The 92,509-nt window shown below is 65.7% G+C and carries 93 protein-coding genes and 1 tRNA gene (1 of these 94 cut by a window edge); 40 read left to right on the top strand and 54 right to left on the bottom strand.

Features of this window, described 5'->3' with window-relative positions; genetic code table 11:
• The 4 genes from ACJ8FR_RS06375 to ACJ8FR_RS06360 all read right to left on the bottom strand — a co-directional run.
• On the bottom strand, window positions 1-657 hold a 657-nt coding region (locus ACJ8FR_RS06375; protein ID WP_407827787.1), incomplete at its 3' end, for a class I tRNA ligase family protein.
• Between the two features lie 92 nt (window positions 658-749).
• Window positions 750-1,598, bottom strand: a complete 849-nt coding sequence (locus ACJ8FR_RS06370) for a sterol desaturase family protein (RefSeq protein ID WP_407827786.1) — start codon at window positions 1,596-1,598, stop codon at window positions 750-752.
• 134 nt (window positions 1,599-1,732) lie between these two features.
• Complete coding sequence (locus ACJ8FR_RS06365; protein WP_407827785.1) at window positions 1,733-2,662, bottom strand: bifunctional riboflavin kinase/FAD synthetase; 930 nt, start codon at window positions 2,660-2,662, stop codon at window positions 1,733-1,735.
• Window positions 2,663-2,673: 11 nt separating this feature from the next.
• A complete protein-coding gene (locus ACJ8FR_RS06360) occupies window positions 2,674-3,108 on the bottom strand; it encodes a DUF2127 domain-containing protein (RefSeq protein WP_407827784.1) in 435 nt (144 codons plus the stop codon).
• A gap of 180 nt (window positions 3,109-3,288) precedes the next feature.
• Between ACJ8FR_RS06360 and rpsM the strand changes: the two genes are divergently transcribed.
• From rpsM to ACJ8FR_RS06340, 4 genes are all read left to right on the top strand, one after another.
• A complete protein-coding gene (gene rpsM / locus ACJ8FR_RS06355) occupies window positions 3,289-3,657 on the top strand; it encodes a 30S ribosomal protein S13 (protein ID WP_407827783.1) in 369 nt (122 codons plus the stop codon).
• A 53-nt stretch (window positions 3,658-3,710) separates the two neighbouring features.
• Window positions 3,711-4,100, top strand: a complete 390-nt coding sequence (gene rpsK, locus ACJ8FR_RS06350; RefSeq protein WP_407827782.1) for a 30S ribosomal protein S11 — start codon at window positions 3,711-3,713, stop codon at window positions 4,098-4,100.
• A gap of 87 nt (window positions 4,101-4,187) precedes the next feature.
• Window positions 4,188-5,258, top strand: coding sequence for a DNA-directed RNA polymerase subunit alpha (locus tag ACJ8FR_RS06345; RefSeq protein WP_407827781.1), 1,071 nt, complete (start codon window positions 4,188-4,190; stop codon window positions 5,256-5,258).
• Between the two features lie 95 nt (window positions 5,259-5,353).
• On the top strand, window positions 5,354-6,001 hold the full coding sequence (locus tag ACJ8FR_RS06340) for a hypothetical protein (RefSeq protein WP_407827780.1): 648 nt from the start codon (window positions 5,354-5,356) through the stop codon (window positions 5,999-6,001).
• A 263-nt stretch (window positions 6,002-6,264) separates the two neighbouring features.
• Here the strand turns inward: ACJ8FR_RS06340 and ACJ8FR_RS06335 are convergent, their stop codons facing one another.
• A complete protein-coding gene (locus tag ACJ8FR_RS06335; protein ID WP_407827779.1) occupies window positions 6,265-6,933 on the bottom strand; it encodes a surface lipoprotein assembly modifier in 669 nt (222 codons plus the stop codon).
• 88 nt (window positions 6,934-7,021) lie between these two features.
• Here ACJ8FR_RS06335 and ACJ8FR_RS06330 point away from each other — a divergent pair, with 88 nt between their 5' ends.
• The 4 genes from ACJ8FR_RS06330 to ACJ8FR_RS06315 all read left to right on the top strand — a co-directional run bounded on the left by ACJ8FR_RS06330 (window position 7,022) and on the right by ACJ8FR_RS06315 (window position 10,217).
• Window positions 7,022-8,053 carry a tetratricopeptide repeat protein gene (locus ACJ8FR_RS06330; RefSeq protein WP_407827778.1) on the top strand — a complete coding sequence of 344 codons (1,032 nt, stop codon included), beginning with the start codon at window positions 7,022-7,024 and terminating at the stop codon, window positions 8,051-8,053.
• Window positions 8,054-8,337: 284 nt separating this feature from the next.
• Window positions 8,338-9,483 carry a hypothetical protein gene (locus ACJ8FR_RS06325; protein WP_407827777.1) on the top strand — a complete coding sequence of 382 codons (1,146 nt, stop codon included), beginning with the start codon at window positions 8,338-8,340 and terminating at the stop codon, window positions 9,481-9,483.
• Between the two features lie 181 nt (window positions 9,484-9,664).
• Entirely contained in the window at window positions 9,665-9,844 is a 180-nt protein-coding gene (locus ACJ8FR_RS06320) for a hypothetical protein (protein ID WP_407827776.1), read from the top strand.
• Between the two features lie 34 nt (window positions 9,845-9,878).
• A complete protein-coding gene (locus tag ACJ8FR_RS06315; RefSeq protein WP_407827775.1) occupies window positions 9,879-10,217 on the top strand; it encodes a DOPA 4,5-dioxygenase family protein in 339 nt (112 codons plus the stop codon).
• Here the strand turns inward: ACJ8FR_RS06315 and ACJ8FR_RS06310 are convergent.
• Complete coding sequence (locus ACJ8FR_RS06310; protein ID WP_407827774.1) at window positions 10,214-11,029, bottom strand: winged helix-turn-helix transcriptional regulator; 816 nt, start codon at window positions 11,027-11,029, stop codon at window positions 10,214-10,216. The genes ACJ8FR_RS06315 and ACJ8FR_RS06310 overlap by 4 nt on opposite strands.
• A 32-nt stretch (window positions 11,030-11,061) precedes the next feature.
• Between ACJ8FR_RS06310 and ACJ8FR_RS06305 the strand changes: the two genes are divergently transcribed.
• Together ACJ8FR_RS06305 and ACJ8FR_RS06300 are read left to right on the top strand one after the other, a co-directional pair.
• Window positions 11,062-11,289, top strand: coding sequence for a tautomerase family protein (locus ACJ8FR_RS06305; RefSeq protein ID WP_407827773.1), 228 nt, complete (start codon window positions 11,062-11,064; stop codon window positions 11,287-11,289).
• Window positions 11,290-11,449: 160 nt separating this feature from the next.
• The gene (locus ACJ8FR_RS06300) at window positions 11,450-12,616 is read left to right on the top strand and encodes a YadA-like family protein (RefSeq protein WP_407827772.1); all 1,167 of its coding nucleotides are present in this window, start codon (window positions 11,450-11,452) and stop codon (window positions 12,614-12,616) included.
• An 84-nt stretch (window positions 12,617-12,700) separates the two neighbouring features.
• Here the strand turns inward: ACJ8FR_RS06300 and ACJ8FR_RS06295 are convergent, their stop codons facing one another.
• The 3 genes from ACJ8FR_RS06295 to ACJ8FR_RS06285 all read right to left on the bottom strand — a co-directional run bounded on the left by ACJ8FR_RS06295 (window position 12,701) and on the right by ACJ8FR_RS06285 (window position 15,407).
• Window positions 12,701-12,856, bottom strand: coding sequence for a hypothetical protein (locus tag ACJ8FR_RS06295; protein ID WP_407827771.1), 156 nt, complete (start codon window positions 12,854-12,856; stop codon window positions 12,701-12,703).
• A 200-nt stretch (window positions 12,857-13,056) separates the two neighbouring features.
• Window positions 13,057-14,154: an LPS export ABC transporter permease LptG gene (gene lptG / locus ACJ8FR_RS06290; RefSeq protein ID WP_407827770.1), complete on the bottom strand. Its 1,098-nt coding sequence runs from the start codon at window positions 14,152-14,154 to the stop codon at window positions 13,057-13,059.
• Window positions 14,151-15,407: an LptF/LptG family permease gene (locus ACJ8FR_RS06285; RefSeq protein WP_407827769.1), complete on the bottom strand. Its 1,257-nt coding sequence runs from the start codon at window positions 15,405-15,407 to the stop codon at window positions 14,151-14,153. Before ACJ8FR_RS06285 ends, lptG begins: the two co-directional genes overlap by 4 nt.
• Before the next feature lie 61 nt (window positions 15,408-15,468).
• On the opposite strand from ACJ8FR_RS06285, the gene ACJ8FR_RS06280 reads away from it, so the two are divergent.
• Window positions 15,469-15,834 carry a hypothetical protein gene (locus ACJ8FR_RS06280; RefSeq protein WP_407827768.1) on the top strand — a complete coding sequence of 122 codons (366 nt, stop codon included), beginning with the start codon at window positions 15,469-15,471 and terminating at the stop codon, window positions 15,832-15,834.
• Here ACJ8FR_RS06280 and ACJ8FR_RS06275 read toward each other — a convergent pair.
• The 6 genes from ACJ8FR_RS06275 to ACJ8FR_RS06250 form a co-directional block, all read right to left on the bottom strand.
• Window positions 15,831-17,804 carry an ATP-binding protein gene (locus ACJ8FR_RS06275; protein ID WP_407827767.1) on the bottom strand — a complete coding sequence of 658 codons (1,974 nt, stop codon included), beginning with the start codon at window positions 17,802-17,804 and terminating at the stop codon, window positions 15,831-15,833. The two genes, ACJ8FR_RS06280 and ACJ8FR_RS06275, sit on opposite strands and share 4 nt — an antisense overlap.
• A gap of 67 nt (window positions 17,805-17,871) precedes the next feature.
• Entirely contained in the window at window positions 17,872-19,074 is a 1,203-nt protein-coding gene (spt, locus tag ACJ8FR_RS06270) for a serine palmitoyltransferase (RefSeq protein ID WP_407827766.1), read from the bottom strand.
• A complete protein-coding gene (locus ACJ8FR_RS06265) occupies window positions 19,071-19,313 on the bottom strand; it encodes an acyl carrier protein (protein ID WP_407827765.1) in 243 nt (80 codons plus the stop codon). The genes spt and ACJ8FR_RS06265 overlap by 4 nt, the downstream gene beginning before the upstream one ends.
• Before the next feature lie 182 nt (window positions 19,314-19,495).
• Window positions 19,496-20,113 (bottom strand): PEPxxWA-CTERM sorting domain-containing protein, encoded by a 618-nt coding sequence (locus ACJ8FR_RS06260; protein WP_407827764.1) that lies wholly within the window; start codon window positions 20,111-20,113, stop codon window positions 19,496-19,498.
• Window positions 20,114-20,311: 198 nt separating this feature from the next.
• A complete protein-coding gene (locus ACJ8FR_RS06255) occupies window positions 20,312-20,836 on the bottom strand; it encodes a 2,4'-dihydroxyacetophenone dioxygenase family protein (RefSeq protein WP_407827763.1) in 525 nt (174 codons plus the stop codon).
• A 145-nt stretch (window positions 20,837-20,981) separates the two neighbouring features.
• Entirely contained in the window at window positions 20,982-21,776 is a 795-nt protein-coding gene (locus ACJ8FR_RS06250; RefSeq protein WP_407827762.1) for a hypothetical protein, read from the bottom strand.
• 149 nt (window positions 21,777-21,925) lie between these two features.
• Here ACJ8FR_RS06250 and ACJ8FR_RS06245 point away from each other — a divergent pair, with 149 nt between their 5' ends.
• Complete coding sequence (locus ACJ8FR_RS06245) at window positions 21,926-22,306, top strand: hypothetical protein (RefSeq protein ID WP_407827761.1); 381 nt, start codon at window positions 21,926-21,928, stop codon at window positions 22,304-22,306.
• Window positions 22,307-22,477: 171 nt separating this feature from the next.
• Entirely contained in the window at window positions 22,478-22,783 is a 306-nt protein-coding gene (locus tag ACJ8FR_RS06240) for a UrcA family protein (protein WP_407827760.1), read from the top strand.
• Here ACJ8FR_RS06240 and ACJ8FR_RS06235 read toward each other — a convergent pair.
• Genes ACJ8FR_RS06235 through ACJ8FR_RS06220 form a run of 4 tightly spaced genes read right to left on the bottom strand, consistent with a single transcriptional unit; the run spans window position 22,780 to window position 25,748 of the window.
• Entirely contained in the window at window positions 22,780-23,685 is a 906-nt protein-coding gene (locus ACJ8FR_RS06235; RefSeq protein WP_407827759.1) for an NAD-dependent epimerase/dehydratase family protein, read from the bottom strand. The two genes, ACJ8FR_RS06240 and ACJ8FR_RS06235, sit on opposite strands and share 4 nt — an antisense overlap.
• A 10-nt stretch (window positions 23,686-23,695) precedes the next feature.
• A complete protein-coding gene (gene obgE / locus ACJ8FR_RS06230; protein ID WP_407827758.1) occupies window positions 23,696-24,739 on the bottom strand; it encodes a GTPase ObgE in 1,044 nt (347 codons plus the stop codon).
• 39 nt (window positions 24,740-24,778) lie between these two features.
• Window positions 24,779-25,114, bottom strand: a complete 336-nt coding sequence (locus ACJ8FR_RS06225; protein WP_407827757.1) for a VOC family protein — start codon at window positions 25,112-25,114, stop codon at window positions 24,779-24,781.
• Window positions 25,115-25,130: 16 nt separating this feature from the next.
• Window positions 25,131-25,748 carry a TIGR02281 family clan AA aspartic protease gene (locus ACJ8FR_RS06220; RefSeq protein ID WP_407827756.1) on the bottom strand — a complete coding sequence of 206 codons (618 nt, stop codon included), beginning with the start codon at window positions 25,746-25,748 and terminating at the stop codon, window positions 25,131-25,133.
• Window positions 25,749-25,914: 166 nt separating this feature from the next.
• On the opposite strand from ACJ8FR_RS06220, the gene ACJ8FR_RS06215 reads away from it, so the two are divergent.
• Entirely contained in the window at window positions 25,915-26,094 is a 180-nt protein-coding gene (locus ACJ8FR_RS06215; protein WP_407827755.1) for a hypothetical protein, read from the top strand.
• Here the strand turns inward: ACJ8FR_RS06215 and ACJ8FR_RS06210 are convergent, their stop codons facing one another.
• Together ACJ8FR_RS06210 and ACJ8FR_RS06205 are read right to left on the bottom strand one after the other, a co-directional pair.
• The gene (locus ACJ8FR_RS06210; RefSeq protein WP_407827754.1) at window positions 26,095-26,514 is read right to left on the bottom strand and encodes a low affinity iron permease family protein; all 420 of its coding nucleotides are present in this window, start codon (window positions 26,512-26,514) and stop codon (window positions 26,095-26,097) included.
• A 48-nt stretch (window positions 26,515-26,562) separates the two neighbouring features.
• On the bottom strand, window positions 26,563-27,150 hold the full coding sequence (locus ACJ8FR_RS06205; RefSeq protein ID WP_407827753.1) for a TetR family transcriptional regulator: 588 nt from the start codon (window positions 27,148-27,150) through the stop codon (window positions 26,563-26,565).
• Between the two features lie 29 nt (window positions 27,151-27,179).
• Here ACJ8FR_RS06205 and ACJ8FR_RS06200 point away from each other — a divergent pair, with 29 nt between their 5' ends.
• Window positions 27,180-28,049: a metal-dependent hydrolase gene (locus ACJ8FR_RS06200; protein ID WP_407827752.1), complete on the top strand. Its 870-nt coding sequence runs from the start codon at window positions 27,180-27,182 to the stop codon at window positions 28,047-28,049.
• Here the strand turns inward: ACJ8FR_RS06200 and ACJ8FR_RS06195 are convergent.
• From ACJ8FR_RS06195 to rplU, 3 genes are all read right to left on the bottom strand, one after another.
• Window positions 28,046-28,597: a GNAT family N-acetyltransferase gene (locus ACJ8FR_RS06195; RefSeq protein WP_407827751.1), complete on the bottom strand. Its 552-nt coding sequence runs from the start codon at window positions 28,595-28,597 to the stop codon at window positions 28,046-28,048. The two genes, ACJ8FR_RS06200 and ACJ8FR_RS06195, sit on opposite strands and share 4 nt — an antisense overlap.
• A 177-nt stretch (window positions 28,598-28,774) precedes the next feature.
• The gene (gene rpmA / locus ACJ8FR_RS06190) at window positions 28,775-29,044 is read right to left on the bottom strand and encodes a 50S ribosomal protein L27 (protein WP_407827750.1); all 270 of its coding nucleotides are present in this window, start codon (window positions 29,042-29,044) and stop codon (window positions 28,775-28,777) included.
• Between the two features lie 6 nt (window positions 29,045-29,050).
• Window positions 29,051-29,659 (bottom strand): 50S ribosomal protein L21, encoded by a 609-nt coding sequence (gene rplU / locus ACJ8FR_RS06185; protein WP_407827749.1) that lies wholly within the window; start codon window positions 29,657-29,659, stop codon window positions 29,051-29,053.
• Window positions 29,660-29,957: 298 nt separating this feature from the next.
• Here rplU and ACJ8FR_RS06180 point away from each other — a divergent pair, with 298 nt between their 5' ends.
• Both ACJ8FR_RS06180 and ACJ8FR_RS06175 read left to right on the top strand, forming a co-directional pair.
• The gene (locus ACJ8FR_RS06180) at window positions 29,958-32,867 is read left to right on the top strand and encodes a TonB-dependent receptor plug domain-containing protein (protein ID WP_407827748.1); all 2,910 of its coding nucleotides are present in this window, start codon (window positions 29,958-29,960) and stop codon (window positions 32,865-32,867) included.
• 80 nt (window positions 32,868-32,947) lie between these two features.
• A complete protein-coding gene (locus tag ACJ8FR_RS06175; RefSeq protein ID WP_407827747.1) occupies window positions 32,948-33,487 on the top strand; it encodes a GNAT family N-acetyltransferase in 540 nt (179 codons plus the stop codon).
• 1 nt (window position 33,488) lies between these two features.
• On the opposite strand, the gene hspQ is transcribed toward ACJ8FR_RS06175, so the two are convergent.
• Window positions 33,489-33,827 (bottom strand): heat shock protein HspQ, encoded by a 339-nt coding sequence (gene hspQ, locus ACJ8FR_RS06170; protein WP_407827746.1) that lies wholly within the window; start codon window positions 33,825-33,827, stop codon window positions 33,489-33,491.
• A 144-nt stretch (window positions 33,828-33,971) separates the two neighbouring features.
• On the opposite strand from hspQ, the gene ACJ8FR_RS06165 reads away from it, so the two are divergent.
• From ACJ8FR_RS06165 to ACJ8FR_RS06140, 6 genes are all read left to right on the top strand, one after another.
• Window positions 33,972-34,061: transfer RNA gene (locus ACJ8FR_RS06165), tRNA-Ser, on the top strand.
• A gap of 81 nt (window positions 34,062-34,142) precedes the next feature.
• Window positions 34,143-35,228, top strand: a complete 1,086-nt coding sequence (locus ACJ8FR_RS06160; RefSeq protein WP_407827745.1) for an ABC transporter ATP-binding protein — start codon at window positions 34,143-34,145, stop codon at window positions 35,226-35,228.
• Window positions 35,225-36,100 (top strand): carbohydrate ABC transporter permease, encoded by an 876-nt coding sequence (locus tag ACJ8FR_RS06155; RefSeq protein ID WP_407827744.1) that lies wholly within the window; start codon window positions 35,225-35,227, stop codon window positions 36,098-36,100. The genes ACJ8FR_RS06160 and ACJ8FR_RS06155 overlap by 4 nt, the downstream gene beginning before the upstream one ends.
• Window positions 36,090-36,926, top strand: coding sequence for a carbohydrate ABC transporter permease (locus ACJ8FR_RS06150; protein ID WP_407827743.1), 837 nt, complete (start codon window positions 36,090-36,092; stop codon window positions 36,924-36,926). The genes ACJ8FR_RS06155 and ACJ8FR_RS06150 overlap by 11 nt, the downstream gene beginning before the upstream one ends.
• Window positions 36,923-38,230, top strand: a complete 1,308-nt coding sequence (locus ACJ8FR_RS06145) for an extracellular solute-binding protein (protein WP_407827742.1) — start codon at window positions 36,923-36,925, stop codon at window positions 38,228-38,230. The genes ACJ8FR_RS06150 and ACJ8FR_RS06145 overlap by 4 nt, the downstream gene beginning before the upstream one ends.
• Window positions 38,231-38,350: 120 nt before the next feature.
• Window positions 38,351-41,242: a TonB-dependent receptor gene (locus tag ACJ8FR_RS06140; RefSeq protein WP_407827741.1), complete on the top strand. Its 2,892-nt coding sequence runs from the start codon at window positions 38,351-38,353 to the stop codon at window positions 41,240-41,242.
• A gap of 80 nt (window positions 41,243-41,322) precedes the next feature.
• Here the strand turns inward: ACJ8FR_RS06140 and ACJ8FR_RS06135 are convergent, their stop codons facing one another.
• Both ACJ8FR_RS06135 and ACJ8FR_RS06130 read right to left on the bottom strand, forming a co-directional pair.
• On the bottom strand, window positions 41,323-42,342 hold the full coding sequence (locus ACJ8FR_RS06135) for a glycoside hydrolase family 43 protein (RefSeq protein ID WP_407827740.1): 1,020 nt from the start codon (window positions 42,340-42,342) through the stop codon (window positions 41,323-41,325).
• Window positions 42,343-42,366: 24 nt separating this feature from the next.
• Window positions 42,367-43,764 carry a glycoside hydrolase family 43 protein gene (locus tag ACJ8FR_RS06130; protein WP_407827739.1) on the bottom strand — a complete coding sequence of 466 codons (1,398 nt, stop codon included), beginning with the start codon at window positions 43,762-43,764 and terminating at the stop codon, window positions 42,367-42,369.
• A gap of 76 nt (window positions 43,765-43,840) precedes the next feature.
• On the opposite strand from ACJ8FR_RS06130, the gene ACJ8FR_RS06125 reads away from it, so the two are divergent.
• A complete protein-coding gene (locus ACJ8FR_RS06125; protein WP_407827738.1) occupies window positions 43,841-44,881 on the top strand; it encodes a glycoside hydrolase family 43 protein in 1,041 nt (346 codons plus the stop codon).
• A 4-nt stretch (window positions 44,882-44,885) separates the two neighbouring features.
• Here the strand turns inward: ACJ8FR_RS06125 and ACJ8FR_RS06120 are convergent, their stop codons facing one another.
• Window positions 44,886-45,311 (bottom strand): PilZ domain-containing protein, encoded by a 426-nt coding sequence (locus ACJ8FR_RS06120; RefSeq protein ID WP_407827737.1) that lies wholly within the window; start codon window positions 45,309-45,311, stop codon window positions 44,886-44,888.
• Between the two features lie 211 nt (window positions 45,312-45,522).
• Here ACJ8FR_RS06120 and ACJ8FR_RS06115 point away from each other — a divergent pair, with 211 nt between their 5' ends.
• Window positions 45,523-45,939, top strand: coding sequence for a hypothetical protein (locus tag ACJ8FR_RS06115; protein WP_407827736.1), 417 nt, complete (start codon window positions 45,523-45,525; stop codon window positions 45,937-45,939).
• A 16-nt stretch (window positions 45,940-45,955) separates the two neighbouring features.
• Here ACJ8FR_RS06115 and ACJ8FR_RS06110 read toward each other — a convergent pair whose 3' ends face one another.
• From ACJ8FR_RS06110 to ACJ8FR_RS06100, 3 genes are read right to left on the bottom strand one after another with little or no spacing between them, the layout of a single operon-like run.
• Complete coding sequence (locus tag ACJ8FR_RS06110; RefSeq protein ID WP_407827735.1) at window positions 45,956-47,011, bottom strand: PrsW family glutamic-type intramembrane protease; 1,056 nt, start codon at window positions 47,009-47,011, stop codon at window positions 45,956-45,958.
• 4 nt (window positions 47,012-47,015) lie between these two features.
• Window positions 47,016-50,156, bottom strand: a complete 3,141-nt coding sequence (locus tag ACJ8FR_RS06105) for a hypothetical protein (RefSeq protein ID WP_407827734.1) — start codon at window positions 50,154-50,156, stop codon at window positions 47,016-47,018.
• A gap of 23 nt (window positions 50,157-50,179) precedes the next feature.
• Window positions 50,180-51,679: a hypothetical protein gene (locus ACJ8FR_RS06100; RefSeq protein WP_407827733.1), complete on the bottom strand. Its 1,500-nt coding sequence runs from the start codon at window positions 51,677-51,679 to the stop codon at window positions 50,180-50,182.
• 255 nt (window positions 51,680-51,934) lie between these two features.
• On the opposite strand from ACJ8FR_RS06100, the gene ACJ8FR_RS06095 reads away from it, so the two are divergent.
• Window positions 51,935-52,210 (top strand): hypothetical protein, encoded by a 276-nt coding sequence (locus ACJ8FR_RS06095; RefSeq protein ID WP_407827732.1) that lies wholly within the window; start codon window positions 51,935-51,937, stop codon window positions 52,208-52,210.
• A gap of 9 nt (window positions 52,211-52,219) precedes the next feature.
• Here ACJ8FR_RS06095 and ACJ8FR_RS06090 read toward each other — a convergent pair whose 3' ends face one another.
• From ACJ8FR_RS06090 to ACJ8FR_RS06080, 3 genes are read right to left on the bottom strand one after another with little or no spacing between them, the layout of a single operon-like run.
• Window positions 52,220-55,300, bottom strand: a complete 3,081-nt coding sequence (locus tag ACJ8FR_RS06090) for a CHAT domain-containing protein (protein ID WP_407827731.1) — start codon at window positions 55,298-55,300, stop codon at window positions 52,220-52,222.
• Window positions 55,301-55,312: 12 nt separating this feature from the next.
• The gene (locus tag ACJ8FR_RS06085) at window positions 55,313-60,115 is read right to left on the bottom strand and encodes a beta strand repeat-containing protein (protein ID WP_407827730.1); all 4,803 of its coding nucleotides are present in this window, start codon (window positions 60,113-60,115) and stop codon (window positions 55,313-55,315) included.
• A gap of 4 nt (window positions 60,116-60,119) precedes the next feature.
• Entirely contained in the window at window positions 60,120-61,928 is a 1,809-nt protein-coding gene (locus ACJ8FR_RS06080) for a ShlB/FhaC/HecB family hemolysin secretion/activation protein (RefSeq protein WP_407827729.1), read from the bottom strand.
• Between the two features lie 308 nt (window positions 61,929-62,236).
• Between ACJ8FR_RS06080 and ACJ8FR_RS06075 the strand changes: the two genes are divergently transcribed.
• Window positions 62,237-64,234: a TonB-dependent receptor gene (locus ACJ8FR_RS06075; RefSeq protein WP_407827728.1), complete on the top strand. Its 1,998-nt coding sequence runs from the start codon at window positions 62,237-62,239 to the stop codon at window positions 64,232-64,234.
• On the opposite strand, the gene ACJ8FR_RS06070 is transcribed toward ACJ8FR_RS06075, so the two are convergent.
• On the bottom strand, window positions 64,231-64,740 hold the full coding sequence (locus ACJ8FR_RS06070; RefSeq protein ID WP_407827727.1) for a YybH family protein: 510 nt from the start codon (window positions 64,738-64,740) through the stop codon (window positions 64,231-64,233). The genes ACJ8FR_RS06075 and ACJ8FR_RS06070 overlap by 4 nt on opposite strands.
• Window positions 64,741-64,936: 196 nt before the next feature.
• On the opposite strand from ACJ8FR_RS06070, the gene ACJ8FR_RS06065 reads away from it, so the two are divergent.
• Window positions 64,937-65,794: a hypothetical protein gene (locus ACJ8FR_RS06065; protein WP_407827726.1), complete on the top strand. Its 858-nt coding sequence runs from the start codon at window positions 64,937-64,939 to the stop codon at window positions 65,792-65,794.
• A 252-nt stretch (window positions 65,795-66,046) separates the two neighbouring features.
• Here ACJ8FR_RS06065 and ACJ8FR_RS06060 read toward each other — a convergent pair whose 3' ends face one another.
• The 8 genes from ACJ8FR_RS06060 to ACJ8FR_RS06025 are packed head-to-tail and all read right to left on the bottom strand — an operon-like array spanning window position 66,047 to window position 73,573.
• Complete coding sequence (locus tag ACJ8FR_RS06060) at window positions 66,047-66,463, bottom strand: c-type cytochrome (RefSeq protein WP_407827725.1); 417 nt, start codon at window positions 66,461-66,463, stop codon at window positions 66,047-66,049.
• Window positions 66,444-67,265 (bottom strand): cytochrome c oxidase assembly protein, encoded by an 822-nt coding sequence (locus ACJ8FR_RS06055; protein WP_407827724.1) that lies wholly within the window; start codon window positions 67,263-67,265, stop codon window positions 66,444-66,446. The genes ACJ8FR_RS06060 and ACJ8FR_RS06055 overlap by 20 nt, the downstream gene beginning before the upstream one ends.
• Entirely contained in the window at window positions 67,262-67,594 is a 333-nt protein-coding gene (locus ACJ8FR_RS06050) for a hypothetical protein (protein WP_407827723.1), read from the bottom strand. Before ACJ8FR_RS06050 ends, ACJ8FR_RS06055 begins: the two co-directional genes overlap by 4 nt.
• The gene (locus ACJ8FR_RS06045) at window positions 67,591-68,202 is read right to left on the bottom strand and encodes a cytochrome c oxidase subunit 3 (protein ID WP_407827722.1); all 612 of its coding nucleotides are present in this window, start codon (window positions 68,200-68,202) and stop codon (window positions 67,591-67,593) included. Before ACJ8FR_RS06045 ends, ACJ8FR_RS06050 begins: the two co-directional genes overlap by 4 nt.
• Window positions 68,199-70,163 carry a cytochrome c oxidase subunit I gene (gene ctaD, locus ACJ8FR_RS06040; protein ID WP_407827721.1) on the bottom strand — a complete coding sequence of 655 codons (1,965 nt, stop codon included), beginning with the start codon at window positions 70,161-70,163 and terminating at the stop codon, window positions 68,199-68,201. The genes ACJ8FR_RS06045 and ctaD overlap by 4 nt, the downstream gene beginning before the upstream one ends.
• On the bottom strand, window positions 70,160-71,179 hold the full coding sequence (gene coxB, locus ACJ8FR_RS06035) for a cytochrome c oxidase subunit II (RefSeq protein WP_407827720.1): 1,020 nt from the start codon (window positions 71,177-71,179) through the stop codon (window positions 70,160-70,162). Before coxB ends, ctaD begins: the two co-directional genes overlap by 4 nt.
• A gap of 2 nt (window positions 71,180-71,181) precedes the next feature.
• Complete coding sequence (locus tag ACJ8FR_RS06030; RefSeq protein WP_407827719.1) at window positions 71,182-71,736, bottom strand: c-type cytochrome; 555 nt, start codon at window positions 71,734-71,736, stop codon at window positions 71,182-71,184.
• Window positions 71,714-73,573 (bottom strand): PQQ-dependent dehydrogenase, methanol/ethanol family, encoded by a 1,860-nt coding sequence (locus ACJ8FR_RS06025; RefSeq protein ID WP_407827718.1) that lies wholly within the window; start codon window positions 73,571-73,573, stop codon window positions 71,714-71,716. Before ACJ8FR_RS06025 ends, ACJ8FR_RS06030 begins: the two co-directional genes overlap by 23 nt.
• A 226-nt stretch (window positions 73,574-73,799) precedes the next feature.
• Here ACJ8FR_RS06025 and ACJ8FR_RS06020 point away from each other — a divergent pair, with 226 nt between their 5' ends.
• From ACJ8FR_RS06020 to pgl, 3 genes are all read left to right on the top strand, one after another.
• The gene (locus ACJ8FR_RS06020; protein ID WP_407827717.1) at window positions 73,800-73,931 is read left to right on the top strand and encodes a KGG domain-containing protein; all 132 of its coding nucleotides are present in this window, start codon (window positions 73,800-73,802) and stop codon (window positions 73,929-73,931) included.
• A gap of 112 nt (window positions 73,932-74,043) precedes the next feature.
• On the top strand, window positions 74,044-74,787 hold the full coding sequence (locus tag ACJ8FR_RS06015) for an energy transducer TonB (RefSeq protein ID WP_407827716.1): 744 nt from the start codon (window positions 74,044-74,046) through the stop codon (window positions 74,785-74,787).
• A gap of 15 nt (window positions 74,788-74,802) precedes the next feature.
• Window positions 74,803-75,504 (top strand): 6-phosphogluconolactonase, encoded by a 702-nt coding sequence (pgl, locus tag ACJ8FR_RS06010; protein WP_407827715.1) that lies wholly within the window; start codon window positions 74,803-74,805, stop codon window positions 75,502-75,504.
• 1 nt (window position 75,505) lies between these two features.
• Here pgl and ACJ8FR_RS06005 read toward each other — a convergent pair whose 3' ends face one another.
• Entirely contained in the window at window positions 75,506-77,161 is a 1,656-nt protein-coding gene (locus ACJ8FR_RS06005) for an MFS transporter (RefSeq protein WP_407827714.1), read from the bottom strand.
• A 134-nt stretch (window positions 77,162-77,295) separates the two neighbouring features.
• Between ACJ8FR_RS06005 and ACJ8FR_RS06000 the strand changes: the two genes are divergently transcribed.
• The 4 genes from ACJ8FR_RS06000 to ACJ8FR_RS05985 are packed head-to-tail and all read left to right on the top strand — an operon-like array spanning window position 77,296 to window position 80,007.
• On the top strand, window positions 77,296-78,234 hold the full coding sequence (locus ACJ8FR_RS06000; protein WP_407827713.1) for a metallophosphoesterase family protein: 939 nt from the start codon (window positions 77,296-77,298) through the stop codon (window positions 78,232-78,234).
• Between the two features lie 10 nt (window positions 78,235-78,244).
• Window positions 78,245-78,601, top strand: coding sequence for a cupredoxin family copper-binding protein (locus ACJ8FR_RS05995; RefSeq protein ID WP_407827712.1), 357 nt, complete (start codon window positions 78,245-78,247; stop codon window positions 78,599-78,601).
• Window positions 78,602-78,651: 50 nt separating this feature from the next.
• On the top strand, window positions 78,652-79,266 hold the full coding sequence (locus ACJ8FR_RS05990) for a sigma-70 family RNA polymerase sigma factor (RefSeq protein WP_407827711.1): 615 nt from the start codon (window positions 78,652-78,654) through the stop codon (window positions 79,264-79,266).
• Window positions 79,267-80,007, top strand: a complete 741-nt coding sequence (locus tag ACJ8FR_RS05985; RefSeq protein ID WP_407827710.1) for an anti-sigma factor family protein — start codon at window positions 79,267-79,269, stop codon at window positions 80,005-80,007.
• On the opposite strand, the gene ACJ8FR_RS05980 is transcribed toward ACJ8FR_RS05985, so the two are convergent.
• The 9 genes from ACJ8FR_RS05980 to ACJ8FR_RS05940 all read right to left on the bottom strand — a co-directional run bounded on the left by ACJ8FR_RS05980 (window position 80,004) and on the right by ACJ8FR_RS05940 (window position 89,080).
• Window positions 80,004-80,483, bottom strand: a complete 480-nt coding sequence (locus tag ACJ8FR_RS05980) for a DUF3833 family protein (RefSeq protein ID WP_407827709.1) — start codon at window positions 80,481-80,483, stop codon at window positions 80,004-80,006. The two genes, ACJ8FR_RS05985 and ACJ8FR_RS05980, sit on opposite strands and share 4 nt — an antisense overlap.
• The gene (gene acs / locus ACJ8FR_RS05975; RefSeq protein WP_407827708.1) at window positions 80,480-82,402 is read right to left on the bottom strand and encodes an acetate--CoA ligase; all 1,923 of its coding nucleotides are present in this window, start codon (window positions 82,400-82,402) and stop codon (window positions 80,480-80,482) included. The genes ACJ8FR_RS05980 and acs overlap by 4 nt, the downstream gene beginning before the upstream one ends.
• Complete coding sequence (locus ACJ8FR_RS05970; protein ID WP_407827707.1) at window positions 82,399-83,499, bottom strand: NAD(P)-dependent alcohol dehydrogenase; 1,101 nt, start codon at window positions 83,497-83,499, stop codon at window positions 82,399-82,401. The genes acs and ACJ8FR_RS05970 overlap by 4 nt, the downstream gene beginning before the upstream one ends.
• Window positions 83,500-83,501: 2 nt before the next feature.
• Window positions 83,502-84,338 carry an HpcH/HpaI aldolase/citrate lyase family protein gene (locus ACJ8FR_RS05965; protein WP_407827706.1) on the bottom strand — a complete coding sequence of 279 codons (837 nt, stop codon included), beginning with the start codon at window positions 84,336-84,338 and terminating at the stop codon, window positions 83,502-83,504.
• The gene (locus ACJ8FR_RS05960) at window positions 84,335-84,787 is read right to left on the bottom strand and encodes a MaoC family dehydratase (protein WP_407827705.1); all 453 of its coding nucleotides are present in this window, start codon (window positions 84,785-84,787) and stop codon (window positions 84,335-84,337) included. The genes ACJ8FR_RS05965 and ACJ8FR_RS05960 overlap by 4 nt, the downstream gene beginning before the upstream one ends.
• Before the next feature lie 39 nt (window positions 84,788-84,826).
• Entirely contained in the window at window positions 84,827-85,231 is a 405-nt protein-coding gene (locus ACJ8FR_RS05955; protein ID WP_407827704.1) for a hypothetical protein, read from the bottom strand.
• A 61-nt stretch (window positions 85,232-85,292) separates the two neighbouring features.
• Window positions 85,293-87,608: a transketolase gene (locus ACJ8FR_RS05950; protein ID WP_407827703.1), complete on the bottom strand. Its 2,316-nt coding sequence runs from the start codon at window positions 87,606-87,608 to the stop codon at window positions 85,293-85,295.
• A 31-nt stretch (window positions 87,609-87,639) separates the two neighbouring features.
• Complete coding sequence (locus ACJ8FR_RS05945) at window positions 87,640-88,632, bottom strand: isopenicillin N synthase family dioxygenase (RefSeq protein ID WP_407827702.1); 993 nt, start codon at window positions 88,630-88,632, stop codon at window positions 87,640-87,642.
• 73 nt (window positions 88,633-88,705) lie between these two features.
• On the bottom strand, window positions 88,706-89,080 hold the full coding sequence (locus ACJ8FR_RS05940) for a winged helix-turn-helix transcriptional regulator (RefSeq protein ID WP_407827701.1): 375 nt from the start codon (window positions 89,078-89,080) through the stop codon (window positions 88,706-88,708).
• Between the two features lie 129 nt (window positions 89,081-89,209).
• Between ACJ8FR_RS05940 and ACJ8FR_RS05935 the strand changes: the two genes are divergently transcribed.
• The 4 genes from ACJ8FR_RS05935 to ACJ8FR_RS05920 all read left to right on the top strand — a co-directional run bounded on the left by ACJ8FR_RS05935 (window position 89,210) and on the right by ACJ8FR_RS05920 (window position 91,402).
• Entirely contained in the window at window positions 89,210-89,761 is a 552-nt protein-coding gene (locus ACJ8FR_RS05935) for an FMN-dependent NADH-azoreductase (RefSeq protein ID WP_407827700.1), read from the top strand.
• Between the two features lie 2 nt (window positions 89,762-89,763).
• Complete coding sequence (locus tag ACJ8FR_RS05930; RefSeq protein WP_407827699.1) at window positions 89,764-90,606, top strand: pirin family protein; 843 nt, start codon at window positions 89,764-89,766, stop codon at window positions 90,604-90,606.
• A 289-nt stretch (window positions 90,607-90,895) separates the two neighbouring features.
• Window positions 90,896-91,138: a DUF6582 domain-containing protein gene (locus ACJ8FR_RS05925; protein WP_407827698.1), complete on the top strand. Its 243-nt coding sequence runs from the start codon at window positions 90,896-90,898 to the stop codon at window positions 91,136-91,138.
• Window positions 91,139-91,207: 69 nt separating this feature from the next.
• Window positions 91,208-91,402 carry a DUF1059 domain-containing protein gene (locus ACJ8FR_RS05920; protein ID WP_407827697.1) on the top strand — a complete coding sequence of 65 codons (195 nt, stop codon included), beginning with the start codon at window positions 91,208-91,210 and terminating at the stop codon, window positions 91,400-91,402.
• Between the two features lie 32 nt (window positions 91,403-91,434).
• On the opposite strand, the gene ACJ8FR_RS05915 is transcribed toward ACJ8FR_RS05920, so the two are convergent.
• Window positions 91,435-92,013, bottom strand: coding sequence for a TetR/AcrR family transcriptional regulator (locus tag ACJ8FR_RS05915; protein WP_407827696.1), 579 nt, complete (start codon window positions 92,011-92,013; stop codon window positions 91,435-91,437).
• Between the two features lie 138 nt (window positions 92,014-92,151).
• Between ACJ8FR_RS05915 and ACJ8FR_RS05910 the strand changes: the two genes are divergently transcribed.
• Window positions 92,152-92,509 carry the start of an SDR family NAD(P)-dependent oxidoreductase gene (locus ACJ8FR_RS05910; protein ID WP_407827695.1) on the top strand. Its footprint extends 635 nt past the window's final position, so only the first 358 of its 993 coding nucleotides appear in the window; it begins with the start codon at window positions 92,152-92,154; the stop codon falls past the right edge of the window.

Raw genomic sequence — 92,509 nt, 5'->3', positions numbered from 1 at the left:
GTCCTCATATTCGATCTCGGCCTCGGCCAGCGCGGTCTTCTCGACCGGCGACCACATGACCGGCTTGGCGCCGCGGTAGAGCTGGCCGGTCTCGGCGAACTTGAACAGCTCGGAGACGATGGTTGCTTCCGCACCCTTGGCCATGGTGAGGTACGGCTTGTCCCAGTCGGCGCTGATGCCCAGCCGCTTCAGCTGCTCGCGCTGAACGTCGACCCAATGCTGGGCGTAGGCGCGGCACTCGGCGCGGAACTCGCGCACCGGCACCTCGTCCTTGTTGAGCTTCTTCTTGCGGTACTGCTCCTCGACCTTCCACTCGATCGGCAGGCCGTGGCAGTCCCACCCGGGCACGTAGGGCGCGTCCTTGCCGAGCAGCGTCTGAGTCCGAACCACCATGTCCTTGAGCGTGTGGTTGAGCGCATGGCCGATGTGGATGTCGCCGTTGGCGTAGGGCGGGCCGTCGTGGAAGATGAACTTGCTTCGGCCTTCGCGCGCCTTGCGGATCTGCTGGTAAAGGCCCTCGGACTCCCAGCGCCCCGCGATCGCGGGCTCCTTCTGCGGCAGCCCGGCCTTCATCGGAAAGTCGGTGCGCGGCAGGAAGACGGTCGAGCGATAGTCGCGCTTGGTGGTCGTGTCTGCTGTTTCCGGGGCGTCGGCCATCTCGCGCGGGGCTGTAGCGGGCGCATAAGAGATTGCAAACCGACGCCCAGTCTCGGTTGGCGGGGCTTTCCGTCAACGCTGAAGCCGCGCCCTCAGGCCTGCTTGCGGCCTATCGCAGACGCTGGCCAGCCCATCGATGGGTCCGTCGGTCGTCCGCCCGGCTGCGACCGAAAGGGACCCCAGAGATAGGTCGCGAGCGAGCGTGCTTCAGGCTGCTCGTTCATTCCGGTCGCCGGCCACTCGTCTTTCGCGGGAAAGTGGGCCGTTCCGAACAGCTGGTCCCAAATCGTCGTGCCCGCTCCGAAGTTCTTGTCGAAATGCTCGGCATGGACCGAATGATGGATCCGGTGGAATCGATTGTCGGCGAGAATCCGCCGAAGCGCGGGGCCGAAATGGATGCTGCTCGGCGAGTGCAGATAATAGCCCTGGATGTTGACGAAAAGCTCGGCGATCGCGGACAGCTTGATGCCGTCGATGCCGAGCAGATAAGCCGCGGGGAGCATGATGAACACGACCCTGAAGAACTGCTCGGACCAGTGGAAATAGGAGTTGATGCCGCTCAGCTCTTCGATCGAATGATGGATCGAGTGGAAACGCCAGAACCATTTATGCTGGGCCCGGTGCATCCAGTAATCGAAGAAGTCGTAGAGGATGACGCCAAGGAGTGGCGTGATCAGGTAGAGCGACCAGTGGACCCACGGAGCGGCAAACCAGCTGTTGAGTGGGATGACGACCAGCGGGTGAGGCCGGAGCGCCGCCTCGGCCTGCTGCCAAAGAGTGACCGCGACGCCCGTGCCGGCGCCCGCGAAGGCCCAATATTTCAGCGATCGCAATTGGCTGGCAGCCGATACGCGGCCCTTGGGAAATAAGCGCTCCACGCCCCACAAGATCGCGGCGATGGAGAAAAAGCTCTCCCACGCCACGATAATATTGGCGCTCATGTGAGACGCGAAACTCATCCAGGCTCCCGGGCGCTGCGATGTTGGACTTTGTCCAGCGCCCGAGGGCAGGCCTAACCGTCAATTGGTCGCGATATGATTAATTCCGCGGGATCCTGCCGCTTAATAAAGGGCGATCAGGGCAGCGCCAGCAATCGCCGCGCCGCCGCCTCGTCCGCCCGCATTGCCGCGACGAGCGCATCGATGCTGTCGAACTTGCGCTCCTCCCGGATGAAGGCGTGGAGCGCGACCTCGATCCGGCGGCCGTAGAGATCGCCGTCGAAGTTCAGGAGGTGCGCCTCGAGCAGCTCCTCGGGCGGGTCGAAGGTCGGGCGGACGCCGAGGCTGGCAACCCCGGGGTGCTCGGTGCCGTCGTCGAGCGTCACGCGCACCGCATAGATGCCATATTTCGGCCGCTGGTAATCGCCGAGCACCATATTGGCGGTCGGATAGCCAAGCTCGCGGCCCCTCGAGTCCCCGCGCTGGACCACGCCCTCGATCGCGAAGTCGCGGGTCAACATCCGCGTCGCGGTGCCGGTATCGCCGCCGATCAGCGCATCGCGGATTCGGCCCGACGAGATCCTGATGCCGTCGAGCAGCACCGGCGCCACGGCTTCCGCGGCGATGCCGTGCTCCGCTCCCAGCGATTGCAGCAGTTCGACATTGCCGGCGCGCATCTTGCCGAAGGTGAAATCATCGCCGGTCACGACGCCGGCCGCGCCGATGCGCTTTGCGAGCAGCTCGGTCACGAAGTCTTCCGCTGTCGTGGAGCGGAGCGCCTCGCCGAATTCGAACACCAGCATCGCGTCGGCCCCGGCATGGCCGAACAAGGCCTCGCGCTGGTCGAGCGTGGTCAGCCGGAACGGCGGGACGTCGGGCTTGAAGTAGCGCACCGGGTGCGGCTCGAAAGTGGCGACGATCGCCGGCCGGCGCTCGTGGAAGCCGCGCTGGATCGCGCGGCCCACCACCGCCTGATGGCCGAGGTGGAATCCGTCGAAATTGCCGAGTGCGACGATGCTCCCCTTCAACGCGTCGGGGATGCCGCCGGCGAGGGTGAGGCGCTGCATTGGCTGCGGCCTTAGTGCGTCGGGAGCCGTTTGCGAAGGAGCCGGTATTCGTGGACGGCGAGCGCGATGACGAACAGGTCGAAAATGCTCAGGACGATGAGCCCGATGTCGTGGGTGTAGCTGTAGCGGTAGAGCTGATAGGCGATGAAGGCGCCGAACACCGCGAAGCTCGCCGGATAGGCCCAGATCTTCTCGCGCAGCAGGCCGACGACGATCACGCATTTCACCAGCCCGTGGCTGAGCAGATAGAAGGCGTAGAAATGCTGCTCGCTGAGCGGGAAGTGCCGTTCGAGCCAGCCGCCCCGGTCGATCTCGTCGAGCCACCGCGCGATGGCGGCGGCACTGAACACATAGAGCGCCAGGCCGCCGGCGATCTCGACCAGCGCATGCGCGCCCTTGGCGGCGACGCTGACGACGAAGACGCGATGGATGCTTTTTTCCTGCATCTGCCCCCAACGCCGCCATCTTGACTTGGACGCAAGCGAATCCTATCTCGTCCACATCCCGATCCACCGGTTGCCCGGCGGCGCATTCGTGCGCGCGTCGGTTTTTCGTTTAGGAATTCGGGTCTTTTTAGCGACGAGATGGGGCGGCAGGCGCCCTGTGGAGCTGAAGAAGGGTAAAGAATGGCTCGAATTGCGGGGGTCAACATCCCCACCAACAAGCGCGTCGAGATCGCGCTGACCTACATCCACGGAATCGGCCGCACGACGGCCAAGAAGATCACGCAGCAGCTCGGCATCGCGCCCGAAAAGCGCGTCCAGGACCTCACCGACCAGGAGGTGCTGCACATCCGCGAGACGATCGACCGCGACCACCATGTCGAGGGCGACCTTCGGCGCGAGACCGCGATGAACATCAAGCGCCTGATGGACCTCGCCAGCTACCGCGGCCTCAGGCACCGCAGGGGCCTGCCGGTCCGCGGCCAGCGCACCCACACCAACGCGCGCACCCGCAAGGGCAAGGCCCGGCCGATCGCGGGCAAGAAGAAGTAAGTGCTTCTTCCGCCCGACCGTCCGCAGCAGCTTAAGAGATTGTAGGAATAAAAATGGCCCAGGCACCGCAGCGCGTCCGCAGGAGGGAGCGCAAGAACATCACCGCCGGCGTCGCCCACGTCAACGCCAGCTTCAACAACACGATGATCACCATCACCGACGCGCAGGGCAACGCGATTGCCTGGTCGAGCGCGGGGATGATGGGCTTCAAGGGCAGCCGCAAATCGACGCCCTACGCGGCACAGGTCGCCGCCGAGGACGCCGGGCGCAAGGCCGCCGACCATGGCGTCCGCACGCTCGAGGTCGAGGTCAAGGGCCCCGGATCGGGCCGCGAAAGCGCGCTCCGGGCCCTCCAGGCGGTCGGCTTCACCATCACCTCGATCCGCGACGTGACCCCGATCCCGCACAACGGGGTGCGGCCGAGCAAGCGGCGCCGGGTCTGATTCTTCGAGATGGGTTCCCGCTTTCGCGGGAATGACGAAATGGAATTGAAATCAGGGACTTCGGTCCCCAACTGCCAAGGGATGAACATGGCCGTCAACGCAAAGAACTGGCAGGAACTGAAGAAGCCGAACGCGCTCGAGAAGAAGCCGTCGGGCGGCGAGAGCCGGCACCGCTCGGTGTTCGTCGCCGAGCCGCTCGAGCGCGGCTTCGGGATGACGCTCGGCAACTCGCTGCGCCGGGTGCTCCTGTCCTCGCTCCAGGGCGCCGCCGTCACCTCGATCAAGATCGACGGCGTGCTGCATGAATTCTCGAGCCTCGCCGGGGTCCGCGAGGACGTCACCGACATTGTGCTCAACATCAAGCAGATCGCGCTCAAGATGGAAGGCGAGGGGCCCAAGAGGCTGCACCTTTCCGCGACCGGCCCGGTCGACGTCACCGCCGGCATGATCGCGACCAGCGGCGACATCGAGGTCACCAACCCCGAGCTCCTCATCTGCCACCTCGACGAAGGCGCGACGCTCAACGCCGAGCTCACCGTCGACATCGGCAAGGGCTATGTCCCCGCGATCGCCAACCGCCCGGCCGACGCGCCGATCGGCCTGATCCCGGTCGATGCGCTCTACTCGCCGGTGCGCCAGGTCGCCTACAAGGTCGAGAACACCCGCGTCGGGCAGGAGCTCGACTATGACAAGCTGACGTTGACCATCGAGACCGACGGCACGGTGACGCCCGAGGACGCGCTCGGCTATGCCGCGCGGATCCTCCAGGACCAGCTGCAGCTGTTCGTCCACTTCGACGAGAGCCAGGTGCGGATGCCGAGCTCGCCGATGATCGGCCAGGCGGTGCCGATGGCGACCGAGACTCCGGCCGACACCAACCAGCTCAACCGCTATTTGCTGAAGAAGGTCGACGAGCTCGAATTGAGCGTGCGCAGCGCCAACTGCCTGAAGAACGACAACATCATCTACATCGGCGACCTCGTGCAGAAGACCGAGGCGGAGATGCTGCGAACCCCGAACTTCGGCCGCAAGTCCTTGAACGAGATCAAGGAAGTGCTCGCGAGCATGGGCCTCAGGCTCGGCATGGACATCCCCGGCTGGCCGCCCGAGAACATCGAGGAAATGGCCAAGAAGCTCGAGCAGGAAATGCTGGGCTAAACACCGTTTCGCTCAAAGTGGTACTTTGAGCGAGGATAGGAACAAGGAAGGGCCGTCCCGTTGGGGCGGCCCTTTTCTTTTGCTATCCACCGGTCGTGAGCGACAGCACCATTCTCAACTGGTTTCCGTACGCCTTTCCGTTCCTCTTCGTTGGGATGTGGCTGTTCACGACGGCGATGCTCGGGCTGATGTCGGGCTGGTTCGGCCTGCAGCAATGGTATGCCGACGACGGTAGCGAAGAGCCGCTGCTGAAGCTGCGCAGCCAGTCGGGACAGATGGGGATGGGTGTTGCGCTGAACGGCTGCCTCAGGCTCAGCGCATACCGCTCGGGCCTGGGGATCGGCATCTGGCGCATATTCGGCCTGTTCCAGAAGCCGCTCAAGGTGCCGTGGACCGAGATCGAGGCCGAACCCAGCCGCAGCTTCTTCCTGCCCATGGTCAAGCTTCAGCTGGGCAAGCCGTCGAACGGAACGCTGAAGATCAGCGCACAAAGCTGGGCGAAGCTGGTTGCCGCGGCCAGGCCGGTCGCGTCAGGACCACTTCCCGATGTGCCTCCGGTCGACAAGGGGGCGATCGCGCGGGGGATGTTCATCCAATGGGCCGCAGTCAGCATCATCTTCGGTGCGTTCATCTATCTGTCGTCCCACTTGCAGCCGGGCGGAGATCCCCCGCCGATCGTCATGATTGTGCCGGCACTGATCTTCGGCGTCGCGCTGCTCGTCCGCTATGCGCGGCTGAGTTGAGCGAGGCCCGCGAACGGGCCGCGCGTGGGTGTGCTAACTTTGGCGCTAGAGGGAAACAACAGATGGGCGAGCGGTTCGAGCGGCACCGGCTGGCCGCCCGAGAACATCGAGGAAATGGCCAAGAAGCTCGAGCAGGAAAATGCTGGGCTAAACACCGTTTCGCTCAAAGTGGTACTTTGAGCGAGTTGAGAGACAAGGAAGGGCCGCTCGGAAACGGGCGGCCTTTTCTCTTGCGGCATTCGAGAATCGATGACGGCGAAAAGTCAAAACAAAGTCGTGAGCCCACACTCGAGGCGGTCCTGACGCGTGTCGTAAAGGCTGATCGTGCTCTTTCGCCTCACGTGCGTGTAGGTGATCGACGGTGTGAACCGCCAAATCGCTACGCGCCGATTCAGGAGAGCGATCCGGAACTCCGTCGACCGGTCATGGCGAACGATACCAAACAAGGCATCCGGTGCTTCGTAGTCCGCGAGGGCATAAGTCGGCGCCACGCTGAAAGTGAAGCCACCGCGCAAATCGCGAGTCACGCTTAGCGAGGCCACAAACGACCGGTTTGAAAGGTCACGGGTGCGGGCTCTCTGCAACGCCCCATTTACGAGCAATGCCGCCGACGTCGTCGGATCGAGGATCCGAACGACGCCGGCGCTGGCGGACCACACCGGACCCGACTGATCCGGCAACGTCGGATAATTGAACTGCTGACCGGCGACGCTCAACGGGATCGCCGTTCGCGAATCCGGGTAGTAGACCGCCTCGACACGCCCGCCGATCGCCTCCTGATACAAGCGGCCGCCGTACCACCGCCGCAAGAGCGTGGCCGCGACGCTCGCTTCGACATTCTTGCCAAACCACTGCGGCCCCGACCACCCGCTGCCGATAGTTTCATCGAAGCGGGTTCCGCCATATTCGCGACGCTGGACGGCAACCCCCATTTTCCACCGCAACCGCTCAGCGATGGCGGGCGATCGTCAGCGGCCGGGAGACCGCCGGCTGACAGGGGAGCTTTTGCGCCAATGGAGCATGATGATTGTGTTCGAGGATCCGATCAGCAGCTATCGCGCCGTCGATCGCATCGCTCGGCAGTTGCCCGATTCCGCGGTGGCGCAACTCGGCTTGGCGATGAGCACCAGCCATGTCCTGCCGCTCCTCGCGCCCGAGGACCGTCCCGCAGCGCTGGCCAAGGGCCGAGCGGCCGCGGCACGCGCTCGCATGCTGGCACCAAATTACGGCGACGTGGCCTCACCCGATTGTACGCTCTATCCGGCTGATCGAATGGCCCAGTGCGAAGCCGCGCTGCGCAAGGCGTTCAAGATTGACCCCGACTCGCCCTTCGTCGCGGCGGGGCTGCGTAATCAATTGGTCGACGTTGGCCGCTTCCGAGAAGCCCTCGACTACGACCGGTTGGCGGTCGCGGCGATGCCCTACATGGCCGGCCGCCTGTCAGCCTCGACGATGCTTCTGGAAAGTCTCGGCCTTCGCACGCGAGCAGCGCAGCAGTTCCAGCGCGCTCGGCGTTGGTGGCCTGAATTCGACCGACTGTTCGCGGATCGCATCGAGGGAATTCTCGATCGCGGGAACATCGAGGATGCCGCTGGCCTTGTCGCGACCATGCCGGCGAACGTCGACGTGATCGATCGCTCAGCGGTGCGTTCGATCGCCGCTGACGTCGGTGCGCGGCGGCGGCAGCCTGTGCGGTTGCGTTGCCTGTCGCCCTCAATCGAGAACAGCCTAACTTATTTCTGCCTCGTCGCTCTGGTCCGCTGCAATGACCTCGACGGTGCCTTCGTATTGGCTGACCGCCTATTTCCCACCTTGGTGGCGGATGACCCGAAAGAGGAGGACCGCTTGTTCCTCGAGAGACCGGCGCGCCTCGGATTGGGCGCACTTTCAACACCGGCGCTAATGCCGCTGCGGCAAGACCCGCGCTTCCTGCGGATTGCCGAACGGGTCGGGTTGATCCGCTATTGGAGGCAGAACCATTTGCCAGATTTCTGCGACGACAGGCGCGAGGCGGTCTGTCCGAAATTAGTCCAGGTGCGTGGTCAGTCATAAGTACGCGAACGTGCTCACGCGGACTGAGAAATCGGTCAAAGACCGCGCCAAAATGCTGGGGTAAGCGCTGTTTTCGCTCGAAGTGGTACTTCGAGCGAGTTGAGAGACAAGGAAGGGGCCGCTCCGTTGAGGCGGCCCTTATTGATTCACGCGAAGGCGGGCAGGTGAAGTGAAACGACGGTAACGGCCGAACGGCCCGTTCGTCCGCCAGGCCGAGCTGGATACTCTTCGAAAAGGACAGCATCGTCCGACGCTTAGGGAATCGGTCAGCCGGGCAGTGGGGGATGAAGATGGTCAGCACGGTCAAATCTCGGCCGAACCACTATGAAACGCTGGGCCTCAAGCCGACGGCGAGCAACGAAGAGATCGCGCCGGCATTCGCCAGGCAAATGCTCTCGCCGCGGCCGATGTTGGACGTTGCCCAAATCGGGATTGCCTATGCAGTGCTTCGGGACCCGATCAAACGGCGAGACTATGATCGTTCGCTTGGGCTGAACGCCAAGCCGGAGCCGCATCAATGGACATATGCGGTGCAGCCGCGCTGGGTGCCTTTCATCGCCTCGGCTGCGCCGCAACCTAAGGATTCCGCGAGCAAAGCAGGTCTTCCTGAACCATTTGTGGCAGCGCCGCCCAAACCGGAAACACGCGCCGAACCGCAGCTCGCCTCACCCACCGCTGAATCGCGGCGCGAGCCGGCGAACTCAGGGCCAAGCGAGGCCCTGCCGCAGCCTAGCGTAGTACCGGAACAGCGGCGCCGGCCGGAGGCGGCGGCCGAGCGGCGGCCGAACCCGCGCATGTCCGATCTCATGGCGGTCCGCCGCGCTCGGGCGGAACGCTCGCGCGATGTGGATGACCGCATCATCGATTGGAAATACCCAGCCGTTGCGGTCGGCTCCCTGGTCGTGACGGTCGGCCTCCTTGGCGCCTGGGCGGGGATGGCCGCCGGAAACGACGCGGAAGCGGCGCAGGCCGCACCCGCGACGACCGTCGCCCTGCCCCAAGCGAGGCCGCGTCCGAGCATCGCCGCTCCGTCGCCGGCAGCGGTCGCCGCGCCGGCCGAGCCGCAGGCGGAATGGCCGGTTCGCGAGAATGTCTCCGCCTCCCGAGGCAAGCGCAAAGCTTCGCGGCGGCCGACGGGCTGGGCCGGGCCGCAAGTCCGCGAAGGCCAAACTGGGGAAAGCCAGGCCGACGCGCAGACTAGCGACCCACTCGCGCCCGAGCCCTCCGCCGCCCAGCCGGCCGCAGCCAACCTGCCGCTTCCGAACCGGGTGATCGCCCGGACGATCGAGCGGATCGGATATGCGTGCGGGCAAGTCGCCTCGACGGTAGAAGGCGAGGCCGGTGCTTACAAAGTGACCTGCACGTCGGGACATTCGTACCAGGCTACGCCGGTCCGCGGACGCTATCGCTTTCGGCGCCTGGCCGACTAGGCTGGTCCGTTAGCCTCGATGGAGCTGCGGCTTGGCATGAACGCCGACCGCAGGAGAAGGAAATGGCCAAGAAGCTCGAGCAGGAAGTGCTGGGCTAGAGCGCGGACAGAACAAGGAAGAGGCCGCTCCGTTGGGGCGGCCCTTTTTTTATGTGGTATGGTTGGCGGGAGGGGGTCGACACATGGGCGAGCGTTTCGAACGGCACCGGCAGCCGTGGCGGCAGGACGAGATCCAGAAGCTGCACGCGCTCGCGGGCAAGGGCATGTCGGTGCGCGCGATCGCCAAGGCGCTGACGCGGAGCGAGGAGTCGGTCAAGGACCGCGCGAAGTTCGACCGACTGAGGATTTCGAAGCTCAGGTAGACGCGGAGTTGCGCAGAGCGGCGTGCCCGGCCAAATGAGCCCTATGGCCGCGATCCGCGATTTCCACGCGCATATTTATTTCGATCCCGACGAGCTGGCCGCGGCGCAGGCGCTGGCGCGCGAGGCGCACGCACGCTTCGGGGTTCCCGTCGGGCATTTCCACCTGGGGCCGGTGGGGCCGCATCCGCGCGGGTCCTGCCAGCTGACGCTTTTGCCCGATCAGTTCGGCGAGTTCGCGCAATGGGCGGTGCCCAACCGTGGGAAGCTGACGATCTTCGCCCATGCGGAGACCGGCGACGACCTCGCCGACCATACGGATCACGTGATCTGGTTCGGGCCGAGCGAGCCGCTCAACCTGTCGATCTTCGGCTAGGCCGCGATCCTTGGCAGCTGATCGGGCACCGGCGCCCGCGCGGAGTTCGCGAACACGCTCGGGCGCAGCCACGCGCTCACGCGCCGCGTCAGCGCCGGATCGCCCTCGACCGACAGATCCCCTGAAAGCATCGCTTCGCGATACGTCCGATCCCCCATCCAGACGTCGTGCATGGTCCTGACCGTCGTCGTGAAATAGACGTCCACGTCGCGTCCCGGCGCGGTCAGGCAGACGTCGACATGAGCGCCCTCGACGAGGAGCCACCAGTCCTTGCGCTCGGTGAGGTCGCGGAACTTGAACTGCACGACCGCGCGCTCGCCTGGCAGCTGCGCGGTGTCGATGCTGCGCTCCAGATAGTAGAGCAGGAATTCGAGGTCGAAGTCCTGTTCCGACAGATTGTGGCGGGCCCAGCACAAGCCCCACTCGCCGACGCTCATGATGACCGGCAACAGTGCTTCGCAAGCGGCCGTGGGGTGATACTCGAAGCTGCGCTGGCCGTTGGCGCGGCGGCGCGCGACCAACCCCTGCTGCTCGAAATATTTGAGCCGCGCCGTGAGCAGCGCCGGCGAGATGTCGCCGAGGCCGCGCTGCAGCTCGCTGAAGCGCCGGCCGCCCATCAAAAGCTCGCGGATGATGAGGAAGGTCCAGCGTTCCCCGAGGATCTCCGTCGCCTTGGCGATCGGACAGAATTGGCCGTAGTTCATTCCGGCCTCGTACACGTCTCGCCACAGCAATCTACTACAGTTTCTGTAGCGGATTGCTTCAACCCGTGAACTATCGTCGCGGCGCTCCTGGCCACCATTGAGCGGCATATCGCTGGAATGGTCCGGCACAGGAGAAGCAAATGCCCCTCGTTACCATCGACGTCATCAAAGACGTGTTCACCCCCGCCAAGAAGCGTGACCTCATTGAAAAGGTCACCGAGGCGATGATCGCCGTCGAAGGCGAGGAGCTGCGTTCCGTGACGTGGGTCCGCATCTGCGAAGTCGAGCAGGGCGACTGGGCGATCGGCGGCCAGACGCTCGACGCTCCGGCCGTTCGCGCGATGAGCAGCCGTTTGCGCGCGGCCTGACGGCGAGGCTTGCACAACAGCTGATCACCCGACTGCGCTCGGCGGGCTCCTGCCCCCGCGTCCGCCGAGCGCAACTTCAGATTCCGACCATCGTCAACGATCCCCAGCGGCAGCCGCCGCTGGGTCTGTTCACACTCATCCCCACTATTGGAGAATATTGATGACCTACAATTTCAGGATCGCGCTGCTTGTTTCGGCAGGCGGCGCAGCGATCGCGCTCGCCTCGCCGGCCCGCGCCGACGCGACGGTCGATTGCAATGTCGGAGCCGGCGCTCTGTCGACCGAGTGCGGCATTGCCGCGACGGCGTCGGGCGACAACTCGACCGCGCTCGGCAACGGCGCCCTTGCCTCTGGGCTCGAAACCACTGCTACCGGCCAAGGCTCGACCGCCTCGGGCGAGAGTTCGACCGCGGACGGCATTGCGGCCTTGGCCAGCGGCTTCCAGTCGGTGGCGGTCGGCAACCGCGCACAGGCCACCAACGAAGATTCTGCCGCGTTCGGCGACAAGGCGCTCGCGACGGGTTTCCATTCGACCGCAATCGGCGGGGAGGCTGTAGCGACGGGTCCGGGTTCGCAGGCGTTCGGCTGGAGGGCGAATGCGACCGGGTTGCAGTCGGCGGCGGTCGGCAATCAGGCGCAGGCTACGGGCGCCAACTCGACCGCGCTCGGCAACCTGTCGCAGGCGACCGGGATCAATGCGACGGCGCTCGGCAATAACAGCCTCGCCACTGCGGCGAACGCCACTGCGGTCGGGCAATTATCGAAGGCGACCGCGGCGGGTGCCACGGCCGTCGGCGCCGGCGCGAATGCGACCTTCACCGGGTCCACGGCAGTTGGCGCAGGCGCAATCACGACCGCCACCAACCAGGTCGCGCTCGGCGGGACCGCGAGCTCGGTTCGCATCGGCGACATTGCCGCGAGCACGGCGGCGCAACAGGCGAGCTCGGTCAATCTCGCCACGGTCGATGCCAACGGCACGCTCGGCAGGAGCGGAGTGAGTTTCGCGAGCCTCGGCACGCTCCAGAACTCGTTCGCGACCGTGCAAGGGCAGATCGGACAGCTGTTCGACTTGAACGAGCAAAACCGGCGCGGCATTCGCGACGCCGATGAAGGCGTGGCGATGGCGCTGGCGATGGATACGCCGAGCATTCCCGCGGGCGCCCACTTCGCGGTGTCCGGAGGCGTCGGTTACTTCAAGAAGCAGGCTGCATTGGCCACGGCGATTTCAGCGGCGGTGGGCGAGATGTCGCAGGTTTCAGCCGGCATCAGCTATGGCTTCGACAGCAGGGAAGTCGGCGCCCGAGCAGGCTTTCAATTCGCCTTTTAGCGATGTGGCCATTGAGCCGTGACATGGCGTTGCGTCCGGCATGACGGGCGCTCCGTCCTGTCACGGCCTGTGGCGCGAATGTGACTAGGCGCGCGGGCTCTCGCGCATCGCCTCGGCGCGGCGGGCATAATCGTCGGCGAGCGCGAGATGGCGATCGCGCGCGGCCTCGGTCAGCGCGCGCTTGGCGGCAAGCTTCTCGCGCGCCGCCTGGCGGTGGAAGAAATGAATGCTCGGATACACCACGCCCTCCCCAGACTATCCCCCTCGCCCCCGTTCCATAATGAAACGGGCCGCGGCGCAAGCTTTATTGTGCGTTGAATCCGGTGTGGAGAATCGTTGCTGAACAGCAGCTTACGGCTGATGATGTCCTCGGAACTGCGCCCCGGCAGTTCCCGCGCTGATGATGTGCTCGGAACTGCACCCCGGCAGTTCCTGCGCCATCATTCCTCCGTGCGGATCAGCACCGTCTCCCCGATCAGCAGGAACAGGAGGAACGGCGCCCAGGCCGCGACGAGCGGCGGGTAGGTGCCGGCATTGCCCATCGCCAGGCTGAAATTGTCGACCACGAAATAAGCGAAGCCGAGCGCCATGCCGAGCACCGCGCGGAGCAACACCTGGCCGGAGCGGGCGAGGCCGAAGGCGGCGACGGCGGCGAGCAGCGGCATCAGCAAGGTCGACAGGGGGCCGGCGATCTTGTGCGCGAGGCCGGCGCGGGCCTCATCGTCAGGGCGGCCGCCGGCGTCGAGCTCGGCGATGCGCTTCTTCAGGGTCCAATAGGGCAGCTCGGTCGGGTCGACCTTGGCGAGGGTCAGCTGGTTGGGGGTGAGGCCGGGCAACGCCGCCATCTGCGGCAGGCGGCGGATGACGTTCATGTTGGCGTCGTAGATCCTGACGTCCTGGAGCAGCCAGTCGCCCGTGGCGGGGCGCGGCGCGGCCCGCGCGGCCTTGATCACACGCTGGAGGACGCCGCCGCCGCGGTCGTAGACCTCGATCCCCTGGGCAGTGAACGGCCGCCCGCCCGCGATCCCGGCATGGACCAGGTCGTCCCCGTTCAACACCCAGACGTTGCTGACCATCCCGCTCGACTGCGGGACCGGCTTATAGTCGTTGTCGCTCCACGCGGTGACCTGGCGGGTCGAGTTGACCACCACCAGCTCATTGAAGGCGAAAAGGACCGCGGCAATGCCGATGCTGGCGAGGACCAAGGGCGCGAGGATCTGGTGGGCGGAGAGGCCGGCGGCCTTCATCGCAACCACCTCACTGTTCTGATTGAGGCCGACGAACGCGATCAACGTGCCGAGCAGCACGGAGAAAGGCAGAAAGCGGGCGAGCAGGATGGGCATTCGAAGACCGACGTAACGCCACAGGTCGGCGTCGGTGTTGCCCGGAACCGCGAGGATCTTTCCGGACTCGCCGAGGAGGTCGAGCGTCATCAGGATCAGGACCAGGGCGATGAGGACCGCCACGCTGCGGGTAACGAACAGCCGCACCATGTAGAAAGCCAGCCGCCGCGATGGAAAGAAGCTGGCGTTGATCATGCCGCGGCTTCCGCTGCCGCTTCGTCACGGCGCCTGGGCATCAGGCCGCGAACGCGCTTGGCGATTCCGGCGAAGAACCATTCGAGCGCGCCGATCGGCTGGCCGCCCGGCTTGTCGGCGAGCACGTGGTACATCCACAGGATGAGACCAGCGAGGACCACCAGCGGCAGCCACAGGCCGAGCGTCGGGTCGAAATCACCGCGCGCGGCAGCGGCGTCGGCATATTGGTTTATCTTGTGATAGGCGACGACGATCACGATCGACACGAAGATGCCGAGCGATGACGTGCTTCGCTTGGGCGGCACCGCGAGCGCGATGGCCAGCAGCGGCAGCATGAACATCATCACCACTTCGACCATCCGGAAATTGAAGTGCGCCTCGGCCGCGACTTGTTGGACGCGGGTCGGGGCGCCGCCGCCATAGCCCGATCGCCACAATTCATGCAGGTAAAGCTCGTCCGCCTCGCCGCCGCCACGGCCGCGGAACTGGCTGATCGCCGGCAGGCTGATCGGCAGATCGTACAGGTTGAACACGCCTGTCCGCGGGGTGATGAACTTGGGGCTATCCTGGACTAGGCGTACCTTGGTCAGGCGGAAGATGATCTTGTCGGGGTCGTCGGTGGAGAAGAAACGGCCACCCTCGGCGGTCGCGGCGATGGTCACGCCAGCTGCGTCCTGGCTCTGGACGAAGATGCCGTGAAGCTGCGTTCCTTTCTTCTGGCTGCTGTCGATGCGCAGCGTCAGGTGCTTACCGAGCTGGTTGAACTCGCCAACCTTGATCGCGGCGCCGAGCGCCCCCGACTTCAAGTCGAATTGCAGCCCCTTGTAGCGATAGTGGGTGTAGGGTTCGAGATAGCCGACGATGAACAGGTTGATGATCGCGAGCGGGATTGCGTAGGCGTAGGGCACCCGAAGCAGGCGGGTGTAGCCGATGCCGATGCCGCGAAGCGCGTCGAGCTCGGATGACAGAGCGAGCTTCCGGAACGCGAGCAGGATGCCGAGCATCAGTCCGATCGGAATGCCGAGCGACAGATATTCCGGCAGGAGATTGGCAAGCATCCGCCAGACGACGCTGACCGGCCCGCCGGCGTCGACCACATATTGGAAGAGCTTCAGCATCTTATCCAGCACGAGCAGCATGGCGGCGAGGATCAAAGTGCCGATCAGCGGCACCGCGATCGAACGCGCGAGATAGCGGTCGATCAGGCCGGGCCTGGGAAGGCTACTGAACAAATTCGGTCGCTCCGGCACCATGATTTGGCCGCAAAGGCGGCCGAGAGATTTCGCCCCCTATAATCGAACGGCGCGCGGATTCATGTCGAAAGTGCACCCCAGCCCCAAGGTCCCGAAGCGCGGGCGAATTGCGCTGTTGTCCAACCCGCAGTCGGCGGACAGCCTTGCCGAGCTGCCGCGGCTCCGGGCGTACTGCGCCGATCATCCGGACGTTTTTCACTATGAGGTGGAAGAGGCGGCGCAGGTCAGTGAAGCGATGCGCTCGATCGTGCGCGTCCGGCCGGCGCTGCTGGCGATCAACGGCGGCGAGCCGATGGTCAAGGCCGCGCTCGCCGAGCTCGGGCAATTCGGCGATGCGCCGCCGCCGCTGAAGGTGATCGCCGACGGGAAAGTCGAGGGATTGCGGCGCCTGGTGGAGATGGCGCGGAGCGGTGAAGTCGCGCGCTAGCCCTTGGCGGCGGCGCGCGGGGGCTCGCTGTTGCGGGCGAGCGCGGCGGCGACGGCGCTCGCCAGTGCCCCGACCGTGAACGGCTTGCGCAGCAGCTCGTAGCCGCGCAGGTCGTCGCTCTCGCCCTCGCCGACATAGCCGGTGACGAACAGCACGGCGAAGTCGCGCGGACTGGTCGATTTCAGGTAGCGGATCAGCTCGGGGCCGCTCATTTCGGGCATGATGACGTCAGTGATGACGAGGTCGAACGACTGGGAGTTGAACAGGGCAATCGCCTCGGCCCCGCCGGCGCAGTCGACCGGCTCGTAATCCAGGTCCTCCAGAGCGCCGACGGTCGCCGAGCGGACGCGCGGATCGTCCTCGACCAGCAGGATACGTGCCCCCGGGACATGGATGTCGGTCGTGTCGCCGCGATGCGCGGCGTGGAGGCGTACCGGTGCGACGGCCTCGGTCCGCGGCAGGTAGATCGAAACCGTGGTGCCCCTGCCGATCTGGCTCTCGATCCCGACCTCGCCGCCCGATTCATGAGCGAAGCCGAAGATCTGCGACAGGCCGAGCCCGGTGCCCTTGCCGACCGGCTTGGTGGTGAAGAAGGGCTCGAACGCGCGCTCGATGATGTCGGGGGCCATGCCGCAGCCGGTGTCGGTCACGCTGATCTTCACATATTCACCGGCGCGGATGTCGCCGACCTGGCTCGCCGCCATCGCCACGTTCTCGGTAGCGATGCGCATCTGGCCCTCGCCGTCCATCGCGTCGCGCGCATTGACCGCGAGATTGACGATGGCGTTTTCGAGCTGGTGCGGGTCGACATAGGTCGGCCAGGCGCCGCGCGTGACATCGACGTCGATGCGGATACGCTCGCCGAGCGTCCGGTCTAGGAGGTCGGACATGCCGTTGATGAGATCGGCCGGGTCGACGCGCTCCGGCAATAGCGGCTCGGAGCGGGCAAAGGACAGGAGCCGGCGGGTCAGCGCCGCCGCGCGGGTAGCGCCCTCCATCGCGTTGTTGAGGTGCATCATCACCTCGCGCCGGGGCCCATTCAGACGCCGGAGGGCGAGGTCGATGCCGCCGACGACGACGGCGAGCATATTGTTGAAGTCGTGGGCAATGCCGCCGGTCAGCTGGCCGACCGCCTCCATCTTCTGGACTTGGCGGAGCTGCGCCTCGGCCGCTTCGCGCTCGGCGGCTTCGGCCTTGAGCGCCTGATTGGCCTCCCATAGCTCCTGTGTACGGTCGCGCACCGCCTGCTCGAGCTGCTCGGCGCGCTCGGCTTCGCTTTCGGCCTGGCGGCGGGCCTGCGCGTTCTGGCGCAGCGCCTGGACCGCGACCACGCCGAGGAAGATCGCGCCGATCCCGACGAGGACTCCAAGGATGCTGAGATAGGTGGTCAGCTGGTCGGCCTGGTCGGCGAAGAACTGGCTCTGCTCGATGCGCCCGCGCAGCGACTGGCGCTCGGCGCGGATGATCTCCTCGAGCTTGTCGTCGAGCGCGCGGCCGGTGCCGGTGCTGGCCGCCGCGTAGAAATAGCTGATGCCGGTATCGCCCTGCTTGGCGAGCGCGGCGCGGGCGGCGACGGCGAGCTCGTTGCCGCGCCGGGAATAGAGCTGCTCGAGCTGGGCGACCCGCGCCTGCTGCTCGGGGCTGCTCCGCTCGAGCGCTTTTAGCTGATTGATCTGGAAGCCGGCGAGTTGCCAGTCGCTGGAATAGATGTTGCCGCTGGTCTTGACGTCCTCGTCGAGAACGAAGCGGGCGAGCGCGGCCTCGGCGCGCGAGACGTTCGAGCTGACGTTGCGCACGACCAATGCGACTTCATAGGCGTGGCGCTCGGCGTTGAGCGCGCGCTCGCGCGCGTCGTTGGCGAACTTGACCGCGAACACCATGACGACGAGGACGAGGGCCGCAACGAGGCCCAAGGCCGCCGCGCCGCCGCGCCGCCAATCGAACCGGACGGCCTCATCGTCATCGATCATCGGGCCAGTGTAGTCCCGCGCCGCGCCGCGTGAAAGTCACGAAAGGGCGCGGTTCCGCGCCGGTTCCTCAGCTGATGCAGCCCGTTGCACGGCCTGCCGCAGCGAACATGCCCAGGATCTCGCCGACCTGCTCCTCGGTGTGGAGCGCGCACAGCGAGCAACGCAGCAGCGTCATCCCGGCCGGCGTCGCCGGCGGCCGCGCGAGATTGACGTAGAGCCCCTCGTTGAGGAGCCCTTCCCACATCGCGGCGCCTTTTTCGAGGTCGGGCATGATCACTGCGATGATCGCCGACTGCGGCTCGTCGGTCCCGAGCGTGAAGCCGAGCTGACGGAGGCCCGCGTGGAGGCGCTTGCTGTTCTCCCACAAATGCGCGCGCTTGTCGGCGCTGTGCATCAGCTTGCGGATCGAGGTCGCGGCGGTGGCGACGACGCTCGGCGGGAGCGATGCCGTAAAGACATAGGGCCGGCAGACGAGCCGCAGGATTTCGAACTTGGGATGGTTGGAGACGCAGAAGCCGCCGACCGTGCCGACCGACTTGGAGAAGGTGCCGATGATGAAGTCGACGTCGTCGATGATGCCCTGGGCCTCGGCGACGCCGCGGCCGCGCTCGCCGATGAAGCCCATCGAATGCGCTTCGTCGACGAGGACCATCGCGCCATTGGCCTTCGACACCGCGACCATCTCGCGAAGGGGAGCGATGTCGCCGAGCATCGAATAGACGCCTTCCAGGACGACAAGCTTGCCGGCGCCTTCGGGGATGCGCTTGAGGCGCTTTTCGAGGGCTTCGATGTCGTTGTGGCGGAAGGGAACGATCTGCGCATTGCCGAGCGCGCAGCCGTCGTAGATCGACGCATGGCTGTCGATGTCGAGGACGATGTAATCTTCCTTGCCGGCGATAGTCGAAATCACCCCGAGATTCGCCTGGTAGCCGGTCGAGAAGACCATCGCGTGGTCCATCGCGTAGAAGTCTTTCAGCGCGTCTTCGCAGCCGCGGTGTCCGGCATAGGTGCCGTTGAGGACCCGGCTGCCGGTGGTGCCCGAGCCGAACTCGTCGAGCGCTTTCTTGCCCGCGGCGATCACGTCGGGGTCGAAGGTCATCCCCATGTAATTGTAGGTGCCGAGGAGGATGGTGCGCTTGCCGTTGCAGATCGCGACGGTCGGGCTTTCGACGCGCTCCATGACAAGGTTGAACGGGTCGGTGAGGCCGGTCGACAGCAGCGCCTCGCGCTGTTCGATCACGCCGTCGAATTTCGAGAAGAGGTCCGTCACGCCTTGAGTTTCTTCAGCGCGTCGACGAGCTGGCCGACGGTCTCGATCTCGGCCTGCATGTTCATCGAGATGAGGACGTCGAACTCGTCCTCCACATTGGCGACGAAATCGAGCACCGTCAGGCTGTCCCACTCGAGGTCCTGGGCGAAGCGCGTGGCTTCGCTGACCGCAACGCCCTTTTTGTTGAAGGGCTCTATCAGCTCGAGGACTTTGGCGAGGGTTTGCTGGCGGTCGGGCATGCGGCTTTCCGTTAGTGACCGGCCGGTGCTTTCGCAACGCAATGGGGCAGGAGTGGGGCGGCGAGCGGGCGGGAAGCTCTTATGTCTGCTTTGGTTGGAAAGTGGACCATAGCGACCGTTAAGCCTTGATATGAAAAGGGGCGCTCCGACGAGTGCCCCTTCGCGCGTCGCCAGGATCGCGCTCATGCGCTAACGGGTTGGAGAACCTTTTTGCTGCGCATGGCAAAACCGATGCCGCCCAAGCCCAAGAGCATCATGGCCCATGTCCCCGGCTCTGGAACGCCGACGGGTAGCCCGGTTGCCAGAGACAGCGTCACGGTGAAGCCGCCACTATTGTCGGCATAGCAGTTAGGACAATCGTTCACCACGCCGTAGAGCGTTCCGCTGGAACCAGCAGTGAAGTTGTAGTTCGAGCCGAGCAGGAAATAATCCGCAGGACCGGTAGGACTGGCAGTAAAGGTTCCGAGCAGCGCTCCGAAAAGCACGCCTGCACCGCCGATGCCGTGCGCGGATGTATTCTGCGACGGATCGTAATCGAGACCGTTCGGATAAAAACTGCTGTATGTGCCAGGGATGGCGTAGGTTGGAATCCCGTTCGCCGTGAAGGGAATCCCCAATCCTCCATTCCAGGTTATCAGCAAATCGGCCGCTCCGGTGGCTGTGACGGTATAAGTCTGACCCGCGGTGATGCTGCCTAACGCCGTGGGACTGGAGGTCGTGGCCGGCACGGAGACTGCCTGTGCAGCGCTTGCAAGCACAAGTGCGGCAACGGTTGTGGTTATGCGAAGATAATTTTTCATCGGCCGACCCTCCGGACGCGACTTTCTGGCCGATCGAGACAGAGCTCGAAACACGACGAGCTGAGTCGTAGCGGCGCACCGTTGATACCGGAATCCGCGTGAATTAACCAAGAATTAATAAAAGTGGGTATTTTTTCCGCTTTGGGTCGTAAGCGCGGCGAAGATCCCTATCGCCCACAACGGTCGAAAGCGGACGCCTTATGCACCGATGACATTGGGCACCGGCAAGCCGATGCTCCTGCAGCCAGCACGATAGACGGCGAGTGCCGCGCCCGCATCGAGCACCGATTCAACATTGCCCTCGGCATCGAGGTTGAGATTGGCTCCGTGCAGCACAAACCAGACGTCCGTGATTTCCTTGTTGGTGTCCGGGAAGTGCAACGTATGGACCGATCCGGCGGGCTCATAGAGAAACGAGCCAGCCGTGTTGATCTCAGGATATTCAAGGTACCTCCACGACCCCGCCAAGGTGAACGCAAAGATGTTCCCCGTATGCTTGTGCCGCTGGATGGTCATGCCGGGCTCGCCCCGGACCCGAACCACAAAGAAGCCTGCCTCTATGTCGACCTGGACGAGCTGGAAGGTGACACCCTCCTGATACGGCACGAACGGCAGGTCGCTTTCAGCGCGGTGAAGCGCAAGCGGCGGCCCGCCAGTGATCACGAAAGGGTCGTCGATGGTCAGCGTTTGAGCGACATCAGCGCCGGCGATTGTGGAGGCCACGATCTGCTCCTTCCAATAGGCGGGAGCACCTCTCGGTCTCTCAGCCGCGCGCAGGCCAATGGGTCACGGGGCGCGGTAGGGTTCCTTATCACGCGCGGCTCAATTGCGTAACAGCGACGACCAATGCCGGTCTTAGGTGATGCTCCTAGCTGCGGCCGGTGACCTGCGGGCCCGGGGGCGGCTGTGGGAAGTCGAGCGGCGGCACTGACGCGCCCGGCGAGCCGGCGGTGACCAGCCGGTAGAGCGTCGTGCCGACCGGGCTGTAGGTGATCGCCTCGGTCAGAACGAGGCAGGCGAGCATCGCCCCGATGCCGTAGCGCCACGCCGGATGGACTTGGCCGCTGCGGCGAAGGTCCGCAAGGATTCCAGCGGCCGGAAACAGCAGGGTTGCCGCGAACGCCGATTCCCACGCCCACGGCTGAAGCAAAGGCAGCGGCAGCAGCCGTCCGAACGCGGGGCCGAGCAGCAGCGACATGCCGCAGAAATGCAGGCGGCGATGCCACTCGGTCTGGCGGCGCATCGCGACCGCGGCCAGGGTCAGCCCGGCGAAGGTGAACAGGGTCATCGGGTCGAACACGAGGAACTGCAGCGGGCGGAAGAAAAAGGGCACCTGGCCGCGGCGCAGCATGGCGAGCGTCACCAGGCAGCCGAGGAGGACCATCGGGAAAATCCAGCCGAGGGCGATCCAGCCGAGCTTGCGGTGGATGTCGACGCGGCCCGAGCCGATCAGCAAATTCTGGGTGAGATAGATGGCGACCCATCCCATGAAGACGATCGCGTGGGCGTGGACCAATGGCGGCGAGGCGAAGGTCGAGCGGCCCATCGCATGTTGAAAGGAGAAGCCCGCGACGACGGTGAGCGCCATGACGACGGCGCCGCGGACGAAGAAGGTCTCGTCGCCGATCGAGGAAACGCGAGCTTCACTAACCAGAGTTGCCATCAATTACCCCCCGTAAGCTTGGCGTGGGTTGCTATAGGGCGCTGAAAGCGTTGGCGAAAGACCCGGCGCACCGCCGATTTTCGATGCCGCCGAATGATTAGCGCGGTTGCGCTTCATCCAGCCGGAGCTAGGTTTCCCGAGGGGGCAAGATGAAACACTTCTTTCGCAACACGCCCGGCGGCAAAGCCGGCTCAATCGACGGATTGAACCTGTTCTTCGGCGCGCTTCTTGGTGCGAACCTCGGCACGATGCAGGCGCTGCCGCTGTATCAATATGTGCAGCTGGTCGTGATCCTCGCGGGGGCAGTCATGGTCCTGCGCATGCTCTCGACCTCGGAACAGCGAAGCCGGGTGCTCGCGGTCCTCGCGCTTTATGTCGTGATCGTGGCGGGTATTGTTTTCATTCCGGCGTTCAAGCCGAAAGGACTACCCGACGCGGACTTGCACAGGTTGGTCGCGACCCTGGCGATCTGGCTCGCGTGCGTGCTGCTCGTCGAGTTCTCGCCCGTGCGCGAGGACGGTTACCTCTAGCGCCAGAGTAGCGGCTGACTTCGCTCCCAAGGGGTCACTTCATATTCGATAGCGGATTGCTTCAGCTCCTGAACTAACGCCCGTCGCAAGAGGCGGGCAGTGCTGCGGCACCGCAGGTCACGCAGCCGCGTGTTTCACGGCGGCTGGTTGCCCCACCGAAGGAGATGAACATTGAAGCGATTATTTTTTCTTGCTGTCCCAGCGTTGCTGGTGCCGTCCCCGGCCAGCGCGACGATCCACAAGGGCGCCGCCCTGGCGCTGAGCGATGGTCCTTCGGCGAGCGTCGCCGTCGACGACCTCAATCTCGATTCCGCAAGCGGCCGGGCGACCCTCGTCAGGCGCATCCGATCGGCGGCCGATCATTTGTGCAGGGAATATAATGTCGATCCGCTCGACACTAGGTTGAAGCGGCTCGATTGCTATCGCGTGGCCGTCCGGAGCGGTGACGAGCAGATGCGCACTCTGACGGTTCGTTAAAGCCAGCCCTGCTCGCGGTACCAGGCGGCGGTGTCGGCGAGGCCCTGGAGCGTGTCGATCCGCGGTTGCCAGACTTGCGGCGGGCAGGCGCGCTTGGGCTCGACCACCCAATTGCGGTGGGAGAAGTAAGCGGCCCGGTCGGTAGTAAGCTTGGCCTTTTCACCGCGCCACAGCTGGTCGATGTGCGCGGCGGCGCGGAGCAGGATGCCGGGCGACGACAGGATCGCCGGCCGGGTGCCGACCGCCCCGGCGAGCGCGCGGGCGAACTCGCGGTGGGACCAGCCGCCGGGCTTGCCGTCGTCGGCCTCGATCAGGATGTTCGACGGCACGGCGGGACCGGCGAGCGCGAGCAGCAGGCTCGCGAGATCGTCGGCGTGGATCACCGACACGCGGCCCTTGGGCGGCATCAGCATCAGCCCGAGCTTGGCCATTCGGAAAAGCTCGAGCGTCTCCTTGTCGCCGGGGCCGTAGACGGCGGGCGGGCGGACGATCGCCCAGTCGAGGCCCGAGCTGTGAACCAGCTCCTCGGCCTTCGCCTTGGAGCCGCCGTAGAGCGACAGCTTCGGCTCGCGCGCGGCGAGCGAGGAGACGTGGACGAAGCGTCGGACTCCGCCGGCGGTGGCGGCGGCGAGCATCGCCAGCGTGCCCGCGACATTGCCCTTCTCGAACGCCGCGGCATTGGCCGCGCTGATCGTTCCGGCGACGTGGATGACGGCGTCGGCGCCGTCGACCAGCCGCTCAAGCGCGTCGCGGTCCTGGAGGTCGCCCAGGATCCAGTCGACGCCGTCGCGCTGCGGCTGGTCGCGGCGGGTGAGGGCGTTGACGCGATGGCCGGCGCCGAGCGCGGCATCGAGCAAATGCGCACCGACGAAGCCGGTGCCGCCGGTGACGGCTATCCTCACCTCGGGAGCTTCATAAGGGCGACCAGTGCTTGTCGTCGGCCGCCTCGAACGGCTCGTACTGCGCCGCCGCGGCGAGACGCTCGATGATCGTGTCGAGCAGGGGCTCCATGCCTTCGTCGAGCGGGGCGGAGATCGCGAAGACGCGCGCGCCGGTCTCATTCTCCAGCGCCCTGACGGCCTTCGCGCGCGTCTTGTCGTCGAGCAGGTCGGCCTTGGTCAGCGCGATGACCTCGGGCTTGTCGGCGAGTCCGGCGCCGTAGCCCGAGAGCTCGCCGCGGACGACGCGCCAGCCATCGAGCGGGTCTTCGCCCGATCCGTCGACGAGGTGGAGCAGCAGCCGCGTGCGCTCGACATGGCCGAGGAAACGGTCGCCGACCCCGGCGCCCTCGGCGGCGCCCTCGATTAGTCCGGGGATGTCGGCGAGCACGAACTCGCGGCCCTTGTGGCGGACGACGCCAAGCTGCGGGCGGAGGGTCGTGAACGGATAGTCGCCGACCTTGGCGCCGGCGTTGCTGACGGCGTTCAAGAAGGTCGACTTGCCGGCGTTGGGCAGGCCGACGAGGCCGACGTCGGCGAGGAGCTTGAGGCGCAGCCACACCCACATTTCCTCGCCATCTTCGCCGGTCTGGTGCTGGCGCGGGGCGCGGTTGGTCGAGGTCTTGTAGCTGGCGTTGCCGCGGCCGCCCATGCCGCCCTTCAAGAAGGTGACGCGCTGACCGACCCGAGTGAGGTCGGCAAGCAGGCTGCGTTCGTCGTCGTCGGCGAGGATCTGGGTGCCCACGGGGACCTTGACGACGAGGTCGTCGCCGCCGGCGCCGGTGCGGTTCGAGCCCGCGCCGCCCTTGCCGCGCGGGGCGCGGAAATGCTGGGTGTAGCGGAAGTCGATCAACGTATTGAGCCCGGGCACCGCTTCGAACACGATGTCGCCGCCCTTGCCGCCGTGGCCGCCGTCGGGGCCGCCGAACTCGACGAACTTCTCGCGCCGGAAGCTGACCGCGCCGGGGCCGCCGGCGCCGGAGCGGACGAAGATCTTGGCCTGGTCGAGGAAGTGCATCGCCCGCGCAGTTAGGCGATGCCGCCGGGCTAGGGAACCTTAGGCCGTCTGGCTCACCGAAATCTCCGCGCCGTCGAGGTCGCGGAAGCGGGCGACGCGAGTGCCGTGGACGTCGGTCGGCGCGCTGGTGAAGACGAGGCCCTCGGCCTGGCCTGCCGCATAGAAATTGTCGATGTCCGCGGTGCCAAAACCGAGTTGGACGCTGCCTGCGGGGTTCTCGTCCGACGCCGGGTGGAGCGCGAGCTTGGTGTCGCCGGTGTCGAACTCGCTCCAGAAGGGCGATTGGAAGATCGGCGTCAGGCCGAGCGCGTCGCGGTAAAAGGCCACGGCCGCGTCCATGTCGCTGACGAACTTGATCGCATAATTCAGTCGCATCGCTGCCTCCGGTTCATCAAGAGTGGGCCTGGGGATGGTGGGGCACGAGAATGAGCGTTCCATTTTCTACCCGCCACGCCTGGAGCTTCGACAGAAAATTCATGCCGAGCACGTCGAGGTTGCCGAGGCCGGGCGAGGTGACGATGCGCAGGTTGCGCGCGACGATGTTGCCGACGCGCAGCTCGTCCACCTTCCCGGTCCGGGCCGGCGCTGCGCCATTGGCGGTCTGGAGCACGATCGGAGCGAGGCCGGTGCGGGTGTCGACCCGCGCCCGCCGCGCGGTCTCGCCCGAGATGGCGGTGACGGTCGCGCCGCTGTCGATCAGCATGCGCCGCTCGACCCCGTTGATCGAGGCGAGCACCCAGAAATGCCCGTCGCTCGCCATCCGGACGCGCAATTCTTTGCCCGAGACGCGCTGGTCATCGAGGCCGAGCTTCCCGGTCAGCCGCGACAGCGCCGGCTGATACGGCGCCTGCTGGAGCAGGATGAAGATGAAGAATGCGAGCAGGCCGAGCGAAAAGGCGAACCGGACGAACCGCCCAACCACGGGAAGGCGCTGGAGCAGCATCAGCACAAGCGCGGCGGCGATCGCGTAGATCGCGAGATGCTGCCATTCGGGAACGGTGCTGGTCATAAGTCGCTAAGGGCTCGATTCCATCGGCCCGATTTCGGCGCGCGCGCGCCGCGGTTCAAGGCGTTTCGAACGCGCTAATCGCGGGGCTGCCGATACCCACCCGTAACGCAAGGCACTTAAGGCGCTCCGCCGCGTTCCTAACCTAGATGAAGCCGCGAGCCGCCACATGAGCGAGCGCATCGTCGCTGTCGGATTGCTCACCCAGCGCGACCTGAGCCTGCTCGGGCCGTCCTTCGATCGCGTCTGGCCGGTCGAGGACACGCCGTCGTTCAACGAACTGCTTCGGGCGATCGACCAAGCGGACCGCGACCTTCGCGAGAGGAATCGCCGACTTCAGCCGACCTGATCAGAAGCGGTCGAGCAGCCGGTCGACCGTATCTTCCGTCGTCTTTTTCTTGCTTTGCTTTTCCTTGAGCTGCCTCGCGTGGCGTTCGAGCGCCGAGCGGACGAGCTCGATCTGCTCGTCGGTCAAATGCTCGATGCCGATGAACTGCTCGCGCGCCTTGTCGACCGCGCGCAAAAGCTCATCGAGCTTGGCCTGCATCGCCGCGGCGTCGCGGTTCTGGCTGTTCTGAATCAGGAACACCATCAGGAAGGTGACGATGGTGGTGCCTGTGTTGATGACCAGTTGCCAGGTGTCGGAATAATGGAACAGCGGGCCCGTCGCCGCCCAGACGATGATCACGGTAACAGCTGTTCCGAAGGTGAACGGGTGACCCGCCCCGGCCGAGGTCTTGGTCGCGCACCAGTTGAAGAACCGCCGCATGCGCGCCGTAACGCGCCTGCAACGGCTTTAGTGCCCGTTCAGCGCACGTCAGCCCTTCGGGTGCTCGGCCTCGAGCCGGTGGCGGAGGCGCTGGGCGGCGAGGTCGCGCGCCGCGTCGCGCGGCAGGCCCAGAGCGAGCGCGATCGCCGGGCCGAGCAGCGAATCGCCGAGCGCGCTCAGCACCAACGACAAGGTACTCTCGGCGACCTGATGCTCCTCATGGCCGGCGGCGAGCTTGGCGACGAGGCCGCGGATCGAATCGAGGATCGGGTCCAAGGCGTCGCGGTTGCCGGTGAGAATCATCCACGCGGCGAGCGCCCCCGCGCCCTCCTTGCCGAAGGCGTCGAAGCACTGGTCGACGATCACCCGGGCATCGGTCTCGCCGGCGCGGGCGCGTTCGACCGCCTCGGCAATGCTGCCGTTGACCGAGTCCGCGATCGATTTGGCAAGCTCGCCCTGGAGCCCGGCCGCGGAGCCGAAATGGTGGAGCAGGTTGGCGTGGGTGCGGCCGATCTTTGCCGCCACCGCCTTGAGCGTAACGCCCTGCGGGCCCTGATCGAGCAGCAGCTCACGCGCCGCGGCAAGGGCGGCGGAGCGGCTTTGTTCAGGGGACAGGCGCGTACGTCTTATTGACACAGATGTAAGTTAGCTATATCTTCCGGCTTATGACAGCGACAACATTGCCAACCCCGGCTGATCTCACCATCACGCCGCGCGATCGCCGCTTCGGCCGCGAGGCGGCCACGCCCCGACTGTGGCACGGCGGGCGCGTCGAAGCGACTGCTATTTACAATGCCCTGTCGGCGACCTTCCCGATCGGCGAGGCCTATTTCGTCGAGAGCGTGCGCGCTTTTCGCGAGGGCGCTCCGCCCAAGCTTGCCGAAGAGATCAAGGGCTTCACCACGCAGGAAGCGATCCACAGCCGCGAGCATGATGCGTTCAACAAGCGCGCCGCGGACGCGGGCTACGATCTGTCCAAGCTCGAGCAGCGCGTGACCGAGCGGCTCGCGATCACCAAGAGCCGGCCGCCGATCGTCAACGTCGCAGCGACCATGGCGCTCGAGCATTTCACCGCGATCCTCGCGCACCAGCTGCTCGCCAACCCGCGCCATCTCGACGGCGCGGAGACGGAGGCGGCCGACCTTTGGCGCTGGCACGCGGTCGAGGAGATCGAGCACAAGGGCGTTGCCTGCGACACCTGGCTGTATGCGACGCGCGACTGGCCGCGCACCAAGCGCTGGAAGGTCAAGGCCAAGATCATGCTGCTGGTCACACGCAACTTCCTGGTCGATCGGACCGCCGGCGCGCTCGAGCTGATGCGCCAGGACGGGGTCACCGGCCTCAAGGCCTGGTGGCTGCTTATGACCTATTTGTGGGTGCGGCCGGGCATGTTCCGCAAGATCGGCGGGGCGTGGCTGAGCTATTTCCTGCCCGGCTTCCATCCGTGGAACGTCGACGACCGGCATTTGCTCGGCGCCTATGCCGCGATCGCCAGCGGGACCGAGCCCAAGCGCAAGGTGCGGCGGGCCGCCTAGGCCGCCAGCGCCTCGTCGTCCGCCTCGGCCGCGCCGGCATTGAGCTGGAGCCGCATGAGGCGCGCGGGCACTTCGGCGCCGCGAGCGCAGCTCAGGCGCGGCGCGACGATCCCCGACGGTTCGAAGCCTAGTTTCTCGAGCACCCGCCCCGAGGCCGGATTGTCGAGGAAGTGCGAGCCTTCGAGCCGCTCCAGGCCGAGCGACCGGCCGATGGCCACCAACGCCGTGCATGCCTCGGTTGCGATGCCCCGGCCCCAGAAGGTCCTGGCGATCCAATAGCCAAGCTCGACCGCGCCCGAGGGCCTGCGGCCAAGGCCGCAGGACCCAACCAGCTGCGGCGCCCCTGTGCCGACCTCGAAAATCAGCAAGGAGGGGAGGACCGGATCGCGCGGGCTCGCAAGAAAGGCTTCGGCGTCGCGCATGCGATAGGGCCATGGGACGTTGGCCAGGCCGCGCGCGATCGCCTCGTCGGCAATCGCGGCGACCAGCGCCGGCGCGTCCTCCGGGAAGCCCGGCCTCAGCAGCAATCTTGGAGTCCTCGCGAACATCGTCCTTCTCCTCGCCAGCCGCCTAGAGGCGGCAGGTGACAGTTCCGGGAGAAGAATTTGGCCCTTCAAATACAAAAGAAGGGAGGAGAGGGGGCTTCCCTCTTCTCCCTTATGGTCTTGATCCTTGGATCTCGTCCGGGCCGCCCCCTTGTGGGAACGACCCCTTTCTGGCCGTTCCTATGCGCTCGTCTCGCTAGTCGGCATCACGTGGACGTATTTGCGGCCAAGCTTGCCGTCGCGAAACGCGACTTGCCCGTCGGTCAGTGCAAAAAGCGTATGGTCCTTGCCCAGGCCGACGTTGTCGCCCGGGTGCCACTTGGTGCCGCGCTGGCGCACGATGATATTGCCGGCGCGAACACTCTCGCTGCCGAACTTCTTCACGCCGAGGCGCTTGCTCTCACTGTCGCGGCCGTTGCGGGACGAGCCGCCTGCTTTCTTATGTGCCATGACGAATTACTTCGCTTTCGGAGTTTTCTTGGCGCCGCCCTTAGCAGGTGCAGCATTTTTTGTCGACTGGGTTCCGGCCTTTGGCTTGGCCGGAGCGGCCTTTTTCGCCGCAGGTTTCTCGGCGCCTGCCGCATTTTCGTTGTTCGGAGCCGGGTTCTCGGTGGGCGTTCCGACAATCGCGTTGGCCTCCTGCTGGTCCGCGGTCGCATCGGCGGTTTCCTTCGCGCGCGCGGCGGCGGGCTTGCCGGCGGCGGCCTTCGGCGCTTCCGACTTGGGCGCGGCCGCGGCCTTCGGCGCAGCCTTCTTCTGCTCCTTCTGATCGCCGATTGCGACGATCTTGAGGATCGTATGCTGCTGGCGGTGGCCCTTCTTGCGGCGGTAATTGTGACGCCGCCGCTTCTTGAACACGGTGACCTTGTCGGCCTTGGCCTGGGCGACGATCTCGGCGGCGACGGTCAGGCCGTCGGTCGACTTGAGGCTGCCGCCGTCGCCGGCGAGGAGGACGTCGCCCAAGGTCACGCGGTCGCCCGCGCTGCCGTCGAGCTTCTCGACGACGATCTTGTCTCCCAGGGCGACGCGATATTGCTTGCCGCCCGTGCGCACGACTGCGAACATTGGCTCTTCTCTTCTTCCGGACGTGGTTCCGCGCGAGCAAGCCCCACGAGAGGAAGCGCGCGAAAGCGAGCCGCCTATGGCAGCGCCTCCACACTGTCAACCGCCGCGCCGCGGAGCGGCTCGCCCCACCGGCAACCGACCCAATCGCCGGCGCGGAAATCCTGACCACTGGCGATGTGACGTTTTTGTCACACGGGCGACAATAGCGGGCAGCCATGACCCACGGCTGATTGACTCACAATTGTCATGAGGCATCCTCTGCTGCTGCGGTGCAACACCGCGCCGGATCGGGGGATTCATGACGACTATTCGCACGCGCCACGCGCGCACTCTTCTTTGCTCAGCGACCGCGCTGACCTTGGTTTTTGCGGCAGACGCGGCCCAGGCCGCCGCCGCCCAGCCGGCCGCGCAGACGCCGGCCAGTACCGTAATCAACTCTGACGAAATCGTCATTACCGGCACGCGCCGCACAGACCGCACAGTGACCAACTCCGCGTCCCCGATCGACGTCATCAGCTCGACCGAGTTGACGACCCAGCCGACCGCCAACCTGCTCGACACGATCAAGAATATCGTCCCGTCGTTCTTCGTCGGACAGAACACCATCTCCGACGCGTCGAGCTTCGTCCGCGCGCCCTCGCTGCGCGGCCTCCCCGGCGATGAAGTGCTGGTCCAGATCAACGGCAAGCGGTTCAACCGCTCGGCGCTGGTCCAGGTTTATACCGGCGGCGACACCGGCCTGTCGTTCGGGTCGCAAGGGGCGGACATTTCGGCGATCCCGTCGATCGCGATCAGGAACCTGCAGGTCTTGCGCGACGGCGCCACGGCGCAATATGGCTCCGACGCCATCGCCGGCGTCATGAATTTCGGGCTGCGCACCGATCGTCGCGGCATCGAGCTGCAAGCCCGTTACGGTCGCTTCTACGACCATGGCCACAATGTGCTCGACAGCGGCAAGAGCACGCAACTGGCGGGGAACCTCGGCCTTGGGGTGGGAACCTCATTCCTCGACATCGCCGGCGAATATTATGACGACGAGGGCACCAGCCGCGGCGCGACGCGCCCGATTGCGGTCATCTTCGCGCAGAACAATCCGACGCTTGCGACGCAGCTGCCGCATTACCCGCTGCCGGTGCAGATCTGGGGTCTTTCACCGCAACACGGCTGGAAGGGGGCGGTCAACGCCGGTGTCGATATTGGCCCGACGCAAGCCTACCTGACGCTGCTCGGCGCCTACAATCATGCGAACGAGAGCTTCAATTATCGCTCTCCGATCGGCGCAAGCGGTTTCCTCGACCTTGCTGGAATTCCGCACAGCCTCGGCAAGAACGGCGCGTTCAACAACATTTACCTGACCCCGTGCCCGGCGGCGACACCGACCTGTCCGGCGACCACGGGCGGCAACCCGGATTACCTAATAAACGGGGCCATCTTCAACTTCGCGTCGATCTATCCTGCCGGCTTTACCCCGCGCTTCGTCGGCATCACCAAGGAGCGCTTTGGGACCCTGGGCTGGAAGGGCGACATTGGCGGCGGCCTGACCTGGGACCTTTCCGGGACTCTCGCCAAGAACACGCTGACGCTCTCGATGAACCACTCGCTGAGTGCCACGTACGGGCCGCTGTCGCAGACCAGCTTCCAGTTCGGCACGCTGAGTCAGAAGGAGCAGAACCTCAACGCCGACTTCACTTATCCGATCGAAGCGGGGCTATTCACTCCCATCACGCTTGCGTGGGGCGCCGAGTATCGGAAGGAAACCTACGGCCAGACCCCCGGCGACGTGCAGTCGTACGGCGCCGGTCCCTACGCCGCGCAGACGCTATACATGCAGACTTCGCCTGGCGTGTATGCACCTGTCCCTTACACGGCCGCGGCGTGTCCGAGCTTTAGTGCTACGGCCAGTCCGGTCCCGACCTTCTGCACGGTCAACCAAGGTCCTGGGGCCAGCGGCTATGGCGGCACCAGCCCTACCTATGCCGGCAGCTGGGACCAATGGAGCTGGGGTGTCTACGGCGATGCCGAGGCTGACATCACCGATCAGCTCAGCATGGGGATCGCCGGCCGTTACGAGCATTACAACACGTTCGGCGGCAGCTTCGTCTACAAGGTTAACGGCATCTACAAGATAACGCCGCAAATCTCGGTCCGCGCGACGGTCGGAACCGGGTTCCACGCGCCGTCCCCCGGACAGTCGCACGACGCCATCCTGACCACCAACTTCGTCGGCGGTAACCAGGTCCAGACGGGAACCTATCCGGTCGACAGCCCCATTTCCCGGGCGTTCGGATCGACCACACTGGGACCAGAGAAGTCGCACAATTACGGCGCAGGCTTCGTGATCAAGCCGATCCCGGCGCTGACGATGACCATCGACGGTTACATCATCAACGTCCGCGATCGCATCGGCATTTCGCAGAACTTCACTGTGGACCAGGCCCATCTCACTGCCGAGCCGGCACTGGCGGCGGTAGGCCTCGGCGGCGCGATCAACTATTTCACCAACGGCTTCAACACGACCACCAAGGGTATCGACTTCGTTGGTACGTATCGGACCCATCTGCTCGACGGCAGCATGACCTGGACGCTCGCCTACAACTACAACAAGTCGAGGGTCACGAGCTTCGAGCCCGGCGTCATCAGCTTCGGGCAGCGCCTAGACGTTGAGAATCTGGCGCCAAATCATCGCGCGACGCTGTCGACCAACTGGACGCGCGGACCGCTGACGATCAATGCCCGCGAGAATTATTACGGCTCGTGGATCGACGTCATCGATTATTGCCAGACGCAGGTCGGCTCCGGCTGTAACAATCCTCTCACGTGGCAGAAGTTCGGTGCCAAGTTCACGACCGATGTCGACGTCAGCTACACCTTCCTGAGGTACGTCACGCTGACCCTGGGTGCGAACAACCTGTTCAACACCTACCCGGACAAGATCGCGAACTCAGCCGTAAATCCGGTCTATGTGCTGACCCACAGCCTCGATAACGGCTCGGTCTATCCGCGGAGCGGCGGACCGTTCGGCATCAACGGCGGCTTCTATTACGCGAAGCTGGGGTTCAAGTTCGGCCAGGAGGGTCGTCGCGCGCCGCCGCCACCGCCGGTGACGTTGCCGCCCCCGCCGCCCGTCGTTGAAACGCCGCCGGCTCCGCCTCCGCCTCCGCCCCCGCCGCCACCTCCGGCGCCGACGGAGAAGGGCGAGCGCGGCTAGGACCGGGATGAATTCGAGGCGCGGGCCGGCAAAAGGCCCGCGCCTCGACACTATCGAGCGGGGCGCGTAATCGATCCGCAGTGACTGAATTCAGCCACCGCATCGCCCGGATCGAGGATCTTGATGCCCTGCGCGAAGTGATGCGCAGATCGATCGAGACGCTGCAGGACGACTTCCTCGATCCCGAGCAGGTTGCTGCCAGCCACAAGGTGATGGGGCTCGACGCGCAGCTGGTCGCCGACGGGACCTACTTCATCGTCGAGGCGGGGAAGCGCATCGCCGGCTGCGGCGGATGGAGCTGGCGCTCGACACTCTACGGCGGCGACGAAAGCGTCGTCGAACGCGAGCCGCGCGCGCTCGACGCGGCGACCGAGCCGGCGCGGATCCGCGCGATGTACACCGACCCGGACTTCACCCGGCAAGGGGTCGGAAGGCTCGTGCTCAGGCTATGCGAGGATGCGGCCGTAGGCGCCGGCTTCAGGAGCGCGACCATGATGGCGACCATGGCCGGCGTGCCGCTCTACCGCGCGTGCGGCTACGTCGAGGCCGACATCCCGATCACGGCCAACATCGATGGGGTCGAGGTTCCGCTGGTGCGAATGGAGAAGCGGCTCGCTTGAGCTAGTTTCGCAGATCAGGCCGCAAGCGATACCGCCCGTCCTCGCGATTGAACATGGTCGCGATCGCCGGGTGGCCGACCGGCTCGTCGCTTTCGTCGGGAAGCAGGTTTTGCTGACTAACATAAGCGACGTAGGTGCTTTCGGTATTCTCCGCGAGCAGGTGATAGAAGGGCTGGTCCTTCGGCGGGCGCAGCGCTTCGGGGATCGCCTCGTACCATTCGTCGCTGTTGGCGAATTCGGGGTCGACGTCGAACACCACGCCGCGGAAGTCGAACAGCCGGTGGCGAACGACCTCGCCGATGGCGAAGCGGGCAAGCGGAATGTCGATCTTCTGTCCCAAGCTGGATCCTAAAGGGGCAGAACGTTCGAAAGGTTCAAATGGGGTCATCGTTCCTATCTAGGCAATGCGCAGGCGCACTGCTAGTGCGCCGCATCCGACCGCATCCGACCGCAACCGGCCTCGCCCGGCGAGCGCGACCCCTACGGAGAGGTGGCTGAGTGGTCGAAAGCACCGCACTCGAAATGCGGCGTATGGGCAACCGTACCGTGGGTTCGAATCCCACCCTCTCCGCCACTGGCGCCTTCGCTGGCTAACCCGTGCTATTGCCGCGCCATTCTTAACTTGTAGATTGCCGCGCTGGTCGAGGAGAGTGGCTTGGCTAGTCTCGAGTTGAAGGGTGTCCGCAAGGCATTCGGGGCGACACCGATCCTCGACGACGTCAGCCTGACCCTCGAGCAACGCGAGTTCATCGCCTTCCTCGGCCCCTCCGGCTCGGGCAAGTCGACGCTGCTGCGGATCATTGCCGGCCTGGAGACGGCCGACGCCGGCGAAGTCTGGCTCGAAGGCCGCCGGATCGACAATTTGCCGCCGGGACAGCGCGACATCGCAATGGTGTTCCAGCACTACGCGCTCTACCCGCACATGAGCACGCGCGAAAACATGGCGTTCGGTCTGAGGAACGCGAAGGTCGCCCGCGACGAGATCGATCGTCGCGTGAACGATGCGGCGGACGTGCTCGAAATATCGCCGCTGCTCGACCGCAAGCCGGCGGAAATGTCGGGCGGGCAGCGGCAGCGCGTCGCCATCGGCCGCGCGCTGGTCAAGCAGCCCAAGCTGTTCCTGCTCGATGAGCCTTTGTCCAACCTCGATGCGGCATTGCGCCTGCGCACGCGGGTCGAGCTCGCGCAATTGAAGCAGAAGGTCGACGCGGCAGTGATCATGGTCACCCACGACCAGGCGGAAGCGATGACGCTTGCCGACCGGATCATCGTGATGAACGACCGGCGCATCCAACAGGTCGGCGCGCCGATGGAGATCTACAGCCGTCCGGCCAATGTGTTCGTCGCACAGTTCGTCGGATCGCCCGCGATGACGCTTGCCCGCGTCGAGCTGGTCGACGGCGAGGGTTTCGCGCGGGTCAAGCTCGGCGATGGCGCGATCGTGCAAACGAATGTTCCGCGCAAGGCGCTGCCGGCCGGCGAGCTTCGCCTGGGCTTGCGGCCGGAATCGGTGCGCGTTGCCGATGCCCCCGCCACGACAGCCGCAAGGGTCGAGCTGGTCGAGCGGCTGGGCGAGCGCACCCTGGTCTATGCGCGCCTTCCAGACGGACAGCCGGTCACCGCCGAAGACGCCGCCCACAGCAGGCTCGGCCTGGGGGATGAAGTGACGCTGGCGATCGACGGCGCGGCGGCGCACCTGTTTGGCGCCGACGGCACGGGCTATCACCAGGCGGCGGCATGACCGCGCAGCGCGACTGGCGGGGTCTGCTGTTCGTCGCGCCCTTCCTCGCGCTCTATTCGCTCATCCTCGTGTTCCCGCTGCTGCGCGGGCTGTGGCTCAGCCTCAACCAGGTCGACCTGTTCGGCGCCGGCCATTTCGTCGGCTTCGGCAATTATGCGCAGCTTTTGCGTGATCCGGTGTTCGGCGCGTCGCTGGTCAACACGTTCGAAGTGACGCTGATGATCGTTCCGGTGCTGACGGTAATCGCGTTGCTGCTCGCGCTGGCGCTCAACCGCGCCGGCAAGGGCGCGGCGATCGTCCGCGGCATCTTCTTTTCCTCGGCGGTGCTGTCGGTGACGATCGTGACCTTGATCTGGCGCTTCGTTCTCGCGCCCGACGCCGGGCTGCTCGGGGAGGCGTGGAAAGCCGCGGGACGGGCGCCGTTGCCGTTCCTCAGCGATCCGCACCTCGTCCTGCCGGCGCTGGCGATCACCACCATCTGGTGGTCGATGGGGTTTCCGATGCTGCTGTTTCTGGCCGGGCTGCAGCAGATCCCGGAAGACATGTACGAGGCGGCCGCGCTCGACAATGCGAGTCGCTGGACGACGTTCTGGCGGATCACTTTACCCGCGCTTCGGCGAACGTTGATCCTGGTCGTTATGCTGCAGACGGCCGCCCAATTGCAGCTGTTCGGCCAGTCGCAATTGCTCACCGCCGGCGGCCCGAGCGGCGCATCGCGAACCGCGGTGCTGTTCCTGTTCGAGACCGCGTTCGGCCGCTGGGAACTCGGCTACGCGAGCGCGGCGGCGGAAATCCTGTTCCTGATCATTCTTGCGGTGACGCTCACGCAATATTGGGCGACCGCGCGGAGCGAATCCGGCCATGGCCGCTAAGGCGGGGCAGGGACGGCTGACGCCGCTCGCCTGGTCGGGGCTTGGCCTGGCCGCGCTGCTCATGGTCGCGCCGCTGCTGTGGACGCTGCTGTTGTCGCTCAAGCACAATGCCGATCTCGTCGGCCACAGCGGCGCCGCGCTGCACCCGCCGTACACGTTCGAGAACTATGGCGCGATCTTCGGCAACAGCCTGACGCTGCGCTGGCTGCTCAACAGCACGATCGTCGCGGTCGGACAGACTGCCGGGGTGCTGATTCTCGCCAGCCTTGCCGGTTACGCGTTCGCGCGCCTGGAATTTCCGCTGCGGCGGACATTGTTCGTGATCGTCCTGCTCGGGCTTGCGGTGCCGAGCCAGGCGGTGATCCTGCCCCAGCACCAATTGTTCGCCTGGCTGCACCTGCACAACTCCTATCCCGGCCTGATCCTGCCCGGGCTCGTCGCGCCGTTCGGCGTGTTCTTCATGACCACGTACATGCGCGGCATCCCGCAGGAACTCGACGAGGCGGCGATGCTCGACGGGGCGTCGCGCTGGACGATCTTCTGGAAGATCATCGTGCCGCTGACCTTGCCCGCGCAATCGACGCTCGCGGTGTTCACCTTCCTTGGCGCGTGGAACGATTATTGGTGGCCGCTGATCAGCGCGACGCGCAGCAACATGTACACGCTGACGGTCGGGCTCGCGGCCGCGCAGATGAATTATGCGCAGACCAGCGGGCTCGGTTACCTGATGGCGCAGGCGGTGTTCGCGTCGGTGCCGATCTTCATCGTCTACATCATCTTCCAGAAGCAGATCGTCCGGGCGATGGCGGGCGCGGCGGTGCGATGAAGCGCGCGGCTCGAGCGATTGCCGCGCTCCTCGCGCTGGGGAGTTGCGCGAAGAGCGACCACAAGACCCACCTCTATCTGCAGCGGTTTTTCGGCGAGTGCGGCGCGCAATATGGCGGCAGCACCGACATCGCCAAGGCCGAAGGCGAGTGCGGGATCATCACGACCTTGGTCAACCGCTTCAACGCCGAGAACCCCGACGTCCACGTCGACGTCAATGTCGTCGCCTGGCCCGGCTACCCGCAGCTGACGGCGCAGGTCGCGGCGCGCGACCCGCCCGACCTGGTGACGATGCACGAAGGCGTGATCAGCGATTATGCGATGAAGGGGCTGCTCGAGCCGGTCGACGGCTATCTGAAAACGGCCGGCGTCGACGCGGGCGATTTCACCGACGCCAGCCGGGCCGGGGTGACCATCAACGGTCACGCTTATGGGCTGCCGTGGGACACGCACGGCGGGCTGTTCCACGTCAACACCGCATTGTTCGCAAAGGCGGGGCTGATGCGCGGCGGAAAGCCGGTGCTCCCGAACTCGGCGGATGAACTGATCGCGCAAGGACGGCAGTTCGAGCAGCGCACGGGCAAGCCCTATCTCATCCAGAGCAACGTTGGGGACCCGGCGTTCGCCGCGCGCAACCTCTACACCTACATGATGGCGCAAGGGGCCGTACTGTTTCCCGATGCGCACCACATCCGCTTGAACACTCAGGCAGGGGTCGAGGTCGCCAACTATTTCCGGCGGATCAACGCCGAGCATCTCGGCACGCAGAACATGGACACGCCGGCGGCAATCGCCGCGTTCATCAACGGCGAAGGGGGAATCTATCCGACCGGCACGTGGATGATCGGGTCGTTCCAGCAGGAAGCGACGACGCCGGGGCGGCCGCTCTACAACAACTACGCGGTGTTCCCGTACCCGCATCTTTGGGGACGGTGGGTCGAGTATGTGAGCGGCCACAGCTGGGTGGTCCCGACGCACAAGCGCAGTCCCGAGCAGCGCGCGGCGATCGCCCGTTTCTTCAAGTTCATGGCGGCGCACAATTACGATTGGGCGCGCACCGGCCATATCCCGGCCTACAAATCGGTGCTGGCGGATCCGCGCTTCCTGGCGCTCCCGCATCGCGCCGACATCGCGCCGCTCGCCGACATCGGCCGGCCGCTGCCGAGCTACGTCCAGCGCCAGAACGCAATCGAGGGAATCGTCGGCGAGGAAGCCGCCGCCGCGTTCACCGGGCAAAAGCCCATCGAGCGCGCGCTCGCCGACGCCGAGCGGCGCGTCAACGACATGCTCGGGCAGGTGGAATGAGGCGAAGTTAACCTGAATCAGTGTTGCAGTTTTGCTTCTTGTAAGTGGGTGATGGCGAGTTCTACAAAAGCAACGTAAGCAGTAGTTTACACGGACCTTTGTCGCTGGAGGGGGCTCATCATGCGGCGTGTTTCGATCCTGCTCGTTTCGACTTCGGCGCTCGTCCTCGCTGGCACGCCTTCGCCTGCGTTGGCGCAGACAGGCGCTCCCCCGCCGGTAGTCAACAGTCCCGCGACCACTGCCGGTACCGAGCCGACCGTTTCCCCCCAGACCAATGCCGCGACAAACGCCGCCGCGGCTGATCAGACAATTATCGTCACGGGTTTGAGACGCTCACTGCAATCAGCGCAGAACATTCGGCGCAACTCGCAGCAGATTGTCGACTCCGTCGTCGCGGAAGATATCGGCAAATTGCCCGATCTGAACACCGCCGAGACGGCTGCCCGCATCCCTGGGATTCAGGTCTATCGGCAGGGCGGCGAAGCACAAAATGTGCTGGTTCGCGGGCTACCGAACTTCACTACGACGTATAACGGGCGGGAGATTTTCACCGCCGAAACGCGCGTGGTGGCGCTGCAAGATTTCCCGTCGTCGAACATCGCCGCTCTTGAGGTCTACAAGACGTCGTCTGCGGACCTTGTCGAGCCAGGGCTCGCGGGACTGGTCAACGTCCGCTCACGCCAGCCGTTCGACTTCAAGGAAGGCCAGATCGCCGGTTCGGTTTGGGGCCTGTACACGCGCCAGGGCCGCCGTGTGACACCGAACTTCAACTTTCTCGCGACGAAGCGCTGGATGACCTCAATCGGCGAGTTCGGACTGCTGATCAACGGCTCGCTCGAACAGATGAAGTATCTCGACGCCGAAATCTCCAACACTGATTTCATCGCCGACCCGACTATCAACGGACAGCGCGTCCGCCTGCCAGACATACAGCGACTGTTTTACCGCTCGGGCCGGCGCGAACGGCCGTCCGTCAACGCGGCTGCGCAGTGGCGGCCGAACGACGAGCTGGAATTCTATCTTGAAGGATTGTGGCAGGGTTTCCGCAACCAAATCGACGACCATTTCCTGGAAGAGCCCCTGTACGGCGGCCAATCCTATACGAACCTGACCTTCCGCGGCAGTTCGAACCTGGTCAGCAGCGGCACGGTGATCAACCCAGGCGGGAACCTGTTCTCGTTCCAGGGCGGCACGCTCAACCGCACCGACACCTTCCAGTACGCGGGCGGCATGCGGTTCCATCAGGACCGTATGAAGCTTAATCTCGATCTTGCGCGCACGAGGTCGACCTTCCGCGGGTCGACCGAGTCGATCGACCGAATCTGGCCCGGGGCGCGGACGGTCAACTTCGATCTCGAGAAGCCGTCATTCACTGTCACCGGCATCAACTTCACGGATCCCTCCGCCCAGACCTACCAGGGCTTGTTCGAAGAGAATCAGAGATCGGCCGGACAGGACTGGCAGGCCCGCGCGGATGGGGAATATGATTTCGATACGTCGTGGCTGAACAACATCCAGGTTGGCCTCCGGTGGACGACGCATAACGCCCGGCGCAACTATGCGAACCGCTATTCATACATGCTCCCGCTGGGGCTCAATGCGTCCACACTGCCGGTCAATTTTGCGGTTTTCGATGGCGTCAGTGAATCCAACGGTACGTTCAATTGGGCGGCGCCGACCTACAGCAGCATTCGCGACAATGTGGATGCGCTGCGGCAATTCGTCATCAGTCATTGCACGGCGATCCTCGTGACGGATCCGAACAACGGTTGCCGGCTCTACACGAGTACGGCAGCCGTCCCCGACGCGCTACTTTGGACGGGACGTGAGCACACGCTGGCTGGCTATGCACAGGCCAACCTCGGCAGCGGCAACATCGACGGCCAGATCGGCGTGCGGTGGCTGCGAGTGAATACGAGGGTTGCCGGGCCGATACCGACAGGCGTTCCCGCGATCGACCAAGGAAGCAAACATACGATCGCGCTGCCCAACGCCAGCATCCGTGCGCGCGTGACCCCCGAGATCCAATTGCGCGCCTCGGTTTCGAAGACCGAGACGAGACCGAACTTCTCCGATCTCGTGCCCTCGATCACCTTCGCTGCACCACCGTCGGGCAATCTCGGAACGGACAATAATCCGTGGTTCGCGTCCGGCGGGAATCCGTTGCTCAGGCCATTCACATCGTGGAATTACGACGCCGCATTCGAATATTACCTCGGTCACACCAGCTTCTTCTCGATCACCGGTTTCCACCACAGCGTGGACGGCTTCATCCAGACGAACACCTTCCGCTTTACCGACGCGACGCACGGGGTCGTTCAGGTGACCGGCCCGGTCAACACCGGCAAGGGGCAAATCAGCGGAATAGAGTTCCAGGGCCAAACCTTCTTCGACTTTGATGGGCTGCCGGATTGGGCGCGCGGGTTCGGTGTTCAGGCCAACTTGACCTACATCAAGGCCAAGACGCAGCAGTTCAACGGCACGTCCACGAACGGCATTCCGAACCTCAGCTACTTCCCAATCACCGATCAGTTCAACGGTGTTTCCAAATGGAATTATAACCTGGTTGCCATGTACGAGCGTTACGGCCTGTCGGCGCGCCTAAGCTACAACGGTCGCTCGAGTTTTGCCGCTTCGCGCCAATATCGTGGTGATGATCTCTACCTCGAAACGGCGCATCCCGCGGGCCGGCTCGACCTGTCGCTCACTTACAACGTCAACGACGATTGGAGCCTGTTCGGCGACTGGACCAACATTACTCGCAAGACGTTTCGGCAGACCTTCAGCTCGGCCCGGGCGGGAGCTCCCCGCGCGGAATATGTCCGGTACCTGCGCTACGATGAGAGCACCCTTTCGCTCGGCGTCCGCTTCAAGTTTGGCCTTGCGAGCCATGCCGCACGCGTCGCCGCTCCGGTCCTACCACCGCCGCCACCGCCGCCGCCCGTGGTCGAGGCTCCTCCACCGGCTCCTCCGCCACCGCCGCCACCAGTGGCGCCCGAGCGCGGGGACTAGCGGCCTCGGCAGGCGTCCAATGCGAATGAGAGGGCGGCGGAGCGATCCGCCGCCTTTCATTTGGCTGCACCGGCTTCCGCTCAGTCCGGGCGCAAACTCGGCCCCAGCGTCGGCTGGCCGTTCTTCCAGAACAAGGGCGCGATGTAGAGATAGCGGGCGTCGTCGGGTGCCTTCCGGCAAGCCGAGGTCGCGGCCCAGGCATGGAAGCTCAAGAACAGATGGCCGCCGGCACTGAAGATGCTTTGGTGTCCGGGCCCGCTGAGGCAGCCAGCCTCGACCTCCTTGAAGCTGTGCAGAAGCGGGTTGGCGGGTGAGGGCTTGCACGGCCCGAGCGGCGACGTGCAGTTGGCATAGCCCATCGCGTAGGGCGATAGGCCGCCCTCCTCCGGGTTCCAGCCGAAGAAGCCGCCGGAGTAGAACAGGGCATAGCCGCTCGGCGCACGAACCATCGTCGGCGCTTCGACGACGCGGTCCTCCCAGCGTTGATCGTCACGAAGCAGCTCTTGCGGCTCACCGACGACCGCCATGCCGCCGGGCGCGAGGCGCTGGCCCCACAAAGACGTGCGCGCATGGACGCGGTTCCCGTCGTTCTTGAAGTAGAGATAGAGGCTGCCGTCGGTGTCGCGGAAGGGGCTGGCGTCGATCGTGCCGCCGAGCTTGGTCTGGCAGACGATCGGGGCGGCGGCCGCGTCGACGAACGGCCCCTTGGGATCGGCCGCGACCGCGACGCCGACGCACTGCATGTTCTCGCGCCGCGCGCTCGCCGTGTAGTAGAGCAGGTATTTGCCGTTGAGATCGAGCACTTCGGGCGCCCAGGTGAAGCCGGTCTTCGCCCAGCTGCCAAGCCGCGGCAGAGCATCATATTTACGCTTCGGGTCAGCGGGGTCGGTGAGCACCGTCCAGTCGGTGAGGTTGCGCGACATGGCCACCGGAACATTGGCGTTGTCATTGGTCGAGTAAGCGATGAACTCCGCGCCGTGCGACAGCACGAAGGCGTCGGGGAAATTGGTCTTGAGGACGGGCACGAACGAGGGTTCGGCGGAGGCCGCCGCGGCGATTGCGAATGCCGCGAGAAACATCGAACTCCGGATCAAACGCATTGCTGGTCCTCCGCTCACCTGACCTCAGGCCAATTCCACCCTGTCCGCGCTGAACCGCAGCTTAGCCGTCAACAACGCGCGGAACGCATTGTATCCGCCCTCGCCGGGATGAAAGGCGTGAAAGAATAGCTGCGGCTCGCCGTCGAGTCCGGGGGCGACCGAGGCGTGGCCCGGCGCCGTCCAGCTCCTCGTCGATTTCAACAGCGGCTCGCCCTGTTTGCGATAAGGGCCGAACACATGGTCGGCGACGGCGACGCCGATACCATAGGCCGGCGTTCCAAAGTCGTTGCCGGCGTAAAACAGCCAGTAGCGCCCCTCCTGGCGTGTGCAGAACGGGCCTTCGATCAAATGCCCTTCCCAGTCGAGGTCGTTGGTGAGGACGATGTGGGACTCGCCGACAAGCGAGCGCCCGTCGTCGGCGATGCGCTGCGCCCGCACCGGCGTCACCATCGCTTCGAGGATTTCGGCGGCGAGGCCATAGCTGACCAGCGCGTTCTTGAGGGCCGGCCAGTTGGCGAGCGCGGCCTCGATCATCCCGTTCATGAGGTAAAAACGCTCCATCGGCCGGCGCGAATTGGCGAATGGGACGATGGCCGCGGCGAAGGCGGCGCTGCGCTTGTCTTCCTCGCTATGGAACGAGCGGTCGATCAACTCCGGCCGCTCGCGCAGGAGCATCGCCAGAGGCCGGGGCCAGATGCCGTTGCTGTCGTCCTTCCAGAACAGATAATTGCTGCCGTCGGCGTCGCTGAAGATATGGCTGTCGATGACTCCGCCGCTGAACGCTCCGTTCGGCGCGCCGGTCGTGTTGACCTCCTTGCCGGTCACCAGCGGCTGACCGTTGTCCACGAACGGGCCGAGCGGATTGTGGGAGCGAGCGAGGCCGATCGCGAGCGCGTTGTTCAGCCGGCGCGCGGTGTAGGCGACCCAATATTCATCGCCCACTTTGGCCATCTCGGGTGCCCAGAAGTCGGCGACATGGCGGCCCTTGGCCGTCCAGCGCGGCTCCTGGCCTTCGGGGAAGACAAAGCTCTTGTGCTGCCAGTGGATCAGGTCCTGCGAGTGGAGGATCGGGAAAGCGTCGGGCGCGTCATTCGACGTCGCGAGAAGATAATAGCCGTCGTCGGTCTTGAGCACGTTGGGGTCGCCGTAGCCGGCGAGAATCTTGGGCGAGACATTGTCGGTCAGAAGCGGCTGCCATTGCGACGGGGTCTCGGCGAAGCTGGCCCGGTCGACGAAGAAATGAGGCAGCCGCGTCCCGAAGTCGCGGTGCAGGTCGCGAAAGAATTCGAAATAATGCTGCGCCTCCCGGCCCTCGAGCACATAGCTGGCGGACTGGCCGCCAGGGCCGGTCACGTCGATGCGGACGCCATTGCCCTCGTCCCGGGCGTCGACGGTGAAGGTCGGCGAGTCGCTTTTGATCATGTCGGCGCGCGATAGTTTCGCGCGGGCATTGCGGGAACCCTTCCCGAAGCCGGGCCACGCGATTAGGCTTTCAGAAATGACGTGGAAAGCACTCGCTGCAGCCCTGGCGCTGATGCTTGCCGGCGCGCCAGCGTCCGCGCGTCATGGGGTCAGCTACGCCAATCCCGTGCTCGACGCGGATTTCCCCGACCCGATGGTCCTTCGCGCGCCCGACGGCACATATTACGCCTATGCGACCCAGACGAAGCGCGCCGGGCAATGGGTCAACATCCAGCTCGCCCAGTCGCGCGACCTGGTCCATTGGCGATGGCTCGGAGATGCTTTGCCGGCCAAGCCGGCCTGGGCGAGCAAGACGCAGGATTTCTGGGCGCCGCATGTCGTTCGCGACGGCCGCCGCTATGTCCTCTATTTTTCGGCCAAGCCGGACACCTCCGACGAGCGGCACGGGCTGTGCCTTGCGGTTGCGGTCGCGCAATTGCCGCGCGGCCCGTTCCGCGATGTCGGCCAGCCGCTCGAGTGCGGTGAGGGCTTCGTCAACATCGACCCGATGGCCTTCGCCGATCCGGCGACGGGCAAGCATTGGCTCTATTGGGGTTCGGGGTTCCAGCCGATCAAGGTTCGTGAGCTCTCCGCCGACTGGACGGCCTTCGCCCCGGGCAGCGCCGCCAAGCCACTGGTGTCGCCCAACCCGGTCAAGGATGCCTTCCCGGTGCTCGTCGAGGGCAGCTGGATGCTCCGCCATAGCGGCTGGTACTATCTCTTCTACTCGGGCGACAATTGCTGCGGGCCGAAGGCGAACTACGCGGTGATGGTCGCCCGATCGAAGAGCGCGACGGGGCCGTTCGAAATGCTCGAGCAAGCGACCGGCAAGGCGCACAGCATCATCCTCGAAAAGCGCGGGAAGTGGATCGCGCCGGGTCACAACAGCATCATCGCCGATCGCGCCGGCCGGGACTGGATCGTCTATCACGCCGTCGATGCGGGGCGCCCGCGCGAGAACCCCGGCGACGAGATTAACACGCGCCGTATCCTGCTCATCGATCCGATCGCGTGGCACAGCGGGTGGCCGAGGATCGACGGCCCGTCGGCCGGTCGGCGGAAGGGGCCGACCCCCTGAGCACCTATTTCTTGGTCAGGCGCCGCAGCGCATTGTCCATCTTCCACGCGAGGCGCTCGACCTCGGCGTTGAGCTGCTTGAGTTCGACAATCGGGTCGTGGCCGGCCCCGGCCGGAGGCTGGACGTCGGCTTGCAGCAATGCGGCGCTCAGCGCGGCGGGCGAAATCGGCAGCGCGAACTGGCAGCCGTAAAACTCGCCGCCGTTCCAGACGACATTCGCCTCGACGGTGCCGGCCTGCGGAAGCTCGACCTCGAAGGTCGCGCCGACCAGCATCGGCACCGACGTTTCGAGGAGGGCGCCGGTCAGCGAGAGATCGTGGATGGTGACCGGTTCACCGCCAACGCCCGCGCCAAGCCGGAGCGCGCGGCGCACCGAGCGCCGGCGGTCCGCCGCGGGCGGACGTTCTTCGAAATACGCAACCATCGGCATGAAACGCGCCTCCTGCCACAGCAGTCCGGCGCGAGTGGTTAAAAAAGGGTAATCGTTACGCTCAGCGGCGGTTGAGCCGTTGCCGGAGTTCGGCGAGGCGGCGGACGGGCCCGATATTCGTTGAAGCAATCGTTTTTGTCTGCCGTTGGCCAGGCGGATGTTCATTATCGCAGCTAATGATGGGATAAGGGGCTTTAAGAGGGATCATCCGATGTCCAGCAGTAAGATAGCCCTTCAGGCGGTGCGAAGTTCGCTCGCAATCATTGTCGGCGAGGTGCTGCTCTATGCCGGCACCTGGTTCGTCCAGGAACGGATCTTCCACCATGTCACCTATTCGGACAAGGCGGCGACGTTGTTCGGTGCGGGGCTGCTGACGCCGCTGGCGGCGATCGTGGCGGGATTTGCGGTCGCCGCAATCGCCGGGACTCGGCCCTATCTCCACTTGGTGCCAATGTGCGCGCTGATCGTAGCGGAAACTGCTTATCTCTACTCACGCGGCCTGGTCGACGGCCCGATCTGGTTTGAGGCCAGCGCCGGCCTATCGCTGATACTCGGCGCACTGCTCGGCGCATATTTGTGGTCCCGTTTCGTCGTTGGCCGAAAGGTCCAATACGGCGAATTGACCTAGCCGGGAGGGCGATTGCTCAGCGGCGGTTGAGCCGTTGCTTGAGCTCGGACACCTCCCATTGATCGTTGCGGCTGAACGGAAGCAGCGCCCGCAGCGCCGCATAGGTGCTGCGGCCGAGCGCGCGCCTCAGGCCGTCGATCTCGGCGAAGGCGGCGCGGATTTCAGCGGAGTTGAAGCTGGCGTCGCCATCGGCCTCCTCGATCATGACCTCTTCGGCCTCGGCAACCAGCCAGCTTTGGAGCTCCCAGTAGCGGCGAACGCGCTTTGCCGCCTCGGCATCGAGCCGTCCGGCAAGCGCGGCGATCTTCTGGCCGGCAGCTCCGTCGGGCCAGCGGCCGGCGCGCAACGCCTCGAGCGCAGCGCGATGCTCGGCGGATTCGGCGACGAGCCAGCGCTGCGCCTCGTGCGTGCCGAAGTGGAAGATGCCGATCAGCACAAGCGGGGCGACGATGATCGCGCCCAGCATGGCGACAAGCGGCCGGTCGGGGAACTGGTTGAAGGCCATGTGCAGCGCCACCGCGGCGAAATAGCCGGGCAGGAACCACCAAAAGTGGAAGTCGAACTCGGTCGCCGGCTCTCGGATTTCGCGCTCGGCGAACTCGTGCGTCGTTGCGGCAAGGATCGCGAGGGTCGCGCCGTGCATCACCGCGGTGCCGAAGCCGCGCACGAGCCAGGTGCCGGCGCCATAGTCGGGGAAGCGCACCAGATAGATGATGTTCTCGACCACCGAGAAACCGGCGCCGATGGCGAAGCCGGCGATCACCGCGTCGAGCTTGTAGCCGATGCGGTTCATGCGGAAGAGCGCGACGATGATCGCGCCCTTAATCGCCTCTTCGATCCACGGGGCGACGAAGCGGCTGTAGGTCGAAAAGCCGATCGGCAATGTGTCGAGCAGCCGTCCGCTAACCGGCCACGAGAGCATCGCCGCAACCCCTCCCAGGACCAGCAGGACGAAGATTTCCTTAAAGCTGGTCAGCTTGAACGCGTCGAGCCAGTCGAAGACCGCGAGCAGGACGAGGACGGGGATTAGCGCGAGGCCCCAATGCGCGGCCTCGATCAGCAGGGTCGGCATTGTGCTACATGATCTTCAATGAGACGAGCCATTCGGTCCTGCGATAATGGCCGTCGGCCCAGCCGGCGGCGGTCCCCACTGAAAGGACCATAGGCAGGCGCAGGGCGACTGTGAAGTTGAGGTCGAGCTGGGCGCCGAGATCAGCATAATGATGGCCGGTCCCGTTCGGCGCCTCGGTCGCCATTGCGCCGGCAAACAGCGCCGGGCGGATGTAGCCGAGGTACAGGGCCGGGGTTCCAACTTCGGCGAAGCGGATCGGCGGCAGATTCACCTCGCCGGTGATACGGGCGAAGCGCCGCGCGGCGATCTCGTCGATGTCGAAGCCGGGGAAGCTCTCCATCTCGCGGTATCGCTTCTCCGGCCGGTCATCGACGTAATTGTTCTGGAACGCGCCGAAATAATAAGCGGCGAGCGGGCTGAAGCGGCGGCCGCCGCTCATCCCGGCGTGGGCGTAGAGCCACGCCGAGCTGTTCGCCCAGGGCAATGCGGTGCCGAGGTTCACTCCGCCGTAGAGCTTGGGAAAGAGGTCGCCGTTGGCGCGGTCGCCCGCGGCGACGATACGCGCCTCGATACCCTTTTCATGGTCGACGCCGCCGAGCGCCTTTGCGGTGTTGGTATATTTGAGGCCGATGTCCGCTGACTGGATCTCGCTCGGGCTGGCGATGTTCTGGGCGCCGGGCAGCTCCTTGAGCCCGAAATAGGCGGACGCGGAGCCGAACAGGTCGAGCTGGCGGGGCGGGTCGTAGAGCAGTGGCCGCGTGTAGTTCGCGATGAACGCGTCGCCCTTGCGGCTGCGCAGCACCGGTCCGGCGAGGTCGTAGACGTCGGCCAGATTGTGCCAGTAGGTCAGCTTCCAGTTGGGCGTCTGATATTCGAGATTGGCGTGCAGCCGCTCGCCGCCGCGGACCTTGTTGAACGGGGAGAGAGCAAGGCTGGCGCTGAACTGCCGGAACTGGAGCGGGTCGGCGAGGTGGAAATAATAACCGAGCGCCGGTGAGCGCGCGTAACCCGAAATGATCGGATAATGGGCGTCGAAGCGCATGCGCTTGAACGGATCGTACATGCCGCGCGCGGTGATCAGCTGGTCGAGTGGGATCTTCGCCGGCGAGCCGACGCCCCACTGCTTGAGCTCCGGGCGCGCATTGACGACCTCGGTGCCGAGGAAGCGGATGGTGCCGAGATCGTCGCGCACCTGCGGCTGGACGATCGACGGGTTGAAGCCCTCGCCCGTGTAATCGTAGACGAACAGCGAGCCGTCGGGCCGCAGCTGCGGACGAAACACGCCGGTCGCGGCATTGGTCAGCACGTCATATTTGCCGCTTGCGATATCCAACCGGAAGACGTTCGACACGCCAGTGTAGTAGGAATTGCCGAGCAACGCCTTGCCGTCGGGGGTGAAGGTGAAATTCTCCGGCACCGACGGCGGCAGCGACAATGTCGCGACAGGATCGTCCGAATCGCCGGCCAGGAGGTCAGTGCGCTTCCACACCCGGACCGATTGCTTGCCGTCGAGCGTGCCGTAGGACGCTGAGATGAGCTCACCGTCGGGCGACACGTCGAGGTCGAAAATGACTTCGCCATAGCGGAACGTCTTGACCTGGTTGAAGCTGGTGTAGGGCGCCGGGATCCGGACCAAGGTGACGAAGCCGTTCTGGTGGCGGATGCCCCATAGGCTGTTGTCGGCGCGGTCGAAGGCGAGGTCGCCGATCCGGGCGTCGGTCAGCAGGCGACGCTTCTTGCCGCTGTCGACGTCAATCGCGTTCAAGTCGCGGAAGGCGTAATTCTCGTCGGTGTAGAACGCGGTGCGGCTGGCCGGGTCGAAGGCGACGCTGGTTACCTTATACAGCATCATGCCGTTCAGATCGGCGAGGTGCGTGAGCTTGCCCGTCGCAAGATCCATCCGGCCGATGAAGCCGATCCGGCCCGGGTAGCGGAACGCGGCGACCAGGCTGCCCGTCTTCTCGTCGATGAACCCGCGCGACATCGAGCCCAGCCCGCGCGGGGAGAGATGGCGCGGCTCGCTCAACGGATATTGGGCGAGGCGCGCGAGATTCTCTTCCTGGAACTTGTGCTCGAACGCGATCCAGTCGGACCACACGGAATCGAGCGGCCTGCCGAACACGTGCCGGAACTGGCTCGAGTAAAATGCCTTGGAATCCTCGGAGCGGCGGAGCCAATCCATCGTCTTCTCGACGCCGTAGGTCAGCGCGAGGTAGGAAAAGAAGCGCGTGCCGTAGAGATAGGAATTGGCGCCGACCTGGAAGTCGATCTGGGTGCCTTCGCTTTCGAGGCCTAGCGGCGAGAACAGGCGCAGATGGTCGTGCACCTTGGCGCGGAACACCATCTCGTCATACGCGCCCTGCGCGCGGCCGAGCCCGCCCGCCATCCAGGTTTCGTGGAAGACGGCGCTTCCTTCCATGTACCAGCGCGGAGTCAGGTTCCGCGGACTGGTCAGGAAATTGTAGAGGATCGATTCCGGGTGCTTCTGCAGCGGCACCGGCTTCCCGCCCAGGAAGTGGCGCCAGAAGGCGTCGCGGCGGTTCCACACGTCGATGGTCGCGACGTGCGTCAGCTCGTGGTTCATCAAAGTGTAGAAGCGCTCGCCCGGCGAGAAGGTCTCCATCGACAGCGACAAGGGCGCGACGTCCAGCAGGACCATGTTGCTCGGGCTGCCGAGTGCCGCGGCGTTGCCGTAGTCGGCGAAGTCCTTGAGCAGGATGGTGACCGGCTCCCACGGCTTCCAGTTGAGGTTCCTCTCATGGAAGGCGAGCGAGTTTTCGAACGCCCGGCCGATATAGGGCGTGAGGTAGGTCTGAAGCGGGTCGAGATAGAGGAGCGTGAGGTCCTTGGTTTCGAGCTTCGACAGATGAAAGCCCGAGACATCCTGGGGCACGTGCTCCGGACTCTTGGGTGGCGGTGCATTGGGACTGGTCGGCACCGGCGTGACCGGTTCCGATGGCGGCGTGCCGGTGGGCTGCGGCGGCACGGCGTCGGGCTTCTCGACGATGGTCGTCGTGTCGGTGGGCGGAGGAAGCGGCGGCTGCTTGGCTGGCGTTTGAGCGGCCGCAGGTGAGGCGAACGCGCAAAGCCCTAGCGCCAGTGCAGCATGCGCGAGCGTTCGCGCGTCAAAACCCCCCTTCGCCATGTACGCGGCGCCTGACTGCTGCGTCAGTCGGCGTGCGACTGCGAGACGCCAGCCTGGTTGAGCGCCGCGGAGAAGCTAGGATTGGCGAGCAGCGCCGCAAGGTTCGGCTGGGCCGACAGCGCAGCAAAGGCCTTCTGGTTCGCCGCGAGCGTGGCGAGTGCCGCCGCATTCTGGCTGATCCCGGCGAAGGCCGAGGGATTGGCCGACATTGCAGCGAAGGCCTGCGGGTTGCCGAGCGCCGCTTTGGCGCCACCGGCGTTCAGGATTCCCGACGCCGCAGCGGACGCAACGAGCGAGTGTGCGTCGAGCGACAGCAGCGCATGGCCCGCCGAGCTCAGCTGGTTGGCGTTGTTCGCGAGGTTCTGGAAGGCCGAGGCGTTGCTGCCGATTGCGGCGATCAGCTGCGGGTTGAACTTGCTCGCATTGCCGGCGAGCCCGCCGAACGCCGAAGCATTGTTGCCGATCGCCGCGAAAACTTGCGGGTCAGCCTGAAGTGCGCTCATCGCCGCCTTGTCGCTGGCGAGCTGCTGGAACGCCTGCGCGTTGTGCGACATCGGACTGCCGGCCGCGCCTTTCGATGCTTCGAGCATGAAGGAATTCGCGTCGTTCGCATATTTGCTGAACGCCGAGCCCTCGGACATGATGGCCTGCAGCGCCGCGGGATGGCCGGAGAGGGCCGCGAAGGCGCTCCAATGCCCCGCGATTGCGTTCAGCGCCTTGGATTGCCCGGCGAGAATTCCGAATGCCGCGCCATTGTTCGCGAGCACCGCAAGCGACGCGTTGGATATTCCGGCCGCTTCGAACTGACGCGCGGCGCTCGCGGCGCTTTTGACGGCCGCGGACAGCGCGCTAGGATTGCCGGCAAGGCCCTTGAACGATCCGGCATTGGCGGCGAGCGCGGCGAACACCTGCGGATCCGCAAGCAGCGCGCTCATCGCCGCTTTATCGCTCGCGAGCTGCTGCAATGCGGACGAATTGGACGCCGCGTCGCTGAACGCCTTGGCATTGTTCGCGAACCGTCCGAACGCGCTGGCGTCCGACATGATCGCGGATAGCGCCTCGGGATGCGACGCGAGCGCCTCCATCGCCGACGGGTGGCCGGCGACCGCGCTGAGCAACTCGGCGCTGGCCTGGTGCGACTTGGCGCCGAGCGAAGACGCGCTTTGCGCGGCCTGGACGAGACCGGCGAAGGCTGCGGGATGACCAGCGAGGCCCGCAAAGGCGGCCGGATCAGATAGAAGCGCGGCCATGACCTGCGGCTGGTTCGCTAGCGCCTTGAAGCCCGGGCTTGCGGCGAGCGCGCGGAAACTCGGATCGTGGACGAACAGCTCGAACGCGTCGGTCTGCATCAACTGAGGAACGGCGGTGTCGCCGAGCGTCACATCGGCCTCGCCGATCTGGCTCGAAACATAGCGCTGCGCTGGAGCGACCGTACCCGCGCTTGGCCCGGCCGGCGGATAGACGCGCCCAAGCCCATAGGCTCCCAGCCCGACGGCGACGACCGCCGCGCTGGTCAGAATCATTCTACGATTGTGCGATGTGGAAAGTGCCGTTGCCATGATTGCCCCCTTGACCGAGTCAAGATCGGGCTTTGTGGCGGTTCGTTAACGGAAAGTCAATCAAAGTCGGGGCGCCGACAAAGCGGCAGAGATACCGCAGTTGATTGATATATCAGCACTTTTTCTCGCCGCCGAAAAGGCAGCGGGCAAATCTTCCAATGCTCTTAACCATTTAGCCAAAGCTTCCGCTAACGACGTTTCGGTAGGCTCAACGGCGTGATGACAAGGATTCCTCGCGCCCCGCTCGCCGCGATTGCCGCGGCCGCCGTCGTGACCGCGGCTAGCGCCGCTCAGCCGGCGAAAACCGACAGCCGCCCTCCGGCGCCCGCGCATACTGTGGCGGCTCCGGTAGTTCTTGCCTCGGCCAGCGAAGTGCGGGCGCCGTCGACGGCGGAGGCGCAGCGGCCCGCCGATCCCGCCAAGCGCCGGATTGCGCGCGTTACCACCTGCCGCTGCGGCGACTCGCAGCCGGACGACGCTCAACAGGACCAATAAGCGCGCCGGTCACTGCGCCTGCGCGATATTCGCCTTGTGGGCGCGGATGACCGGCATCTCGCCGTCGCCGACCGCCGCGAATGCCGACCAGTAGAACGGATGCGACGTGTTGACGTCGTCCATGAGCTCGCGCTGCGAAAGCCTCAGTGCCCTCACCGTCGGCGTTCCAGGCGGAGCGGAAAACAGGCCGGTGATCAGCCGCTGGGTCGCGTTGAAATCGTCGGGCACCGGCCAGTGGCTGGCAACCACCAGGCGGGCGCCGGCGCCGACAAACGCGCGGACCAGCCCGTCGAGGGCGACGTCGCCGCCCGTACCGAGACCCGCTTGCTGCGTCGCGGCGGCGCTCGCCTTGCCGGCGGTGTCGCACGCCGAGAGGATCACCAGGTCGGCATCGAGGTGCAGGTCGAAGATATCCCTGAAGGTCAAAAGGCCGTCCGATCCGCTGCCGCCGAAGCTGGTGAGCAAGGCCGGCTGGGCGGCGCACTTGGCGGCCCGCGCCGTGACGACGCCGTGGGTCGCGAAATGCAGGATGCGGTACTGGGCCAGATCCGTGCGCGCGGCGAGACCCGTGTCGGTGAACTGGTCGCGAGTGACGATCTCGACTCCGTTCGGATCGAACTTACGGATGATCGCCCCCGCCGTTTCGAGCTCGGTTGCAGAGATCGGGTGCGCCCAGGACGACAAGGGCAGGATGCAATCCCGGTCCGCGGCCGCCGGCACGATCCCTTCGGCGGTGGCTGAAGGCGGCGTGTTCTCGCCGAGTCCCAGATATGCCTTTCGGCCGGCCGATGGCGGGGCGATGCGGAGCTGGGCGAAGGAACGCGGGCTAACGGCGGTGCTGATGTCGCGATCACGGCCGAGCCACGCGATTCCACGGAAGTCGTAGGCGGCGTCTTCGCCGGTTTTGGCGCGCTGCTGGTAGATGTCGACCGATGCCTGGTCCATGACCAGGAGATTGGGCGGCAGCCGGAGAAGGGCCCCGTCAGGCTCGAAGATCAAGTGCGTGACCGGGATGATCGACGCCGCAAACGGACCGAACAGCTCGCCATAGAGCTGGTGCGACAAAGCGACATCGAACGGATAGGTGATGCGCTTGCCGTTCTCAACCGCCGAGATGGTGTCGCGCAATGCCGACACCTGCTCGTCGAGCTGCCTTGCGCTGACCGCCAGCTTCGCGGCCCGCGCTCTGTCGGGTGTGACGAGCATCGCGTAGACATTCTCGCCCGCCACCGTCATCCGGTAATAAGCTTCGCCGGGCCTGAGAATTTTCTGCAGGTCGGCAAGGGCGATGGTGTCGCTGGAGACCGCGCGGAAGCGCGGAAAGTCGGCAAGCGCAGCCTGCGTCGTCAGCTGCTCCTTCTGCGATGAATCCAACGTCGCGTGGAGAACGCGGCTGCGGACGATCTCCTGCGGGCTCGGCTTGGCGAGGTCCTGCAGGCGGGCGAGCTCGATCCGTGCGCGCTCGACCTGGCGGGTCAGCGTCACCGACTGGCGGAACAGGCGCGAAGCCTCATCCGTCCCGCCGCTCAGCTCGCGCGCGAGCACCGCCTGGGTCTGCGCGAGGCCTGGACGGATCATCAGCTGGGTGGCGGCAAAGGTTTCTGCCAGGGCCGCGGGATCGTCGGGGGTCTTGAGCAAGAGGTCGACATAGGGCCGAAGGACGTTGGCGAAACTGGGCGGGAGATTGCTGGTGTCGGGTTGCGAATGGACGATGTCGGCGAACATCGATTTGGCGACGACCAGTTGCCCGCGGCGGGCGAGGTAGCCGGCGAGCCGCGCCTTGGCGTTCAGGAGCACCGCGGAGCCAGGGTAATTGGTTTCGAGCAGTTCGACGGCCTGGGCATAGAGGCGCTGGGCCTCGGCCTGGGCGCCTGAATCCTCGGCGATCGCGCCGAGGTCGCCGAAGATTTGCGCACGCATCCACAGGATCGAGGCGACCTTGCCGCCGCGCACCGCGAGCAGCTCGCCGTCGGCGCGGCGGAGCGCCTCACGCGCGCCTTCGCGGTCACCGGTCAGGCGCAGCGCGGTACCGCGCAGCTGCATCGCCTGCCCGTCCAGAATCGCGGCTTTTTCATCGGGCAGAAGCTCGTCGCTTTGCGCGCTGAGCTGTTGTCCCATCTTGGAATCCGCGTTGAGCCGCTGGGCGAGGCCGGAATCGATCTCGAGCTTGCCGGCGGCGGCGTTCTGAATTGCGATGACTCCCTTGGGCAACGGTTTGTCGAGCTCGGCGAGAGCGGCCTTGGAGTTGCCCTGGTTGAGATCGTGGATCGCCCGATAGTTGCGCAGGCGCCGGGCGACGATCGGGTCCGATCCGACCACTTCAGCGGCCCTGGAGAACAAGGCGTCGGCTTCGGAATAGCGGCCGAGGTTCGACTTCTGCAGCGCTTCGTTGACGAGCGCTTCCGAGCGGCTCAGCGCAGAATCGGCTGAGCCGACGCTTGCCGCCGCGAAGAATTCGGCGGCTTCGGCATAGCTGCCGGCATTGTTGCGGCGATAAGCTTCCTCCAGCGCCTTGTCGGGGGCGAGCGTCCCCGCCTGCACCCGGGCGAAGGCCGCGGGGTCGCCAAGCCCGGTCGTGGCGATCGAGATCTCCCCCTTGACCGGCTGATCGGCGAGGAGGCTCCTGAGGCCGAGGAAGAGCGCGCTGTCATAGCCGCTGAGGCCTTCGGCGGCGTAGATCAATCCGCCGCGGCGTAGCTCGTAACCACGGTAAAGGACATCCGCGTCTTTCAACTTGCACTCGATGACGTCGACCGCTCCGATCCCGGCGACGTTGCTGCGGTGCGCGGGTTCGCAGATCGCGCGCTCGGCGCGGTCGGCGGCGAGGCGGGCTTCCGCGCTGCGGGCGTCCTTGATCTTGTACAGCTTGCCGACCGCCAATGCCGCATCGCGGCAGGTGATCGAATAACCGGAGTCGAACATGCCGGTCAGGGCCTTGTCGACGGTCAAGCTCTGGGCGGAACAGAAGCTGGTGCCCGAACTGCCGATGCGCCAGCTGTCGCGGACGCTCAACGGCGTCGCCGCCCACGAAGATGCGGCCGCGGCAAGGCCGGCGAGCGCTGCTGTAATCGCGATGACTGCCCTACTCATCTGATCCTCCGATCAGTCCGACGTACCCGGACCTTCGATCATTGTTTCCATGCCGCCACTGGTGACCGGCTGCTCAAGGTCGGATTTCAGCTGGACTGGCCCGGAGTTGATTAGGCCGAGCGACGAGTCGACTCCCGAATCGTCGTCGCCCTTCTTGCCGGATTTCTTCTCGCCCTGCTGTTGCTCCTGCTCGCTCGCATCGCTGGTTACGACGTCCCCCGGGCTCCCAACCTGCTGGATCGGCCCGAGGATGGCCTCGGAGCTTTGCACCGACGGCGGTGGTGCCGGCGGTGGCGGCGGCGGTGGAGGCGGCGGCGGTGGCGGAGGTGGCGGCGGCGGTGGAGGCGGCGGCGGTGGAGGCGGCGGCGGCGGTGGAGGTGGAGGTGGAGGTGGAGGTGGAGGCGGCGGCGGTGGTGGTGGCGGAGGGGGTGGTGGCGGCGGCGCCGCTCCGATCGCTAGCCCGTTGAACGTCGACCCCTGCGCATAGGTAACGCCGTGGTCGAGGCCGAAATTCACCTGGTTGAAGAAGTCGGCACCGGTCGTGAAGCTGCCGTCGGCATTCTGACGCCGGCCAAAAGCCACAACGTTGATGGCGCCGGTCGCGCCCGGCCCGGTGGCCACGTTTGCGCCCAGCACATCGAACGCGAAATTGGCCGTGCGACCGTTGAAACCGCCGCCGTTCTCGAAGCCGTTGGACAGGTTGGGGCCAACCGCAAAGTTGCTGAAGGCCATCACCGTTACGGTGTAGGTACCGGCGGGCAAGAGCGACTGCAGGAACGTATCGTAGTGCGCGCCGGTATGCGGATCGGCGGGGACGTTGGAACCGCCGTCGTCATTCTGGTTGATGAGCAGGCCGACAGAATTGAACAGTGCGAGGATCGGATCGAACCCACCCGACGGGATCACCTGCCCGGCCGAGTTCGTGCCTCCGGCGTAGGAATAGGTGCGCAGAGTGATCTGAGTTTCGGCAGTGATCGTGAAGTCGAAATGGAGCACGTCGTTGGCGGTGGTCAGGGTCCCGGTGAAGGAGAAGCCCGGCGTCCCCGCCAAGGTCGTGATTGGCTGGTAGTGGCCGACGAGCAGCCCGCCCCCGCCGACGGTCAGGCCGGCGAAGTCGGTGGCTGTGCCGCTATTCTGGATGAAGATGTTGCTGCCGGTGACAAGCTCAATTCCGCCCGCCTGCAAATAGCCGGCGGGATTCACCGGCCCGCTGTTGGTTGCCAGCGCTTCGGCGTGCCCGGCAAAGTTGGGGTCGGCGGCAAGCCGCGCCGCGAGCGAGCTGTCGGCAGCGACGATGTCGTGAGCCTTCAGCGTCAGGATTCCGGACAATTTGCCGTCCGGTCCAGTCATCTTGATGCTTCCGGCTGGCGTGATCACTTCGATCCGCTGTCCGGCAGATAGCAGAAGCGTGTCGGTGGGGGCGGCGTTGATGTAGTCGACGCCGCCGACGACACTGATCGAGCTGTCGGTGTTGACCGCAATGTGCGCGACACCGCCGCCTTCGCTGGCGCTGCCATCGATGTGGACATCGCCGATGACGATCCTGGGCGCAGTTGCGCTACCCTCCGCGATGGCGGGAGCGCGCGCGTTGACGACCACCTCACTGGCGCGAATGTCGCCGGCCTCGTTGAGGCTATAGGCGCCGGCCGGGGCCGACGTATTGGCGCCGATGTAGATCGGTCCGTTGCTTACCGCGTTGAAGGTGATGAGGTTGGTCATGCCGCGGACGCCGAGGCTTGCGCCGGCAGCGATGTTAAGATCGGCCGAGGTGACCGTGATATTGGGCGCGCGGACAGTGCCAAGGAAATTGGCCGCGCCGCCCGCGGTGAGCTCGACCGAAGTGCCTACGGTAGCGTTGCCAATCGAAAGACCCGTGCCTGCGGCCGCTTGCAATCTTCCGGTAGTCACCGGACCGTTGATGGTGATCGATCCGCCCGTGTGGATGGGGGCCAGAGCGAGCACGACGTTGGGGTTGAAGTCGCCGTCGCTGTCGCCCTCGAAGACCCCACCGCCGGTCGCGAACATCGATGCGTCGGCAATGTACACTCGGCCATTGGCCGCGGTGGTGATGGAGCCGGTACTCGTGGCGCCTCTGACCAGGGTCATGACGAGATTGCCAGCGGTGAGGTTGCCCGTGGTCAAGCCTCCGAATGTCACGAATCCGACGTCGCCGGGTCCGCTGACGTTGCCGACGGTGATTGATGTTCCAGACCCAATGCCCACGGAGAAGTTGTTATCGGCAGGCAGGTTGGGGCCGACGGTGATGTTGCCGAGAATGACCGCACCCTCTGCATCGCCCTCGACGCGAGTGGCCGCGTTGATGTTGCCGCCGGTGACCGCTCCGGACGCGGAAAAATTCAAATGATCGGCGGTGACCTTGCCGAAGTTGATGTCGCCGTCCGAGTCGAGGTCCACCCGGCCGGTTGAGGTCAGATCACCGGTTACCGCGACCAGCCCGCCAGCACCGAGCGCGGTGAGCGACACGTCTCCGAAATGCGTGACGGCTTCAGGGCCGATGGTGAGCTTCGCACTGCCGCCAATGTTGCCGTCGGTGGTCGAGCCAGTGCCACCGAATGCGCTCGCGCCGACGAACACAGAATCGGCCGTCACGCTGCCGTTGACCGTGATCGAGGCGTTGCCTCCTGACGTGGAGCCGTGGGAGCTGGTCCCATTGCCGCCTTGCGCCTGCGCCGCGCTTTGCAGGAGTCCGTCGACGTGCAGCGAGCCGTTGACGATAATCGACGAGCTGCCGGCGTTCGCGGGACCGCCCGACAGGCCGTCTCCGCCCTGCGCGAAAGCCGTCGCCACGAAACCGTCGAAGTTTGCCGAGCTCCCGCCGAATGTGGCGTGGCCGTCAAGCAAGACGTTGTTCGTACCGCCTTGCGCCGAGCCGCCGTTGCCTCGGCCCGAAGCGCCCGTGCCACCTGCCCCGCCGAGGCTGTTCATGGAAGCAAGATAGATGCCCGCGTCGACCGAAGCGCCCGCGGCGACCAGGACTATGTTGCTCCCGGCGTGGCCAAGGCCGCCATTTCCGCCAAGGCCGGATGAGGTGGTTCCTCCGTTCCCGCCGAATCCGCGCGCCTGGAACGTCAGATCTCCGCTGGTGAGACTGCCCTGGATCAGCATCGACACATCGCCGCCAAAGCCGTCGCCACCGGTCGCCAGCGTCGAACTCGCCGGTCCGGAATAACTGCCGCCGAAGCCCTGCGCCGTGGCAAGGATGTGCCCAGTCGTGGTGATCGACGAGTTGGAGTCCGTGACAATCAGCTGGACCGAGCCGCCCTGTCCCTTTCCGCCGTGGGTGCTGCCGTCGAGCATGTTTCCGCCAGTGCCATTGGCATGGGCGTCGATGGCGCCATTGACCTGGATCTTGCCGCCGCCTGACGCGGCGATGGCGATATGGCCGCCGGTGCCGTCGCCGCCGGCCTTGTCGCCGCCACCGGCATTGTCCTGGCCGTAGGCACTGGCGTCGAGCACCAGGTTACCGGTGGTAATCGTGCCGCCGGAACTGGATTCGACCAGAACATTGCCGCCGGTCGCATCCCCACTGTCACTTGCAGTCGCCGCGGGGCCGCGGCGATCGACCGTCGCGGCGAGATTGCTCGTCCCGTTGATCGTAAGCGCATGTTCGTTATCGGCGACGAGCGCGATGCCGATCGGGCCGGTTGACGACTTGCTCTGCAGGGTAAGGTCGCCGGAGAAGCTGATGTTGGCAGCCGACGCATCGGCGAGGATCGCGCCGTTGGCGAAGCCAAAGACGTCGGAGGTGAAGTTCGACGCGCCCAGCGACCCAAAGGTGATGCTCGCGTTGCCGCCGGTCTGGTTGGCGAGGTGGCCGCCGCCGAGGTCGTTCAGGCTCGAGCCGGCCGATAGGACGATCTGGCCGTTCCTGACGGAAGCTCCTGTAGCTGCAGGCGCGAAGCCGACGGAACCGCCGAGCAGCATGGTCAGCGCCTGGTTCTTCGGGACCGCGACCATGTAGATGCCGTGGCGATCGCTCGCGCTCGCGTTCGCCGCGCCGCCGGTCGTGCCGGTGTGGACGATGCCGTTGGAGTCGGACGTGCCGCCGCCGACCGGGATTTCGATATCGAATAGCCCCTGGTCGAGAGTCATCGTGGCGCCCTCGGCCGCCACATATGCTGCCGAGCCGTTGACCTGCACATTGCCGCCTTGTTCGATACGCGGCGCGATCATCGCCACGTAGGAATTGCGCGCATTGATCTGGGCGCCCGAAAGGATGTTGATGCTCCCCGCGCTGGACGCGGACTTCGAAAAGATGGCGTTGAAGCCGCTGCTGGTAGTGCTGAAACCGGTCGGCAGATCGATGCTGGTCAGCAGCAGGCCACCAACATCGAAGATCGCGTGCGCGCCGACCACAATCCCGCCAGGGCTGTAGAACCAGACGTTGCCGCCGGTCGCGCCACCGGCGAGCTTGCTCAATATGCTGCCGTTGAGCTCGATCGCCCGCGTGGCGTCGGTCGGAATGATGCGATTGAGGACCGTGAAGCCCGCGAGGCCGTCGCTGCCCTGGTAGGTCGCGGTATTGCCGGCGGGCAGGAAATTGACGTTCCCGCTGCCCTGCGTGTCACTGGGCGCCCAGTTGATCGTGGCGTTGCTGGTTCCGATCGTGATCGTATCGCTGCCCGGAGTGCCGCTGGCGTAGGTGACGGTCCCCGCAACTGTTGTCGGCACGCCCTGGAAAGCCTGAGCCCAGGCTCGCTGCGGAGTCACGGCGACGGTGATCGCGAGCGTCGCGCAGGAGACGAGTAATTTGTGCCGTTTCAGGCGGTACGCTGGGTACAAAGCATGTGACATGACATCAGTACCTCCATGGCCACAGACGGGTTGTGAGAGACACCAGCAAACGGGGATCGGGCTTCGAGTTGAACGGCCCGATATGAGTGAGCGGAACGGCTAGCCCGGCATCGAGGACGAAGCGGTCCCAGTTGATCCGCGCCCCGGCGCCGATCGAATCCAAATGCTGACGCTGAGTGACGATGATGGCACTCCCCCGATGGCCGACTTGGGCATGATCCCAAAAGGCATAGCCCTGGATGGCCGGACGGTCCGCGGCGACCTGGATCCGGCTGCCGTAGCGGACCTCAAACTGTGTCCCGTAGCCCCGGTCGCCAAGCAGCGAGCCCGGATCGTAGCCCCGGCCAACCGTATAATTGCCGGTCGAGAAATCCTCGAAGCTCAGCAGCGGCTTCCAGGCATATTGCGCGCGCAGCCCGAGCGCGAAGGTGAGCTTGGGGACCGGCCGCAGTTCGCCATAGGCCGTCAGCCGCATGACCGTTGCGTCCGACTGGCCGTCGAGGCGGCTGGGAGGAATAGTGTTCGGGCCGAGGCAATTGACCCCCAAGGGACCGCAATCGCGCGTCGCGCCCAGTGCGCGGATCCCCTGGCGAAGCTCGACCAGGCCGCTGAAATGCCAGGGCGGCTCGGCGCTCGAGAACTGCGGACCAAGATCGCTCGCGATCGTGTCGATGCCGAGGCGCAGGAACGCCACCCGCAAGCGGTCGCGGGTGAGCGGAATATGATCGAGACGGACGTCCTGGTTGACGACGTCCATGCCGACCGACCCACGGACGGTTTCCGACTGTCGGCGGACGAACGGGTAAGCGAGCTCCATCGTCGCGAACAGGGTGCGGGCAAGGATTGCCGCATTGGGCACGGTTGGCCGCGCCCACGCGTAAGTGAACGAGCCAGCAAGGCTCATCCCCTCCGGCCCCAAGCGCATGTCATGCGCCAGCTGGACGGTTTGCTGCTCATTGAAGTCGGCAGTGCTGAACAGTGATAGCGAGGTCCGGTCGCCGAGCCCGGTCAGGCCGAACAGCTGGCCGCGCAGTAGTCCGCCCCAGGGACCGAGCGCCCGCGAGCCGCCGTTCTGCACGATGAAATCGGCATAAGCCGGCAGGTGCTGCACCGTGACATCGCCGATCACATCGCCGGGCGCGGTCCCCGCCGGGCGCAGCGTCAGCCGCACCGTGTAGCCCGGAAGGTCGCTCGCGAGCAGCAGATAGCGTTCCGCCTCGTAGCGGTTGAACAGCGGCTGCCGGGTGAGCCGTCCAAGATAGGCCGCAAGGGCGGTCTCGGCGCCGGTGGCCTCGCCCCGCACGCGCACCTGCGTGAGGTGCGCCATCAGCACCTGGAAGCGAACGATCCCGTCCCCGATGCGCTGCTCGGGCACCTGGACCGCAGCGATGTAGCCGGCGTCGCGAAGGATGGAAGCGGCCCGGTCGCGGATTTCGCAAATCGTCGCAATGGGGACGTCGCGGCCCATATACTGGGCGTAGGCTGAAGCGAGGTCGGCACGGGTGAGGCCCTGGAGCCCGTCAAACTCGGCGCCGCGAAGGACGAAGTGGATCGACTTGAACTCCGGCCCGTCGAGCGCGCAGGGCGCGCGTTCGATCCCGCCCTCGACTTCCAGCCTGCTCTGCGGCGGGGGCGGCGTAGTGGCGGGGCGAGTGACTTCCTCGCGGGTCGGCGGAGCCACCTGCGGCGGCGGCGTAGACTGAGCGGCCGCGGGCGCCGGCGCGGCGGCGAGAACGGCCGCGGTTGCGAGACAAGCGGAGCGGCGGCGCGCCGCACCGCCGAATGACTGCAATGGACGAGGTCCAAAGTTCACCGGGGCGCCCCCTTCCCGGATGGTGAGCGAGTCGCGCTCGAAAGAATGCGGGGAATTAGAGCAATTTACTTGGCTTTCATCAACACTATTTTAACCATAGTTAATTCGCAGGCCTGTAACCCGTCCCGCGATGAGATTTTCGGTCGACGGAACAACACCCGTCGGGCAAGCTTCTAACCGCATGGCAGAGCCTGAAAGCACCAACCAATTGTCCTGGCCGTGGTGGGCACCGTGGGCGCTGCTTGCCGTCGCGGCCACCTCGCTGTTGACGATCGGCGCGACACTCTACGATATCCTATAGCCTGCCTGTGGCGGACGCGCTGCCACCGCCGCCGCCGGCCATCGTCATCACCGGCACCGCGCTTCCCGAGCCGAGGGCCGAGAGGGTCTATGCGGCCCAGCGCATCAGCGCGCGGCAAATCGAACAATCGCCAAGCCACGAGCTCGATCAGCTGCTCAAGGATGTGCCGGGAATGCAGCTGTTCCGCCGTTCCGATGCGCGCAGCGGGCACCCGACCAGCCAGGGCGTGACCTTGCGCGCACTCGGCGGCAATGCCTCGAGCCGGGCGCTGCTGATGGTCGACGGCGTGCCGCAGAGCGACCCCTTCGGCGGCTGGGTTAACTGGCCGGCCTACGACCCCGCGACCTTCGCCGGCATCCGGGTGGTGCGCGGCGGGGGAAGCATCGCCGATGGACCGGGGGCGCTCGCCGGGACGATCGAGATGACCAGCCGCGCCGATGCCGGGATCGGCGGCGAGATCGACGCGGGCAGCCGCGGTTCGCTCGAGGCGCGCGCGCGCATCGCTATTGCTGCCGGTAGAGGCGTGCTCGGCGTGTCGGCGCGCGCCGAGCGAAGCGACGGCTTCGTACCGATCACGCAAGAGACCCGCGGTCCCGCCGACGAGCGCGCCCCTTACGAGCAATGGAGCGGCCGCGGCCGCTGGGTTGCGCCGCTGGGCAGCGAAACCGAGCTTCAGGCGAACCTGTCGGGCTTTCACGACTGGCGCACGCGGGGGACCGATTTCAGCGCCGACCGCACCAACGGCGCCGATGGCTCCTTGAGGTTAGTCGGGCGCGGCGAGTGGCAATGGACCGCGCTCGGTTATTGGCAATGGCGCAACTTGCGCAGCAGCACGGCGGGCCTCAGCGCCGGCCGCGCTATCGCGACGCGGGTGCTGCTTCAGGATTCGGTGCCGTCGCATGGGCTCGGCGGCAGCGTCGAGGTGAGGCCGCCGATGCCGCCAGGGATCGAGCTCAGGATCGGCGCCGATGGACGAAGGACCAGCGGCGAGACGCGCGAGCTGACTAACTATGTCGCCGGGAACCCGACCCGGCGACGGTTTGCCGGCGGCGAGACCTGGACCAGCGGCGCGTTCGCCGAGGCATCGGCCGATGTTCATGGCATCGTGCTGAGCGGCGGTGCGCGCATCGATCGCTGGCAAGTCAGCGGCGGCCATCTGTTCGAGCAGACGATCGCCACCGGGGCGGTTTTGCGCGACGAACACGACGCGACGCGGCGCGGGTGGTTGCCGACCGCGCGCGGCGGCCTGCTTGCGCCGCTTGGCGGCGGGTTCAGCCTGCGCTCGGCCGCCTATCTCGGATGGCGCATGCCGACTCTCAACGAGCTGTTCCGGCCGTTCCGCGCCGGGCTCGACGCGACCGCGGCGAATGCGAACCTGGATCCGGAGCGGCTCGCCGGAGGCGAAGTCGGCATCGACTATGCCCGCGGGCCGTGGCGTCTTTCGCTGACCGGCTTCGACAATCGCCTCAAGGACGCGATTTCCAACGTGACGCTCGGCGTGGGACCGGGGACGTTTCCGCAAGTCGGTTTCGTAGCGGCCGGCGGCACCTTTCGCCAGCGCGAGAATGTCGATGCGGTGAAGGTGCGCGGGATCGAGGCTTCGGCCGAATGGTCGCGAGGCCCGTGGGCGGTGCGCGCTGGCGCGAGCTGGACTCATGCGCGAATGGAGGCGAGCGGCGCGGCGGCGCTCCTGAACGGCCTCCGGCCCGCGCAGACTCCGAGCTTCGCAGGCACATTGTCGGCGAGCTGGGAGCGCGGCGGCAAAGGCGCCGAGCTCGTGCTGCGGCGCGTCGGCGCGCAGTTCGAGGACGACCTCAACACGCGGGTGCTCGGCGGCGCGACGACGCTCGATGCCTTTGGGTCATGGCCGCTTGCCCGCCGGCTGCAGATGGTCGCGCGCATCGAGAATATGACGGATGCGCTGGTGATCGCGGGCATTGGCGGCGACGGCTCGGTCGAGCGGGCGACGCCGCGGACGTTGTGGCTCGGGCTGAGGCTGCGCTAGGGCTTGAGGTCCATCCGCGCCTTGCCCGTCGCCATGTCGATGGGGACCGAGATGTGCTCATGGACGACCCGCCATTGGCCGTCGACGCGCTTCAGGCCTTCGGTGTAGCGAAGCCACATATCGACAGGCGTGCCATTGGTGAGCTTCCCGGTCAGGCGCTCCAATCCATAAGCGAACGCAGTGTCTTTGCCGGCAGCGATATGGTCGTCGCTTATCTCGACGTGGATCGGGCCATCGAACTGCGCAAAGAAATCGGCGTAATCCTTGCGGTATGCGTCGGAGCCCTTGAATTGAAGCGGGGGGACGATGTCGTAGGCGGTGAGCGCGGCGCCCGGCGCGTACATGGCCATTACGCCGTTGACGTCCTTGGTCTCGAACGCCTTCGCCCAACCGTCGAACAGCGCCTGGATCTGCTTCGCCGATTGCGCGCCATCATTCCTGGGTTGTTCCTTAAAGCAGCCGGTGACGAGTAGACCGGCCGCGCAAATGCTGAAAAGCTTCGTCACCATGGCATCCTCCGCACAAATGCTGCGCGCGTCGGCGCGCACGCGCATGATAGCCGGGACGGGACACGCGGAGAATGACCACGGAATCGGCGCGTTTTCAGTGATATTACGAAGAGTTCACGAGCTGGTTCATCGGCGGTAGGGGTCGGCGGATCATGGTTCCGACCTAAACGGCGAGGTTGAAGTGCCGGAACCAATGCGGCGATCCGACGCTTCAATTCCTCTTCCCTTACGCCCGGAGAACCAAGTGACAGAGCGCGATCACGTCGCCGAAGTATTGAGCAAGGTTCCGGCGGTCACGCTCGGCTTCTGGATCATCAAGATCCTTGCGACGACGCTTGGCGAAACGGGCGGAGATAGCGTCACCATGACCTGGCTGGGCGAGACAACGGCTCAGCCCGTGGCGAACGGCTATTTGATCGGGACCGCCATTTTCGGCGTGTTGCTGGTGGGTCTGGTGTGGGCGCAGATACAGGCGCGCAGGTTTAACCCGTGGCTCTACTGGGCGACGATCGTCGCTTCGACGACCTGCGGGACGACGCTTGCCGACTTTGCCGACCGCTCGCTTGGGATCGGCTATCCGGGCGGATCAATTCTGCTGCTCGCCTGCGTGCTCGGTTCGCTCTTCGCCTGGTACCGGACCGTTGGGACCGTCGACGTGAACACGGTTACGAGCCCGCGCGAGGAAACCTTCTACTGGATCACCATCACCTTTTCGCAGACTCTCGGCACGGCCTTGGGCGACTGGATTGCCGATGCGGGCCTCGGATATTCCGGCGGCGCCCTGGTGTTCGGCGCAGGGCTGGCGGTGCTCGCGGTCCTCTATTTTACGACCCGCTTCAGCCACGTGCTGCTGTTCTGGGCGGCGTTCATCCTGACCCGTCCGCTCGGCGCGACCGTCGGCGACTTCCTCGACAAGCCGGTTGCCAAGGGCGGGCTCGAAATGAGCCGGCCGATCGCGTCGCTGGTGCTGGCCGTCGCCATCATCATCCTGATCGTGGTGATTCCGCAGCGGCCGGGAAGCCACCCGGGTCAGGCGGAAGCGGCGGTCTAAAGCGCGATTCGTTGTTTATTGCGTAGCCGCAACAATTTGGGCATAAGCGCGCCCGCTCGGCCGTTGAACCGCTGATGGAGCCGAGCCTTGATCTCCCGCATCGTCTGTTCCGTTGTCGGCCATCGCCGCTCCAAGTCCAGCGCCCATAGGGTCGAGGGCGAGTGGCGAAGCTGGTGCAAGCGTTGCGGCATGAAGCTCGTGCGCATCCGCAGCTCGAGATGGCGCCCGCTGCGCCATCCCTCCGTCAGGCACTTACTTCGCGCGCGTGTAGAGGAACGCAGTGATGTCGCGGGCGTCAGCCTCGCCGACCTTCAGGTCAGGCATTGCGGTTCCGGGCGCGACATGCTGCGGATCGCGGATCCAATGCTCCATGTTCGATGGCGTGTTGGCGAGATGCCCACCGATAATCACGCGGAGCGCGACGCCGTCGAGCGGTGGACCAACCATGCCAGTGGCGGTGCGGACGCCGTTGAGCGCGTGGCAGCTGCCGCAGCCATACTGGATGAACAGCGCCTCGCCGCGCCGGGGATCGCCGCCGGTCTCGGCTGCGGCATGGGTGCGCATCCGTGCGCGCTGCTCGACATATTTGTACATCACACCGGCCAGCGCGACGACGAACAGGAGCGCGGCGAGAACGCCGAACGTCCGGCTAGTTGATGGAGAGCGCACCGGCGCCTCCTTCGGAAGTCTTTAGCCACTTGTAGAAGAGCGCAAGTGCGGCGAGCCCGTGGAACGCACCGCCGGGGATCCACATGATGAGCCCGGCGAGGCGCTGGTCGTCGACCGCGTCGAGGGCGATGCCGGTCATGCCCATCGCGGCATAATCGGCGTACCACGGGCTCGACGACAGGCTCATCAGCGCACCCAGCGCACCGCCGATGAGCGACGTCGCGAACAGGCAGGCGGCGGAGAGGCCGTAATTGCGGCCGCGCGGGTGGAGCATTGCCCACCAGAACAACAGCGAGCTGAGGAAAAAGCAGGCGTGCTGGGCGATATGCCAGCCGAAGCTGTCGAGGGCGCGGTCGAACAGTATCGGGGCGTGCCACGCCCACATCATTATGCCCTGGATCACCGTCGCCGTGACCGGCTCGGTGAGCCGTTTCCATACCGACTGCAGCGGCAATTTCCAGCTGCCGCCGAGGGCTCGGCGAAGCGGCCGCGGCAATCCCCAGGCGAGGATCGCGCCCGCGCCCGAGCCCGCGAGCAGCAGAGCCGCGACGAGCATGATCAGCTCATGCTCGATCATGTGCATGGTGAAACTTCGCTCGCCGGCCTCATGCAGTGGCGAAGTTAGGGAGAGGGCGAGGACCGCCCAGCCGGACAGGAACAGCGCCGGGCGCACCGGTGTGGCTGCGCGCTTCGACAAACGCCACCAGCCGACGAGGTAAATGAAGAGCGCGAGCGCAAGGGGGACGGTGAGCAGGGGATCTAGCGTCCAGCCGAGCAGCGCCTGGCGGTGATGGTGGGTCACGCCCAGCACCGCGGGATGACCAATGAGGCGATGAGCGGGAGGATGACGCCGATCGCGTAAAGAGCGCAGGCGAGCAGTCCGACAACGGCCACGAAGCGCCGTGCGGGCGCTTCCCTTTCGCTGCCATAGACTCGCCAGGAACCGAGCGCACCGAGGCCGATGATCGCGAGCCCGGCGAACGTCCCGATGATCACGATGAGCGGACTGCCGACGCGGCAATCCTGAAATGTCGCGTCGGAGCCGAGCTGATGCGCGAGGAAAAAGCCCGCGGTCCCGAGCGCCAGCGCGGCCCAGGGCATGAAGCCGTCCCGGATGCGCTCGCTGTTCACAGCCGCGGCACCCAGTAGATCATCAGGTAAACCGGGATCCACAGCAGCCAGACGTACCGCCAGTAGAGGCAATTCTCATCGGTATCGACCAGGCGACGTCCTTCCCACCCGAGGTCGGTGCGCATCAGCAGCCACAGCACGATCGTGTCGCCCCAGTCGGTCAGGATGTGCGTCGTGTGCAGGAACAGAAGGGTCCAAATGACCGAGCTGTAGGCGTCGTCGGTCCAGCGGCAGTTGAGGTTGTTGAACTCGAACCCGCGGATGATGAGAAGTACGGCCCCCGCCCCGATGATGACGGGCATGAGCGCACGGATGGCCGGCACGTCGCGCTCACGAGCCGCCTTCTTGATCATCGAATTGGGGATTTCGCTGAGCAGCATGACGACCAGGAACAAGGTGCCCCACAGCAGGTTGGCGGGCTGGCGTCCTTCCGGCGGCCAGCCCTGCTCATGGCCCATGAGGAAGAAATAGGCGGCGAAGGTGAGCCCGAAGAACGCGCCCTCGATGACCATGAAGGCGATGATTCCCCACCAGGTGAGGCTGCTCGGCCCGAACTTATAGGTCGGGAGGCTGGCGACGTCGTCGGTGAAGCGGGGCGCCGGGATCATGTGATCACCGGTTCCGGTTCGCGCTTGATCTCTTTCGGCCAGAACCAGGCAGCGATGGCGATGGCCGCGGGGATCGCGCCGAATACGACTGCCCAGGGCGAGAAGATCGAGGAAACGAAGAGAATGCCGACCGCGACCGAGGCGATGAACGGCCACAGGCTCGGGGCGGGAACCGGCTCGCGCAGGTCGGGCGCAGCTGCCACGACCGTCGTGAGCAGGATTTCCTTTTGATCGACGCGAAGACCGGTGACGACCGGCAGCTCGGCGACATTGTCCCACAGCGGCGTGCGGCTCTCGGCCACCGGGATGTGCGCGAAATTATACGCCGGAGGCGGCGAAGTCGTTGCCCATTCAAGGCTCGCCGCGCCCCACGGGTTGGGGGGAGCGATCGCGCCGCGGTAGAGCGAGACGAGGCCGTTGACCACGAACAGCATCACCGCCGCGGCGACGACGAACGCGCCGATGCTCGACAGGAGGTTCGGCAGTTCGAGGCCGAGCCCGGCCGGATAGGTGTAGACCCGCCGCGGCATTCCGAGCAGCCCGCTGATGTGCATCGGGAAGAAGGCGAGCTGGAAGCCGAGGAAGATCATCCAGAAGCCGATCTTGCCGAGCGTCTCGCTCATCATGCGGCCGGTGATCTTGGGGTACCAGTAGGTGAGGGCGCCTAGCAGCGGGAACACCGCGCCGCCGATCAGCACATAATGGAAATGGGCGACGATGAAGTAGGTGTCGTGCAACTGGAGGTCGAGCGGCACCGACGCGATGATCACTCCGGATAGGCCGCCGATGACGAAGGTGACGATGAAGCCGACCACGTACAGCATCGGCACCTGGAAGCGCGGCCGTCCGTCCCACATCGTCGCCAGCCAGCAGAAGATCTGCAGGCCGGTCGGTATCGCCACGGTCATGCTCGCCGACGTGTAAAAGCTGTAGCCGACCCGCGGCAGGCCGGTGGCGAACATGTGGTGCACCCACAACCCGAAGGCGAGGATGCCGGTCGAGACCAGCGCCAGCACAACCACCGGATAGGCGAACACCGGCCTGCGGCAGAACGTCTCCGTGATCACGCTGACGAAGCCCGTCGCCGGGAGGAAGATGATGTACACTTCGGGATGGCCGAAGAACCAGAAGAGATGCTGCCACAGCAAAGCGTCGCCGTGCTCGGCCGCGTTGTAGAAATTGGTCCCGATCAAGCGGTCGGCGATCAGCATGCTTGATGCCAGCGCCACGGCAGGCATCGAAAAGACAATCATCACGGCGACGACGAGCATTGCCCAGGCGAACAGCGGCATGCGCGCGAGGGTCATGCCGGGCGCGCGGGTCTTGAGGATCGTGGTGATGAGCACCACCGCCGCGGCGAGCGCGGAGACTTCGGTGAAGGTGATCATCTGCGCCCAGACGTCAGCGCGCTTGCCGGGGGAGAATTGCGGTCCTGAAAGTGGCGTGTACGCGAACCAGCCGATGTCAGGACCGACGTTCAGGACGAACGCGACCCACAGCATCAGTCCGCCGAACAGATACATGAAGTAGCTGAAGGCATTGAGGCGCGGGAAGGCGGTCGAGCGCGTGCCGACCATCAGCGGGATGATGTAGACCGCGACACCTTCCATCACCGGCACGGCGAACAGGAACATCATCGTCGAGCCGTGCATGGTGAACAGCTCGTTGTACCGCTGCGCGCTGATCAGGGCGCTGTCGGGCTGGGCGAGCTGGACGCGCATCGCCAGCGCGAGCACGCCGCCGAGCGCCAGGAAGATCAGCGCGGTGACGATGTAGCGCCTGCCGATCTCCTTGTGGTCGACGGTCGCGAGCCAGCCGAGGATTCCCGGCGGACGGCGCCACGTCCGCGCCAGCCGCGCCTCGAGCCTTGGGCCCTTGAGCTTCGGCCCGTCGCGGGCGAGCTTTTTGCGCTCGCGCGCGAGCCGTTCGTCTTCGGCGTGGACGCGTTCCAGCTCCGTCATTTCAAGGTCTCGAGATACGCGACGACCGCGTGCAGCTCGCTGGGCTCGAGCCCGACCGTCGGCATCTTGGTGCCGGGCTTGATCGATTGCGGGTCGGCCACCCAGCCGTAGAGATTGCCCTCGTTCATCGGTAGCATGCCCGCGGCGATGGTCCTGCGGCTGGCGAGGTGGGTGAGATCTGGCCCGACGGTTCCGCTCGCCGGCGTTCCGGCGATGGCATGGCACGAGCCGCAGGCGCGGGTGGTGACGTACTTGTAGCCCGCCAATGCGAGTGGGTTTGCCGGCGCGGCCGCCTCCTGCAACTGATGCTGCCACCATTTGAGGAAGTCGGGATAGGAATCGACGTCGACGACGAGCGCCATCTTGGCGTGCTGAGCACCGCAGAATTCGGCGCACTGGCCGCGGTAGATGCCGACCTTCCGCGGCGTGATGGTGATGTCGTTGTCGCGGCCCGGAATGAGGTCCTCCTTGCCGGCGAGGCTCGGCACCCAGAAACTGTGGATCACGTCGTTCGAGCGAAGCAGGATCCGCGCCGGCACGCCGACCGGCAGGTGGATCTCGTTGGCCGTGCGCACCATCTTCGAACTGTCGGCGGCGTTGTACCGGACGTCCCACCACCATTGGTTGCCGGTGACGGTGATGGAGAGCTTCTCGCTTGCTGCGGCGCTCGCCATGCCGCGGTCGGCGACGAAGCTGGCGATGGCGAGCGCGACGAGACCCGTGCCGACCAGCGCGCCCCAGGCGATCAGCCCGGTGCGCATCAGCGGATCGGTCTCGTGGTGCCGCTTGTCCTCCATCACGTTCGCGGCGCCGGCCCGACGCCGCCGAGCGATGCTGGCGATCAGGAACGCGATCACCAGCACATACATGATGGCCGATATCAGCAGGAAGATGATGAAGAGGATGTTGAACTGACGCGCTTCGGTCGCGGCGTTGCCGAAAGTGCTCTGGTAATGCTGGTAGCTGCAAGCCGACGCGGCCAGCGGTAGAAGCAGGACTGACGCACGCGCACGCATGGTCATTGCTCGGCGGTATCTGAGCTATGCGCCGGCTCGCGCGGAACGAGAGTCTGCGGCGCGGTGTTGCTCATCGAGTCCGTGCGGCTGCTGACGGCATCCTTGCTCGGCTGGCCGGACATGGAGCGGACGTAGGCGGCGAGCTGCCAGATCTGGTCCTGGGTGAGCTTGGCGCGCCACGAAGGCATCCCGTTGGGGCGGCCCTCCGCGATCGAGGCGGCGATCTGGTCGATGCGCCCGCCGTAGCGCCATTCGTCGTCGATCAGCGCCGGACCCATGCCCCCGCCGCCGTGACTATGGCAGCCGGAACAGTTCATTTGCGAAAAGAGCGTCTGCCCTTGCGAGATGGCCGGAGCGTTATTGTCGAAAAGCCGGGCGCGGGGATCGAGCGCGGGAGGCGTCGTCCCGCCTGGCCAGATGGTGTCGGGACTCTCGCCCGCAGGCACGGTCTCGCCGATCGGCTTGGACCGGCTGTGGCGCTCCTCGCGGTCGCACGCGGTGAGCGCGAGCGCCGCGAGCGCGACGGCGACGAGGCTAGCGCGGCAGGGTGAAGACATAGAGCATGCCTCCCGCCGTGGTCTTCATCGGCAGGTCCTTGACCGCGTTGGCGAAGCCGAGGGCGCCGGTCGGGTCGCGCGTGTCCATCTTCGCCGACACCACCGCGCCGGCCCAGCCGCCCACGCCTGCGACGACCGCGATATATTGGCGGCCGTCCGGGCCACGATAGCTGATCGGCTGGCCGATGATCCCGCTGCCGGCCTTGAACCGCCACACGTCCTTGCCGGTGCGCGCGTCGACGGCTTTGAACCAACCATCCATCGTGCCGTAGAAGACGAGGCCGCCGGCGGTCGCGAGCGCCGGGCTCCAAAGCGGCAGGTCTTCGGGAATCTCCCACACCTTGCGCTGGTGGACCGGGTCCCAGGCGGTGAAGGCGCCGCGATTGCCGCCGGGGCCGGCGTACATCTTCACGTCGGCGCCGACATAGGGCGTCCCCGAGATGTAGTTCGCCTGCATGGCGCCGAAGTCCATGCAGAGGTTGTTGTGGGGGATGTAAACGAGACCGGTGACGGGGCTGAACGCCGACGGGTTCCAGTCCTTGAGGCCGGGGGCGGCGGGGCAGATGTCGCGGACCACGCGACCGACCTTGGGCGCCTTGTCCTGATTGGGAATCATCTTGCCGGTCTTGAGATCGACGCCGCGGTATCCGTTCACATAGCCATAGGGCACGGCCGACAGCACCTGACCGGTGCGGCGGTCGTGGACGTAGAAGAAACCGGCGCGGGCTGGCCGGAACAGCACCGGGCGTCGCCCGCCGTTCCAGGGAATGTCGGCCAGGATGATCTCGTTGATGTCGTCATGATCGAACAGATCGTGCGGCGTGGTCTGGTAGAACCAGACCGCCTCGCCGGTATTGACGTCGCGGGCGAAAACCCCGGTGGTCCACTTGTTGTCGCCGGGCCGCTGGTCGGGGTTCCACGGGCCCGGGTTGCCGATGCCGTAATAGAGAAGCTTGGTCTCCGGGTCGAAGCTGATCCACCCCCAGACGGTGCCGCCGCCGATCTTCCACGCTTCGGGCGGCCAGCTCTTGACGCCGAGGTCCTTGCCCCGGTCCGAGGCGTAGAAGGGCTTGAATCGCGGACCGATCAGCACGTCCTTGTCGGGGCCGGTGTTATACGCGCGCCAGGCGAGCCTGCCGCTGCCTTCGTCGAGCGCGGCGATCCAGCCGCGCACGCCCATCTCGCCGCCGGAATCGCCGACCAGCACTTTGCCGCCGGCGACCAGCGGCGCCATGGTCATCGTCTCGCCCTTCTGGATGTCGCCGAGCTGCGCGCGCCACACCTGGTGCCCGTTGTTGGCATCGACCGCGATCGTCTGCCCATCGAGCGTGTTGAAGAAGATCTTGCCCGAATCGTACACGGCGCCGCGGTTGACCGTGTCGCAGCAGGCGACGCCCTGGCTGGCGGCGAGCGGCTTGGGCTTGAACACCCATTTGGCCGGCGCCCCCGGCTTGGTCAGGTCGAGCGCGTAGAGAATATTGGGGAACGGCGTGATCAGGTACATCGTCCCGTTCACGACCAGCGGCGGGGCTTCGTAGCCGTGCATGGTTGCGGTCGAGAAGGTGAACGCGATCGACAGCTTCGAAATGTTCGCCGACGTGATCTGGTTGAGCGCCGAAAAGCGCGTCGCCGCATAATCCTTGCCGGGCATGACCCAGTTGCCGTCGTCCGCGGGCGAGGCCGCGGGTGCCGGCACCGCATGATCACCAGCAGGCGGGGAGCCGTATATGGTCGCGGAGCCGAGCTGCTGCTTGGGCTGTGAACGATTGCAGCCTGCGAGCGACGCGCACGCGGCCGCCGCGCCAAGAGCCGTGACCAGATACTCAACTCGCCGCATCACGCCCCCGTTAAAAGGCCGGCAGCGAAGCCCGGGTGAGTAGCTAAAGTCCCTGCCGGTCTGCAAAAATCGCCGCGCCTGTTTTTGGTTCCAGCCCGGAAACAGACCTAACCGAGGTTAGGCAATTCGGATGCCTGGAACAGCAGTTCGCTAACCTGAATCAGCATTGTGAACCGCTGTTTTCCGGGAGCGTTGCCGGAGCGCCCATCGAGAAAAGGAGAAGCACATGGCAGCAACCAAGAGTAGCGGTTCCAAGCGGGGATTTGCGGCGATGGATCCGGCCAAGCAGCGCGAGATTGCGAGCAAGGGCGGGAAGTCCAGCCACGGCGGCGGACGCCGGCCGAGCGCGAGCCGCTAAGGCTCGCCGCTCAAGGAGCCAGGAGCGCCGGTTTGCGAGGGCAGGCCGGCGCTTTCTCGTTGCCGGCGTTGCGGCTGCGCAACGCGCGCCCATGGGTTGGCGTTGAACAGGCGTGGCCTATCGAACGGACGTCAATGCGCGCGACAAAAGCGGCGCGATCGCGGCGGTGGTCGCGATCCACGCGGCGCTGCTCTTCGCGTTCCTGAACCTTTCGGGCAAGCTCGACCTTGGCAATGAGCAAGCGGGCCTTCGCCTCATCGATTTTTCCATCCCGCCAGCACCGCCTCCCCCTCCGCCACAGCAGCGGCAGCCGGTGAAGCCGAAGGAAAAGGAAGGCGGCTCGGCACCCAGGAACATCCGCAGCCAGGCGACTCCTGTCGTCGCGCGGAAGCCGAAGATCGTGACTCCGCCGGTGCAGACGATCGCCGCAAGCGAGACGCCGCGCCAGGGCGCCGCGCCGACCCAGGGCGCGGCGGCTGTTCGCGGCCCCGGGACCGGCGCGGGCGGCGCCGGCAACGGGACCGGCAGCGGCTCGGGCGGAAACGGTTCGGGCGGCGGCGGAGACAATGGCGTCACGGAACCGCCCCATCTCGCAACGTCCGTGCTGGGCGGTCGCGACATCCCGCCCGAGATCATGGACCGCTGGCCGCGCGGCGCGACCGTGTTCATGCGCTTGCGGGTGGATGCGCGCGGCACCGTTGCCGAATGCACGGTCGATCGCGGCACCGGTGTGGCAGTGATCGACAACGCCATGTGCAACATCGCGCATGAGCGACTGCGCTTCCGCCCCGCGCTCAACCGCAGCGGACAGGCGGTTGCAGGATGGTTCGGATACGCGCAACCAGCGCCGCGATAATCAAAAGGGATTCGCATGGTTGAAGCGGAATGGTGGGAATATGACTCCGTGGACGAACTCGCGGACGCGGTCGCCGGCGACGTCGGGTTCATCGTCGAGAGCGCGGTCGACGCGCGCGGATCCTCGCTGATCGCGGTGCCCGGAGGAGGCACCGGGCCGGCGGTCTTCCCCAAGCTCGCGGCCCAGCCGCTGCCGTGGAAGAAGGTGACGATCATCCCGACCGACGACCGGCTGGTGCCGATGGATGACGAGCGCAGCAACGTGCGCGCGATCGCCAAGGCATTCCTGCCGGCGGGCGCGCGAGTGATCCCGATTGCGGCGGACATCGCCGACTACCGGCTCGCGGGGAACTCCGCCGACGCGAGGCTCCAAGACTTGTCCTGGCCGCCGGACCTGGTGTGGCTCGGCATGGGTGAGGACGGGCACACCGCGTCGATCTTTGCCGGGCCCGATCTGCAGTCCGCGCTCGATGCGCCCAAGGCGCGGCGCGCGGTTGGCGTCATGCCGGATCCGATGCCGAGCCATGCGCCGGTGGCGCGCGTGACGCTGACGCGGGCGGCGATCCTGTCGGCGCGCACCGTCATGATCGCGATCACCGGCAGCGAGAAGCGCGCGCTGCTCGAGCAGGCGATCGCCGACGGGCACAGCTCAAAGCTGCCGATCGGACGGGTGCTCGCCGAGGCCGACCAGCCGATCGACATTCACTGGGCGCCCTGAGCTAGACTTCCTGCAGGTGCCGTCCCGACGTCTCTTTGAGGAACAACAGCGAGACGATCAAAGAAATGGCGGTGAAGAAAACCGCGTACCACAGGCCGCTGAAGATGTTCCCGGTCACCGCGACCAGCGCGAAGCTGGTCACGGGCAGGAAGCCGCCGACCCAGCCGGTCCCGACATGGTAAGGGAAGGACATGGCGGTGTAGCGGATGCGGGTTGGGAACATCTCCACCAGCGCCGCCGCCTGCGGCCCGTAGAGCGCCGTCGCGGCGACCACGAAGGCGAGCAGGATCACGATCAGAAGCGTGATGTTCGCGCGCGCCGGGTCGGCCTGCTTGGGGTAGCCGGCTTCCTGCAGCTCGGCGCCGATCGCCTCCGAAGTTCTGGCCTTGAGTGTCTTGAGCGCCGGCCCAGCGAGGCCTTCGCCGCCGCTGATCGGCACGCGTTCGGTGCCAATGACGACATCGGTGCGCGCGACTCCTGAACGCCGCGTCTGGAACGAAATCCCCTTGGTGACGAGCGTCGACTTGGCGATGTCGCACGCGCTGACGAACTTTGCCGTCCCTAGCGGATCGAACTGGACCGAGCAGGTCGCGGGATCGGTGTCGACGAATATCGGCGTCGCTTGCTCCGCGGCGACCAGCTGCGGATTGGCGGCCGCGGCGATCCAGTGCGAGGCGGGAAAGTAGAGCAATAGCGCGAGCAGCATGCCACCGATCATCACCGGCTTGCGGCCGAGGCGATCACTAAGCCAGCCGAAGTAAACGTAGAGCGGCGCGCTGACGACGGTCATGACGATCAGCAGCAGGTCCTTGGTCTGGCTCGGCAGGCCCAGCGAGCGCTCAAGGAACACCTGCATGTAGAAGAAGGTGAAGTACCAGACCGCGCCCTGCGCACACATGATGCCGAAGAATGCGATCAGCACACGGCGCAGGTTGCGCCATTTGCCGAACGACTCCCTGAGCGGCGCTGTGGCAAGGCCGCCCTCCTCGCGCAGCCGGCAGAATTCAGGGCTTTCGGCGAGCTTGGCGCGCATCCACACGGAAATCGCGAGCAGGACGGCGGAAACCAGGAATGGAATGCGCCAGCCCCAGACCGCGAATTCATCCTCGCCGATCGCGGTGCGGGTGACGACGATCACCAGGAGAGCGGCGAGCAGGCCGAACGAGGCCGACGACTGGATCCAGCCGGTCGAGGCGCCGCGCTTGCTCGCCGGCGAATGTTCGGCAACGTAAATCGCGGCGCCGCCATATTCGCCGCCGAGCGCGATCCCTTGGAGGATGCGCAGGATGATCAGCATGGTCGCCGCGGTGCTGCCGGCCTGGGCATAGGTTGGCAGAAAGCCGATCAGGAAGGTCGCCGCGCCCATCAGGCTGACGGTGATCAGGAATGCGCCCTTGCGGCCGAGCCTGTCGCCGACGACTCCGAAGATCAGCGCGCCGAGCGGCCGGAAGGCGAAGCCCGCCGCGAACAAAGCCAGTGCTGCGAGCAGCGCCGGTGTCGGCTCGAGTCCGGCGAAGAAGACCTTGGAAATGACCGGCGCGAGGCTCCCGAAGATGAAGAAGTCGTACCATTCGAACGTCGTGCCGGCAGATGACGCGATGATGACCCGCGCCATCGACCAGGGCTTGTCGCGGTGCTGCTCGGCAATGGTCGCCATCGTCACTCCCCCGTCCGCCAAGGGATAGCGCCAGAGCCGCTTCGCGCAAGCGCGGGAAAATAGTTTTAGCCGTCGGGGAATAAACGGCACGTCCGCCCGGTCATCTCATCGCGAGCCCTACGAAAGGACAAAAGATGCATGAGATCGAGAACGACCGGCGCGATTTCCTGAGATGCATGGCCTGGGCCGGGACGGGCGCCCTATTCGCATTTGCCGGCGGCGTCGGGAGCTCCATCGGCCTCGATGCCGCGCTGGCTGCGCCGGTTCGGCGGGCCGCTGCCACGCCATTCACCTTCGTCCAGCTCAGCGACAGCCATATCGGCTTCAACAAGCCGCCCAATGCCGATGCTCGCGCGACCTTCCGCGAGGCCATCGCCAAGGTGAAGGCGCTGCCGCAACAGCCCGACTTCGTCATCCACACCGGCGACGTCTCCCAGCTGTCGCGCGACGACGAGTTCGACGACGCGGAGCAGATGCTCAAGGAGCTCGGCCGTCCAATATTCTTCGTTCCCGGCGAGCACGACATGCTCGATCCCGACGGCGGCAAGGCGTTCCTCGACCGCTTCGGCAAGGGCTCGCAAGGGGCCGGCTGGTACAGCTTCGACCATCGCGGCGTGCATTTCGTCGCGCTCGTCAATGTCGCCGACCTGAAGCCCGGCGGCATGGGCAATCTCGGGGCTGCGCAGCTCAAGTGGCTGGCGAGGGACCTTGCCAGCCGCTCGTCATCGACGCCGATCGTCGTCTTTGCGCACATCCCGCTGTGGACGGTTTATGCAGACTGGGGCTGGGGTACCGATGATGCGGCGGAGGCGCTGAAGCTTCTTGCGCGCTTCGGTTCGGTCACGGTGCTCAACGGGCACATCCACCAGATCACGCAGAAGGTCGAAGGGCGCATCGCCTTTCACACGGCGCGCTCGACCGCCTTTCCCCAGCCCGCGCCGGGGACCGCCCCTTCGCCCGGACCGCTCAAGGTTCCGCCCGAAAAACTCCATTCGATGCTCGGCATCACCGACGCGATGTTCGTCCGCGGTCACGAGCGGATCGCGCTCATCGATTCCACCCTCTCCGCCTGAAGGATTTGCAATGACGCGTGGATTCAAGATTCTCACGTTTCAGGCTTCGGCGCTTGTTGCCGGAGCCCTGGTGATGGCGACTGTCGCCGACGTGGCGAGAGCCGTTCCGGCGGCTTCAACGGTCGCCGTCGAGATCGCCAACTTTACGTTCAAAGCACCGGTCGTGACAGTCAAGCCAGGCGCAACGGTGACCTGGACCAACGGCGACGACATCCCGCACACGGTCGTGTCGAAGGACGGTCTGTTCAAATCGAAGGTGCTCGACAGCGGAGAGAAGTTTTCCTTCACTTTCGCCAAGCCGGGACAGTTCGGCTATTTCTGTTCGATCCACCCGCACATGACGGGCACGATCGTCGTCAAGGCGTGAAGCAAGGGACTGGCCGTGAGCTCGTGAAGACGATTGCCCCCTCCTTCTTCATGCGCAAGCGAGCGGCCGGCACCCGTCCGGCGCCGGGCAGTGCCATGCCTGGCGCCGGACATTTCGATCAATTCCAGTCGATGATCCTGCCGCACCTCGACGGCGCTTATAACCTCGCACGCTATCTGACGCGTGATGCGGTGCTGGCTGAAGATATCGTCCAGGATTCGATGGTTCGCGCTTTTCGAGCCTTCGGACAATTTCGAGGCAGCTCGCCTCGCGCCTGGTTGTTCGCGATTGTCCGCAACTGCAGTCGCACAGCGCAGTCGAGCGCTGCCGGCCGTGTGGCATTGGTAATCCATGAAAGCGGCCTCAGCGAGGAGGCGGCGGCTCGGCTCGGCGACCAACCGGACCCGGGCCCAACCCCCGAAGAGGAAGTCCTGCGCCGCGCCGACGTGGACCGCGTCCGCTCGGCGATCGAAGCCATTCCCGAGCCCTTCCGTGAGGCGGTGGTGCTGCGCGAGCTCGAAGACCTGTCCTACGCCGAGATCGCAGAAGTGACGGGAGTGCCGATTGGGACCGTGATGTCGCGCCTGGCGCGGGGACGGGCAATGCTGGCCAAGGAGCTACTGCCCGCGGGCCTGGCGGGCGATGAGCAAAGGAGCGTGAGTTAGATGCCCGGGTGCGCTGATCAAGAACTGTTGCTCGGCGGGCTCGTCGACAACGAGCTCGACGCGGCGAACGTCGCGATGGTCGAGGCCCATGTCGCCCGGTGCGACGGCTGCCGCGAGGAGCTCGAGCGGCTGCAGGGACTGCGCAACCTGCTGAGGACCGACGGGGTGCGCCATGCCGCGCCGGGATCGCTGGTGCGGCGCATCGCCGCCTCGCCGGGCCTATCGCCGACAGCGGCGAACGAAAATCACTTGCGTGGCTGGTTGGTGCCGGGCCTCGCCGGTGCCGTCGCTGCCTCGCTCGCGATGCTGACCCTGCTTCCGCCGGGCGCGGATTCCATCGTCGACCAGCAGATCGTGTCGAGCCACGTGCGGTCGTTGCAGCCGGGGCATTTGACCGACGTCCAGACCACCAATCAGCATATCGTCAAGCCGTGGTTCAACGGCCGGATCGATTTTTCGCCGCCCGTTCCCGAGCTTGCTGATCAGGGGTTCCCGCTTGCCGGGGGGCGGCTGGATTCGATCGACGGGAGGACCGTCGCCGCCATCGTCTATCACCGGAGGCTGCACACCGTGAACGTGTTCGCCTGGCCGGCGAAGAATGGCGGCGACCGCGCGTTCGTGAAGGACGGCTTCGCGGTCACCGAGTGGAGCCGCAACGGGCTGCGCTTCGCGGCGGTGTCGGATATCCCGGCGGCCGAGCTTCGCCAGTTCGAAACCCTGTTCGTGAAGCGGTCGGGCTAATCCAGCTTGCGGATCGTGCCCTCGACGCGCGCGAAAGTAATGCCGAACTTCTTCGCGACGGCGTGGTTGGCGAGGGTTTTGCCATCGCTTTGCGCCTGGATTTGCTCGATGATCTTCAGGTTGCCGTCCTTCATCACGTAGGTGATCGTCGCGGTGTCGCCACGAACGATGACGTCGACGGGCCCGACCGCATCGCTGAGGAATCCGGTGAAATGGCCGTCGCCGGCCGGGTGCATGACCCAGGTGCGGGTGCGCACCGGCTTGCCCTCCTCGCGGATGGTGTCGACCAGCACGAACTCGCCTTCCTTGTTGCGGCCGCCGACGCTGTCGACGATCAGCTTGTGCGGGCCGTGGAACGCGATCTTGATCACGTTGTCGGCGTGGCTCTTGCCGGCGAAGAAAGCGGTCATGTCGAGCTTCGGCGGGTCCGGCGCGGCGGCTGCAGCGGCGAGGCCGAGCAAGGCCGCAAAGATCATTGCCGGCCGGCGACCAAAGCGTCGACGATGGTCGGATCGGCCAGGGTCGAGGTGTCGCCGAAGCCGCTGGTCGCGCCCTCGGCGATCTTGCGCAGGATGCGGCGCATGATCTTGCCCGAGCGGGTCTTGGGCAGCGCGGGGGTGAAGTGGATCTTCTCGGGCGCGGCGAGCGCGCCGATGTCGTGGCGCACTTCCTGCACCAGCTCCTTGCGCAGCGCGTCACTGCCTTCCTCGCCGGCGTTCAAGGTCACGAACGCGTAGATCGCCTGGCCCTTGATGTCGTGGGGGAAGGCGACGACCGCGGCTTCCGCGACCTTGGGGTGCGAGACCAGCGCGCTTTCGACCTCGGCGGTGCCGATCCGGTGGCCGGACACGTTGATCACGTCGTCGACGCGGCCGGTGATCCAGTAATAGCCGTCCTCGTCGCGGCGGCAGCCGTCGCCGGTGAAATAGAGGCCCGGATAGGCCTCGAAATAGGTCTCGAAGAAGCGGCCGTGGTCGTTCCACACGGTGCGCATCTGGCCGGGCCACGAGGCCGCGATGCACAGGTTCCCGCTGGCGGGACCTTCGAGGACCTGGTGGTTGGCGTCGACGAGAAGCGGCTTCACACCCGGTAGTGGCTTCGTCGCGCTTCCCGGTTTCATTTCGGTCGCGCCGGGGAACGGCGAGATCAGGATTCCGCCGGTCTCGGTCTGCCACCAGGTGTCGACCACCGGGCAGCGCTCGTCGCCGACCACGCGCCAATACCATTCCCAGGCTTCGGGGTTGATCGGCTCGCCGACCGTGCCGAGCAGGCGCAGGGTCGAGCGGCTGTGGCGCTTCACCGGCTCGTCGCCCTCGCGCATCAACGCGCGGATCGCGGTTGGCGCGGTGTAGAAGATGGTGACTCCAAGCCGGTCGACCGTTTCCCAGAAGCGGCCGAAATCGGGGTAGTTGGGTACGCCGTCGAACATCACGCTGGTCGCGCGCATCGCCAGCGGGCCATAGACGACATAGGAATGGCCGGTGATCCAGCCGATGTCGGCGGTGCACCAGAAGATGTCGTCGGGGCGGTAGTCGAACACCCAGTCGAAAGTCGTCGCCGCCCACACGGCATAGCCGCCGGTCGTATGCACGACGCCCTTCGGCTTTCCGGTCGAGCCTGACGTGTAGAGGATGAACAGAGCGTCTTCCGCGTTCATGATCTCCGGCTCGCAGTCGGTCGCGAGATCGTCGCGCACCGCGGAATAGCCGATGTCGCGGCCGGCCTTCATCGGCACGTCGCCACCGGTGCGGGTGACGACGATGACGGTTGGGACATCGCGCTGCTCGAGCGCGGTGTCGACGTTGCGCTTCAACGGGATGGGCTTGCCGCCGCGGACGCCCTCGTCGGCGGTGATCACGGCGCACGCGTCGCAATCGGCGATCCGGCCGGCGAGGCTTTCGGGCGAGAAGCCGCCAAACACGACCGAGTGGACCGCCCCGATGCGCGCGCAGGCGAGCATTGCCGCCGCCGCTTCGGGGATCATTGGCATGTAGATCATCACGCGGTCGCCGCGCTTGATTCCGCGCGACTTCAGCAGGTTCGCGAAGCGGCAGGTCTCCTCGTACAGCTCGCGGTAGGTGAGGCTGTGGCCCTGGCCCGGCTCGTCGGCCTCGAAGATCAGGGCGACGCGATCCCCGTGCTCGGCGAGATGGCGGTCGAGGCAATTGACCGACAGGTTCAATTCGCCGTCGGCGAACCAGCGGATGCGGAAGTCGTCGTGATTGAACGACCAGTCCCCGGCCTCGGCCGGGAATTTGTTCCAGGTCAGGCGACGCGCCTGATCAAGCCAGAAGCGGCGCGGATCGCTTCGTTCCAGGTCGTGCAGCTCTTGCAGCTCGCGCGGGCCGATCCGCGCATCGAAATTTTCGGGAACTGGATGAACGCTTGAACTCACAGGCCTCGGCTCATGTCGATCACGAAGCGATAGCGGACGTCGTTTCTCAGCAGGCGCTCGTAGGCTTCGTTGACCTGGTTCATCGCGATGAACTCGACGTCCGGGTAAATGTTCTCCGCGGCACAGAAATCGAGCATTTCCTGGGTCTCTGGGATGCCGCCGATCGCGGAGCCGCCGACCGCGCGGTTCCACCAGATGAGGTTGAAGCCGACGAAGCCGGGCATCGGCGTCAGCGCTCCGACGATCACCATGCGTCCGGAACGTCCGAGCAGCTGAAGATAGGGATCGATCTCGTGACTGACCGGAATGGTGTTGAGGATGAAGTCGAAGCGGGTCGCGGCGGCGCGCATCTGTTCGGCGTCGGTGGAAATGATGACGTCGTGCGCGCCCAGATCGCGCGCATCCTGGCCCTTGCTCGGCGTGGTCGTGATCATCGTCACGTGCGCGCCCATCGCCGCGCCGAGCTTGACGCCCATGTGGCCGAGGCCGCCCAGCCCGACCACGGCCATCTTCGTGTTCGGCCCCACGTCATATTGGTGCAGCGGCGAGTAGGTCGTGATTCCCGCGCAGAGGAGCGGCGCAACGCGGGCCACGTCCATCCCTTCGGGGACCTTCAGAACGAAGTGATCGCGGACGACGATATGGTCGGTGTAGCCGCCCTTGCTGATCGAGCCGTCGTGATAGTCGGCGCTATTGTAGGTCTGGACGCAGCCCTTGCGGCAGAACACCTCCCAGCCTTCGAGGCACTGGTCGCATTCCATGCAGCTGTCGACCATGCACCCGACCGCGACAGTGTCGCCGACGCGGTGGCGGGTGACCCGGTCGCCGACCGCGGTCACGGTCCCGACGATCTCATGCCCGGGGATGACCGGATACTTGCTGCCGCCCCAGTCATTGCGGCAGGTATGCAGATCGCTGTGGCAGATGCCGGCGTAGGTGATTCTGATCGCGACATCGTCGGGCCGCAGCGCGCGGCGCTCGAACTCCATCGGCCGCAAAGGTTGATCGGGCGCATCGGTGCCCCAGCCCTTGGCGGGGGTCGGACCGGACCTGGGTGCAAGAGTTCCCGTCGGCTGGGGTTCTGCTGTAGTCGCCATGCTCAGTCTCCTCGAGCTCGTTCCAGTACGCGTCTGGCCTGCATTAGGTGCGGGCGATCGACCATTTTGCCGCCGACCGACAGCACCCCTGCGTCGGGATGTGCCTCGAATGCGGCGACGATTTCTTCGGCGTGGCGGATATCGCCTCGTGCCGGGGTGAAGGCCGCATTGATGGGCGGCACCTGGGCCGGGTGAATGGCAAGCTTGCCCGTGAAGCCTTCCCGCGCGGCAGCTTCGGCTTCGGCGCGCAGGCCGTCGCTGTCCTTGAAGTCCGCGAACACACCGTCGACTGGCTGCACGCCCGCGGCGGCAGCGCCAGCGAGGCACAGCGAGCGCGCGAGCCGGTAGGTGAAGCTGAGCTCGCCATTGGCGTCATATTTGGACGCCGCTCCGAGCGCCGCCGATAAATCCTCCGCGCCCCAGCTCATCGCGGCGAGCGGCGACTTCGGGTCGCGGTAGCTGAGAAGCCCGAACAGGCTGGCGGCCGTTTCCGTGACGATGGCATGAATCGGGATGTTGCCCGTGCGGTGCGCGAGCCGCGTGACGTCGGCGCCGCTCTCGGCCTTCGGCAGGACAATCCCGTGGAGGTCCGCAATCGCGATCAGGTGCAGATCGTCCTTATGATATTCGCTGCCGATGGGATTGATCCGGACCCACCACTCCGGGCCGCCTGAGCGCTTCGGCAAATTCTGAAGAACCTCGCGCGCCGATGCTTTTTGCCCGAGCGCGACGCTGTCTTCGAGGTCGAAGATGATCGCGTCGGCCTCGCTGTCGAGCGCCTTCATGACCTTGCGCTCGCTGTCGGCCGGGACGAACAGCCAGGACCGCGGCTCGGTCACTGCGGCCGTTTGAGGATCAGCGCGGTGCGCGTGCATTCACACACCAGCTCGTCCCTCTGGTTGAAGCTGCGGTGCGCCCAGGTGACGATGCCGGCGTTGGGCCGCGATTTGCTGTCGCGCAGCTCGACACATTCGCTTTCGCTGCGAAGCGTGTCGCCGGCGAATACCGGTTTCGGGAACACCAGCTTGTCGTAGCCGAGGTTGGCGACGAGCGTGCCGAGGGTCGTGTCATGGACGCTGACGCCGACCATCAGGCTGAAGGTGAAGCAGCTATTGACCAGCGGCTTGCCGAACTCGGTCCTGGCGGCCGCCTCATAATCGAGGTGGAGCGGTTGCGGATTGTGAGTGAGCGTCGTGATCAGGAGGTTGTCGACCTCCGTCACCGTGCGGGTGATTGCGTGCGACACTTGGTCGCCAACCTGCCACTCGTCGAAATAGCGCCCTGGCATGGGCGCCGCTGTAAGCCAGCGATCAGCCGCTTGCCAACCTTAGAGCGCGCTCCTGCGCTGCAATCGCGCCTTCAGCTCCGCCATGCCGATCTGATCGACCGCGCCGGCAATGTTGCTGGAACGGAGCACGCCGGCGATGTGGCCGAGCACCTGGCCGACGATGTCGACCGACTGCAGCGTCAGGCCGTGGCGCGCAAGGATCGGCCGATCGGCCGACAGGCTGTCGCCCATCGTACCGAGCTGGCGCCGCGCATAGTCCAATTCATCGGCGAGGCGCAGCATCAACTCATTATCGGTTGGGGACAGGGCCATTGGTGCCGGCGGCGGATCCCTGCGAATGGAAGGCCGAACCTTCTGTTCCGCCCGGAAATCCGCCTGAATGGTGTCGCACTGCGCCTGGTGCTGCGCAGCGGCGGCGGCTGCCTGATTCCAGAAACTCGACATTCAATCCCCCTGGTGTCCCAGGACCGGCGTAGGAGCGAATTCTTGCCGAATCCGATCCATCTCATCCGTTCTGGAGCAAGACCTCGGCGACGCCTTCGACGATCGCGCTGCCGTCGAGGCGGTAGGCAGCGTAAAGCTCCGCGAGGCTGCCGGTCTGCCCGAACTTTTCGACGCCCAACGCCGCGACTCGCTGGCCGAGCACGCCGCCGAGCCACGACAGCGAAGCGGGGGCTGCGTCGGCAAGCGTGACCAGGCCGGCTCGCGGTGAGAGCCGCGATAGCAGGGTTTCGATATGGCTCGGTGCTCGCTCGCCCTGCCAGCGCGCGGCTTGCGCCGCCGTCCAGCCGCGGTGAAGCAGGTCCGGCGAGGTGATTGCGAGCAGCCCGAGGCCAGGCACATCTTCGCTGAGCTCTTTCCAGGCGGCGAGCGCTTCGGGCATCACTGCGCCCATGGCCGCAATCGCTGCTTCCGCGCCCGCGCCGGGCTCACGGAGCCAATAGCCGCCTGCGAGAGCGCCGTCTCGCCAGCCGTCGTCGGTGCGCTCGATCTGGCGAACGTTACGAGTGGAGAGGCGCAAGTAGGTGCTTTCCCCGGCCGGGTGGTCGATCAGCCGGAAGGCTTGCTCCATCATCGCCGCGAGCTCGTCGGCAAAGGCGGGCTCGTAATGGCGCAGGCCCGGCTGGCCGAGCGCGATCAACGGCGGATTGATCGACTGGTGCGCGCCGCCCTCGGGGCCGAGCGTGATCCCGCTCGGCGTCGCGACGAGGAGGAAGCGCGCGTCCTGGTAACAAGCGTAGTTGAGCGCATCGAGGCCGCGGGCGATGAACGGGTCGTAGAGCGTGCCGATGGGGAACAGGCGGGTGCCGAACAGGTCTCCGGAGAGGCCTGCCGCCGCAAGCAACAGGAACAGGTTGCTCTCGGCGATGCCGAGCTCGACGTGCTGGCCCTTGTTGTTGGCACCCCACTTTTGCGCAGACGCAATCTTTGCCCGAGCGAAGACGTCGGGCAATTCGTCGCGGCGGAACAGGCCGCGCTGGTTGACCCACGCGCCAAGGTTGGTCGAGACGGTGACGTCGGGCGAGGTGGTGACGATGCGGTCGGCAAGCTCGCCGCCGACCTTCGACAGATCGAGCAGGATGCGGCCGAAGGCGGCCTGGGTCGATTGCTCGTCGCCGGACGGGGCAGGGATGGCGGGAATCGGCACTGCGCCAAAGCTCCGGCTGCGTTTTTCGCGGGCGACGCGGCTGCGCTCGATCGCCGCTTCGACGCCCGGCCGGACATTGTCGCCGATGCCCTCGAGCGGTTCCCATTCATGGCCTTCACGTACGCCCATCAATTCGCGCAACGCTGTCATCTGGGTCGGGTTCATGAGGCCGGCGTGATTGTCCTTGTGTCCGGCGAAGGGCAGGCCGAAGCCCTTGATCGTCCACGCGATGAACAGGGTGGGGACGTCGTCGTCGGCGCGGTCGAACGCCTCGATCAGCGTTTCCATGCAATGGCCGCCGAGATCCATGAACAGCCAGGCGAGCGCCGCGTCGTCATGCTCCTTCAGGAAGGTGGCGGCCTTCTTGCCGAGATCGGCTTCGATGCGCTTCCGCCAGGCGCCGCCGCTTTGGTAATGAAGCGCGGATAGCCCGGCGTTCGAGAGTCCTTCAAACCAGCGTTCGAGCGCCGGTTGTTTGTCGAGGGCGGCCCGCAGCCGCTTGCCGTAGCGCAGCTCGACGACGCGCCAGCCGCAGCTGCGAAAAATCTCGTCGAAGCGCTCGAACATGCGATCGGCGCTGGTCGCGTCGAGGCTCTGGCGGTTGTAGTCGACGATCCACCACAGGTTGCGCACGTCGTGCTTGGCGCCCTCGATGATCGCCTCGTAGATATTGCCTTCGTCGAGCTCCGCGTCGCCGATCAGCGCGACGAAGCGGCCGCGGTCCTTGTCTTCCAGCCAGCCGTGGGCGGTGAGATAGTCCTGGACGAGGCTGGCGAAGAGCGTGATCGCGACCCCGAGGCCGACCGAGCCGGTCGAGAAATCGACCGGGATGCTGTCCTTCGTGCGGCTGGGATAGGATTGCGCGCCGCCGAAGCCGCGGAAATTCTCCAGCGCCTCGCGCGACTGGCTGCCCAGCAGATAATGGATCGCGTGGAGCACGGGCCCGGCGTGCGGCTTGACCGCGACGCGGTCGTTGGCGCCGAGCGCGTGGAAATAGAGCGCGGCCATGATCGCCGTCATCGACGCGCAGCTCGCCTGGTGGCCGCCGACCTTTAGGCCATCATCACTCGCGCGGATGTGGTTGGCGTGATGGATGGTCCAGGCCGACAACCAGCGCAGCCGCTCGTCGAGGATCTTCAGCGCTTCGATGTCGGTGGTGACGGGCTTGAGCATCGCGCCGCTCTAGTGCCGCCCGGCGCGCGCGTCACGCGGCCGCGATGCGCCATTCGCCGATCTGCACCTCGGTTCCGTAGCTGGCGAAATCGCCGTCGGCGCGGCGGCGGCGGAACTCGCCCCAGTTGAGCGGACGGTATCGCGGCTGGCCGGCGAGCGGGCGGATTTCGGCTGCGTAGGACGGGTTATAGAAGAATGGGATCGAAATCCGCTCGGACCGGTCCATCGCCAGCACGCGGTGTTGCGGCGCCAAATAGATGTCGTTCGACCAGACCTGGATCATGTCGCCGATATTGATCGTGAACGCGCCCGGCACCGTCGCAACGTCGTGCCAGCAGCCGTGGCGATAGACCTGGAGTCCGCCGATTCCATCCTGGACAAGCAAAGTGAGCGCTCCGGCATCGCTGTGATGGTGGATGCCGAGATCCGCGACGTCCCCAGCCTCGGCCGCGAGCGGATCGCCGAGCGGATAGAAGTTGAGGCGCAGGTAGCTGGTGTGCTCGGGCGAGAAGGCGCGGGCGAGTTCGCCGGTGTGGCCGCCGATCCCCTCGCCGATGATCCCGAGAAGCTCGGCGCACAGGGCGCTCGCGCGTACGAACCATTCGCGCATGACCGGCTCGAACGGGGCCGGCGCCACGGGCCATGGCGTGGTGCCGCGAAACGGATCGCCATCCGAGGCGGCGATCTCGCCGGCGTCGGGGCCGATGTCGAAAACTTCCTTGCGGTCGCGCTTTTCCTTGGTCAGCTCGCGGTCGTAAAAGCCCCACGGATTGTCGCGCGAACGCAGCTGCCGGCGCTTGGCCTCACGCGGCAAAGCGAAATAGGCGCGGGCCGTAGCGATCACGCGCTCGACCTCGCCGGCCGAAACGCCGTGCCCGACGATCTGGAAGAAACCCCAGTCGCGGCACGCCTCGGCGGTCGCCGCGACCACCGTCTCGTGGGGCCCGGAGAGGTCGATCACCGGTACGCCGCCAAGCGACCCGCGCGGCGCGACCGGCGCCCGGTCGAGATCGGCTTCACTCACTCGCATTCCCCTTCGCTAGCCTGCAGTCTGGGAAATCCGCCGTTCCGGAATCAACCGGTTTTCGACGAGTGGGTCAGGCCGCTTCGGCCGTATCGTGCGCGGCGTCGAACTGCGCCTGAGCGGCGTGGATCGCGGCGATGTTGCCGAGCGCCCATTGGGACAACGCCGTGATCGGCTCCAGCAGCGAATGGCCAAGCCCGGTTAGCTCATAATCGACGCGCGGCGGGATCGTCGGCGTGACCGTCCGGTTGACCAGCCCGTCGCGCTCGAGGTTGCGCAAGGTCAGCGTGAGCATGCGCTGCGATACGCTCGGGATCTCGCGGCGAAGCTCGTTGAAACGCTTCGAGCCCTCGCCGAGCGTGCCGACGACGAGCACGGTCCACTTGTCGCCGATCCGCGACAGCAAGGTGCTGATCGTGCGGCAGACAGGATTGCTGGGGTCTTTCATCGTGCGGTTACCTCCATGTTTCCGGGCCACAAATTTGTTCGTCGGCCACAAAAAAATACGTTCTTGCGAGCGATTCGCCCATAGTTATTTAGCGTGCCTCGGTAACAAATCCATACCAAGGAGGCAATAGTGACCATCCTGCATATCGACACCAGCATCAACGGCGACAACAGCGCCAGCCGCCAGCTTACCAAGTCCCTCGTCGAGAAGCTCAAGATCTCACAGTGGGGCGAGGAGGTGGTCTATCGCGACCTCGCCGCAAACCCCATCCCGCATCTGACGCTCGACCAGTTTGCCGACACGTCGGTGCTCGACGAGTTCCTTGAAGCGGACACGGTCGTGATCGGCGCGCCGATGTACAATTTCGGCATTCCATCCCAGCTCAAGGCCTGGTTCGACCGCATCGCCATTGCCGGAAAGACCTTCCAGTACGGCGCGAACGGTCCTGAGGGCCTGGCCGGCGGCCGGCGCGTGATCATCGCTCTGGCGCGCGGCGGCATCTACAGCGAGGGCTCGCCGGCGGCCGCCTACGAGTTCGTTGAGCGCTACCTCACGGCCGCGTTCAACTTCATCGGCATCGAGCCGGAGTTCGTGGTCGCCGAAGGCCTCGCGATCAGCCCCGAGCTGCGCGAGCAGTCGATCGGCCAGGCGCTCGGCGAAACGCTTCGGTTGGCGGCCTGATCATGGCCGGGTCCGCGTACAGCGATTTCCTGACCCACCGGCGAATCGTCCGCCGCACACGCGGCAGCCGGCATGGCCCGATCACGCGGCTGATGAGCCCGTCCGATCTCGGGGAGATCGTGAAGCCGTTCGTCTTCCTCGATCTGTTCGACGCCGCCGGCTCGGACTTGTCGGGCTTCGGCTGGCACCCGCATTCGGGAATCGCCACGCTGACCTACCTTTGGCAGGGCAGCACCCGATATGAAGATACCACTGGCGCCTCCGGCCTGCTCCCGGCGGGAGGCGTCGAATGGTTCAAGGCTGCGGGCGGCGCCTGGCACGGCGGCGGAGCCGGCAACGAAGGCCGCTCGCGCGGATTCCAGTTGTGGCTCGCGCTTCCGCCGGACCAGGAGCTCGGCCCGTCGGAAAGCATCTATCTGAGCCCAGAGGATGTTCCGTCGATCGGGCCGGTCTCGGTCCTGCTCGGCAGCTACCAGGGCCTCGACAGCCCGCTCAAGGCTCCGTCGCCGATCAATTATCTCGCCGTCCGCCTCAAGGCTGGCGAAACCTGGCGCTACGATCCGCCGGCCGGCCACGACGTCGCCTGGATCGCTTTGGCGTCGGGCGGCATTGCGGTGCCCGAGCTGGTCCAGGCCGGCGAAATGGTCGCGTTCGACACGTCGCCAACTGCAATCGACGTCCGCGCCGAAGAAGATAGCGAGTTCGTCCTCGGGTCGGCCAGGCACCATCCCCACGACCTCGTGCTCGGATATTACTCGGTCCACACCAGCGCGGCAGCGCTCGACACTGCCGAGCGCCACATCGCCGAGATCCAGGCGCGGCTGAAGCAAGAAGGGCTGTTGTGAGGTGAGCATCACTATCCCTTCGCCCCACGGCCTGCGTGCGGGTTCATCGCTGGATGACGCAAATGTCATCTGGTGAACGGGCCGCCGCAACCTGGCGCGCCCTATACGGGCCACAATAATAACCGCGTAACCCGATCAGCGACGTGGGCCGGAAATCCCCCTTTCCGCCCAAACGTCGCTCAGAGCCCCGGCACTCCCTCTCCCCCTCCCCAGAGCGCCGGGGCTCATTCACTCTGAATTCGAACGCGACGGCTCCTCAGGCGTTCAATGCCGTAGAAAGGAGCAGTGCATGAGCGAACTCAGCGAAAAGCAGCGCGACCGCCTCGACGAGGACCAGTTCGCGTTTCCCAAGGAGCGCAAGGAGCCGCTGAACAACGCCAGCCATGTCCGCAATGCCATCGCCCGCTTCAATCAGGTCGAAGGCGTCAGCGACGACGAGCGCGACGCGGCCTGGAGCCGGATCAAGCGCGCCGCCAAGAAGCACGGGGTCGAAGTGAGCGAGAAGAGCTGGCACGAGCTGGGCAAGAAGTAGCCCGTCCGTTTCACTTGACCACAGCGCCTCCAGAAGCGCACGAGCCGGGCGCTACCCGAGGAGGCCGATATGGATCGCAAATATATCGATTGCCGCGATTATCCGAGCGAGTCCGGCTGCACCGTTGCAATTTCCGCCGACAGCGAAGACGAGCTCGTAGAAGCCGCGGCGCAGCATGCGGTCCAGGTCCATGGCCATCAGGATGGCCCGGAGCTCCGCGCGATGCTTCGGGATGGCGCGAAAAGCGGCGCGCCTGCCGCCTAGGCAGCGTTATCGGATTATCGAAGCAGGCTTCGTTAGCCGCGTTTCAGGCCGGCAATCAGGACATCGACCATTCGCGCGGCGGCTACGTGCCAGTCCCGCCCCGGGCTCGTCATCGCGACGCCGGTGAGCGCGCGCAGCAGGTCGATCGGGTCGATGTCCCCGCTGGTGATGTCGCCGCTTTCGACCGCCCGATCCATAAGCAGGGTGACGGCCGCGCTTAGCAGCTCACCCGACCCTGCGGTGAGCCGCGAAGTGTCCCCGACCATCGATCTGAAGGCTTCGACCAGGATCAGCTTGGTCGACAAATAATCGACAAACAGCAACAGCCAGGTGCGCAGCGCTTCAAGCGGCGGGTGGGAGGCTGCCAACTCGCGCGCCGCTTCGCCCAGCTTCTGCGCTTCGTTGCGGTAGACTTCGGCGATCAGCGCATCTCGGGTCGGGAAGTGACGATAGAGCGTCCCGATGCCGACGCCCGCCAAGCGCGCGATCTCCTCCAGGCTGACTGACACGCCGCCGTCACTGAACGCCGCGCGCGCCGCTTCGAGCAGACGCACGCGGTTGCGTGCTGCGTCGGCGCGCGGCTTGCGGACAGGGCCCGAATTGGCAGGCAAGGAAAAAGCCTCTTGATAAACGGAGGAACCCTCCGTATTTAAGCGGAGGCGTCCTCCAGTTCTAGTGATTCGCGCATTGGTCCGCAACCCCGGCGGTCGCGAAGAGGACGCTCATGTCCTCCCCAGGAGTTTCAGCAAATGACTGCATTTGGTGCTAAATCCACTACCGACGAAGTGCTCAACGGCGTCGACCTTACCGGCAAGCGCGTGCTTGTCACCGGAGTGTCGGCCGGCCTTGGAGTTGAGACCGCCCGTGCGCTGTCGGCGCACGGTGCCGAGGTCGTCGGCACCGCGCGCGACCTTGCCAAAGCGAAGCGCGCACTTAGCAAAGCCGGCGCTGAGAATATTGAACTGGTCGAAGTCGATTTGGGCGACCTGAAGAGTGTCCGAGCCGGCGCCGACCAGCTGCTCGCCGACGGCCGCAAGTTCGACCTGGTGATCGCCAATGCCGGCGTGATGCGCACGCCCTTCGGCCATACCGCCGACGGATTCGAAA

This window comes from Sphingomonas sp., assembly GCF_045810705.1.
Taxonomy (GTDB): domain Bacteria; phylum Pseudomonadota; class Alphaproteobacteria; order Sphingomonadales; family Sphingomonadaceae; genus Sphingomicrobium.
Note: the sequence above shows the minus strand (reverse complement) of the source record. Positions and strands in the feature narration are given on the sequence as shown.

What these genes read in the sequence shown, in the direction of transcription:
- ACJ8FR_RS06370 (WP_407827786.1), bottom strand. Translation starts at nt 1,598, where the DNA reads ATGAGCGCCAATATTATCGTGGCGTGGGAGAGCTTTTTCTCCATCGCC.
- ACJ8FR_RS06365 (WP_407827785.1), bottom strand. Translation starts at nt 2,662, where the DNA reads ATGCAGCGCCTCACCCTCGCCGGCGGCATCCCCGACGCGTTGAAGGGG.
- ACJ8FR_RS06360 (WP_407827784.1), bottom strand. Translation starts at nt 3,108, where the DNA reads ATGCAGGAAAAAAGCATCCATCGCGTCTTCGTCGTCAGCGTCGCCGCC.
- rpsM (WP_407827783.1), top strand. Translation starts at nt 3,289, where the DNA reads ATGGCTCGAATTGCGGGGGTCAACATCCCCACCAACAAGCGCGTCGAG.
- rpsK (WP_407827782.1), top strand. Translation starts at nt 3,711, where the DNA reads ATGGCCCAGGCACCGCAGCGCGTCCGCAGGAGGGAGCGCAAGAACATC.
- ACJ8FR_RS06345 (WP_407827781.1), top strand. Translation starts at nt 4,188, where the DNA reads ATGGCCGTCAACGCAAAGAACTGGCAGGAACTGAAGAAGCCGAACGCG.
- ACJ8FR_RS06335 (WP_407827779.1), bottom strand. Translation starts at nt 6,933, where the DNA reads ATGGGGGTTGCCGTCCAGCGTCGCGAATATGGCGGAACCCGCTTCGAT.
- ACJ8FR_RS06330 (WP_407827778.1), top strand. Translation starts at nt 7,022, where the DNA reads ATGATGATTGTGTTCGAGGATCCGATCAGCAGCTATCGCGCCGTCGAT.
- ACJ8FR_RS06325 (WP_407827777.1), top strand. Translation starts at nt 8,338, where the DNA reads ATGAAGATGGTCAGCACGGTCAAATCTCGGCCGAACCACTATGAAACG.
- ACJ8FR_RS06320 (WP_407827776.1), top strand. Translation starts at nt 9,665, where the DNA reads ATGGGCGAGCGTTTCGAACGGCACCGGCAGCCGTGGCGGCAGGACGAG.
- ACJ8FR_RS06315 (WP_407827775.1), top strand. Translation starts at nt 9,879, where the DNA reads ATGAGCCCTATGGCCGCGATCCGCGATTTCCACGCGCATATTTATTTC.
- ACJ8FR_RS06310 (WP_407827774.1), bottom strand. Translation starts at nt 11,029, where the DNA reads ATGCCGCTCAATGGTGGCCAGGAGCGCCGCGACGATAGTTCACGGGTT.
- ACJ8FR_RS06305 (WP_407827773.1), top strand. Translation starts at nt 11,062, where the DNA reads ATGCCCCTCGTTACCATCGACGTCATCAAAGACGTGTTCACCCCCGCC.
- ACJ8FR_RS06300 (WP_407827772.1), top strand. Translation starts at nt 11,450, where the DNA reads ATGACCTACAATTTCAGGATCGCGCTGCTTGTTTCGGCAGGCGGCGCA.
- lptG (WP_407827770.1), bottom strand. Translation starts at nt 14,154, where the DNA reads ATGATCAACGCCAGCTTCTTTCCATCGCGGCGGCTGGCTTTCTACATG.
- ACJ8FR_RS06285 (WP_407827769.1), bottom strand. Translation starts at nt 15,407, where the DNA reads ATGGTGCCGGAGCGACCGAATTTGTTCAGTAGCCTTCCCAGGCCCGGC.
- ACJ8FR_RS06280 (WP_407827768.1), top strand. Translation starts at nt 15,469, where the DNA reads ATGTCGAAAGTGCACCCCAGCCCCAAGGTCCCGAAGCGCGGGCGAATT.
- ACJ8FR_RS06275 (WP_407827767.1), bottom strand. Translation starts at nt 17,804, where the DNA reads ATGATCGATGACGATGAGGCCGTCCGGTTCGATTGGCGGCGCGGCGGC.
- ACJ8FR_RS06265 (WP_407827765.1), bottom strand. Translation starts at nt 19,313, where the DNA reads ATGCCCGACCGCCAGCAAACCCTCGCCAAAGTCCTCGAGCTGATAGAG.
- ACJ8FR_RS06260 (WP_407827764.1), bottom strand. Translation starts at nt 20,113, where the DNA reads ATGAAAAATTATCTTCGCATAACCACAACCGTTGCCGCACTTGTGCTT.
- ACJ8FR_RS06250 (WP_407827762.1), bottom strand. Translation starts at nt 21,776, where the DNA reads ATGGCAACTCTGGTTAGTGAAGCTCGCGTTTCCTCGATCGGCGACGAG.
- ACJ8FR_RS06245 (WP_407827761.1), top strand. Translation starts at nt 21,926, where the DNA reads ATGAAACACTTCTTTCGCAACACGCCCGGCGGCAAAGCCGGCTCAATC.
- obgE (WP_407827758.1), bottom strand. Translation starts at nt 24,739, where the DNA reads ATGCACTTCCTCGACCAGGCCAAGATCTTCGTCCGCTCCGGCGCCGGC.
- ACJ8FR_RS06225 (WP_407827757.1), bottom strand. Translation starts at nt 25,114, where the DNA reads ATGCGACTGAATTATGCGATCAAGTTCGTCAGCGACATGGACGCGGCC.
- ACJ8FR_RS06220 (WP_407827756.1), bottom strand. Translation starts at nt 25,748, where the DNA reads ATGACCAGCACCGTTCCCGAATGGCAGCATCTCGCGATCTACGCGATC.
- ACJ8FR_RS06215 (WP_407827755.1), top strand. Translation starts at nt 25,915, where the DNA reads ATGAGCGAGCGCATCGTCGCTGTCGGATTGCTCACCCAGCGCGACCTG.
- ACJ8FR_RS06210 (WP_407827754.1), bottom strand. Translation starts at nt 26,514, where the DNA reads ATGCGGCGGTTCTTCAACTGGTGCGCGACCAAGACCTCGGCCGGGGCG.
- ACJ8FR_RS06200 (WP_407827752.1), top strand. Translation starts at nt 27,180, where the DNA reads ATGACAGCGACAACATTGCCAACCCCGGCTGATCTCACCATCACGCCG.
- ACJ8FR_RS06195 (WP_407827751.1), bottom strand. Translation starts at nt 28,597, where the DNA reads ATGTTCGCGAGGACTCCAAGATTGCTGCTGAGGCCGGGCTTCCCGGAG.
- rpmA (WP_407827750.1), bottom strand. Translation starts at nt 29,044, where the DNA reads ATGGCACATAAGAAAGCAGGCGGCTCGTCCCGCAACGGCCGCGACAGT.
- rplU (WP_407827749.1), bottom strand. Translation starts at nt 29,659, where the DNA reads ATGTTCGCAGTCGTGCGCACGGGCGGCAAGCAATATCGCGTCGCCCTG.
- ACJ8FR_RS06180 (WP_407827748.1), top strand. Translation starts at nt 29,958, where the DNA reads ATGACGACTATTCGCACGCGCCACGCGCGCACTCTTCTTTGCTCAGCG.
- ACJ8FR_RS06155 (WP_407827744.1), top strand. Translation starts at nt 35,225, where the DNA reads ATGACCGCGCAGCGCGACTGGCGGGGTCTGCTGTTCGTCGCGCCCTTC.
- ACJ8FR_RS06150 (WP_407827743.1), top strand. Translation starts at nt 36,090, where the DNA reads ATGGCCGCTAAGGCGGGGCAGGGACGGCTGACGCCGCTCGCCTGGTCG.
- ACJ8FR_RS06145 (WP_407827742.1), top strand. Translation starts at nt 36,923, where the DNA reads ATGAAGCGCGCGGCTCGAGCGATTGCCGCGCTCCTCGCGCTGGGGAGT.
- ACJ8FR_RS06140 (WP_407827741.1), top strand. Translation starts at nt 38,351, where the DNA reads ATGCGGCGTGTTTCGATCCTGCTCGTTTCGACTTCGGCGCTCGTCCTC.
- ACJ8FR_RS06135 (WP_407827740.1), bottom strand. Translation starts at nt 42,342, where the DNA reads ATGCGTTTGATCCGGAGTTCGATGTTTCTCGCGGCATTCGCAATCGCC.
- ACJ8FR_RS06130 (WP_407827739.1), bottom strand. Translation starts at nt 43,764, where the DNA reads ATGATCAAAAGCGACTCGCCGACCTTCACCGTCGACGCCCGGGACGAG.
- ACJ8FR_RS06125 (WP_407827738.1), top strand. Translation starts at nt 43,841, where the DNA reads ATGACGTGGAAAGCACTCGCTGCAGCCCTGGCGCTGATGCTTGCCGGC.
- ACJ8FR_RS06120 (WP_407827737.1), bottom strand. Translation starts at nt 45,311, where the DNA reads ATGCCGATGGTTGCGTATTTCGAAGAACGTCCGCCCGCGGCGGACCGC.
- ACJ8FR_RS06115 (WP_407827736.1), top strand. Translation starts at nt 45,523, where the DNA reads ATGTCCAGCAGTAAGATAGCCCTTCAGGCGGTGCGAAGTTCGCTCGCA.
- ACJ8FR_RS06110 (WP_407827735.1), bottom strand. Translation starts at nt 47,011, where the DNA reads ATGCCGACCCTGCTGATCGAGGCCGCGCATTGGGGCCTCGCGCTAATC.
- ACJ8FR_RS06105 (WP_407827734.1), bottom strand. Translation starts at nt 50,156, where the DNA reads ATGGCGAAGGGGGGTTTTGACGCGCGAACGCTCGCGCATGCTGCACTG.
- ACJ8FR_RS06100 (WP_407827733.1), bottom strand. Translation starts at nt 51,679, where the DNA reads ATGATTCTGACCAGCGCGGCGGTCGTCGCCGTCGGGCTGGGAGCCTAT.
- ACJ8FR_RS06095 (WP_407827732.1), top strand. Translation starts at nt 51,935, where the DNA reads ATGACAAGGATTCCTCGCGCCCCGCTCGCCGCGATTGCCGCGGCCGCC.
- ACJ8FR_RS06090 (WP_407827731.1), bottom strand. Translation starts at nt 55,300, where the DNA reads ATGAGTAGGGCAGTCATCGCGATTACAGCAGCGCTCGCCGGCCTTGCC.
- ACJ8FR_RS06085 (WP_407827730.1), bottom strand. Translation starts at nt 60,115, where the DNA reads ATGTCACATGCTTTGTACCCAGCGTACCGCCTGAAACGGCACAAATTA.
- ACJ8FR_RS06065 (WP_407827726.1), top strand. Translation starts at nt 64,937, where the DNA reads ATGCGGCGATCCGACGCTTCAATTCCTCTTCCCTTACGCCCGGAGAAC.
- ACJ8FR_RS06045 (WP_407827722.1), bottom strand. Translation starts at nt 68,202, where the DNA reads ATGATCCCGGCGCCCCGCTTCACCGACGACGTCGCCAGCCTCCCGACC.
- ctaD (WP_407827721.1), bottom strand. Translation starts at nt 70,163, where the DNA reads ATGACGGAGCTGGAACGCGTCCACGCCGAAGACGAACGGCTCGCGCGC.
- coxB (WP_407827720.1), bottom strand. Translation starts at nt 71,179, where the DNA reads ATGCGTGCGCGTGCGTCAGTCCTGCTTCTACCGCTGGCCGCGTCGGCT.
- ACJ8FR_RS06030 (WP_407827719.1), bottom strand. Translation starts at nt 71,736, where the DNA reads ATGTCTTCACCCTGCCGCGCTAGCCTCGTCGCCGTCGCGCTCGCGGCG.
- ACJ8FR_RS06025 (WP_407827718.1), bottom strand. Translation starts at nt 73,573, where the DNA reads ATGCGGCGAGTTGAGTATCTGGTCACGGCTCTTGGCGCGGCGGCCGCG.
- ACJ8FR_RS06020 (WP_407827717.1), top strand. Translation starts at nt 73,800, where the DNA reads ATGGCAGCAACCAAGAGTAGCGGTTCCAAGCGGGGATTTGCGGCGATG.
- pgl (WP_407827715.1), top strand. Translation starts at nt 74,803, where the DNA reads ATGGTTGAAGCGGAATGGTGGGAATATGACTCCGTGGACGAACTCGCG.
- ACJ8FR_RS06005 (WP_407827714.1), bottom strand. Translation starts at nt 77,161, where the DNA reads ATGGCGACCATTGCCGAGCAGCACCGCGACAAGCCCTGGTCGATGGCG.
- ACJ8FR_RS06000 (WP_407827713.1), top strand. Translation starts at nt 77,296, where the DNA reads ATGCATGAGATCGAGAACGACCGGCGCGATTTCCTGAGATGCATGGCC.
- ACJ8FR_RS05995 (WP_407827712.1), top strand. Translation starts at nt 78,245, where the DNA reads ATGACGCGTGGATTCAAGATTCTCACGTTTCAGGCTTCGGCGCTTGTT.
- ACJ8FR_RS05990 (WP_407827711.1), top strand. Translation starts at nt 78,652, where the DNA reads ATGCGCAAGCGAGCGGCCGGCACCCGTCCGGCGCCGGGCAGTGCCATG.
- ACJ8FR_RS05985 (WP_407827710.1), top strand. Translation starts at nt 79,267, where the DNA reads ATGCCCGGGTGCGCTGATCAAGAACTGTTGCTCGGCGGGCTCGTCGAC.
- ACJ8FR_RS05980 (WP_407827709.1), bottom strand. Translation starts at nt 80,483, where the DNA reads ATGATCTTTGCGGCCTTGCTCGGCCTCGCCGCTGCAGCCGCCGCGCCG.
- ACJ8FR_RS05970 (WP_407827707.1), bottom strand. Translation starts at nt 83,499, where the DNA reads ATGGCGACTACAGCAGAACCCCAGCCGACGGGAACTCTTGCACCCAGG.
- ACJ8FR_RS05960 (WP_407827705.1), bottom strand. Translation starts at nt 84,787, where the DNA reads ATGCCAGGGCGCTATTTCGACGAGTGGCAGGTTGGCGACCAAGTGTCG.
- ACJ8FR_RS05955 (WP_407827704.1), bottom strand. Translation starts at nt 85,231, where the DNA reads ATGTCGAGTTTCTGGAATCAGGCAGCCGCCGCCGCTGCGCAGCACCAG.
- ACJ8FR_RS05950 (WP_407827703.1), bottom strand. Translation starts at nt 87,608, where the DNA reads ATGCTCAAGCCCGTCACCACCGACATCGAAGCGCTGAAGATCCTCGAC.
- ACJ8FR_RS05940 (WP_407827701.1), bottom strand. Translation starts at nt 89,080, where the DNA reads ATGAAAGACCCCAGCAATCCTGTCTGCCGCACGATCAGCACCTTGCTG.
- ACJ8FR_RS05930 (WP_407827699.1), top strand. Translation starts at nt 89,764, where the DNA reads ATGGCCGGGTCCGCGTACAGCGATTTCCTGACCCACCGGCGAATCGTC.
- ACJ8FR_RS05925 (WP_407827698.1), top strand. Translation starts at nt 90,896, where the DNA reads ATGAGCGAACTCAGCGAAAAGCAGCGCGACCGCCTCGACGAGGACCAG.
- ACJ8FR_RS05920 (WP_407827697.1), top strand. Translation starts at nt 91,208, where the DNA reads ATGGATCGCAAATATATCGATTGCCGCGATTATCCGAGCGAGTCCGGC.